The organism is Guyparkeria sp. WRN-7 (assembly GCF_001641825.1).
Taxonomy (GTDB): domain Bacteria; phylum Pseudomonadota; class Gammaproteobacteria; order Halothiobacillales; family Halothiobacillaceae; genus Guyparkeria.
This window is the reverse complement of the sequence record NZ_LRFH01000015.1, coordinates 57,672-168,468: the sequence shown is the minus strand read 5'-3', so window position 1 is coordinate 168,468 and position 110,797 is coordinate 57,672. Positions and strand designations below refer to the sequence as shown.

The following is a 110,797-nucleotide window of genomic DNA, read 5'->3' as shown; positions in this document are numbered from 1 at the left end:
CCTGACCGACCGACTCACCGAGCGCATCGAAGCCTCGTCCGGGGGCGAGATCGTCCGCGGTCGGCGGATCGAGTCAGTCAGCCCGTCTGCCGACGGCTGGAAGGCGACCGATGCCGAGGGGCAGCACTGGCAGGCACGCCATCTGGTGCTGGCCACCCCCGCGCACGTCAGTGCCGAACTGCTGCGCCCGCTCGACGCACTGCTGGCCGAGCCGCTCGACGAGATCGTCTACCCGCCGGTCGCCTCGGTCGCGCTGGGCTTCCCCACCGGCATGCTGGCCCATGCCCTGGACGGCTTCGGCGTACTCGTGCCGCGCAACCAGAACCGCCGCACGCTGGGCGCGCTGTTTTCCTCGACCCTGTTCCCGCATCGCGCGCCGGCGGGCCACAAGCTGATCACCGCCTTCATCGGCGGGCGACAGGACCCCGAGGCGACGGAAATGACGGATGGCGAACTGGTGCGGCAGGTATGCCGGGATCTGGGCGACCTGCTCGGCATCGAGGGCGAGCCGGTCTGGCAGCGTGTCAGCCGCTGGCCGAAGGCGATCCCGCAGTACGAACTGGGGCACGAGGCACGCATCCAGCGGCTGGATCAGGCACTGGCCCACCACCCGCAGCTGTCGCTGATCGGTAACTGGCGCGGCGGCATTGCGGTGGGGGATTGCCTGGAGAATGGCCGGACCCTCGCGAAAAGGATCCTGGCCGAGAGCTAGGAATCAGTCACGGTCGTCGTGGTCGAGGTGCCTCGAGGTGCGCGGATCACGGCGAGTGATGTCGTCGGGATCGGCGTCGTAGACATGACCGTCGCCACCGGGGCCATCCGGGCCGAACGGTCCGCGGCCCGGGCCACCCCCCGGGCCGAAACCACCGCGCTCGACCACCACCTGCTGCAGCCGGCCGGCCAGCCAGGCACCGAATGCCAGCCGCCGCAAAAACGGCGTCACCAGCACCAGGCCCAGCACGTCGGTCATGGGCCCCGGCAACAGCAGCATCAGCCCGCCGACGAAATTCGCCGCCACGCCCAGACTGTCGATCTCGCCCCGGCCGGTCTCGGCCATCTCGCGCTGCGCGCGCGCCATGGCATTGGGCCCGGCTGTTCGCATCAGCCATGCACCCCAGATGCCGGTGGCCACGATCCACAGCAGCGTGGCGAGAAAGCCCATGGCGGCGCCCATCGCGATCAGCAGCACCAGCTCGACCAGCGGCAGGAACAGGATGAATCCGGACAGTTTTCGCATGGCGACTCTTGTTGAGAATGGATTTGTTTGCCGACTAACGATCAGAGCGCTAGTCTCTCGGCGGAACTAAACAACGCGCGAGCAACACAAAAGGTGCTCGCGACTTCACCTCCCGCCCGACAGACAGTAATGACGATCGAGCAAAGCACAATAGCACTGGTGATCACCACGCTGGACGACCCGCGCGCCGCCGACGAGCTCAGCGCACGACTGCTGGCCGACGGGCTGATCGCCTGCGTCAACCAGGTCGGCCCGGTCCGCTCTTCCTATCACTGGCAGGGCGAGCTGTGTCACGACGAGGAATACCAGCTCCACATGAAGACCAGTCTCGAGCGCATCGATGATCTCAAGGACGCCATCGAGCGCTACCACCCCTATGACTGCCCCGAAGTGGTCATCCTTTCTGCCGAAAGCAGCCAGTCCTATTCAGAATGGGTCCAACAATGCGTTCAAGCCGCTCAATGATCGCCTCCCCGGCGCGCCTCGCCGCCCTCCTGTTCGCAGCCTTCACCCTGCTCTGGCAGGCCACGGCCATCGCCCAGCCGGAACTGCTGTCGGCCGACGAGGCCTTCGGCGTCGAGGCCAGCGCCGACGACGGTGACATCCGACTCGATTTCCGGGTCACCGAGGGGTATCACCTCTATCAGGACAAGCTCGCGATCCGCGGCGGCGACGGCATCACCCTGGGCGAGCCGGCCCTCCCCGAGGCGGTCATCGACGACGACCCCGTCTTCGGCAAGACACCGGTCTACAAGCAGGACTTTTCCGCCACCGTCCCGGTCACCCAGGGCGGCGAGGCAACCGTCACGGTGGAATACCAGGGCTGCTCGGACATCCACGGCGTCTGCTATCCGCCGGAAACCCGCGAGCTGACCGTCAAGCTGGCCAGCGCGGCTGCCTCCACGCCGGCAAGCGCCGCCGATCGGGACGGCGGAATCAGTCTCGGCGGCTTCGGCGGTCTGGGTGGCAGCAACGAGCCACTCGACCCGGAAAAGGCGTTCCGCCCGGAGGTCACCGCCGATGGGAGTGCGGTGTTCGTCCGTTTCGACATCGTGCCCGAGTACTACCTCTACCGCGGCCGGCTCAAGGCCGCGGTCAGTGACGGCGCCACCATCACGGGCGCCGAGCTGGCCGAGGGCGAGCGCAAGGACGACCCCAACTTCGGCACCGTCTGGGTATTCCACGACCAGCTCGACAGCCGCCTGAACGTCGAGGCCGACGCCCCCTACACGCTGGTGATCGGCTATCAGGGCTGCGCCGACATGGGCCTTTGCTACCCGCCGATGGAGAAGGCCTGGCGCATCGACCCGACCGCGGGCACCGCCGAGCGCCTCGACGCGGTCCCGGACGGCATTGGCGAACCGACCGCCGTCGAGGACCTGCCGCAACTGGCGACGACCGGCACCGCCGACGACACGGCAACCCCGACGGACAGCGGCGAGGCTGCGGTGCCCGCAAGCGGCGGCTCGGAAACCGACCTGATCACCCAGCGTCTGATCGAGGGCACGCCCTGGGCGATCGTGCTGGGCTTCCTGGTCTTCGGCCTGCTGCTGGCCTTCACGCCCTGCGTGTTCCCGATGATCCCGATCCTGTCGGGCATCATCGCCGGCCAGGGCGAGCACCTGACCACGCGCAAGGCCTTCGTCCTCTCGCTGGTCTACGTGCTGGCCATGGCGCTGACCTACACCGTCGCCGGTGTGCTCGCCGGCCTGTTCGGCGCCAACCTGCAGGCGGCCTTCCAGGACCCGTGGGTCCTGACCGCCTTCGCCGCGATCTTCGTCGCGCTGGCCCTGTCGATGTTCGGCTTCTACGAACTGCAGCTGCCCTCGTCGATCCAGTCTCGCATCATGCAGGCGCAGAACCGCCAGCAGGGCGGCACCCTCACCGGGGTGGCGGTAATGGGCTTCCTCTCGGCGCTGATCGTCGGCCCCTGCATGGCCCCGCCGCTGGCCGGCGCCCTGATCTACATCGGCCAGACCGGCGATGCCGTGATCGGCGGCCTGGCGCTGTTCGCGCTCTCGATCGGCATGGGCCTGCCGCTGATCCTCGTGGGCACCGTCGGCGGCAAATACCTGCCCAAGGCCGGCGGCTGGATGGATGCCGTCAAGGCCGTCTTCGGCGTCCTGCTGCTGGGCGTGGCCGTCTGGATGCTGGAGCGCTTCCTGCCGGCGGCGGTGACCCAGCTGATGTGGGCCGTGCTTCTGATCGCCTCGGCGGTCTACATGGGGGCGACCGAATCGCTCAGGGAAGGCGCCTCCGGCTGGCTGCGCCTGTGGAAGTCACTTGGGCTGGTCCTGCTCCTCTGGGGCGTACTGGTCCTGATCGGTGTCGCCGGTGGCGGCAAGGGCACCGTGCTTGCCCCGCTCGCCGGCCTGTCGATCGGCGGCGGCTCGAGCGCGCAGGCCGAGCTGACCTTCCGCCAGATCGACAACGAGGCCGAGCTCGACCAGGCACTGGCCCAGGCGAAGGCCGCCGGCCAGCCGGTAATGCTCGACTTCTACGCCGACTGGTGCATCTCCTGCAAGGAGATGGAGCACAACACCTTCAGCGACCCGCGCGTCATCGAGGCACTCGACGGCTTTCTGGTCCTGCAGGCGGATGTCACCGCCAACAATCAGGAGCACAAGGCCCTGCTGAAGCGCTTCGACCTCTACGGCCCGCCGGGCATCATTTTCTGGGATGACCAGGGCGAGCGGGTCCGCGAGCACTGGGTGGTGGGCTACCAGCCTCCGGAGGAATTCCTGACTCACGTCAGGGCCACCAGCCAGCGCTGACCCGATTGGACGCCCCGCCTACGCGGGGCGTTTTTCGTTGCCCCACCCGCCACGAGCACCCGACACTCGGCCCGAAAGACAAGTTCGTGAAAAATCGGCCAATGGGCAGCGATTGGCAAAAAAATGCGGGGGAAAACGTGACTTCGCGCGCCCCAGCCGGCACAATGCCGGAAAACCAACGCCCCAGCCGGGACAAGGCAGTCCCGACCGGCGACAAGCAGCGAGTTCCCATGAAACGGATCCTGGTACTCAACGGCCCCAATCTCAATCGCCTCGGCTCTCGCGAGCCCGAGCGCTACGGCCGGCTGACCCTTGCCGACATCGGCAGCCGACTCGATCAGGCCGCCCACGGGCGCGGCGTCGCGCTGGAACATTTCCAGAGCAATCACGAGGGCGAAGCCATCGACCGGCTGCATCGCGCCGCCGATGAAGGCATCGACGGAGTGCTGATCAACCCGGGTGCCTGGACCCACACCAGCGTCGCGCTGCGTGACGCGCTGCTAGCGATCGATCGACCCTTTGTCGAGATCCACCTTTCCAACATTCACGCCCGCGAGGCGTTCCGGCAGCACTCCTATTTCTCGGATATCGCCGTCGGCAGCATCGTCGGGCTGGGCGCACTGGGCTACGAACTGGCCCTGACCGCCCTGATCGAACACCTGGACGCCGCGTCCGTCTGACAGACACGAAAAACGCAAGAGACACGCTCATGGATATCCGCAAGGTAAAGAAGCTGATTGAACTGCTCGAGGAATCGGGCGTCGCCGAGATCGAGATCAAGGAAGGCGAAGAGTCGGTGCGCATCTCGCGCAACTCCCAGCAGCCGGCCCAGCAACCGCCGATGATGCCGGCCGCCGCACCGGCGGCCCCGCAGGCCCCAGCCGCACCGGCCGCGGACGCGGGTGGCGAGGCACCTGCCGAGCCGGCCGGCGAGACCATCAACTCGCCGATGGTCGGCACCTTCTACCGTGCATCCTCTCCGGAGGCCAGCCCGTTCGTCGACGTCGGCACCACGGTGAAGAAGGGCGATACGCTCTGCATCATCGAGGCGATGAAGATGTTCAACCAGATCGAGGCCGAGGTCGACGGCACCATCAAGTCCGTCCTGGTGGAAAACGGCCAGCCGGTGGAATACGACCAGCCGCTGTTCGTGATCGAGTAAGGCGCTGCCTGCTCGCGACACGCCCAGCCGCTTTCGTCTTCCCAGGAGTTTTCCCAAGATGCTGAACAAGGTTCTGATCGCCAACCGCGGCGAAATCGCGCTGCGGATCCTGCGCGCCTGCCGTGAACTCGACATCGGCACGGTGGCGGTCCATTCCACCGCCGACCGCGATCTCAAGCATGTCCGCCTCGCCGACGAGTCCGTCTGCATTGGCGGCGCGCGCTCCAACGAGTCCTACCTCAACGTGCCGGCGCTGATCGCCGCCGCGGAGCTGACCGACTCGTCGGCCATCCATCCCGGCTACGGCTTTCTCTCCGAGAACCCCGACTTCGCCGAGCGCGTCGAGGAGTCCGGCTTCATCTTCATCGGCCCCACCGCCGAGTCGATCCGCCTGATGGGCGACAAGGTCACCGCCAAGGAGACCATGCGGGCCGCCGGCGTACCCTGCGTGCCCGGCTCCGAGGGCGCGCTGACTGATGACCCGGACGAGAACCACCGCCTGGCGCGCGAGGTCGGCTACCCGGTGATCATCAAGGCCGCCGGCGGCGGTGGCGGGCGCGGCATGCGCGTGGTGCACACCGAGGCCCATCTCCACCACGCCATCGAGATGACCAAGAGCGAGGCGGGCGCGGCCTTCGGCAACCCCGAGGTCTACATGGAGAAGTTCCTCGAGCACCCGCGCCACATCGAGGTGCAGATTCTCTCCGACGGCCAGGGCAACGCCATCCACCTGGGCGAGCGCGACTGCTCGATGCAGCGCCGCCACCAGAAGGTGATCGAGGAGGCCCCGGCCCCGGGCATCACACCCGAACAGCGCGCCCAGATCGGCGCGGTCTGCGTCGAGGCCTGCAAGCGGATGAACTACCGCGGCGCGGGCACCTTCGAGTTCCTGTACGAGAAGGGCGAGTTCTACTTCATCGAGATGAACACCCGCCTGCAGGTCGAACACCCGGTCACCGAGATGATCACCGGCATCGATCTGGTCAAGGAACAGCTGGCGATCGCCGCCGGCATCCCGCTCACGCTCACCCAGGAAGACGTCGAATTCCGTGGCCATGCCGTCGAGTGCCGCATCAATGCCGAGGACCCGGCCACCTTCGCCCCCAGCCCCGGCAAGATCAGCAACCTGCATATCCCTGGCGGCCTGGGCGTACGCGTCGATACGCATGTCTACAACGGCTACTCCGTCCCGCCGTTCTACGACTCGATGATCGGCAAGCTGATCACGCACGCCGGCGATCGTGACGCGGCCATCCGCCGCATGCGCGGCGCGCTCGAGGAAATGCTGGTCGACGGCATCAAGACCAATATCCCGTTGCATCGTGACCTGATGGCCGACTCCGGCTTCGTCCAGGGCGGCATGGACATCCACTTCCTGCACAAACGCCTCGGGATCTCCTGATGGCGGCAGAATGGCAGCACCTCTGGCTGGAGGTGCCGCGCGACGACGTCGAGGCGGTCGAGGATGCCCTGCTCGGCGCCGGCGCCCTGTCGGTCACGCTGGAGGAACTGGGCGACGAACCGGTGCTGGAACCGCAGCCGGGCGAGTCGCCGCTGTGGGCCGAGACCCGCGTGGTCGGCCTGTTCGAAGGCAGCGTGTCGCCGGCGACGATCGTCGGCACCCTGCACAGCCTGCTGCGCCCCGCCCTGCTCGACCGGCTGGGCCATTCGGTGTTCGACGAGGACGACTGGGTGCGCCGCACGCAGGCGGACTTCCAGGCCATGCCGATCGGCGAGCGCCTGGTGATCGAGCCGGCCTGGGATGACAACGAGACGCCTGCCGGGCGACTGCCCATCCGGCTCGATCCGGGCCTTGCCTTCGGCACCGGCAAGCACGAGACCACCCGGCTGTGCCTGGAGTGGCTGGAATCACAGGAGATTACCGGTCAGCACTGGCTGGACGCCGGCTGCGGCTCGGGCATTCTGGCCATCGCCGCCCTGCGACTCGGCGCCGGCCAGGTCGACGGCACGGACATCGATCCACAGGCGCTGACGGCCAGCCGCGGCAATGCCGATCTCAACGACATCGACCCCGCACGCCTGTCGTTGTATCTGGCCGATGACTACCCCGCCGGCCGACAGGTCGACGGCCTGCTGGCGAACATCCTCGCGCCAACACTGATCGAGCTGGCTCCCGTCCTAAGCCGCCACCTCAAGCCGGGCGCACGCTTCGCCCTCTCCGGCATCCTGACCCACCAGGCGGACGCCGTGGCGGCCGCGTGGCAGGCAGCCGGCTGTCGGGTCGACGCCTTCCGCGAACTGGGGGACTGGGCCCTGGTCGCCGGACACCGCCCGACCTGAACCGCACCCCGGTTATCGGCCGGGCGGCTCCCGCTCACCGGCGGGCTCGTCCCGTCGCCGGTCCTCCTCACCCCGACGCGCATCCTGCTCGCGCTCCAGCAACGCCTCGATCCGGTCCAGCCGGTGCAGGATCTGGGTATCGAGACGTTCCTCGTCCTCGCTGCTGGCCTCCATCTTGAGGCCGACCAGGAAGGCGGCAATCGATGCACTGATCAGGCTCAGCCAGACCACCGCGATCATCACGTAGGCCAGCCCCATGGCCCGCCCCGCCTCGGTCTGCGGCACCATGTCGCCGTAACCGACCGTCGACAGGGTCACCAGCGCCCACCACACCCCGTCGTCGAAGTCCGCGTACGTGTCCGGATCGAGCAGCGGCATCAGCGAACCGCCGAGCACCAGCAGGAAGGCGGTCATCAGGCCGATGGCGAAGAACACGTGTCGACCGAGTTCGCGGAAGTAGCGTCGCCCCAGCCGCAGCGCGGTGATCAGCACCAGCAGCCCGCGCAGCAGCCGCAGTCCGAGCAGGAATTCCACTGCTTGAACGAGGATCAACGGCAGGCCGATGGCGACCACGCTCACCAGCAACCAGTTGGTCTTGAGGTAGAAGGCCTTGTCCTTGACCAGCGCGAGCAGAATCAACTGCTCGACCAGGAAGAACCCCCAGATCAGCTGGTCGATCCAGAACCCCTGACCGAATTCGATCTGACCGGTATGCGCCAGGTACCACTGGAAGGGGATCCAGAGCGTGATCAGCAGCAGCGGCAGTTCCAGCCGGGTGGCCCAGCGCTGCGCGGCCCGTTCCTCGTAATCGGCCACCCCGGCAATGCCGAGTACGCGGGTGAGCTTCACCCCCCAGTAGATCAGCAGGCGGGCGGTGTGCTTCTCGGGCGGATCGGTGAAAGGCTTATCCGCCAAATCGCTGCCCTCCGGCCATCCGTGTCATCCAGCGCCGCAACGGCGGCACGCCGGCAACCAGCTGCGTCGCGGCGGTGCGGGCGGCGACCGTCAGCGGGTCGCGACGGCGATACCCCCAGTCAAAGCCGTCCATCAGCGATTGCACCAGCTGGTTGTCCGCCCGCCGACGGCGCTCGTAGGCACGGGCCAGACGGGTTGAGCCGGGGTCGCCGACAGCATTTTCCGCCACCAGGGCATCCAGCGCGTCGACGTCGGCAAAGCCGAGGTTTGCGCCCTGCCCGGCCAGCGGGTGGATCGCATGGGCGGCATCGCCCACCAGCAGGACGCGCTCGGCCCAGTAGCGGTGGGCATGCAGGCGGCGGATCGGGAACCAGGCCTGCCCGGCCACCCGCTCGATCTCGCCCAGTTCCGCGGGGAAGTGCGCGCAGGCCTCGTCGCGCAGGGCGGTCGGTGACAGGGCGTGACGGGCCCGCACCCGCTCCGGGGCGTCGTACCAGACCAGCGAGCCACGCGGGCCGGCCAGCGGCAGGAACGCCTGCGGACCGTCGGGCGTGAAGCGCTGCCAGGTGATGTCCTGCTGCGGATAGGCGGTCTCCACCGACAGGATCTGCGCGGCGACCGCGTAGTCGCGACTGCTCGCGCCGATACCCGCCGCCTCGCGCACCCAGGAGCGCTGGCCGTCGGCGCCGATGACCAGCTCGGCCGTCACGACCCGATCGTCGGCCAGCGTCACCCGCGCGTTGCGCTCGCCGATCTCAAGCCGCTGCGGCACGCTGCCGGTGAGAACCTCGACGTTGTCGCAGCCGGCCAGCTGCTCCCACAGCGCCAGCTGCACGCGTCGGTTCTCGACGATGTAACCGAGATACGGCCGGCCGATCTCGGCGGCATCGAAGGTCAGGTCGCCCGGGGCGACGGCATCGAAGACCCGCATGCGCCGGTAAAGGGCAGCGCGCTCGGCACGGATGGCGTCCCAGGCGCCGAGCCTGTCGAGCAGTGCGATGCTCGCCGGCGCCAGCGCCGAGACCCGCAGATCGAAGGGATCCTCGCCGCCCAGCGGGGTGGGCGGCTCCCGCTCGACCAGCATCACCTCGAGATCGCGCCGCGCCAGAGCCAGCGCCGCGGCAGCACCCACCATGCCGCCACCGACCACGATCACGTCCGCATGGCGCGCCGTACTCATCAGGCGATCCCCCGCGTGGCACGCACCAGACGATTCTTCAGCGGCAGCAGACCGTCGAACAGCGACAGCGTGCCGCCGCGCAGATGCCCCAGCCCGGGCAGATCGAGCGAAAAGCCGCGGACCAGACCGTCGGTCAGGCCGATGGTGCGCCGATAGTCCGCCATACGCAGCGAGCGGTAGCGGGCCAGGCGCTCCGGGTCGCCGGGGTCGACGGCCGCACCGCGATCGGCACGCAGCACCCGTGCAAGATCGCGGATATCGCGCAGACAGAGATTGAAGCCCTGCCCGGCCACCGGGTGCAGCGCGTGGGCCGCGTTGCCCAGCACCACCAGGCGGTCGTCGACCGGTTCGTCGGCCGTCACCAGGCTCAGGGGGTACTGCGCCCGCGGGCTGACCGCCGAGAAGCCGCCCAGACGATGACCGAAGGCCTCGTCGACCGCGCCGGCGAAGGCCGCATCGTCGAGCTCGCCCAGGCGTTCGGCCTCGCCGCGGCGCGCGACCCACACCAGGGAGACACGGCCGTCGGCGGCGGGCAGCACGGCCAGCGGCCCGCCGGTGGTGAAACACTCGAAGGCGACGCCATCATGGGCACGGCCCGGCATGGCGGTGGCGACGGTCGCGACCTGCTCGTATTCGCGACGCCGCACGGTCATGTCGGCCTGCTCGCGCACGGCGGACTCGGCCCCGTCGGCGGCGACCACCAGCCGTGCCCGCCGCGTGACGCGCTCTTCGTCCGGCCCCTCGAGCAGGGTGACGGTCACCCCGTCGGCATCGGTGTCGTGATGCGTGTATCGCGCCGGGCGACGGTAGGTCACCTGGCCAGGCTCTTCCGGGGGCTGTTGCTGCAACGCCTCGAGGCGATCGCCCAGTGCCCGGTTGGGCATGACGTAGCCGAGCGCCTCGACGCCGGCTGAACGGGCGGTGATGCGCGTCAAGCCAAAATGGCCACGGTCGAAGACACGCACTTCGCGGATGCGCTCGGCGGCAGCCGCCATTGATGCATCCACCAGTCCGAGCGTATCGAGGTACTGCCAGCCGGCATCGGCCACGGCGGTAAGCCGGCGATCGAAGCTGGCCGACTGACCGGCTGGCCGTGGCTCGACCACCTCCACGCACCAGCCATCGACCGCCAGTGCGCGAGCGAGCACGCCACCGACCATGCCGCCGCCGACGATCATCACGTCGGTATCGAATCCTGCCTGGCTGACCTCGCATGCTCGGCTCATGGACGGCATCACTCCAGTGGCTGGCTGACCGGATCGCGCCGGCCGGCGAACAGCGCCTCGATCTCGTCGACGCGTTTGGGCACCTCGCGGGTGAGCACCTCGAAGCCCTCCTCGGTGACCAGCACGTCGTCCTCGATCCGGATACCGATGCCGCGATAGGCCTCGGGGGCATTCGACTGCGGGTCGACGTAGATACCCGGCTCGACGGTCATCACCATGCCGGGTTCGAGCTCGCGCCACTCGCCGTCGACGCGGTAGCGGCCGACATCATGCACGTCGGAGCCCAGCCAGTGACCGGTGCGATGCATGAAGAACGTCCGGTAGCGCCCTTCCTCGATCGCTTCCTCGACCGGACCCTCGATCAGTCCCAGCGAGACCAGGCCTTCGGTGATGGTGCGCACGGCCGCCTGGTGGGGCGCATCGAACGACACGCCGGGGCCGATCGTCTCGATCGCCACCACCTGGGCATCGAGCACCAGCTGGTAGAGCTCGCGCTGCGGCTCGGAAAAATGACCGCTGACCGGCCAGGTGCGGGTGATGTCGCCGGCGTAATAGTCGACCTCGGCGCCGGCGTCGATCAGCACCAGGTCGCCGTCCTTGAGTTCGGCGGCGTTGGCCCGGTAATGCAGCACGCAGGCGTTCGATCCGCCGGCCACGATCGGCGCGAAAGACGGCTCGCCATGGGCGCTGGCGAACACCTTTTGCAGGATCGCGGCGATCTCGTATTCGAACAGCCCGGCATGCACGCCACGGGCCGCGGCCAGGTGCGCCTCGCCCGAGACCACGGCGGCACGACGCAGCCGGTCGATCTCGTGGGACGACTTGATCAGGCGAAGCTCGTGCAGCGGTACGGTGACGTCCTTGAGCGTCTGCGGCGGCTGGACACCGGCCCTTGCTCCGCGACGCAACTCGTCGAACCAGCCCAGCGCCTGCATCACCAGGTCGTGCTCGGCGAACGGCAGGTAGCACTTGGCATAACCGCGCAGAAGCTCGGGCAGTCGTTCGTCGATTTCGTCGATGGGGAATGCCTGGTCCACGCCCAGCACCGACGGGGCCTGCTCCACGCCCAGCTGCGGACCTTCCCAGCGCTCGCGCTCCGGATCACGCGGGCTGACGAAGGCGATCACCTCGCCGGCCTCGCGCTTGGGACAGAGCACCAGCAGCGCGTCCGGCTCGGCCAGCCCGGTGAGGTAATAGAAGTCGCTCGACTGGCGGAACGGCCAGGGGTTGTCGTGGTTGCGCTGCTGCTCGCACGCGGCGGGCACAATCGCCGCGCCACGTTTGCCGATCCGCTTGATCAGGCGCTTGCGACGACGCTCGTACTCGCGCCGCTCGGTAGCTGAGGGACCGATCGTCTGCATATCGTCTCTCGTGTCGAAATCGTTGGTCGCGGGTTCAGTCGGTCTACTGCAGCCGCTGCGAGCCGGCGCTCTCCGGCAGCGGCGGATGCAGCTGCAGGTACATCACCAGCAGTGCCGAGCTGAGGTACTCCTCGATCTGGTGGATGTCGAAGGCATCGTCATCGCTCTCACCCACCGAGTCGGGATCGAGCTGGGCAATGTCACCGAGATCGTCGAACACTTCGCGCGCCTCGTCGCTCAAGGCGCGGCGCGCCGGGCCGTTCTCGATCGCGTAGCCGTAGAGGACGCCCTGAGCGAAATCGATCAGCGCCTCCACCTGCGTCGTCATGGGCGCATCGTCGCCGGGCAGGACCAGGTTCAGGCCGAGGTTGTCGGCGGTGGTCACCTGCTCGGCGAAATCGCGGTACAGGCCGGAAAGCTCCGCCGGAACCGCCTGCGGCGACTCGTCGTCCTCGACCAGTTCGGCCAGCCAGCGCGACTGCTCGGCCGGCCCGCCGCCGATCCACATGCCGATCAGCACGCCGTGTGCTTCGGCGGGATTGGCCAGCGCCCCGATCGAGTCGAGCGCCTGCTGGAGTCGTTGGTAGTCGGTCATTGGCTCCCCGTTGGCATTCTGCATGGATCGTTGCAACCCACATTGTCACCGCTATCCCGGGCAAATGATAGACTCCAGCGGGTCGGGCGCCGCCCCGCCCGTGACCACCAGGGGCCCACACGCGGAGATTCGCAACCATGGCCGAACGGCTTGCCGACAAGATCGAACGACTGATCGCCGCCGCCGAGCGGGCTCACCAGGAACGCAATAACCTGCGTAAAACGGTGGATGCCCTGGCCGAGGAGAATCGCGAGCTGCGCCGGCTGATTGATCACAGCCACACCCGCGTCGAGGAACTGGCCGGCCAGTTGCGGCGTCTGGAAGACGAGGCCGTCCAATCCCAACCCGAGGACTGATCCATGAGCCAGCCGACGCATCCCGTCACCGTGCGGGTGATGGAAAAGGACTACCGCATCGTCTGCCCGCCCGAGGAGCAGGGCATGCTGCTGCGCACGGCGGAGTACCTGAACGACGAGATGGCGGAGATCCGGCAGACCAGCAAGGTGCTGAGCACCGAGCGCATCGCCGTGCTCGCCGCACTCAACATCACCCGCCAGCTCCTCGAGGGGCGAGAGCTCGAACTGCCGGACGATCTCGAGAACGGCGAGCTGGCCGATCGGATCGACCGACTGCTCACGGCCATGGAGCAGCAATAAGCCGGCGAACAGATCGCCAGGCGACGCAAGACGGCTTGAAAGCACCGGCAAGCGGACCTAGCATGAAGACAGTCTTCTGGGACGTGCGCCAGGCGGCGCTCAATCCCTTGAGCCTTAATTTGCGACACAGGGGGCGACAAAACGGTTCTGTGTGCATGTCCGCGACTCGGCGGAAAGCCTGATGAGCCGGGCGTGGCCCCCGACTTGAACCCTATCGGTTCAAGGTCGTAGCGCCGCCAGCGGCGTCCTGGAAGACACCTCATTCCCGACGGCCTGCAGGGCGATATCGCCTTGCAGGCCGTTATCGTGGGCGCCGCCCAAGAGGCGTCGTCCGCTCCCTGCCGCCCTCCCCCGATCGAACTCATGCTCAAGCCCGACAAAGCCACCCTGAGAAAGGCGCTGCGCGCACGCCGCAAGGCACTCGGCGGCTTTAAACGCTTCCAGGCCATCCGACGGCTGGAGGCCCGCCTCGAACGGCTCAGCCGTGGGCTCTCGTTGCAGACCGTGGCCGCCTACTGCGCCTTCGATGGCGAACCCGAACTCGACGGATGGCTCAAGCGCCACCGCGGCCAGATCTGGTTGCCGCGGGTGCTGCCGGACTACCGACTGGCCTTTCATCACGCCGACCCGACCACCGCCTGCTCGAACCGGCGCATGCCACGAGGGCGCACCAACCGCTTCGGCATCATCGAGTCCAGCGATCCGCGCCAGCGGGGCATCAACAGCCTCGATGCGCTCCTTATCCCGCTGGTGGGCTTCGATGCGCAGGGCAACCGCCTGGGCATGGGCGCCGGCTTCTACGACCGGGCACTGACCAAGCGCCATGGCCGACGGCCGCTGGCCATCGGCGTGGCCTTCGGCTGCCAACAGGTCGACGCGCTGCCGGTCGACCCCTGGGACCAGCCGCTCGACTACATCGTCACCGACAGCGGTATCATCGACGCCCGCCGCTCGGCCGGCCACCTAGGCCGTCATTCCGGCCATCCGGACTGATTCCCACTTCACGACGCACAGGAGACTGTCATGGCCTACTGGCTGATGAAATCCGAGCCCGACGCCTTCTCGATCGACGACCTCGAACGGGTCGGCACCGAGCCATGGGACGGCATCCGCAACTACCAGGTACGCAACATGATCCGGGACGAGATGAAGCCGGGCGACCGCGCCTTCTTCTACCACTCCAACACCAAGGTGCCGGGCATCGTCGGCATCATGGACATCGTCAGCGAGGCGCGGCCGGACCCCACCGCCTTCGACCCGGACGAGAAGTACTACGACCCGAAATCCGATCCGGACAAGCCGCGCTGGCTGCTGGTAGACGTCAAGTACGTCCGCCACACCAAGCGCGTGATCCCGCTGCCCGAGCTCAAGGCCGACCCGGCCCTCGAGGAGATGCCGCTGGTGCGCCGCGGCAACCGCCTGTCGATCATGCCGGTGAGCGAGGACCAGTGGGAGCACATCCTCTCGCTCGAGGATCAGGGCTGAGACCGCCCGTCCCACGATATAAAAAAACCGCGCCGAGGCGCGGTTTTTTAAAGCGGCAAGCCCAAATTGTCTTACGCCAGGAAGAGCGGGTAGACCGGGTTATCGCTCTCGGCCCAGTAGGGGTAGCGCAAGTGTTCGAGGTAATCGGTCAGCTCGGAGACCTCGCCCTCCGGCACCTGGATGCCGACCAGCACCCGGCCGTAGTCGGCGCCGTGGTTGCGGTAGTGGAACAGGCTGATGTTCCAGCGCGCGCCCAGGTGGGAGAGGAACTTCAGCAAGGCGCCGGGACGCTCGGGGAATTCGAAGCGGAACAGGCGCTCGTCACGGATGTCGCCGGCGTGCCCGCCGACCATGTGGCGGCCGTGCAGCTTGGCCATCTCGTTGTCGGTCAAATCGATCACGGGATAGTCGGCCGCCTCGAGCTGTTCGAGCACCCGCTTGCGGTCGGCCTGCTCGGCGAGCTTGATGCCGACGAAGATATGGGCCCGCTCGGCATCCGCGTAACGGTAGTTGAACTCGGTGATCTGGCGGCGGCCCAGCAGTTCGCAGAAGGCGAGAAACGCGCCCGGGCGTTCCGGGATGGTCACGGCGTAGAGCGCCTCGCGGTGCTCGCCGATCTCGGCGCGCTCGGCGACGAAACGCAGCCGGTCAAAGTTCATGTTCGCCCCGGAGGCGATCGCCACCAGGGTCTCGTCGGTCAGGCCCCGCTCGCGGGCATAGCGCTTGAGGCCGGCGGTCGCCAACGCCCCGGCGGCCTCGTTGATGCTGCGGGTGTCGTCGAAGATGTCCTTGATCGCCGCCGCCATCTCGTCGGTATCGACGGTAACCACCTCGTCGACGGCCTCGCGGGCAACCTTGAACGAATGCTCGCCGATCTGGCGCACGGCCACGCCATCGGCGAACAGCCCGACCTGCTCGAGCATCACCCGCTCGTCGGCCGCCATGGCCGCGGCCAGACAGGCGGCATCCTCGGGTTCGACGCCGATCACGCGGATCTCCGGGCGCAGGGCCTTGACGTAGGCGGCCACGCCGGCGATCAGCCCACCGCCACCGACCGGAACGAAGATGGCATGGATGGGGTCGGGGTGGTGACGCAGGATCTCGGCACCCACCGTGCCCTGCCCGGCGATGATGTCGGGATCGTCGTAGGGCGGGATGTAGGTAAGCCCCTCGGACTCGATCAGGGTGGTGGCGTGGGCGAAGGCGTCGTCGAAGGCATCCCCCACCAGCACCGCCTCGGCACCGCGGCGGCGTACGGCATCGACCTTGATCGCCGGCGTGGTCTCGGGCATGACGATCACCGCGCGCAGGCCGAGGGTCTGGGCGGCCAGCGCCACGCCCTGGGCGTGGTTTCCCGCCGAGGCGGCGATCACGCCGCCGCCGATGCGTCCCTCGCGCCAGAGCTTGTGGATCTTGTGGTAGGCGCCGCGCAGCTTGAAGGAGAACACCGGCTGCATGTCCTCGCGCTTCAAGAGCACCCGGTTGCCGATGCGTTCGGAAAGCTGGACGGCCGGCTCGAGCGGCGACTCGATGGCCACGTCGTAGACCCGGGCCTTGAGGATTTCCTCGAGATAGTCGCGCAGCAGGGGCGTCAAGTCCGCACCTCGTAATGAGTGATTTACGGGCGATGTTGCCCGCCAAACCGTGGTAGTGATATAGGATAGAAGGTTACCAGAAACCCGGGAAAACCCGTGGCCCCGCGGCATCGAGCAGCCTCGGCGGGGCCTTTCGAAGTAAAGAGCGAGACAAGAATGAGCAACACGGAACAAGGCAAGAAGCTGGCCGCCCAGGCCGCCATCGAATACGTACCGGCCGGCAGCGTCGTCGGCGTGGGCACGGGCTCGACGGTCAACTACTTCATCGACGAGCTGGCCAAGATCAAGAACCGCATCGAGGGCGCGGTCTCGAGCTCCGAGGCCAGCACCCAGCGCCTCAAGGACCACGGTATCGAGGTCTTCGACCTCAACAGCGTCGACTCGGTCCCCGTCTACATTGACGGCGCGGACGAATCCAACGAGAACCTGCAGCTGATCAAGGGCGGCGGCGGTGCGCTGACCCGCGAGAAGATCATCGCCCAGATGGCCGACAAGTTCGTCTGCATCGCCGACGAAACCAAGCTCGTGGACGTACTCGGCGCCTTCCCGCTGCCGGTCGAGGTGATCCCGATGGCGCGCAGCATGATCGCCCGCGAACTGGTCAAGCACGGCGGCCAGCCGGTCTACCGCGACGGCTTTGTCACCGACAACGGCAACCAGATCCTCGACGTGCATAATCTGCGCATCATGGAACCGGCTAAACTCGAAGCGGAACTCAACGACCTTCCCGGCGTCGTAACCGTCGGTATTTTCGCCCTGCGTCCGGCGGACGTGCTGATACTGGGCACCGCGGACGGCGACATTCGCAAAATCGACGGGTAATCCTTCCTGTATGCACCACAGCAATCGTTTCACTCGCGTTGGTCACTTCCTTTCGGCTGCGCTGATGACCTTGGCCCTCGTCGCGCCGGCACAGGCCGACGACAAGGAGATCTTCGGCTACGTCGAGGACGTCAAGGTCATGGAGCTCGACTGGGTGATGGAGGCCAAGCTCGATACGGGCGCGACCACCTCCTCGATCGACGCGCGCGAAATCGAGCCCTTCGAGAAGGACGAGGAAGACTGGGTGCGCTTCAAGGTGGTCGACCGGGATACCGGGACCGAGGCCTGGCTGGAACGTCCGGTCGAGCGCGACGTCAAGATCAAGCGCCACGAGGGGAAATCGGATCACCGCTACGTCGTCAGTCTGACCTTCTGCGTCGACAACATGGAGATCAAGGAAGAGGTCACCCTCAACAACCGCGACGGGTTCAACTACCCGGTACTGGTTGGTCGCAACCACATGGCAGGACGGATCATCGTCGACCCGGAAGAACGGTTTACCGACGACCCGGACTGCAAGTAAGACGCAACCACGCGGCCGGCTCCACGCCGGCCGTTTCCTTCTCGGGCATCTTCTGAACGCCCGGCCTGTCGCCGCCCACCGGAGACCAGCACGCCATCATGAGACGTTTCCACCTGCTGTTCGTCGTTCTGCTGCTGACCCTGGTGGGCCTGTCGGTGGCGTACTACAAGCACAGTTCCCTGGGCTTCCCGCTCACGCCGGACCGGGAAACCGAGACCTGGACCGTCGAGGCGCAGATCGCCATGGATACCGGCGCGGGGCCGGTGTCGGTGCGTTTTGCCCTGCCGACCGCCCCACCGCATTACTCGGTGCTCGACGAGAGCTTCGTCTCGCGTGGCTGGGGACTGACCACCCAGTCCACCGACCGCCAGCAGGAAGCGGTCTGGACCAAGCGCAACCCGGAAGGCGACCAGACGCTCTACTACCAGGCGACGGTGTATCGGGACCAGGAGGAGATCGAGTCCTCGCCCTACCCCGGTCCGGCCGACCCGCCCAAGCTCGAGGAGCCGCTCAAGTCGGCGGCCGAAGCCTTCATCGAGGAAATCCGTGCCGAATCGGCGGACATCCAGACCTTCGCCACGCTGCTGGTCAAGGAGGTCAATGCCGCCCGCCCGCACGAGAACATTGCCGCGTTCCTCAAGCCCGATGCCACCGAGGCCGAGCGCACGCGCCTGGCGATCCGGCTGCTGGCGATCGCGCGCATCCCCGCCCGCATGAGCCATGGCGTCACTCTCAAGGACGAGGGGCGCAATCTGCGTTCGACCACCTGGCTGGAGGTGCACAACTCGCGCCGCTGGGTGCCGATCGATCCCCGCACGGGCAAGGTCGGCTATCCGCGCAATTTCCTCGTCTGGTGGTACGGCGACCGTCCGCCGATCGAGGCATCCGGGCTGGATGAGTCGGAGCTGACCTTCGCCACCACCCGGACGCTGCGCGATGCCGTCGAGACCGCCCAGCTGCTGTCGACGATCGCCCAGTCGCGGCTGATCGACTTCTCGCTCCTCGAATTGCCGATCGACGTGCAGAACACCTACCGGGTGCTGCTGCTCGTCCCGCTGGGCGCCCTGATCATCGTGCTGTTGCGCAACATCATCGGCATTCGCACCTTCGGCACCTTCATGCCGGTGCTGATCGCCCTGTCCTTCCGCGAGACCGAACTGGTCGGCGGCGTGGTGATGTTCACCCTGATCGTGGCGCTCGGCCTGGCGATCCGCTTCTACCTCGAGCACCTCAAACTGCTGCTCGTGCCGAGACTGGCCGCGGTGGTGATCGTGGTGATCCTGCTCATGGCGCTGATCAGCATCGTCTCGCACCAGCTCGGCCTGCAGGTCGGCCTGTCGGTGGGACTGTTCCCGATGGTAATCCTGGCGATGACCATCGAACGGGTCTCGATCGTCTGGGAAGAGCATGGCCCGGCCGACGCCCTCACCCAGGGCGCGGGCTCGCTGGCGGTGGCCGCACTCGCCTACCTGGTGATGGTCAATACCTACGTCACGCACCTGTTCTTCGTCTTCCCGGAGCTGCTGCTCGTCGTGCTGGCGCTGACCCTGCTGCTGGGCCGCTACACCGGCTACCGTCTGACCGAGCTGTTCCGCTTCCGGGCCTTCAAGACGCTGGCGCATGCCAAGCGTCCGCCGGCGCCCGAGGATTCGCGCTGATGGCAATCAACTGGCCCATCTCGCCGCGCCGGCTGCGCGAGCTCGGGGTGCTGGGCATGAACCAGCGCAACGGCGAGTTCATCGCCGAGATGAACTCGCGGCGCTACTACCCGCTGGTGGACGACAAGCTCCTGAGCAAGGAGCTGGCCGAGGAAGCCGGCCTGACCGTGCCGCAACTCTACGGCGTGATCCGCACCACACACGAGATCAAGGGGCTATCGACCCTGGTCGGTCAGCACGAGGAGTTCGTGATCAAGCCGGCCAACGGCGCCGGCGGTGACGGCATCCTCGTGATCGAGGGCAAGCAGTCGGACAAGCCGCTGGTCTATCGGCGCAGCTCCGGGCGCCCGATCGACATCGACAGCATTGGCCTGCACATCTCCAACATCCTCGCCGGGGCCTACAGTCTCGGCGGCCGTCCCGACGTGGCGTTGATCGAATACCGCGTCAAATTCTCGCCGCTGTTCGCCAAGATCAGCTTCCAGGGCGTCCCGGATATCCGCACCGTCGTCTACCGTGGCCACCCGGTAATGGCCATGGTGCGCCTGCCGACCAGTCAGTCCGACGGCAAGGCGAACCTGCACCAGGGGGCGATCGGGGCGGGAGTCGACATGGCCAGCGGCCGGACGCTCGGCGGTGTCGCCCATAATGCCCACGTCACCCATCACCCGGACACGCACGAACCCATCAGCAACATCGCGATTCCGGAATGGCAGTCACTGCTGGAGATGGCGGCGAAATGCAGCGACATCACCGGGCTGGGTTACATCGGCGTGGACGTGGTCCTCGACCGTGACCTGGGCCCGCTCATCCTCGAACTCAATGCCCGCCCGGGGCTCTCCATCCAGGTTGCAAACGGTGAGGGTTTGCGTCACCGTATCGACCGCGTCGACCGGCATCTGGCGCACCTCGACGGCCACGAAACCGCCGCGGAACGCGCCGCCTGGTCGCGCGAGAATCTCGCCCCCATGAACCTGTGACCCACGCCATGCCCCAGCGCTACGCCGTCATCGGCAATCCGATCGAGCACTCCCGGTCCCCCCTGATTCATCAGGCCTTCGCCCGTCAACTGGGCATCGACCTGAGCTACGAGAAGCTGTGGGCGCCGATCGACGGCTTCGAGGAGGCGGTCAACGCGTTCCGCGAGGCGGGCGGTCGCGGCATGAATGTCACGGTCCCGTTCAAGCTGGAGGCATACGATCTCGCCGCCCGACGCAGCGAGCGCGCCGAGCGGGCACTCGCCGCCAACACGCTGGTATTCCCCGAATCGACGGACGAGCCGATCTTCGCCGACAACACCGATGGTGTCGGACTGGTCAACGACCTGGCCTTTCACGGTCTCAAGCTCGAGGGCAAACGGGTCCTGATACTGGGCGCCGGCGGCGCAACGCGAGGCGTGCTGGCCCCGCTGCTCGGCCAGAATCCCCAAGAAATCCTGGTCGCCAATCGCAACCCCGAGCGGGCCTACGGCCTGGTCGAGGAATTCAGTGACGCGGCCGGTGAATGCCGGTTGTCCGGCTGCCCGCTGGAAGGTATCGAGGACAGCCTGTTCGACCTGATCATCAACGCGACGCCCGCGAGCCTGACGGCCCAGCTGCCACCGCTTCCGGACACCCTCGTCGGGGCGCGCACCGTCGCCTACGACATGGCCTACGGCGCCGAGGCGACCATCTTCATGCAATGGGCCGAGGAGCGTGGCGCCCGCCAGACGCTCGACGGACTGGGCATGCTGGTCGAGCAAGCCGCCGAGAGCTTCTCCCTCTGGCATGGCCAGCGCCCGGACACCGCACCGGTGCGCGACCTGCTGCGCGACGACATCCAGCAAGCCGCCGCCGAGACAGACTGATCACCGCCGCCCGAACGAGAAGAGGCCCGCGCCATCGGACGCGGGCCTCTTTCGTTTCCAGCCGAGCTCTCGGGATTACAGGGTCGGCCGGGGATCCTCGTCCGGGCGATTGACCCGCATCAGCAGTCGGGCCTCGCTCTCGGAAAGGCCGAAATCCTCGATCAGCTCGTCCACGCTCACCCGCCCCTGAGAGGCCAGACGCAGCGCATGACCGAATCCAGGCTGGTCGTCGTCCGCAGCCACCGCGTCGATGCGGGCATTGACCTGGGTCAGCCGGTCGAGTGTCTCCCGGCCCTGCTCGTCGAGCTGGTCGATGTGCCGGCCGAAACCGGCCAGAGCCGATTCGAGACCGCGATGCTCGCGCTCCAGGCGCTCCATCTGGGTCTGAAACCAGCGCTCGCGGGTCAACTGGGCCTGCTTGAGGCCACGATGGAGCGACAGGCTGACCAGCAAGGCGACCAGGGCCAGGATCAGGGCAGCAGCGGCAAGCCAGAGCGGCGGTATCGTCATGGGGTCGCGAGGTCGGAAAGGCTTTTCATGTCGACAAGGATAATCAGTTTCTCGTCCTGAGGCACGATCCCGAGGATGTGGCGCGCTCGGTCGTCCGACACCGACATCATGGCCTGGTCGACCACCGACTCCGGCAAGGCGATCACCTCGGCGACGCTGTCGACCACCAGGCCCACGATCTCGCCCGAGGCGACCTCGATCACCATGATGCGGCTGTTCTCGTCCCAGGCCTTGCGCTCCAGGCCGAAAAAGGTACGCGCATCGACCACGGTGACGACATTGCCGCGCAGGTTGATGATGCCGAGAATCGCATCCGGCGCCCCGGGGATCGGCGTGATCTCGGCGTCGCGCAGCACTTCCTGGACGTCGAGCACGTTCAGGGCATAGGTCTCGTCATCGACGGTAAAGTTGACCCAGCGCGACAGGGGGCCCTTGTCCTGCCCCTCCAGCTCTTCGTCGTACTGTTCGGGCGCGTGCGTCATATCCATCGCTTGGTTCGTCATCTCTCACCTCGTCTCCGGCCCATCGGGCACGGACCTTATCGGGATCCTTTCAGGGCCGCCCGCAGGCCGGGCACGTCGAGCACCGCCACGCCAGCCGCGGGATGGGTGCCCGCCAGCCAGCCGCGCCGCTCGGCCTTCTGCGACTCGCTGCGCCACTGGACGGCGTCGGCATCGAACGCCGCGGGCGGATCGGCCGGCTCGCCGAGCACGCCCCACAGGCCACCCGGCCCGAGCAGCAATACCTCCGCGTCATCCCCTCGCGGTCGCGCCCCGGTCACGTTCGCCAGCGACAGGATCAGCCGTGGCCGACCGTCGACTGTCAGCGCACCGGCCACCTGTGCCGGCGCGCCCGGCAACGGGTCGAGCGCGGCATCGACATGGCGCGAGACCACCGCCTCGGCCGGGACCGCCAGAGTCATGCCGCCGACACGCAACCACGCCCACGGCGACGGCTCGGCCTCCTCGACCGGGGCCTCGGGTTCGGCCGACATGGCCGCCATCATCTCGTCGGCGGCCTCCGGGGCCGCGTCAGACGGTTCGTCCACGACGTCATCCCGCACCGGCTCGGGCTCGACCATCGACTCGTCGATCGCCGTCGCAGCCGTCTCGTCCGGTGCCGAAACCATTTCCTCGACGAGTGCCGCCGACGCCGCGACGTCCTGCGCTTCCGGATTGTCCGACTCGGCCGTCGGCTCGTCGGCCGTATCAAACACCTCCGGCGAGGGCATCTCGTCGCTCTCGTCCCGCGGCACCGCCGCTTCGGCCTCGGCGTCTCCTGCATCGACCGGCACCGGAACCTCGTCTTTCGCTGCCTCGTCCGCCTCGGTCTCGACGGCGGCCGATTCGCTCGTTTCGGCGGCAATCACCTTGAGCCCCGGGGTCTTGCGCGAGCGCGACGAGGGGGTCGGCTCGTCCTGCTCGGGATCACGGAGCAGACCATCGAGGTAGGCGGTGATCGCCGCGTCCTGATCGACGATCGACTGATTGCCGGACTGACTGCGCTGTTTCTCGGCTGCCATCAGCGTGACTCCTTGACGCGGGCCCCACTGGAGGCCACATCGGGGGCCGGTGCCATCGACTGGCCACCCACATGGGTCTCGAGCCATTGCAGGAACTGGCGGTAGGCCTCGCTGCCACGCGCATCGGCATGGATCATCGGCAGCGGCTTGCCCTGGCGGCTGGCCTCGCGGAACTGGGTGTCGATCGGGATCACGTCCGTCCAGACGTCGTCGTCATAGCGGTCGTGCAGGATGCGCAGGGTGTCGTGCGAGGCCCGTGTCCGGCGATCGAACATCGTCGGCAGAATGACGTATTCGAGCCGCTCGTGGCGCGAGCGTTGCACCATTGCCAGGGTACGCAGCATCCGTTCGAGGCCCTTGAGGGCCAGGAATTCGGTCTGCACCGGCACGATCAGGAACTCGGCCAGCGCCAGGGCATTGACCATGGTGACGCCGAGGATCGGCGGGCAGTCGATCAGTACGTAGTCGTAATCTTCGCGAATGCGCTCGACCGCGCGCTTGAGCACCAACCCCATGCCGTCGCGCATGCCCAGCTGGCGATCGAGCGTCGCGAGCGCGGTGGAGGCCGGCATCAGGCTGATGCCGTCGAAGGCGGTCGGATGAACTACCCGCGCCGGGTCGAGCGGCTGGCCCTCGGCGGCCGACTTGAACAGCGAGTAGACGCTGGCGCCGGGTGCCTCGGGCTCCATGCCGAAGTAGACCGTCATCGACCCGTGCGGATCGAGATCGACCAGCAGCACGCGCTTGCCGTCGCGCGCCAGGTGACCGGCAAGGCTGACACTGGTGGTGGTCTTGCCCACCCCGCCCTTCTGATTGGCAACGGCCCAGATCTTCATCGCAACGCTCCTCCGATCGCCGCACCGATCTGCCCCAGCGGCAGGATCGATTCGGCCAGGTTGGCCTTGGCCACCGCGGCCGGCATGCCGTAGATCACGCTACTGGCCTGGTCCTGCGCCCAGACGTGACCGCGCCCCGAAACGATTTGTTTGGCACCTTCGGCACCGTCATCGCCCATACCGGTCAGGACCACCGCCAAAAGGTCGTCGCCGGCCACGCGGGCCGCCGAGGAAAAGGCCAGGCTGACGCTGGGCCGGTAGTGCTCGTCGGTCACGGGGGCACGCAGGTTCAGCTTGTACGCTCCCGGCCGGCCCGCGATCTCGCCGTGCTTGCCGCCGGGAATCACGTAGGCCGTACCCGGACGCAGGAGCTCGCCGTCACCGGCCTCGACCACCCGGATGGGCATGGAATCGTTCAGGCGCTGGGCGAACGGCCCGGTGAACGCGCCCGGCATGTGCTGGGCAATGACGATCGGCACGGAAAATTCGGACGGCAACTTGCCGAGCACGGCCGGGACTGCGGCAGGGCCACCGGTCGACGCCCCGATCACCACCAGACCCTGCCGGGACAGAAACCCCGCCGCAACGCCGTGGCTGGCGCGAGCACCACCCGACGGTCTCGCTGCCGGCTCGGCACGCGTGGTCGCCAGCGTGCTGCCGTTCTCACGCTGGGCGCGCAGCGCCAGCATGCGCACGCGCGAGCACAGTCGCCGACCGGATCGCGCCAGCGTGTCCTCGGGGTCGTCACCGTTTTTGGGAAAGAAATCGACCGCGCCGGCATCCAGCGCGTCCAGGGTCGCCTCGGCGCCGGCCTTGGTCAGGGCCGAGAGCATCAGGATCGGCGTCGGGCAGCGCTCGGCGATGCGCCGTACCGCCGAGATGCCGTCCATGATCGGCATCTCGACATCCATCGTGATGATGTCCGGCTTGAGCTCGCAGGCCTTGAGTACAGCCTGCCGGCCGTTGGAGGCCTCACCGATCACCTCCAGACGCTCATCGCTCGCGAACACCTCACGCAGTGCGCGGCGGAAGAACAGCGAATCGTCGACGATCAGAACGCGAATGGGCATCGATCAGGCCACCGAACGCAGACGGTTGCGACCCCGGCCGCCGGCGTTGCGGCGCACCATACCCGGCAGGTCGAGGATCAGGGCAATGTGACCGTCGCCGGTGATGGTCGCGCCGGCAAAGCCCTCGACCACGCGCAGCAGCTCGCCCAGCGGCTTGATCACCACTTCCTCCTGGCCGATCACCGAATCCACCACCAGCGCCATCAGCTGGGCGCCGTGCTGGACCATGACGACCTGGTCGGTTTCGCTTCGCTCGCCCGGCCCCTCGCCACGCAGCGCCAGCCAGTCGGTCATGCGGAACAGCGGGACTGCCCGGTCGCGGACGGTGATCGTCGCCTGACCGTCGACGACGTTCACCTCCTTGTCGGCCATCTCGAAGATCTCGTTGACCACCGACAGCGGAATGGCGTACTTGCGGCCGCTGACGATCACCATCAGCGTCGGCAGGATCGCCAGCGTCAGCGGCACCTTGATGTTGATCTGGGTGCCCTCACCCGGCTCGGAGTCGATGCTGATCGTCCCGGACAGCCGGGTGATCGCGGTCTTGACCACGTCCATGCCCACGCCACGGCCGGAGATGTCCGAGATCTCCTCCTTGGTGGAGAAGCCGGGCTGGAGGATCAGCTCGAAGCACTCCTGGTCGGTCAGGCGCTCGGCGCTCTCCGGGTCGACGACACCCTTTTCCACGCCCTTGCGGCGCAGCACCTCGGCATCCATGCCCGAACCGTCGTCCTGGATCGCCAGACGGATGTGATCCCCTTCCTGGGCCGCCGACAGCAGCACGGTGCCGGCCCGCGGCTTGCCCTTGGCCTCGCGGTCGTCGGGCATCTCGATACCGTGGTCGACGGAGTTGCGCACCAGGTGGATCAGCGGATCGGCGAGCGCCTCGACCAGGTTCTTGTCCAGATCGGTGTCCTCGCCCTCGAGCTCCAGATTGACCTCCTTGCCGAGGGTGCGGGCGGTGTCCCGCACCACGCGCGGGAAGCGGCCGAAGACCTTCTTCACCGGCTGCATGCGGGTCTTCATCACCGCGCCCTGCAGATCGGAGGTGACCATGTCGAGCGTGGCGATCACCGACGCGATCTCCTCGTTCTCGAAAGTGGCCTTGAGCGTGTTCATGCGGTTGCGCACCAGTACCAGCTCCCCGACCAGGTTCATGATGCTGTCGAGGCGTTCGGTATCCACCCGCACGGTCGTCTCGGCCGGCGCCTTGGGCGGGTCGGCCGGCTTGGGCTTGGCAGAGCCGGAGGCACTCTTGCCGGCGGCTGCCGGCGAGGGTTGCTGCGGCTTGGTTTCGGACTTGGGCGCGGGCGACGGTTCGGCGGATGCCTCGGCAGCCGGCTGGGCGGCCGCGGTGGGGCCCTTGCCCTTGCCGTAGAGTTCGTCGAGAACGGCCTCGAATTCCTCGTCGGTGATCTCGTCGGAGTCGGCCGCCGAAGCCGCCTTGGACTCGGCTTCGGGGGCGGCGGCAGGCGCCGGTGCCTGGAACTGGCCCTTGCCGTGCAGTTCGTCGAGCAGGTTCTCGAACTCGTCGTCGGTGATCAGATCATCGTCGGCAGTCTCCGCCGCGGCGGCCGGAGCCTGTTCCGACTCGGCGGCATCCAGATCGGCCAGCATGCGGTCGAAGGCATCGTCCTCCTCCGCGACGGCCGGCTCAGGCTCCTCGGCGGGAGCGGGTGCTTCGGCCGGCGCGTCGGCAGCGGCCGGCTCGCCGGCCTGGTGGGCCAGCCCTTCGATCTCCTCGAGGAAGGCGGGGGACACGGCGTCGGGATACTGTCCGGCCCGCAGATCGTCGAACATGCCGTTGAGCACGTCGATCACCTGCAGCATCACGTCCATGATGCGGCTGTTCATGGCGATCTCGTGATTGCGCAGCAGGTTGAAGATATCTTCGGCGCGGTGGCAGACCTCCACCAGCGGGTGCACCTCGAGGAAGCCTGCACCGCCCTTGACCGTGTGGAAGGCGCGGAACACCGAATTGAGCCTGTCCGCGTCGTCGGGCGACTGCTCGAGTTCGATCAGTTGCTGATCCAGCCCGTTGAGCAGCTCGCCGGCCTCAATCAGGAAATCCTGCAACAGCTCATTGTCGGGTTCGAATGCCATGCTTGCCTCTCATTCGCTCTGTGACGCCACCGCCGGCCGCGTCACCTGTCATGCCCGACCGCGCTCGGCGGGCCATACCCCCACCCGCCGGACTCAGAATCCCAGGCTGGCAAGAAGGTCGTCGACGTCGTCCTGGTTCTTGACCACGTTTTCACCGGCATTGGGCAACTGCGGCCCGACACCGTCCTCGGCACTCTCGACCTTGGCGCTGTCTGCCTTGCTGCCACGCACCGGGGCCGTGATCTGCAACAGTCCCACCAGCTTCTCTTCCAGCTGCTCGAGCAGGTCGATCACCCGCATCAGCAGCTGACCGGAGAGATCCTGGAATTCCTGGGCCATCATGATCTCGGTCAACTGTCCCTTGAGACGCTCACCGCTGCCGGTGGTCGCCTCCAGGTATCGCGTCATCGACTCGACCACGCTTCCCAGTCGGGAGTTATCGGCCTCGCTCGCGGCGACTTTAGCCAGCTCGTCCTTCAGCCGCGTTGACCGGTCGACGATCTTCTCGGCCATCGGGGTGGCCTCTTCCGTGATCGAGAGCGTGCGGGTGGCGGCCTGTTCGGTCAGCGTGATCACGTAATGCAATCGGTCGCGCGCGTCGGGCATCTCGTCCTGCGTCAATGATCCGAGGCGCTCGTCCTCGGCGAAACTCCGCAGGGTGTCATGCACCTCGCGGGTCATGCGCCCGACCTCGTCGAAGATGGTTCCGGAGTAGGCGGCAGTCAGTTCACCGATCAGACGCGCCTCGCCGGCATCGTCCTCGTTCTCGATCGCTGCCACCAGGGCCCGGGCGTCAGCCAGCCGCTTGTCGCGGTCGACCAGCGGCTGGAAGTCCTGCTCGTCAGATTCACTCATGCCGCGCCCCTATGACTCGACGCGCTCGAAGATCTTGTCGATCTTCTCCTTGAGAGTGGCCCCGTTGAATGGCTTGACGATATAGCCGTTGACGCCCTCCTGGGCGGCCAGGACGATCTGCTCGCGCTTTGCCTCGGCGGTCACCATCAACACCGGCAGGCTTGCCAGCCCCGGGTCGGCGCGCACGTTGCGCAGCAGGTCGATGCCGGTCATGCCCGGCATGTTCCAGTCGGTGACCAGAAAGTCGAAGTTGCCCTGCTTGAGCAGCGGCAGCGCCGTCTGGCCGTCGTCGGCCTCCTCGATGTTGGTGAAGCCGAGCTCCTTGAGGAGGTTCTTGATGATCCGGCGCATCGTGGAGAAGTCGTCCACCACGAGGATCTTCATGTTTCGGTCCATTTTCGCCCCTGGGATCGTTGGTCAGTACCAGGCAAGTTGCCTTGTTAAAACGTGAGTATGTGGATCTATCGGCGCCGGACGGGAAAGATTGAGCCCTTTATCGCCCCCGTTTGCCGCCGGCTGATTCATTGCCAGGCGTTCATGGCGGTCTTCAGCCGCATGATCGCCTTGTTGTGGATCTGGCAGACGCGCGACTCGCTGACGCCGAGCACGGCCCCGATCTCCTTCTGGTTCAGTTCGTCGACATAGTACAGCGACATCACGAGTCTTTCCCGTTCGGGCAGCTCGTCGATGCAATCGGCCAGATCACGCTGGAAGTGATTCTCGGCCAGCGCCTCGTCGGGCTGCTGGCTGTTGGGGTCGGCCACGTCGAAGGTTTCGTTCTCGCCCTCGCCGGCATGGTCCAGCGAGGTGACATGCACGGAGGAGGCATCGCTGATCGCGGCATGATACTCGTCGAGCGTGATGCCCATGCGCTCGCAGACCTCGGCATCCCGTGCCTCGCGACCGGTCTCCGACTCGATTTCCGCCACCGTCTGGGCGATCTCGCGCTGCCGGCGGTAGACCGAACGCGGCGCCCAGTCGTTGCGACGCACCTCGTCGAGCATCGCCCCGCGGATGCGCAGGCCGGCGTAGGTCTCGAAGGAGGCGCCCTTCTCGCCATCGAACAGGCGCGCCGCGTCGAGCAGGCCCACCATCCCCGCCTGGATCAGGTCCTCGGCCTGGACGTGGGAAGGCAGCCGACCGAGCAGATGAAAGGCGACCCGCTTGACCAGACCGGCATGCTTGGCGACCAGCGCCTCGGTCGATCCGGCCTGCACATTCTGATACATGGCACGAGCGTTCATAGCAGATTCTCGGGATCCAGCTCCACGTTGTTCACCAGGCGTTCGACGAAGAACTGCAGCTGACCTTGCGGGCCGCGCGGTGCCGGCCACTGATTGACCTTGTCCGCCATCGCCGTGAAGGCACGGGTCGACTTCGCGCCGCCGTAGAGCTGCACGACGGTCTTCTGACGCTGCACGGCTCGGCGCAGATAGTCGTCGAACGGCACCGACCCCATGTGCGTCAGGGTGACGTCGAGGAATCGCTTGGCCGCCACCGAGAGCTTCTCGAACAGCCGCCGTCCCTCCGCGGCATCACGCACCATGTTTGCCACCACGTGGAAACGGGTCACGTCATGCTCGCGCGACAGCACCTTGATCACGGCGTAGGCATCGGTGATCGAGGCCGGCTCGTCGCAGACCACGACCACCACCTCGTTGGCTGCCTCGGCGAAACGCACCACCGAGTCGGCGATGCCGGCGGCCGAGTCCACCACCAGGGTGTCCACCGGCCAGCGCATCTCGGAGAAGGCCGAGATCAGGCCGGCATTCTCGGCCGGTGTCAGTGCGGCCATGTGGGCCACGCCGCTGGATGCCGGCAGGATGCCGATCCCTTCCGGCCCCTCGAGCATGATCTCGTCCAGGGTTGCCGAGCCTTCCAGCACATGGGACAGATTGCCTCGGGACTGTAGACCAAGCAGGACATCGACATTGCCCAGCCCCAGGTCGGCATCCATCAGCACCACCCGGTCGCCGCTGCGCGCGAGGGCCACCGACAGGTTGAGCGAGACGTTGGTCTTGCCCACGCCCCCCTTGCCGCTGGTCACGGCAATCACGCGCACCGGGCGGTTGGACGTCGCGTGGCGGGCGCCGTCGGCCTGGTCGTGCCCGCCTCGGGGCTCGGTTGTCATCCGGCTTGCTTGAGCATCCACAGCGGATCATCCCTGTCGGTATGTTCGAGTTGCGACTGCCCCATCTCGAGGGCCTGCTTGATCAGGTCGGCGGCCTTGGGGAACCAGAGATCCTCGGGCACCCGCTGCCCCACCCCGGCGCAGACCAGCGGCAGGCGGCGCGGCTCGCCGTCGGCACCCGCCAGCGGGCGAACCAGCGCGGCCAGCCCGCCGCCAAGCAGCACGGTCTCGTCGAGCTTGGTCAACACCGTGCCATGCAGCGGCAGGCCGGCGAAACGTTTCTTGACGTCCTCGAGCGCCGGATACTGGGCGTTCGCGGACAACACCAGCAGCAGCTTGACCGCTTCGCCCGCCCCCATCAGGGCCTCGAGCTTCTGCATCATGCGGAAGTCGCGCTGCGACATCCCCGAGGTATCGATCAGCACCAGGTGGCGGTCGGCAACCGCCTCCAGCAACTGCGCCAGATGCGTCTCGTCGCGAGCAATATGCAGCGGCACATTAAGGATACGCGCGTAGTTGCGCAACTGCTCCTGAGCGCCGATACGGAAGCGGTCGGTGCTGATCAGCGCCACCGAGTCACGGCCGCGGTGCAGGACCGCCCGGGCCGCCAGCTTGGCAAGCGTGGTGGTCTTGCCGACACCGGTCGGGCCGACGAAGGCGTAGGTGCCGCCGGCCTCGACCGGATCCTCGGCGCGCTGCTCGAGCTGATCGCCAAGCATCTTGAGTGCCTCGACGAAGGCCCGTTCCGGCTGCTTGGCGGCCGCGGCCCGACCCAGCTCCCGGGCCAGGCCGGTCGGCAGGCCCATGTCCTGCAGACGCTGGACCGTCGACACCTCGGCCGGGTGAGCCTGGCTGAAACGGTGCCACTCCATCACGGAAAGCTGGCGCTCGAACAGGTCACGCAGCTGCGCGACCTCTTCGGTCAGGGTCGACAGGCGCCCCTCGGCGGCACCCTGGTCCTCGACCAGCCAGTCCCAGTGCGAGGGCGTGCGGTCGGACGAACGGGCGATCGGCTCGTCGGCCACCGGCGCGACCGATTCGGTCGCCCCGTCGGCCAGCTGTTCGCTCCAGGCGGCCAGTGCCTCGGAAAACGCGGCCCGGTCCTCTTCCGTCTCTTCCGCAGTCGCCGTGGGCTCGGTCGTCTCCTCGGACTCGGCCCGACGACTGCGCTCGGCCAGCATCTCGGCGGTGGTCTTCGGCGCTTCGTCATCCTTCTTCGCGCCCGCCTGCTCCTTCGGCTCGGGCTCGGCCATCGCCGGACGGGGCGATTCAGGCTGTGCCGCTTGCGCAGGGCGCTCGCTCGGTGCCGCCGGTCGCTCCGAGGCGCCAGCAATACGGGAGGCCGACTGCTGGGCCGCCGCCAGTTGGATGGCCTTCTCGTCGAAGTCCATCGCGGCAATCACCTCGACCCCGCCGGAGACCGGCTTGTTGGAGAGGATGACCGCGTCGTCTCCGAACACGCGCCGTACCTGGCGCATGGCCTCGCGCATGTCACTGGCGATGATTCGTTTGATTTTCATGTGTCACCAGACCCTTGAGCGGTTGGGTTGTCCGGTCGAGTCGTCAGCCCTCGTTCTGGTTGCCGACGCTCGCCACCACGCGTATTTCCTTGTTGTCCGGTATCTCGTGATAACTCAGCACGCTGAGCGTCGGGATCGAGTGCCGGACCATGCGCGAGAGCCAGCTGCGAATCTGCGGAGCCACCAGGAGGATGGCCGGCTTGCCACTCTGCTCCTGACGCTCGGCCGCATCCCGAAGCGACTTGTGCAGTCGCTCGGCCAGGCCGGGCTCGATTCCGGGGGCCTGATTCCCGCGCTGGGTACTGTTTAGCAAGAGCTGTTCCAACTGCGGATCGAGCGTGATGACGGGCACGGTCGGCGCCAAGCCGTTGATGTGCTGGACAATCATCCGCCCCAGCGCCATGCGCACGCTCTCCGTCAATTCCCCGACGTCCTGGGTGCGCTGCCCCTGGATCGTCAAGGTTTCGGCAATCGTGCGGATGTCGCGGATCGGAATCCGCTCGGCCAGCAGCTGGCTCAGGACCTCGACGATGGTGGTCATCGGCAGGGTCTTCGGCACCAGATCCTCGACCAGCTTCGGACTGTTCTGCTTGAGGGTGTCGAGCAGCTGCTGCGCCTGCTCGTAGCCGAACAGGTCGGCGGCGTTGTCGCCGAGGATCTGCGACAGGTGTGTGGCGACCACGGTGGCCGGGTCGACCACGGTGTAGCCCAACGCCTGCGCTTCCTCCTTCTGGCCGCGGTCGATCCAGTAGGCCTTCAGCCCGAAGGCCGGGTCGGTGGTCTGGATGCCCTTGATGTCGCCGGAAACCTGACCCGGATTGATGGCCATGTCGCGGTCGGGGAAGATCTCGGCGTTGCCGATCGGCACGCCGTTGAGGCTGATGCGGTACTCGTTAGGCTTCAAGTCGAGGTTGTCGCGGATGTGCACCGTCGAGATCAGGAAACCGAGATCCTGCGAGAGCTTCTTGCGCACGCCCTTGATCCGCGGCATCAGCTGGCCGCCCTGATTGCGGTCGACCAGCGGGATCAGGCCGTAGCCGACCTCCAGCCCGATCAGGTCGACCGGCGGCACGTCGTCCCAGGTCAGCTCCTTGACCTCAGGCTTGGCCTCGGCCGGGGCGGCTTCGGCGGCCGCCTTTTCCTCGGCCTCGACGGCATTGCGACGGGAAATCAGCCAGGCACCACTGCCGGCCAGCGCCGCCAGCCCCAGAAACGCCACGTTGGGCATCCCGGGCACCAGACCCAGGCCGGCCATCAGCCCCGCCGCGACCCCCAGCACACGCGGGTCGGAGAACATCTGCCGGTGGACCTGCTTGCCCATGTCCTCCTTCGAGGCGGTGACGCGGGTGACGATGATCGCGGTGGCCGTGGAGATCAAAAGCGACGGGATGGTCGCGACCAGGCCGTCGCCGATGGTCAGCAGCACGTAGGTCTCGGCGGCCGTGCCGAAGGGCATGCCGTGCTGGGCAACACCGATCAAGAGCCCGCCGATGACGTTGATGAACACGATCAGGATGCCGGCGATCGCATCGCCGCGGACGAACTTCGAGGCACCGTCCATCGAGCCGTAGAAGTCGGCCTCCGAGGCGATCTCCTCGCGACGATCGCGTGCCTGCTCCTGGTTGAGGATGCCGGCATTGAGGTCGGCGTCGATCGCCATCTGCTTGCCGGGCAGCGAGTCGAGGGTGAAGCGGGCCGAAACCTCGGAGACACGCCCGGCGCCCTTCGTGATCACCACGAAGTTGATCACCATCAGGATGATGAACACCACCAGACCGACGGCGTAGTTGCCGCCGATGACGAAGTTGCCGAAGGCCTCGATCACGTTGCCGGCCGCGCCGGTGCCCTCGTGGCCGTTGAGCAGCACCACCCGGGTCGAGGCGACGTTGAGCGCCAGACGCAGCAACGTGGCGACCAGGATCACCGTCGGGAAGATGGCGAAATCCAGCGGCTTGCCCACGTAGAGCACCACCATCAGGATCACCAGCGACAGGGTGATGTTGAAGGTGAACAGCGCATCGAGCCCCAGGGGCGGCAACGGCACGATCACCATCGCCAGCAGCAGGACGATCATGATCGGCGGGCCGAGCCCCTGCCCGCGATATTGACGCAGGCTGTCGCCGAGGCGCGACAGGCTGAGATTGTTGAGGCTGGATTTCATCGCTATCCGTTCTTCTCGTTATCGGTTGCGCTCGAGGCGTCAGGTGTTTGGCGGCACGGCAAAGTCGTCCGGCACCTCGGGTTCCGGACGGCCCGGGGACGGCCCGGCGCCGCGGGCGGCCTCCTTGAGCTGGTAGACGTAGGCAAGCACCTGGGCCACCGCGGTATAGAGGGCGGCCGGGATCACCTCGTCGATCTCGACATGGGTATACAAGGCCCGTGCCAACGGCGGCGCCTCGAACAGTTCGACGCCATTGGCCTGGGCGATCTTGCGCAGGTTCAGCGCCATCTCGTCGACACCCTTGGCGACCACCATCGGCGCGCCGATACCCTCGGCGTCGTACTTCAGGGCCACCGCGTAGTGGGTCGGGTTGGTGACCACCACATCGGCCTCGGGCACGGCCTCCATCATGCGCCTCTGCGACATCTGCATCTGCGTCTGGCGGATACGCTGCTTGATCTCGGGCCGGCCCTCGGTGTCCTTGTGCTCGTCCTTGACCTCCTGGAGGGTCATGCGCTGCTGCTTGTGGTGTTGCCAGATCTGGAACGGCACGTCGATCAGCGCGACCAGCAGCAGGCCGAGCGAGACGGCGAGAAAGCCCCAGGCGATCAGCGAGCCGGCGTGGGCGAGCGCTGAGTCGAACGGCTGCAGGCCGAGGCTGAGGAATTCCGCATCGAAGGCGAAGAACACGGCGATACCGATAGCGGTGATCAAGGTGAACTTGGCGAAGGTCTTGCCGAGCTCCATCAGCGCCTGGACGCCGAAGATGCGCTTGAGCCCGGAGAGCGGGTTCATCTTGGAGAGTTTCGGCGCCATCGCCTGGGTGGAGAAGTTCCACCCGCCGACCATCAGGGTGGCGACCACCGCCAGCACGATGGTGGCGAAGAACAACGGCACGAAGGCGAGAAAGCCGTTGGCGAACGCATTGGCCAGACGGCTGAACATGGCGGCCTGATCGAAGATGTCGGCCCGCGAGATGATGAACGAGTCACGCACCACCTCCGCGAGCCCCAGCATCATCTGGCCACCGAAGACCAGGAACACCACCGCCGACCCCGTGGTCAGCAGGAAGGAGTTGAGTTCCCGCGACCGCGCGACCTGGCCCTTCTCGCGGGCATCGCGCAGGCGCTTCTCGGTCGGTTCTTCGGTTTTTTCCTGACCGTTCTCGTTCTCGGCCACCAGCTCACCTCAGGATTTCCGTGATCAGGACGAATGCCTGTTGCACGAACTGTTCCACGTTCGGGAACCAGAGGGGAGCGGCGAGAAAGAGCAGGAAGAAGCCGATCATCAGCGTGGCCGGAAAGCCGACCGAGAAGATGTTCATCTGCGGCGCGGCGCGCGTGATGACGCCCATGGCGAGGTTCACCATCAACAGCGTGGTGACGATCGGCAAGGCGACGAGCACCGCGTTGATGTACATCTGCTGGCCGAACCAGGCGATGGCGCGGAAGTCCTCGGCGGTCAGTCCGATCGGCGAGATCGGCAGAATGGTGAACGAGTCCGCCAGCATCTTGACGATCATGCCGGGGACGTTGAGCGTGACCATCAAGAGGGTCACCACGATGGTCAGGAACTGGGACACCAGCGGGACGCTGACGCCGTTCTGCGGGTCGACCGTCTGGGCAAAGCCCAGGCCCATGCTCATGGCGATCGATTCGCCGGCGATGACGAAGGCCGACAGCACCAGGTTGAGCACGAAGCCCATCGCCACGCCGATCAGGATCTGCTGGACGATCATGACGAACCCCGCAACCGACAGCGGATCGACGCTGGGAATGTCGGGCACCATCGGCGTGATCACCACCGAGACCACCAGGGCGATCAGCAGCCGAACGCGCGTCGGCAGCGTCTGCGAGCCGAAGATCGGCGCGACCATCAGCATCGCCCCGACCCGAATCAGCACCCACAGGTAGCTGATGGCCCAGGTGAGGATCTGGTCGATCGCCAGCTCCATTCAGGCCCGGCCTAGGAGATCAGCGAGGGGATGTTATGGAACAGCCGCTCGGTGAAATCGACGATCACCTGCAGCATCCAGGGCGCGGCCAGCAGGATGGCGAACACCACCGCGATCATCTTGGGGATGAAGCTCAGCGTCATCTCGTTGATCTGCGTGGCCGCCTGGAACATGCCGATCAGCAGGCCGACGGCCAGCGCGGTGAGCAGGATCGGCATCGAGAGATACAGGATCACCGTCAGGGCCTGGCGGGTCAGCTCGATTACGGTATCCGGACTCATGGCCTAGCCCCCCATGTAGAAGCTGGAAGCAAGCGTGCCCATCAGCAACGCCCAGCCGTCCACCAGCACGAACAGCATGATCTTGAACGGCAGCGAGACGATCATCGGCGAGAGCATCATCATGCCCATCGACATCAGCACCGAGGCGACCACCAGGTCGATGATCAGGAACGGGATGAAGATCATGAAACCGATCTGGAAGGCCGTCTTGAGCTCCGAGGTAACGAACGCCGCCATCAGCACGGTCAGCGGCACGTCCGCGGGTGTCTCGAAGTCCGGATAGTCGCCGATCTCCTGGTACAGGGCGATGTCGGCCTCGCGCGTCTGGTTGAGCATGAAGGTCCGAATCGGCTGCGAGGCGCGGTCGATCGCCTCGGTCACGCCGATCTCCTCGGCCATGTAGGGCCCGATGCCCTCGTCGTAGGCCTTCTGGAACACCGGCGCCATGATGAACAGCGTCAGGAACAGTGCCAGGCCGAGCAGGATCTGGTTCGAGGGTGTCTGCACGGTGCCGAGCGCCTGGCGCAGCAGGGCCAGCACGATGATGATTCGCGTGAACGAGGTCATCATCAGCAGCATCGACGGCAGCAGCGTCAGCACCGTCATCAGGGCGAGGATCTGCAGCGTCAGGCTGTACTGCGTCTCGCCGTTCTCGCCCTCGGTCAGGGTCACCGCCGGCAGGCCCGGCTCGGCCAGGACGGGCAGGCTTACCGAGAACAGGCCGAGGACCAGCAGCAGGGCGGAAAGCAGGCGTCTAGCCGTCATCCGAGCCTCCCTTGCCACGGCGGCCGAAGCGGGCGGCGAGCTGCTCCTGGAAGGCCTCGCCGAAGCTCGGATGACCGCCCTCGCGCTTGACCGGATCGAGCGGCGGGTCGACCCAACCGAGCGACTCGATCGCCCCCTGGCTGACCCCGACCAGCATCTGCCGGTCACCGACGGCCACCAGCAGGATACGCTCGCGCGGGCCGATCGACATCTGCGTGAGCACCTGCATGGGGTAGTTGCCGGCGCGGGCATCCAGACGGCCGAAACGCTTGATCGCCCAGACCAGGGCGAACATCAGGATCAGCACCAGCAGCAGGCTGATGACCAGCTTGACCAGGTAGCTCGGCGCCAGCGGGTCGATCGCCTCGGCGGCGGCGACCGGGTTCGCCAGCGGCAGGAGAAAGAGAAAGCCCAGTGCCCGCATGATCATCAGCGCAACTTGCGCAGGCGCTCGGCCGGGCTGATCACGTCGGTCAGACGGATGCCGAACTTCTCGTTGACCACCACGACCTCGCCGCGGGCGATCAGCGTGCCGTTGACCAGCACGTCCAGCGGCTCGCCGGCCAGGCGGTCGAGCTCGACGATCGAGCCCTGGTTGAGCTGCAGCAGGTTGCGGATGTTGATCGAGGTGCGACCGATCTCCATCGAGATGGTGACCGGCACGTCCATGATGACGTCGAAGTTGACCGGGCTCTCGTCATCGTCCGGCTGTGCTCCGTCCTGGAACTGCTCCATCTGCACCTGTGCGCCACCGTCGTCGGCGTCACCGCCAGCCTCGGTGTCGGCCTGTTCGGCCATGGCCGCCGCCCAATCGTCCTCGACCGACTTGTCGGATTCATCAGCCATCGTCGTCTTCTCCTGATTGCTTCAACCCGGGGATCTGCGCCCGCAGGATCTCGTTGGGGTGGGCGGCCCGCTCCAGTCGCTCCGGAACGGCCTCCTCGACCCGAATGGCCTTGTTGCCCTTGTAGTTGCCCATCTTGCCGCGGAACAGCGGCAGATCGTCGCTCGCCAGCGTCGTGTACTCCGGCATCTCGAAGGGGATCACCTGGCCCACCTCGAGGTTGGCGACGTCCTTGAGCGACATGCGCACATCGGCCAGATGCGCGGTCAGATCGATCTCGGCAAACCCGAGTTCGCGCTTGAGGGCCTTGGTCCAGCGCTCGTCGACCTCGAGACGGTCGCCCTGCATGCCGCCGTCGAGCAGGTCGCGGATCGGCTCGATCATCGAGTACGGCACGACGAAGTCGAACTTCCCGGAGCCGCCCTCGACCTCGATGCGGAAGCTCGAGACCACCACCACCTCGGTCGCCGAGACGATGTTGGCCAGCTGCGGGTTCATCTCGTGGCTGACGGTCTCGAACATGATCGGGTAGATCGGCGACCAGGAGTTCTGCATCTCCTCGACCGCCTGCTCGAGCACCCGCTTGATCACGCGCAGCTCGGTAGGCGTGAAGTCGCGCCCCTCGATCTTGGCGTGCATCCCGAAGCCGCCGAAGAAGTTGTCGACCAGCGAGAACACCAGCCGCGACTCCATCATGAACATCCCCAGCCCCTTGAGCGGACGCACGTGCATCAGCGTCATCGAGGTGGGCACGAACAGGGTGTGGATGTAGTCCGAGAACTTGCTCATCTCCACGCCCTCGATCGAGATCTCGACCGAGCGGCGCAGCATCGACACCAGACGGATGCGCAGGCTGCGAGCGAAACGCTCGTTGAGCATCTCCAGGGTCGGCAGGCGCCCCCGGACGATGCGCTCCTGCGTCGTGAGGTCGTAGGAGACGGCCTTGTCGGGTTCGCCGACACCCTGCTCGGTCTCGACGTCGCCCTCGTCCACGCCATTGAGCAGCGCGTCGATTTCGTCCTGGGAGAGGATGTCTGCGTCAGTCATAGCTCGCTCGAGCCCCCGTTTGCACCGAACCCGGTTTCCGTCGGCGTCACTGCATCAAGAGCCGGGTGAAATAGACGTTCTCGACCGGCTGCTCCAGCTCGGTCCCGTCTCCGAGGATGCGATTGATGTCCTCGGTCAGCGTCTGCTGCAGCGCCTCCTTGCCCTCGCGGGTACGCAGCTCGGCGGCGTTGACCTCGCTCAGCGAGAGCATGACGTCGTTGATGATCCGCGAGCGCTGCGTCTTGACCAGCTTCTCGACCTCCGGCTCACGGGTCACCATGTCCAGCTGCACCTGCAGCACGTTGGCATCGTTGGGCTTGCTGAGGTTGACCGTGATCGGCTCGCCGAGCGGGATGGTGATCGGCGGACCCTTGGGGGCCTCGGCCTCCTCCTCGGTCTGCTCGGTCGCACCTTCCTCGCCGGCCGGCTTGTCGTCACCTCCGGTCAGCAGGAGCGTGGCCACGACCGCCCCGACGGCGAGAATGACCACGATCAGCACCACGAGCAGGATCACGACCAGCTTGTTGCCGCCTTTCTTCTTCTCTTCAGTCGCCTCTTCCGCTTCGGCCATTACCGACTCCTCGTCAATTCGTCCAGATTGCCTGCCCCGGCGGACCGGGAACGCAAATGTCCGCGATTCTCACGTGTTTGCGCCCGTTTTACCACTCCCGAGCGGCATTCTCGCGTCTCAGGCCAGCCGGCCCAGTCGCTGACGACCCGGCCGTTCCTCGTTGTTTCCATACAGTGCCTGGTCGGCGCGACGGAACCATTCGTCGCTCGCTTCGCCGTGGCGCCACTGCGCCATGCCGATGTTCGCGTGCAGCTGGATCAGCTCGCCACCCGCCTCGCGCATCGGGTGCTCATGAAGCCACTCGAGCAGCCGCGTACCCAGCCGGCGGGCGCCGTGGTAGGGGGTTTCCGGCAGGATCACCACGAACTCGTCCCCACCGAGACGGTAAGCACTGTCGGTCTGCCGCAGGCAGCGGTCCAGCCCCTCGGCAACCCAGGTGAGTGCCCGGTCGCCGACATCGTGACCGTAGGTGTCGTTGATCGCCTTGAATCGGGACATGTCCAGGATCAGCAGACTGGCCTGGCCGTCATAGCGGGCCAGACGCGCGTGCAGGTCGTGCAGCGCCAGATCGAAGGCGCGGCGATTCTTCAGACCGGTGAGCGCATCGTGCTCGGCGGCGACCAGGGCGTGTTCGAGCATGCGCAGGTTGCGCAGTGGGTAGGCCACGATCGCCAGCATCTGGCGCAGTTCGGCCAGCTCGACCTCGTCGATCGGAAGACGGGTATGGACCAGCAGCCGCCCGAACGGATAGTCGTCAAGCGACAGGGCGACCGGGATGGCATGGTCCGACGGACTGGCAGCATTGCAGTTGTAGCGTTCGTCGCCCACCTGCCAGCAAATTGACGTTACTGTCAGAAAATCATCCAGTTGGTCGCGGATCACGTCGAGCGCCGCCCTGACGTTCACGCAGCGAAGCAGGGCCTGCAGCAATGCCGATTCGCGGGCCGCCCATTCCTCGGCCGGCGTGATCGCTGCACGCGACCCGAGGCTTGTCGGGGCCTGGCCGCAAAGAGATTCGTCAGTGGTGAGGTAGTAAGCCATGCTGCAACCCTCTTGGGTAGTGGTCGACGCGACAGGAACCCGTTATTTGTCGCGACGATGCCCGGGGTAATGCAGCATGCGTGCCAATCAGGATTTTTCGCCACCCTCCCGGCGCGCCAGCACCTCGGCGTAAACGGCATTGCGCGAGCGCGACGTGGTTCGCGACACGACGCGGGCGATGGTCTTGGGCGCCACACCCTCGGCGACCAGCAGGCCGATCAGGGTGTCCGCGTCAACGGCATCCTCGGCCGGGCCGGCCTCCCCGGGGCCCACCAGCACGACGAATTCGCCGCGTGCCGGGATCTCGCCGGCGGCCAGCTGGTCGGCCAGTGTCGCCAACGAGCCATGCGCGATCTGTTCGAACCGCTTGGTCAACTCGCGCGCCAGGACCGCCGGGCGCTCGCCGCCCAGCGAGTCGGCGCATGCCGCCACGCTTTTGACGATGCGGTGTGGCGCCTCGTAGAAGGCCAGCGTCGCCTCGACCTCCGCCAACTCGGCAAGCCGGTCGCGGCGTGCCTTGTCCTGCGGCGGCAGGAAGCCCTCGAACCAGAACGGCCGCCCCGGCAGACCCGATGCCGACAGGGCCGCGATCACCGCCGAAGCCCCGGGGACGGGAACGACGGGCAAGCCCGCCTCGGCCAGCACCCGCACCAGCACCTCGCCCGGATCGCTGATGGCCGGCGTGCCGGCGTCGCTGATCAGCGCGACCGACTCGCCCGCCTCCAGCCGGCGACGGGTCGACTCGCTCGCCCCGCGTTCGTTGTGCTCGTGCAGCGCCACCAGCTCCTTCTGCACCCCGAGGTGATTCAACAGGGTCCGCGCGTGACGCGTGTCCTCGCAGGCGATCACGTCCACGCCGCGCAACACCGCAGTGGCCCGCTCGCTGATGTCTGCCAGGTTCCCGATCGGGGTGGCCACCACATAGCAGTGGCCCGCCTCGACCCAGCGGCTGGCGCTCACCCGTTCCGACCCCGCATTCGAACTGGACATTTGGTTATACTCACTCACGGTTTTTTCATTCTTCGGCTGCCTGGCGACGAAACCATCCGCCACCCGGCGGGTCCATGTCGGCCCGGCTGAAGAACCTCAGCTCCCGCGACCGGGACTGCCATTTTGCCCACGTTACCGGAGACGGACCGCATGCCGACCAGCCAACGCCCGCTCACCCGCCGGCGCCAGCAGGCCTTTTACCGCACCGCCTCTCGCCTTGGCCTGGGGGCAATTGCCGCCGCCCTGCTGACACTCGGCGGCTGCGCCCAGATGCCAAGCTCGGAACAGAAAGCCCCGAGCACAGCGGCACAGAAGGAATTGTCGCAGGCGGTTCAGGCCTCGGACCCGGCCGGCATCGCCCGGGCTCGGCTGGCAATGTCCCAGGACCTCACCGGCAGCCGTCGGGCCGAACAGCAACTGCTGGCACTGGAAACGGCCATCGATGCCCACGATTTCCAGCTGGCACGCGAACTCTACCAGCAGGTCGACACCCAGCCGCTGTGGAATCGCATCGACCCGCGCCGTGCGGCCATCGCGCGCGGCCTGGGCCAGTGGGCCGAGGGCGACCGCGATCGCGCCATGCGCACCATCCACCGCATCCCGCTGCCGCTGGCGCCCGAGATCGAAGGCCGACGCCTGTTCCTGCTCGGCGCGATGGAGGCCGAAGCCGGCAACCCGCTGCGCGCGGCCCGCTACTATCACGCCGTCGATGACCGCCTGCCCGCCGAGCAGCGGGAGGCCAATCATGCGCGCCTGTGGAATCTGCTGATCGAGGTCCCGAACGAACAACTCCGGGACGCGGCGGCCGAGAACGCCGGCACGCGCTTTGCCGACTGGCTGGACCTAGCATTGACCTACCGCCAGCGCCCCGGCGACATGGAAAGCTGGACTGCCAGCCACCCGAACCACCCGGCGGTAAAGAGCGGCTTCGTGAAGATGCTCGGCACGAGCGGCGCACTGGAATCGCTGCGCGCTCCGAGCCGGCAGGGACCGGTCGCCGTGCTCCTGCCTCAATCCGAGCAGTACGCCGGCATCAGCCAGGAAATCCGCGCGGGGATCGAGTACGCGGCAAACAACGGCGCACTGGCCGGCCGCACGCTGCAATTCATCGACTCGGGCAGCGGCCGTCTCGGTGTGCGCGCCGCGCTCGAGGAGGCGCAACGTGTCGACGCGGCCATCATCATCGGCCCACTCCTCAAGAGCCAGCTGCCCGCGCTCGGCGCGATCGGTCCCAACGGCCCGCTTCCCATCGCGCTCAACTCGCCGGCGGAAGGCGAATCGCTGCCCATGGGCGCGGTGAGCTTTTCGCTTTCGCCGGAACAGGATGCGCAGGCAGTCGCCCGTCGCATGTGGGATACAGGTCATCGGCGCGTGGCGATTTTCTCCGCGGGGCAGAAGCTGGGCGAGCGCACTCGACGCGCCTTCGCCGAGGAGTTCACCCTGATGGGTGGCGAGGTGGTCGACCAGGCCAGCTTCGCCCCCGACCAGACCGACTTCTCCAACGAGCTGCGCACCCTGTTGCGCGTGGAGGATGAAGGCGAAGCCGAGGAAGAAGGCGAGGAAGACGGCCCCTTCCAGCCGGTGATCCGCGAGGACATCGATGCGATCTTCCTGGCCGCCAGTAGCAGCAAGCTGGCCCTGATCGTGCCGCAACTCGACTACTTCGGTGCCGAGGAGCTGCCGCGCTTTGGTCTGGGACTGGCCTACTCCGGCAACGTCGACAAGCAGGCCGATGCCGACAAGGACAAGGTGATCATTCCGGTCGCGCCGATGCTGCTGGCCGGCCCGGCCGGGCCTGAGCACCCGATGCGCCCGGCCTGGGAGCAGGCACAACTCGCCGGCTCGCTGCCGCGGCTGTTCGCCTTCGGCGCCGACGCCGCCCGCATCGCCGGGCGCATCGACATCCTGCTCGAAGGCAGTTCGGTCGACGGCCTGACCGGCACGCTGTCTCTGACCCCCACGGGGGTCGTCCAGCGGCAACCGAGCTGGGGCCAGTTCCAAGACGGGGTGCTCGAACCGCTACCGGAGCTCGTCGACACCAGGCAACCCGGGACGGGTTCGGATTCGACGGAAGGCATGTCGACCGACACCACACCGGCGACCGGTCTCTAGGCGGCCACGGGGAGACGCACGGCATGGACGCCCTGCGACGCTGGTGGCCCGTCCGACGCCGGCCGGACCCTGAACCGACCGACCGCCGCGAACGAGGCCAGCAGGCCGAGGCGCTGGCGCTGGCCCATCTGGAACGGGCGGGACTGACGCGGCTGGAGACAAACGCACGGGCCGGGCGCGGCGAGATCGACCTGATCCTTCGTGACGGCGACACGCTTGTGTTCGTCGAGGTGCGCGCCCGAAAGGGGGGCGCCCTGGTATCGGCGGCCGAAAGCCTGTCCACGCGCAAGTGCGCCAAGGTGCGCGAAACCGCCGAACGACTGATTGCCCGACGGCCGGAGTGGCAGGCCCTTTACTGTCGCTTCGACGTGGTCGCGGTCACGCTCGCGGCAAACCGGACACCCGAGATACAGTGGCTGCCCGACGCCTTCTAAGGCGCCCGGCAACGAACCCGAGAGACACGAATGAGCGACATTCTGGATGGACTGAGACAACGGCTCGATCGGGATCTGGCCGAGATGGGCCAGCTGTTCGAGGCCACCGCCCCGCAGGCGCTGGAAGCCGCCGGGGTGATCCTCACGGCGGTGCTCAACGGCCAGCGCGTCCTGAGCTGCGGCGCCCGCGAGCGCAGCGATCTCGCCCATTATTTCGCCCGCCTGATGACCGGCCAGCTCGAGCACCCGCGCCCCGGCCTGCCGGTGATGGCGCTGTCCGAATACCCTGGCGGCAAGGAGCCGTTCGCCCGATCGATCCGGGCGCTCGGCGCACAACACGACGTGCTGTTCGCCGTGAGTTGCAATGCCGTCGACGGGGTCCTGCCCGCCATCCGGGCCGCTCACGAGCGCGACATGCAGGTGGTACTGCTGTCCGCCGGTTCCGAAGACGTCGTCGCCCCGCACCTGGAAAGCCAGGACCGTCTGATCTGCATCACCACCGAGCGGCCCGGGCTTGCCTACGAGGCACAGGTACGCTGTCTGCATATCCTGGTCGACCTGGTCGACCGCCAGCTCCTCGGCCTGACCGACTGAGCGCGATGACCGCCCTGGCGACTTTCATCCAGCAACTGAGCGCTGCACTGCCGGACGACCGGATCATGACCGACGCCGGCTCGACCTGGGCCTACGGCATGGACAACAGCCGCGTGCACCATGCCGCCGACGTGGTGGTCTTCCCGGAAAGCCACGACGAGGTGGTCGAGATCATGCGGCTGGCCGCCGAGCACCGTCTGCCCGTGACCACCCGCGGCCGGGGGACGGGAACAGCCGGCGGCTCGGTGCCGGTCGAGGGTGGCGTGGTGCTGGTCACCGACCGCATGACCCGGGTGCTCGATTTCCGACCCGAGGACCGCCTGATCGTGGTCGAGGCCGGTCTGATCAATGCCGAGCTGCAGGGTCTCGTCGCCGAGAAGGGGTTCTTCTGGCCACCGGACCCGACCAGCAATGCCCTGTGTACCGTCGGCGGCAACCTGGGCTGCAATGCCGCCGGCCCGCATGCGGTCAAATACGGCACGACGCGCGAGAACGTCCTCGGCCTGCGCGCCGTCGACGGCCGGGGCCAGACCATCAAGGCCGGCTCGCAGACCACCAAGGGGGTGGTCGGCCACGACCTCACCCGGTTGATGATCGGCTCGGAGGGCACGCTCGGCGTGATCACCGAGGCGACGCTCAAGCTCACCCCCCTTCCCGAAACCCGGCGCCTGCTGCGGGCCTTCTATCCGGACATGCATGCCGCATCCGAAGCGGTCTCGCGCGTGATGGCCCAGCCGGCGACACCGGCGGCGATCGAATTCATCGACGGCAACGCGCTGAACCTGCTGCGCCGCAATTCGCAGGCAACCATCCCCGATGCGGCCGGGGCCATGCTGATGATCGAGATCGACGGCGACGAGACCGGTATCGGCGGGCTGGTCGAGCGGGTGCTGGCCGCCGCCCAAGGCGAAGGCGCCGACATTGCCGTGGCCGAGACGACCGAGGAGCAGAAGGCGCTCTGGGCCGCGCGCAAGGCCCTGTCGCCCACCCTGCGCCAGGTCGCGCCGAAGAAGATCAACGAGGACGTGGTGGTCCCGGTCTCGCGCATCCCGCGCCTGATCGAGACGCTCGATGCCATTGCCGAGCGCCACGCGATCACCATCGTCAGCTTCGGTCATGCCGGCAACGGCAACATCCACGTCAACCTGCTGGTCGACCCCGACGACCCGGCACAGATGACCGGCGCCGAGCAGGCCCTCGACGAGGTGTTCTCGGCGGTGCTGGCACTGGACGGGACGCTGTCGGGCGAGCACGGCATCGGCTACGTCAAACGCGGCTTCATCGACCGCGAGATCCCGCCCGAGTCGCTCGCGCTGATGCGCGGCATCAAGTCGGTGTTCGACCCGCTCGGCATCCTCAACCCGCACAAGAAACTGCCGGACCCGCCGGCGGCCAATCCGCCGCACTGAGTCTGTGGCAGACTGTGCCATCGAGTCGACACGTCCGGTCGACATACCGTGAATCAGCGAGACCCATTCCAGGAGGAGCGTCCCAGGTGGACCACAGCGTGACCTTTCTCGCCAGCGCGACCATCACCGGCTTTGTTCTGGCCACCATCCTGTTGCTGGTTGATCAGTGGCAACGCCTGGAGCGGGTCTCGTTCCGTCTGCCCGGCTTGCTGATCGCGGTTGCCGCCCTCATCGGCCAGGGCGCCCTGCTCTACCAGCTGGGCGTGCGCACCGATCCGCCGGCGCTGAACCTGTCCGTGCTCAACGCACTGGCCACGGTCTTCTGGCTGGCCAGCGCGATCACGGTGGTCAGCACCTTCCGCGAACGACTCGAGGGCATCGCGGTAGTGCTGCTGCCGATCACGGCCCTGACTGTCTTCCTCACCGTGTTCGTGCCGGAATCGAACGTGCCGATCCGCACCGGCGAACTGGCGCTGGACGGGCATATCCTGATCTCGCTGTCCGCCTACGCCTTGCTGACGCTCGCCGCGCTGCAGGGCGTGATGCTGCTGATCCAGCACCAGGCCCTGCACGGCCACCATCCGGCCGGCTGGATCCGCCGGCTGCCACCGATGGAATCGGTCGAGCAGCTGATGTTCCGCTTCATCGTGATCGGTTTTCTGCTGCTCACCCTGGCACTGGTCACCGGCTTTCTGTTCCTGGAGAACATCTTCGCCCAGCACCTGGTACACAAGACCGTGCTGTCGGTGATCGCCTGGCTGGTCTTCGCCGTGCTGCTGATCGGCCGCCACGTGGCCGGCTGGCGCGGTCGGACCGCGGTGCAGTGGACACTCGCCGGCTTCATCATCATGGGCCTGGCCTACTTCGGCACGAAGATCGTTCTCGAGTGGGTGCTCGACCTCGGCTAGCAGCCTGCTGCCGAGCCGAGGCCACCCGACTCGAAATAACCGGGGCTTGGCCGTACACTTCCCGCTGGTTCAATCGCAAGCACCTTACTCTTGAACGAAATCCCTCTCGGCTTTCTGTTCACGGCCCTGGCCGTGCTCATCGTCCTGTCCGCGTTCTTCTCCAGCTCGGAGACCGCCCTGATGGCGCTCAACCGCTATCGGTTGCGTCACCTGGCCAAACAGGGGCACCGCGGGGCGCTCCGTGCGACCCGGCTACTGGACACGCCCGATCGCCTGATCGGCCTGATCCTGCTGGGCAACAACTTCATCAACATCCTGGCCTCGTCGATCGCCACGGTGATCGGCCTGCGCCTGTTCGGCGATTCGGGGATCGCGATCGCCACCGGCGCGATGACCTTCCTGCTGCTGATCTTCGGCGAGGTCGCCCCCAAGACGGCCGCGGCGGTCTACCCGGAGCGCTTCGCCTTTCCGGCCTCGTTCGTCTACACGCTGCTGATCCGCCCGCTGCGGCCGGTGGTGTGGCTGATCAACTGGATGGCCAACGGCCTCTTGTCACTGTTCGGCCTGCACCCGAAGGACCGTGGCTCGAATGCGCTGACCCGCGCCGAGCTGCATACGGTGGTGCGCGAATCGGGCCAGCGCCTGCCCGACCTCGACCAGACCATGCTGCTGTCAGTGCTCGAACTCGGCCAGGCCAATGTCGAGGACATCATGATCCCGCGGGCGGAGATCGTCGGCATCGACATCACCCAGGACTGGGACGACATCCTCGACCAGCTGATCCACGCGCAGTACTCCCGCCTGCCGGTCTTCGAGGGCTCGGTGGAACACACCGTCGGCATCATCAACGTCCGCCGCCTGATCGGACCGCTGATCGACCAGAGCCTGACGCTGAGCCGGCTCAAGCGGCGCCTGGCCGAGCCGTACTACACCCCGGAAGGCACACCGCTGACCACCCAGCTGTTGAACTTCCAACGCCAGCAACGTCGCTCCGCGCTGGTGGTCGACGAGTACGGCGACATCCAAGGGCTGGTCACGCTCGAGGACATCCTCGAGGAGATCGTGGGCGAATTCACCACTTCGCCGGAGTCCGACCACGAGGGCATCACGCTGCAGGACGACGGGCGCTACATCGTCCGCGGCAATCTGCCCATCCGCGAGATCAACCGCGAGCTCAAGATCGACCTGCCCACTCACGAGGTCAGCACGCTCAACGGCCTGGTGATCGAACAGCTCGAATCCCTGCCCACGGTCGGCGCGACCGTGGAGCTTCCCGAGGCGCACATCGAGGTACGCACGGTGAGAAAACGGGCGGTCGATACCGCCCTGATCACCACCTTCCCGGCCGAGGAAGCCGAAGTCTAGGCCATGGCGAAGAAGAGCCAGACCGCCTTCGTCTGCCGCGAGTGCGGCGCCGATCACCCCAAGTGGGCCGGACGCTGCAACGAGTGCGGCGCCTGGAACAGCCTGGCCGAGATGCGCCTGCCCGGCGGCAAGTCACCCGCCCGTGACGTGGCGGGTTACGCCGGCGAGGCGCCGCAGATCACCGCGATCGGCGAGGTCGAGGTTTCCGACACCCCGCGCGAGTCGAGCGGCTTGGGCGAGCTCGACCGCGTGCTCGGCGGCGGCCTGGTGCCGGGCTCTGTCGTGCTCCTGGGCGGCGACCCGGGCATCGGCAAGTCCACCCTGCTGCTGCAGACCGTGCTCGGCCTGCAGGATCGTCTCGAGTGCCTGTATGTCACCGGCGAGGAATCCCTGCAGCAGGTGGCCCTGCGCGGCCGGCGACTGGGCACGGATCTGGACGGCCGGGCCGGCGAACTGACGCTGCTCTCCGAGACGCGCATCGAGTCGATCCTGGCCGCCTGCTCGAAGTCGCTGCCGGGGCTGATGGTGGTCGACTCGATCCAGACGCTCTACACCGAGGAACTCTCGGCCGCGCCCGGGTCCGTGTCGCAACTGCGCGAGGCGACCGCCCAGCTGGTGCGCTTCGCCAAGCGCCATGACGTGATCGTGCTGATCGTCGGCCACGTCACCAAGGAGGGCGCGCTGGCCGGGCCGCGTGTACTCGAACACATGGTCGACACGGTGCTCTACTTCGAGGGCGACCCCGGCGCACGCTTCCGCGTGATCCGGGCGGTCAAGAACCGCTTCGGCGCGGCCAACGAGGTGGGCGTGTTCGGCATGACCGACCATGGCCTCAAGCCCGTCTCCAACCCCTCGGCCATCTTCCTGTCCCGCCACGAAAAGCCGGTGCCGGGCAGCGTGGTGATGGTCACCCGCGAGGGCACCCGGCCGATGCTGGTCGAGGTCCAGGCACTGGTGGCCGACCACCCCGGCGGCGGCTCGCGCCGCCTGACCGTGGGGCTCGACCAGAACCGCCTGGCGATGCTGCTGGCCGTACTGCACCGACACGGCCAGGTCGCCCTGTTCGACCAGGACGTGTTCCTCAACGTGGTCGGCGGCGTGCGCGTCGCCGAGACGGCCGCCGATCTCGCCAGCCTGATCGCGATGCTCTCGAGCTTCCGCGACCGTCCCTTGCCGCAGGGGCTGGTGATCTTCGGCGAGGTGGGTCTCGCCGGCGAGATCCGGCCGGTACCCGGTGGCCCCGAACGGCTGGCCGAGGCGGCCAAGCACGGCTTTACCCGTGCAATCGTGCCGCGGGGCAACAAGCCGCCCAGGCCAGTCGAAGGCCTGGAGGTGATCGGTGTCGGCCATCTCGACGAGGCGATCGAGGCCGTCGACACCTTCTGATCGACGCCAGATGCCCCGGATCCGAGACGACAGCTTTGGCTGCCTTCGCCTCGCGACGATATAATCGGTGCCACTTATCCAAGAGGCCTCCCATGGATTCTTCGACCCCGTCCCAGCCCATTCCGGCCCAGACCGTCGACGCCGGCGATCCCTCCGCGATCGCCCGTTACGAAAAGGCACTGGCCGAACTCGAGCAGATCGTCGCCCGGCTGGAAAGCGGCGAGCAGAGCCTCGAGCAGTCGCTCAAGGACTACGAACGCGGGGTGGAGCTCGAACGCCAGTGCCAGCGCGCCCTCGACGAGGCCGAACGCCGTGTCGCCGCCATCAACGAGCCGCCCAGCGAGGCGGGCGACAACGGCGACGCCCCCGCCTGAGCTCGTGACCATCAGCGCGCCCAAGACCCCGCTCGCCACCCCGCCCGGATTCGACGACTGGCTGCAGTCCTTCCGCCGGCAGGTGGAATCCCGGCTGGCCACCGTGCTCGATCGCCAGCTGGCCGACGCCCCTCCGCAGCTGGCCGACGCCCTGCGCTACGCCACTCTCGATGGCGGCAAGCGCCTGCGCCCGGCACTGGTCTTTATCGGCAGCCTGGTCGGCCACCCCTGGCCGGACAGCGAGAACGAACGCTTCGACAGCCTCTGGTCCGCCGCGATCGCCGTCGAACTGATCCATGTCTATTCGCTGGTCCACGACGATCTGCCAAGCATGGACGACGACGAGCTGCGCCGCGGCCGCCCGACCGTTCACCGGGCCTTCGACGAGGCAACCGCCATTCTCGCGGGCGATGCCCTGCAGTCGCTCGCCTTCGGTGAGATGGCCGGCTCGTCCGCCGAACCGGCCGTCCGCCTCGACTGGAGTCGGCGACTGGCCGAGGCCGCCGGTCCGACGGGCATGGTGGGCGGCCAGGCGATCGATCTGTCGCTCGCCGGGCAGACGGACGAGGCCGGCCAGCGTCCCGATCTGGCCACGCTGGCCGACCTGCACGACCGCAAGACCGGGGCCCTGATCCGCGCCTCGCTCGCCCTCGGGGCGCGCTGGGCGGGCCTGCCCGCCCGACAGACCCGGCTGGTCGAGGAATTCGGTCGACTGCTTGGCCGCGCCTTCCAGATCCAGGACGACATCCTCGATGTCACCGGCTCGGCCGAGTCTCTGGGCAAGACCCCGGGCAAGGACGCCGCCGCCGACAAGTGTTCCTACGTCACGGTCGCCGGGCTCGACGGCGCCCGTCGCGAACTGGACGACACGGTGCGCCACGCGCATGCCGCGCTGTGGGAGCTGGCCACGCTCGGCGCCGACCCGCAGGCCCTGAGCGCCTGCCTCGAATTCGTCACCCAGCGTCAGCACTGATGTCGCTGAGTCCACAGCAGACCCATCTGCTCGACCTGATCGAGCAGCCGGCCGATCTTCGGGCCCTGTCGCGCGGCTCGCTGCCGGCGCTGGTGGAGGAGATGCGCCACGCACTTCTGGCGCAGGTGGAAGAGACCGGCGGTCATCTCTCCGCCAATCTCGGCGTGGTGGAACTCACCCTGGCCCTGCACCGCGTGTTCGATACGCCCTACGACCGCCTGGTCTGGGACGTCGGCCACCAGGCCTACCTGCACAAGATGCTGACCGGCCGACGCAGCTGGATGGCCAAGCTGCGCCAGCGGGGCGGGCCGGCCGGCTTCACCCGTCGCGAGGAGAGCGAACACGACCCGTTCGGCGCCGGCCATTCCAGCACCTCGGTCAGCGCCGCGCTCGGCATGGCACTGGCCGCCGAGCAGCGAGGCGAGGATCGCCAGGCGGTGGCAATCATCGGCGACGGCGCCATGACCGCCGGCCAGGCGTTCGAGGCGCTCAACCACGCCGGCGACCGCCAGGCCAACCTGCTTGTGATCCTCAACGACAACGAGATGAGCATCTCGCCCAACGTCGGCGCGCTCAATCAGCACTTCACCCGCCTGCGCAGCAATCCCCTGGTCGAGCGTTTCCGCCACTCCGGCGAAGAGCTCCTGGCGCAGGCCGGGCCGCTGGGGGAACTGCTGGAATCGACCCGTGCCGGCCTGCGCGACGGCGTGCGCCACCTGTTGGGCACCTCGAGCCTGTTCGAGGAGCTGGGGTTTCGCTACTACGGTCCGATCGACGGCCACGATCTCGATACCCTGCTGGACACGCTCACCAACCTGCGCGAGCAGAGCGGACCGCGCCTGCTGCATGTCGTGACGCAGAAAGGCCGCGGCCTGGCGCCGGCCGAGCGCGACCCGGTCGGCTTTCACGGTGTGGCCCGCAATGGCGTCAGCCAGGCCGTCGACACTGCCAGGCCACCGGCCAAGGCGCCCAAGCCGCCCAGCTGGACCGAGGCGGCTGCCGACTACCTCTGCAAGAAGGCCGCAGCGGACGACCGCGTGGTCGCGATCACGCCGGCGATGGTCGAGGGGTCCGGGCTCAAGGGCTTCCAGTCACGCTTTCCGAAACGACTCTTCGACGTCGGCATCGCCGAGCAGCATGCGGTGACGCTGGCCGGGGGACTGGCCGCCGAGGGCCTGCGGCCGGTGGTCGCGATCTACTCGACCTTCCTGCAGCGCGCCTGGGATCAGGTCATCCACGACATCGCCCTGCAGCACCTGCCGGTCACCTTCCTGGTCGACCGGGCCGGGCTGGTCGGCCCGGACGGTCCCACCCATGCCGGCAGCTTTGACCTGGCACTGGGCATGAGCGTGCCCAACCTGGCCGTCGCCGTTCCCGCCGATCGTCGCGATCTCGAGACGGCAATGGACTGGGCGCTCGCCCACGACGGGCCGGTGCTGATCCGCTATCCGCGCGACCGCTGTCCGCAGGATCTCGGCGGCGAGACGCTGGGTGACGAACCGACGTCACCCCGGCTGCTGAGGCGTGGGCGCACGGTACTGGTGGTCGGGATCGGCGCGATGGTCGAGCGGCTGGTGGCCGTATGCGAGGAACTCGATGCCACTCTGCTCGACCTGCGCTGGGCAAAGCCGTCGTCGATCGACTCGCTCGCCGAGCTCGCCCGCGAGCACGACGCGGTGGTCACCGTCGAGGAAGGCAGCCGCATCGGCGGGGTCGGCAGCGAGCTGCTGCACGCCCTGTCGGAACAGGGCCTCGGCCGCCCCGGACTGAGGCTTGGACTGGACGACCGCTTCATCGAACACGGCACGCGCGAGGAATGCCTCGCCGACAGCGGGCTTGATTCTCGATCGATCAGGGATAATATCGCCGCATTTCTGGACAAGGTGAGCGCCACATGAGCACCCCGTCTTCCCTGCCTTCAGGGGGCAGCTACACCCTGACCACCGAGGTGGAATTCGCCGCGGCGCACCAGCTCCACGGCTACGAGGGCAATTGCGCCCGCCTGCACGGCCACAACTGGCGTGTGGTGATCGAGGTCACCGGTCAGAAACTGGACGACGTCGGCATGGTGGTCGACTTCAAGGTCATCCGTGCCCGGGCCCGCGAGATTGCCAAGCGGCTCGATCACGCCTACCTCAACGAGGTGCCGCCGTTCGACACGGTCAACCCGACCGCCGAACACATCGCGGCCCATTTCCACCATGCCCTGGCCACCACCTTCGACACCGAGACCTATCACGTCTCCGCGGTCACGGTGTGGGAGAACGCCCGCTCGGCGGTCACCTTCCGCCCCTGATGCCACCGGCGTGACCGGCGGCAACATGCTAGAGTCGGGCCCCGAGCCCGAACGGCCCCTCACCCAACACTGCGTTTGAATTGCCCATGAACAGCCACGAAATGCCCGATGTCCAGTCCAGCCACGATGCGCGTGATATCGCCATCGACCAGGTGGGCATCAAGGCGATTCGTCACCCAGTGACCCTTCGCGACGACGGCCTGGAGCAGGCGAGTGTCGCCGAGTGCCAGCTGACCGTCGGCCTGCCGGCGGACAAGAAGGGCACCCACATGTCGCGCTTCGTCGCGCTGCTCAACGAGGGGCCGCTGACCCTGTCGGTCGACACGCTGGCCGAGTGGACCCAGACGATGATCGACCGGCTCGAGGCACAGTCCGGTGAGGCGCATTTCACCTTCCCCTACTTCGTCGCCAAGGATGCCCCGGTCAGCGGCCAGGGGGCGATGATGGACTACGACGTCACCCTCAGCGGGCGCGTCGAGCACGGTCGGGCACATATCGGCATCAAGCTGGTGATCCCGGTCACCAGCCTCTGCCCCTGTTCGAAGGAGATCTCGGCCTACGGTGCCCACAACCAGCGCTCGCACATCACCGTCGAGGGCGAGATCAGCGATCCGTCCCTGTCATTGCGGGCGCTGATCGGTGCAGTCGAGGCTCAGGGGTCCTGCCCGCTGTGGGGACTCCTGAAGCGCCCGGACGAGAAGTACATCACCGAATATGCCTTCGACAATCCGAAATTCGTCGAGGACATGGTGCGCGATGTCGCCAACGCCCTGGAGGACTATCCGGGCCTGAACGGCTTCTCGATCAGCGTCGAGAACTTCGAATCGATCCACAACCACTCGGCCTGGGCCGTGATCCACCGCCCCGGGCGTTGAGGCCCAACGAGCCAGGCTTGACCAGAAAAAAGGCCCCGTCATCCCGACGGGGCCTTTTTCATGTGCGCCTGCCCGTGACGAAACACGGGCGGCGAGGCAGGATCACTCCAGCTCGGCGTTGATCCGCGAGAGGATCACGGCGCGGTCCTTCGGCAACGTGCCGCCGGCCACGTTGATCTTTTCGATGCGCACGTCGGTGCCGCCGTCACGGCGCGGCATAACCTCCAGCGACAGATGCAGCGTCATCTCGGCGTCGCGATCGACGGTCACGCCACGCATCACGATGCCCTCGTAGAGCGCCTGCGGGTAGCTGTGCTTGACCTCGATCTCGCCGTCCTCGCGATCACGCGAGACCGGGTCGAAGCCGAGGCGATCGAGCGCCAGCCCCAGACGGTTCCAGGCGCGCGGATAGGACTGGGCAACCTCGATATAGCGATCTTCCGGCTCGTCACCGCTGATCACCTTGGAGCGGGCCTGGAACTTCGCGCCCACCATGGCCCGCGACTCCTCGGCCGAACCACCGGAGAGGTAGGCCGCCAGCCGCGACATGGTCTCGGCGGTCAGTGCCGACGAATCCGCCGACTTGCTGTACTCGAAGGTGGTGCTCTCGTCGCCGGGTACCAGCGGCTCGTCGCCAGTCAGCTCGCGCTTCTGGCCGGTAACGAACACCAGGGTCTCGTTCTCGCCCTCGCCCTGCTCGATGCGCAGGCGCACCTTCTCGATCGAGTCGGGCTTGAACAGCGTGTCCTGCGCGATCTTGAGGATGCGCATGATCGAGAAACCCGGGCCCTCGTTGCTCGCCACGCCGGTCCAGTCGGTCTCGATCAGGCCGACGTTCGGCTCCAGGCGGCGGATGCTGTAACCCTCGTCGCGCAGGAAGCCCTGCAGCTTCGGCCACACGGTGTCGGGGTCGGTGCCCACCACCAGGTAGCGGCTGCCCGGCTCCCCGGCCACCTCGATGTCGGTGCCGGTCGCCAGCACGCCGGACTCTTCCTCGCGCGCCATCGCCTCGGCCCGTGCCGAGGCGATTTCGGGCAGCGCCACCGAGCCACCAGCGGCCGGACCGGAGAAGGCCGGAGGCACTTCAAGCTGAGCGGCGCGGTTCACCTCGCGATCGTCGTCACCGACGAAGGGCAGGCTGGAGCAACCGCTGATCAGGCCCGCGGCCGCCACCGCGGCGAAGGTCAACATCCGTGAGGGGGTGGGGTTTCGCATGCCGGTTTGGTTCCAGTGTCTTGAATGAATGGGGATGCCGTCAGGCCGACTTGAGACAGCCGGCCGCGTCGAGCGCCTCCTCGAGACCGGCGTGACAGTAGCTGTCCAGCTCGGTCAGAGGCAGGCGCAGGGTTGGCCCGATCAGGCCCATGCGCTGCAGGGCCCACTTGACCGGGATCGGATTGGTCTGACAGAAGAGTTCGCGATGCAGCGGTGCGAGCTGGCCGTCGAGCGTCTCGGTGGCCGCCTCATCGCCCGCCAGCGCCGCCTCGGCCATACGCGCCATCAGGTTGGGCGCGACATTGGCGGTCACGGAAATGCTTCCCTGACCACCGGCCAGCATGCAGGCCGCGCCCAGGTTGTCCTCGCCGCTGTAGACGGCGAAGCCCTCCGGACCACGCGTGATCAGGTCGCGCATCCGCTCGATCGAGCCGGCCGCCTCCTTGACGCCGACGATGCGCGGGTGCTCGGCGAGGCTCAAAGTGGTGTCCGGGGCCATGTCCACGGCGGTACGCCCGGGCACGTTGTAGAGGATCATCGGCAGGTCGACGGCATCGGCAATCGCCCGGAAATGCTGCTTCAAGCCTTCCTGGGTGGGCTTGTTGTAGTAGGGCGTGACCGAAAGGTGGGCATCCGCGCCGGCCGAACGGGCGCCGCGCGCCAGCGCCAGCGCCTCGCGGGTGGAATTCGCGCCGGTGCCCGCGATAACCGGCAGCCGACCGGCAACCAGATCCACCGTCGCCCGGATCACGGCAATGTGCTCCTCGTAGTCGAGGGTGGCGGATTCACCGGTCGTGCCGACGGCAACGATCGCGTGTGACCCGGAGGCAACGTGCCACTCGATCAGGCGTTTGAGACCGACATAATCCACTGCGCCGTCGTCGTGCAATGGGGTGACCAGGGCCACCATGCTGCCGGTAATCGTGTTCGCCGCCATGTCGCCTCGCGTGTAACTGTCGCCAAAGGGTGATCGTGACCGTCCCGTGCCTGCGCGGTCGAAGCGGGACCAAACTCGCATAGTACCGGCAGTTATCCGCCAGTGACAAGCCGCGCCATGCCCGGTTCCACAAAGCACCGACGCGTGGTCGCACGGCCTTCGCCGGCTGCTATATTGAGTCGAGGATCGCGTGGACTGACACGGATTTCATCAGGGTTAAACACACGAGGAGTCACATAGTCAGCAATGAGCAAGCAGAGTACCGCGAAGCCGGCCGTCGAACCGACCGAGAACCAGGCCGCCCCCGCATTCAGCGGCACCACTACCGACGGCCAGCACCTCTCGATGGCCGATCTCAAGGGCACGCCCCTGGTGCTCTACTTCTACCCCCGCGACAACACCCCCGGCTGCACCACCGAGGCACGTGACTTCCAGGCGCACCTGACCGACTTCGAGTCGGCCGGGGCGCGCGTGATCGGCGTATCGAACGACGATGCGGCCAGCCATCGCAAGTTCTGCGACAAGCAGGGGCTCACCTTCCCGCTGATCGCGGATACGGATCGATCGGTCAGCGAGGCGTTCAACGTCCTGCGCATGAAGAACATGTTCGGCAAGCGTTTCGAGGGCATCGAGCGCAGCACCTTCCTGATCGACGCCGATGGCGTGATCCGGCGCGCCTGGCGCAAGGTCAAGGTCCCCGGTCACGTCGACGAGGTACTCGAGGCCGTCAAGGCGCTCTGACCATCCGTTGCCCGGCAACGGCCACCCCAACTGACTGGGAATCCTGCATCGATGATCGACACGACCCGCAAGACCCGCTGCCTGTTCGTTCTGGACACCAACGTGCTGATGCACGATCCCACCGCCCTCTACCGCTTCATGGAGCACGACATCTACCTGCCGATGATCGTGCTCGAGGAGCTCGATGGCGGCAAGAAGGGACAGTCGGAAACGGCCCGCAACGTCCGCCAGGTGAGCCGTTTTCTCGACGAGATGCTGGCCGACGTGGACATCAGCACCCTCGACGAAGGACTGCCGATCCACACCACCCTCCACGGCAAGGCCGAACACGCCGCCACGCCAACGGGCAAACTATTCCTGCAGACCCACGAGGAAACGAGCGACCTGCCGGTCAACCTGCCGGGCAACCGGGCGGACAACCAGATACTGGGCATCACCCTGGCTCTCAAGGAACAGATCACCGATCGCGAGGTGATCCTGGTTTCCAAGGACATCAACCTGCGCATCAAGGCCACGGCAGTCGGCCTGAAGGCGGAGGACTATCACAACGACCAGGTGCTCGACGACGTCTCGTTGCTGCATACCGGCTACGAGATCCTGGGGCCCGACTTCTGGGAGGCACATGGCCAGTCGCTGGAGTCCTGGCAGGACGAGGGACGCATCTTCTACCGCGTCCAAGGCGCCGATACCGAGGAGTGGTACCCGAACCTCTATCTACGACTCGAGGCCCCGGCACCGTTCACGGCCGTGGTCCGCGAAGTCCATGGCGACGGCACCGCCGTGCTCGAAAACATCACCAGCTACGAGCAGGAACGTCATTCGGTGTGGGGCATCACCGCCCGCAACCCCGAACAGAGCTTCGCCCTGAACGCGCTGATGGACCCGGACATCGACTTCGTCAGCCTGCTCGGCCAGGCCGGCACCGGCAAGACGCTGCTGACACTGGCCGCCGCCCTGACGCAGGTGCTGGAACAGAAGCAGTTCACCGAGATCGTGATGACGCGCGTCACCATTCCGGTGGGCGAGGACATCGGCTACCTGCCGGGCACCGAGGAGGAGAAGATGACGCCCTGGATGGGGGCGCTGATGGACAACCTCGAGGTACTGGCCAAGACCGACGGCGGGGGCGGCTCCTGGGAGCGGGCGGCGACCAACGACCTGCTGCAGTCGCGCATCAAGATCCGCTCGCTCAACTTCATGCGCGGGCGGACCTTCCAGAACAAGTTCGTCATCATCGACGAGGCGCAGAACCTCACCGCCAAGCAGATGCGCACCCTGATCACCCGCGCCGGCCCCGGAACCAAGATGGTCTGCCTGGGCAACGTGGCGCAGATCGACACCCCCTACCTGACCGAGACCAGCTCGGGTCTGACCTTCGTGGTCGACCGCTTCCGCGGCTGGGCACATGGGGCACACGTGACCCTCGCACGGGGCGAGCGTTCCCGACTGGCCGAGTTCGCCGCCGAGGTGCTCTGACCTCGCGGCCGATTCACGCAACGGCGTCACGCCGCGATGCGCACCGTCAGCATGAACTGTTAGCCAAGGAAGGCATCGATAACCAGATTAAGCACCTTTATTCGAGGTAAATTAATCCAGTTTGTAAGCATGTACTAATGCGCCGATAATCGATTTCGCAAGGATCCTTAGAGTTCCACTGCGAAATATTCCACAGGGAGAGTCACCCATGCGTAATTTCCTCAAGACAACCATTCTTGGTGTCGCCATTCTGTCGCTTTCCGGCTGCGGCTTCTTGTCCGTGAAGGACGAGCTCGACCCGCAGGCCATGGACATCTACATGGAGATGTATGACAAGTTCGTCGAAAGCGGCGGCGACCTTGGTGCCGCTACCGTGTGGCGGATGAAGGTCGACGAAGGTCTGACCCCGGAAGACATCAAGATGAGCATCGAGTCGGCCGCTGTCGGCAGCGGTCTCGCCAACGTCGGCGAGATGCCGCTGTCCAAGCAGCTCGAGCTGGAAACCGGCGAAGAGCAGCGCTACCTGATGATCTATCAGTACTGCAGCCCGCAGATCGCCCGTCAGGCCGTGGACTTCAGCCCGTACTTCTCCGCCTACCTGCCGTGCCGCATCTCGGTGGTCGAGGACGAGGAAGGCAACTACTGGCTGTACGGCCTGAACATGGACATGTTCGTCCACGGTGGCCGCGAAATGCCGCCGGAGTTCAAGAAGAACGCCCAGCACGTTCGTGACACCATCTACAGCATGATGAAGGCAGGCGCGTCCGGCGGCTTCTAAGCCAGGCGCCCGCAGCCCGAGCCGCTCCGGCGGCTCAGACGAAACCCGGCCGGGTCATCCGCGCCGGGTTTTCTTTTTGCCCAGAACCTTCTGGTCAGGACCTTCTGGCCAGGCGTCTATCCAAGCCCATTGCCCAACATCCATTGCACCTCTCTTCCCACCGGGGACGTTGTTCCGGCCCGAGACGAGGCACCCCAGACGCAAGACGCCCGCCGGATAGGCGGGCGTCTGATCTGCCGGACAGGATCGGCGGGGCGAGCCGTCAGGCCTCCTCGCCGTTGGCCGTGTGCTGGATCACCTCCAGATCGTGCATGGGGGTGCTGTCGCGGCAGTAGCCACGCGAGAACTCCAGCAGCTGCTCCATCGCCGGCAGGCGGAACTTGTGGCGCTGACGGACAAAGGAAAAGTCGCGGTACAGCCGCGGCGCGAGCGGCACGGCCTTCAGCAGACCCAGCTTGAGTTCTTTGCTGATCCCGGCCGACGACATGATCGACAGCCCCATGCCGGCCTCGACCGCGCCCTTGATCGCCTCGGGACTGCCGAGCTCCATGCAGGCGTCCGCGCTTTCGCCGAAGCCCTGCTCGTTCATGTAGGCGATCACCACCTCGCGGGTACCCGAACCCTCCTCGCGGCAGATGAACGGGTAGTTGACCAGCTTCTCTGCCGGAACACCTTCCTCGGCATAGGCGGCCAATTCATGCTCGGGGGGCATGATCACCACCAGCTCGTCCCGTCGGCAGGTTTCCACCAGCAGGTTCTTGTTGGTAACGCTGCCCTCGACCAGGGCCAGGTCGACCACGTTGTGCTCGACCATGGAGACCACCGCTTCGGTATTGCCCACCTTCAGGCGCACGGACAGGTCCGGGTGCTCCTGGCGGAAGTTGCCGAGCAAGGCCGGCAGCATGTTCTCGGCCACCGTCATGCTCGCGCCGATGTTGAGCGCCCCACCGATCTCGCCGGTCATTTCCTTCACGCGCCGGTCCATCTCGTCGTAGAGCTCGAAGATGCGCTCGGAGATCTCGTAGACGGTGTGGCCCACGTCGGTCAGCGTGACGCGGTTGTGCGTCCGATCGAACAGGCGGGTGTCGAAATGTTCCTCGAGCTGCCGCACCTGGAACGTGACCGCCGGCTGCGTCATGTGCAGTGCCTCGGCTGCCTTGGTGAAGCTCAGCAGACGGGCAACGGTATTGAAAACCTTGAGGCGACGATCGGCCATAGGTCCGCTCTCTGTTCGGGTGGGCAATAAATATGACCGCAGAGTGTATCAAGGCAGCTTGTGGTTTGCGACCAGCGCCCGCAGCCCAAGCCCGCCACCATCGGGCCAGCAGGGCTTTTCACGCCATGCCAAGCGGTTTATGCTCAGCCAATCACGTGAGAAAACCATCAGCCCGGGAAGTGGAAATCATGCAAGGAATCGCAACACGTCTGATTTCGTCGCTGCGTCTGATCGCCGCGGCGAGCCTCGTCACCGTCCTGTTCGCCGGGTCGCCGGCCGGTGCGGCGACCATCTACAAGTCGATCGACGAACACGGCAACGTGACGTTCTCGCAGACGCCGCCGAAGGATCGGCCCTCCGAGACCATCGAAGCAACCGGCACCCCCGCAGCGACCACGACCGACGCATCGGCCGGCGAGGAAGAGGCCGCGACCGCCGATACCGACCGGGCCACCGACCCGTCAACCGAGGTCAAGGTGGTCGACCGCGAAAAGGCGCGCGAGACCTGCCGCCAGGCACGTGAGCAACGCGAGGCGGTCGCCAACAGTGGCAACCAGCTGATGATCGAGGACGAGTCCGGCAAGTACCAGCCGATGACCGAAGAGCAGCGCCAGGAGCGCCTCAAGCGCCTCGACGCCGTCATCGAGCAGGCCTGCGGCGCGGCCGGCGAATAGCCTTTCACGCCGGGGAACACCAGCGGCCGCCTTCGGGCGGCCGTCTTGTTTGCGCGCCCTCGACGCCTCAATACGGCTGCCGGTACAATTCGGCCTCCCCGACTGTGCCGCCCGCGGCGCAGCGCCTCCGACAACCCGCACCCCGAAACCCAAGCGAGATCCTCATGCGAGCCAGCCAATTTGCCATCAACACCATGAAGGAAACCCCGGCCGAGGCGGAGATCGTCAGCCACCAGCTGATGCTGCGCGCCGGCATGCTCAAGAAGCTGGCCTCGGGGCTCTACACCTGGTCGCCGCTGGGCCTGAAGGTGTTGCGCCGGGTCGAGGCGATCGTGCGCGAGGAAATGGACGCCGCCGGCGCGCTCGAGCTGCTGATGCCCGCCGTGCAGCCCGCCGAGCTGTGGGAGGAGTCGGGCCGCTGGCAGCAGTACGGCCCAGAGCTGCTGCGACTGACCGACCGCCACGGCCGCGACTTCTGCTTCGGCCCCACCCATGAGGAAGTGATCACCGACTACGCGCGGCGCGAGCTCAAGAGCTACCGCCAGCTGCCGGTCAACTTCTACCAGATCCAGACCAAGTTCCGCGACGAGATCCGGCCGCGCTTCGGCGTGATGCGCGCCCGCGAGTTCGTGATGAAGGACGCCTACTCCTTCCACGCCGACGCCGAGTCGCTCGAGCAGACCTACCAGCTGATGTACGCGGCCTACAGCCGCATCCTCGAGCGCATGGGTCTGGCCTGGCGTGCGGTGGTCGCCGACACCGGCTCGATCGGCGGCAACGCCTCGCACGAGTTCCACGTCCTGGCCGACTCGGGCGAGGACGCGATCGCCTACGCCGTCGACGGCGACTACGCCGCCAACGTCGAGATGGCGCCCACCTTCCCGGTCGACGCACCGCGCCCCGAGCCGGCCGAGACCATGACCGAGGTGGCCACGCCGAAGGCACGCACCATCGAGGAAGTCGCCACGACCCTCGACCTGCCGGCCTCGCGCACCGTCAAGACCCTCCTGGTCAAGGGCACCGAGGCACCGGCAGTCGCGCTGGTGCTGCGCGGCGATCACGCGCTCAACGAGATCAAGGCGACCAAGCACCCGGCCATCGCCGAGCCGCTGACCTTCGTCGACGAGGCGGAGGCGCCGAAGCTTACCGGCGCCTCGGTCGGCTCGATCGGCCCCGTCGGCCTCGACATTCCGGTCATCGCCGACTTTGCGGCCATGGCCGTGAGCGACTTCGCCTGCGGGGCAAACAAGGACGGTTACCACCTGACCGGCGTGAACTGGGCACGCGACCTGCCCGAGCCGGAAACGGCCGATCTGCGCGACGCGGTCGCCGGCGACCCGGCACCGGACGGCCAGGGCAAGCTCGACATCTGCCGCGGCATCGAGGTCGGCCACGTCTTCCAGCTGGGCGACAAGTACAGCCGGGCGATGAACTGCGAGGTGCTCGGCGAGGACGGCAAGCCGATTACCCCGCTGATGGGCTGCTACGGTATCGGCGTCTCGCGCATCGTCGCCGCGGCGATCGAGCAGAACTTCGATGATCGGGGCATCCGCTGGCCGCAGCCGATCGCGCCGTTCACGGTCGCCATCGTGCCGATCGGCGCCAACAAGGACGAGACGGTGATGGAACGTGCCGAGGCCATCTACGCCGACCTGCGGGCACGCGGCATCGATGTGATCCTCGACGACCGCGGCATGCGCCCCGGCGCGGCGTTTGCCGACTGGGAGCTGATCGGCGTCCCGCTGCGCGTGGTGGTCAGCCCGCGCGGCCTGGCCGCCGGCCAGCTCGAGGTCCGCCGTCGTGATGCCGCGGAGAGCGAGGACATCCCCGCCGACGGCCTGTTCGACTGGCTCGACGCCCAGATGGCCTGACGAGCTCAGCGGACGCCAGACGAAAACGGGGCGGGATACGATATCCCGCCCCGTTTTTCGTATCCGGCTGGCTGTATTGATCAGTCGACGGGCAGCGCCAGCGTGACCGTCTGACCGGCCCGCCAGCCGAGATCGCCGCGTTCGAGGCGCACCGCCACACGGTGGCCGAGTTCACCATGGGCATCGGTCTCGGCCCGAATGGCATCGACCCTGCCCGTGCGGCGTTCCCCGCCGCGGGTGACCTCGATCTCGTCACCCAGGGCAAGCTCGCCGATCTGATCGGCGCTGACCGATGCAGTGGCCAGCAACTGGTCGGCGCGGGCAATCTCGACCAAGGTTGGCGGGGTCAGACGCGGCGAGACCACCTCGCCGACCGCCGTGTTGACCGCCAGCACCCTGGCCGCGAACGGCGCGGTCAGCCGGGATCGATCGCGCTGCCAGGCCCGAAGCCGGGCCTCCGCCCGCGCTCGGTCACGCTCGCCGGCCGCCCGCTCGCGCTCGATGATGGCCAGCGCCCGCTCGGAGTCCGAACCGACGGTGCGCTCGTAGAGCGCCTGAACGCGCTCGGCATCCAGGGCCGCCTCGTCGGCGGCCAGCGCCAGGGCCTCGATCTCGGCGGCGGCCATGCGGTGACGCTGCTCGAATGGCGTCCGGTCGAGCGCCAGCAGGAGCGCACCCTCGTCGACCCGCTCGCCGGCCCGTACGGGGAGTTCGGCGACCACGCCGGCCACCGGGGTCGACAGCGCCACCCGGTCGGCGAATGCCAGCTCGCCCTCGACCTCGACCGCCAGCACCGCCGGCGCGAGACCGAAGGCGAGCAGGCCCGCGAGCACCGAACGCACGCCACTATTCCGGCCTGGGTTGAATGGATTCATGATGCGTCCTCCGTGGCGCCGCTCGCGCCGGCTGATTTCCCGGTCGCTCCCAGCAGCACCCTCTCCAGGGGTTGATTGGTCAGCAGCGCAAGCTCCGCCCAGCGCATCGCCAGCGCGTAGGTGGTGCGCATGCGCTCGAGCCGGGCGACCGACATCTCGACCATGGCATCACCCAGGTCGGCTGCCTTTTCCATCTGGTAGAGCGTCTGCTTGCGCATGAAATTGAGCTCGGCGTAGTTCTCCAGCGCGGCCACCCGCTGCCGGCCGGTCGATCGATGCAGCCGGATCATCTCGACCAGTTCGGTGGCATAGCGGCGAATCATTGCCTCGCGCTCGGCCAGTTCGGCCACTGCCGCCATCCGTTCGGCCTGCGCGGCGGCAATCTCCGCGTTGCGTGCCCCGCCGCGGAACAGGGGAAACTCGAGGTAGAGACCGGCGCGGAACGGGTCGCGGGTCGCCCCCTCGCGGGTGTAGTGGTCGGCGTTGATCTCGCCGTGAATGCTGGGCAGGTTGGCGCCTCGCGCCGCCGCCAGGGCCGATTCGCTGCCGTCGCGCTGGCGGCGCAGCGCAGTCAGTGTCAGGTCTTCGCTCAGGGCCGTTTCCGTCAGCTCGTCCACCGCCGGGGCCTCGCGCTCGAACAGCGCCTGCAGGTCCGGCGCCTCGAGGCTACGTGGCAAGGTCTCGGGGCGGCCGGCGATCTCCGCGAGCCGGCGTCGGGTCAACCGGCGCTCGGCGTCCGCCCGCGCCCGTTCGAGCATCACCTCCTGGTAGTCACGCTCGAACAGGGCGATGTCGTATTCGGAGGTCTGCCCCAGCTCGCGGCGGTCGCGGGCACGGTCGTAGCGGATGAACAGGATCGCCATGCGCTCGTTGAGCATCTGGTAGCGCTGGTCGGCGAGCAGCACGTCGAAATACGCCTGCATCAACGCCAGTCGTTGGCGCTTTGCCTCGTCGAGCAGGACGAGACGCGCGCTGTCTGCCCGTGCTGCGGCGGCCGCCTCCCGATCGCCCTGTCGACCGAAGTCGAACAGTTCCTGGCGCAGCGACAGGCCGGCACGGTGATCGTCATGCTGGTCGTTCTCGGTGGCCAGTGCGCCGGGCTCGACATAGCGCAGCCGTCCCTCGAGGGTCGCCTGCGGCCGGCTGGCCGAACGGGTCAGCTGCTCTTCGGCCAGCCGCCGCTCGTAGCGGGAGCGGGCGGCGACCACGCCATACTGGGCATCGAGCGGCAGGGAAAGCAGTTGTTCGAAGGACAGGCTGTCGGGTAGTGGCTCAGCACCGGCGAGCCGCCCCTGCTCGATCACCGGCGGAGGCGGCAGGGTCCCGCCGGCGCTCGCCGGCATCGCGACCGCAACCAACAACATCCCGACGGCGAAGCCGCCGAACCGTCCCGGCACGCGACCTCTCCTTCGCCGCTCGACATCTCGTGGCCTGTCCATCGCCCTGCTCTCCCTGCCGTGTCGCGGCCCGGTCAGTGGTATCCGGCCGTCAGGACTGCTGCTTCTTGAACTTGAAGAAGTTCATGCCCGGCTCCTGGTAGGCCCCGGAGGCGACGAACTTCATCAGCAGCAGGAATTCCTCGGCCGATTGCGTCGGGCCGGTATAACGCAGGGCGGGCTTGCCCTCGGTATCGAAGAAGATCATCACCGGCGTGGCGCGCACACGGTATTTCTTGAAGGCAAAGTCCTTTTCCTTGATCTGCTCGCCTTCGGGGTCGGTCATCATCACGTCGCCCTCGATGTCGATGCTGACCGTGACGAAGTGCTCGTCGATGTAGGCCTGCACCTCGGGGTCGGTGAACACCTGGGTCTTCATGCGGTGGCAGAAGGGGCACTCGTCCATCTCGAAGAAGGCGAACACGCCCGCCTTGCCGGAGTCACGTGCCTCCTCGACGTCCGCCTTCAGGTCCTTGAACGGGTCATCCCAGAACCCCTCGAGCGCATGCGCCGGCGCCGCAACCGTCAGCGCCAGCAACACGGCGCTGAGTAGCTGGAGACACCACGACCGGAATGCAATCAGACGAACCATGAAACGCCCCTCGTATCGTTCGGCACCGAGCTGCCGGGAATCGACATGCACTTAATCAGATAGCCAGCTAACAGTCTAGCAATGCGCACTCGTTTCGACGCGCATGACCGATACCCACCTTCGAGGCGAGGTTATTGCTAAACTGGCCCTGCGACAAGCGGCTCACCACCACTGGCCGGGCCGGTGTCGCGAAATCCGAACCCGGACCCCCGAGTGGACATTCTGATCCTCTACTACAGCCGAAGCGGCAACACCGAGGCCCTGGCCCGGCAGGCCGCCCGCGGCGTCGAGCAGGTCGAGGGCATGACCGCCCGCCTGCGCCGCATCCCCTGCCCCGACGGCCAGCAGCCCGCCGATGGCGACCCGGAGGTGAGCGTCGACGATCTGCGCGAGTGCAGCGGGCTGTTGCTCGGCAGCCCCACCTACTTCGGCGGCATGGCCTCGGCGGTCAAGCGTTTTCTCGAAGACACCAGCGGCTTGTGGTTTCGCGGCGAACTGAGCGGGCGCCCCGCCGCGGTCTTCACGTCGACCGGCTCGATGCACGGCGGCCAGGAAACCACGCTGCTGTCGATGATCGTGCCGCTGATCCATCACGGCATGCTGATCACCGGCATCCCCTACCAGCAGCCGGCGCTGGCACACACACAGACTGGCGGCACCCCCTACGGCGCCAGCCATACCGCCAACGACCACCCGCAACTGAGTCGCGACGAGCGGGAGCTGACCCGCGCGCTCGGCGCCCGGGTGGCCACCATCGCGAGGCAACTGGCCTGATGCGCGGCGCGACCACCAGCGAAGGACTGCCGCTGTGGCCGCTGCGTCTGATGGCCGCCAGCCTGGTGGTCGTCATCGGCGGCTATGCGTTCATCGCCATCGGCGGGCAAGCCGAGATCCGCCCCGGCCTGCTCACCACCGCGCTGCTGGTGCTGCCGGCGGTTGCGGTGCTGCCGGGACTGTGGAAGGGCCACTACAAGACCATGGTCTGGGCAGCCCTGTTCGCGCTGTTCTACCTTCTGGTTGCCAGCACCGACGCCTGGGCGGCCCGTGACGACCGCGGCTGGCACCTGCTGATCGCCGTGGCGGCCACCGTCGGCTTTCTCGCCGCGTGGTGGCACAGCATCCAGCGCCGCCGTACGCTGAAGGGACGTGCTCGGCGGCGGCTTGCGGAAAACCGGTCGCCACCCAACACCCAGCCATCATCAAACGCAGAGGATTCGCGATGATCGAGAAGTGTCTGTTCCCAGCCGCCGGCTACGGCACCCGCTTCCTGCCCGCCACCAAGGTCATGCCCAAGGAGATGCTGCCAATCCTCGATCGCCCGTTGATCCAGTACGGCGTCGAGGAGGCCTTCGAGGCCGGCATGACGCAGATGGCCATGGTCACCGGCCGCGGCAAGCGAGCGCTTGAGGACCACTTCGACGTCAACTACGAGCTCGAACACCAGATCCGCGGCACCAAGAAGGAATCCATGCTGGCCTCGATCGACCGGCTGATCGAGAACTGCACCTTCTCCTACACCCGGCAGCTGGAAATGCTCGGCCTGGGCCACGCCATCCTCACCGGCGAACGCCTCATCGGCCACGACCCCTTCGGCGTGGTGCTGGCCGACGACCTTTGCGTGGGCTCCCCGGTCGGCATCATGGCCCAGATGGCCACCATCTACGAGCGTCATCAGTGCTCGGTGATCGCCGTCGAAGAGGTCCCGGAACAGGACATCCACAAGTACGGCGTGATCGGCGGCACCCCGATCGACGACGACGTCATCCAGGTCAGCGAGATGGTGGAAAAGCCCAGCGCCGCCGAGGCACCGGGCAACCTCGCCATCATCGGCCGCTACATCCTGACGCCGGACATCTTCGACATCCTGCGCCGCACCCCACCGGGAACCGGGGGCGAGATCCAGATCACCGATGCCTTGCGCGAGCAGGCCGAACAAGGCAAGGTGATTGCTTACCGGTTCAAGGGACGGCGCTTCGACTGCGGCAGCCCGTCGGGCTTCGTCGCCGCCACTAACCATTTCTATCACCTCAGCACGCGCTAGGCGCATGCCGCGCGTGCGGGAACCTCGTTTCGGATCTTCTGTCGCAGGCGGGTCCGAGGAGGTTGTCCCGAAATTCACAGCCGTCCACGTGAGGCAAATCAATGCAAGTTCAGAACGACCACGTCGTTTCCATCGACTACACCCTGAAAAACGATGCCGGTGAAGTGATGGACACCTCCGAGCAGAATGGCCCGCTCGCCTATCTGCACGGCCATCAGAACATCATCCCGGGCCTGGAAAAGGCGCTGGACGACAAGTCCGTCGGTGACAGCTTCACCGTCAGCATCGAGCCTGCCGATGCCTATGGCGAGCGCGACGAGCGCATGATCCAGACCGTACCGCGCTCCATGTTCCAGGGTGTCGACGAGATCGAGCCGGGCATGCGCTTCCAGGCGCAGACCGAAGGCGGCGTGACCGTAGTCACCATCAAGGAAGTCAACGGCGACGAGATCACGCTCGACGGCAACCACGAGCTGGCCGGCGAGACGCTGCACTTCGACGTCGAGGTCAAGGACGTTCGTCCGGCCTCCGAGGAAGAGATCGAGCACGGCCACGTGCACGGCCCGGGCGGCCACGAGCACTGAGCCCTCTCCCACCGTCGCCCCGGTCGCGACGGACAGAAAAAAGGCAGCGACCCGCTCGGGCGCTGCCTTTTTTGATGCCCGAGCAGCCGGACCTCAGGCCACCGGGTCGGCCGGCTCCGCCGGCTCGCTCTCGGTGGTCGGGAAGATCGAGACATAGGCGGCGTACATGGCCGCCCAGCCCCACGGCACCAGCAGGATTGCGCTCAAGCCGGCCGTGAGGGGAATGGTCATGAACAAGGCGAACCAGATCAGGCCGAAGATCAGCATCGGCAGCCAGTTGACCCAGACGGCGCGAAAGCTCGCCGACAAGGCGGCGAGCAGCGAGGATCCGGCCAGCACGACACGGGGGATCGCGAACAGCATCGCCGCCAGGTAAAGCACGTAGACACCGATGACCACCAGCCAAAGCCACATGGCGGCACCGGAAGTCAGCACCGGCAACAGTTGCGCCAGTCGCTCGCTGTCGTTCATCTCGGGGCTTTCCAGTGCCGCCATCCCGCCTTCCGGCATTGCGGCGGTCAGGTAGGCGGCAAGCAGCAACAGGATGCCGAGGTTGACCAGAATGGTCACCCCGCCCAGGCCGATCAGGGTGCGCCACGGCGCCTGCCCCGAGAACTGCGAGAACAGCAGATCGAAGCCGATCGGCTGCTCGCGCGCCAGCGGCTCCTCCTCGGCCCGCTCGAGGATTTCGGCAATGCGCGCGAAGATCATGATCACGCCACCGCCCAGCAGCGGCGCGATCAGGTAACCCGCGCCCATGCCAATCAGCGGCACGAAACTGGTGAGAAAGATGAGCAGGTACATCAGCAGGACGCTGCCGATCACCAGGCCGGGGCGCGTCTTCAGAAGCTGCCAGCCACCCGCGATCCAGCGGGCACCGGAACTGGCCGGTCGTTTGCGCATTGCGTAGACTCTCGTTCGTTTTGATTCATGACGATCCGTCCCCGCTCCGGGGACGGACCCAATGGTAACCAAAGTTGGAACCGCGCATGCTGAAAGCCATCCTTTTCGACGTCGACGGCACCATGGCCGATACCGAACGCGACGGCCATCGCGTCGCCTTCAATCTTGCCTTCCGCGAGGCGGGGCTCGACTGGCACTGGGATGTGCCCACCTACGGCGAATTGCTCGCCGTGACCGGCGGCAAGGAGCGCATCCGCTTCTTCATTGACAAGTACGCGCCGCAGGTGCCCGAGGTGGCGGACCTGACGGACTGGATTGCCGGCCTGCACAAGGCCAAGACCGCCCACTATCTCGATCTGCTGCGCCAGGGTGAGATCCCGCTGCGCCCCGGCGTGGAGCGACTGATCGCTCAAGCCCGCCGGGCCGGCATGCGTCTGGCGATCACCACGACCACGACCCCCGAGAACGTCACCGGCCTGCTGAAGGCGACGCTCGGCGATGACAGCCCCGAGTGGTTCGAACTGATTGCCGCCGGCGACATCGTCCCGGCCAAGAAGCCGGCACCGGACATCTACCATTACACCCTCGAACAGATGAACCTCTCGGCGGATGAGACGATCGCCCTGGAGGATTCGGCCAATGGCGTGCGCTCGGCCCTGGCGGCCGATGTGCCGGTCGTGGTCACGATCAACGACTACACCGCCGGAGACGACTTCGGTGGGGCACTCGCCGTCCACACCCATCTGGGCGAGGCGGACAACCCCGCCGAGACCCTGGCAGGGCCGGCACCCGATAACGGCGTGGTCGATCTCGACTACCTCGCCGACCTGCTCGCGCGCTGAGCTCGTCCGGAGGCCGGCTCTCTTGTCGCGCCCCCTGTCGGCAGGCAGGCAAATCACCTAGACTGGGGGCACGATCCATCCCGAGTAATATCGCCCCATGAGCGTTTCTAGCCCCGACGGGTCCGAACAATTCGACTACCAGGCTTTCATCGACGGCTTCGAGGAAGTCACCTACTGGCACTTCGACTGGTACTCGCGGATCATGGCCGTGCTGCTTTACGGCACGCCCCGCCCGCCATTGAGCGAGCACGAGTGCCGCTTCGGCCGCTTTCTGGAAACGCATGGCTCACCGCCGGGACGGGAGGGCGAATTCGAAAAGGTCCACCAGCTGCACCTGAAGATGCACCAGTCCGCAGACACGCTGCTGACGAGCGCCGAGGGTGGCCAGCAGGCCGAACGCGAGTCGTTCGACGAATTCGTGGAGTTGCAGAGCCTGTTTCTTGCGACCTGCTTCAACCTGATGCGCGATGCCTTCGGCGACAGCTGCGCGCTCGCCCACCTCGAGACCGACTAGAGCCAGAGTTCCAGCGGCGCGTAGTTGATCAGCGCACGCAGGATGTCGCTACGTGTCACCACCCCAATGACACGCGGCGGATCCGCACCCTGATCGACGATGGGCATGCCGCGTATGTCCTGCTCGATCAGCACCCGCGCCAGTTCACGGATATTGGTCTGCGGCCCGGCGGTCAGCACGTCGAACCGGGCTATCGCCCCGACCGGCATCTTGGCCAGGTCGGAATAGCGGATTCGTTGCCGAGTGATGTCGCCGCGCGTGATGATCGCCTCGATACGGCCGTCATCCCCGAGCACCGGCAAGAGGCCGATACGCCGGTCCGACATCAGGTCGCGGGCGCGCCCCACCGTGTCGTTGATGCCGATGGTCAGCGGCGGTTTCGACATGATCTGCTCGGCCAGCGATACCGGGGCCGGCTCGCGATTCACCGCCCCCGATGCCTCGTAATAGGCCTGCAACGAGCCTGCGGCCGGGGCGCGACTCTGGTTGCGCCGCTGGGGGTACACCCCGCCACGATCTTCCGATACGCCGCGGATCGGCTCGACCATCATGGGCGGTCGCAACAGACCCGGCGACGTCGCCTCATCGATGGTCACGGGGTCGCTCACCCCACGCCCGAAGACCACAAAACTCATGGCAGTTCCCTCATGTATGCATTGAGGTTATCGGCCTGCCATCAGGATAACTTGAGCCCAAGTGACTGACCACACGGCATTTACTGGCTTACTGCCCTCCCGACGCGGGCATTTCCAGTTCGCGCTCCTGCTTCGCCAGCCAACGACGATACGGGCCGAGGAGCGCTCGTTGTTCGACCGACCAATTGTCATCGTGTTCCAGCCGATCGACTTCGGCACGCAGCCCGGGGAAGTCCCGCCCGGTCGGCGAGTCGGTGTCCGCCGTTTCCCCGGGACGCAGCTGCTCGACCAGTCGCGCGCGCCAACGGCCACGGGCCTCGGCGTCCAGCGCCTCAGGCAGGTTGCGGGCGACGAACCCCTCCACCAGTTCGGGCAAACGGTCGTCCTCGAAGCGCTCGGACAGAAGGCAGCGGGCATGCTCGACCGCGTCGCGGCGCGAGCCGAGCGAGCGGGCCCGGTCCCACCAAGCCTCCAGGGCACGCCGATCGCTAGGCGGGACAAAACCGGCGTAGAGCGCCTGCTCGACCGGCTGCGGCGGAAAATCGCCCTCGGTGCGCTCCAGCGCCCCGACCAAGCGCTCGCGCAATGCCGCGAAGTGCTCACGGAAACGTTCGGCATGCAGGGCGATTCGCTCCCGGTCGACGACCATGCGCTGGGCGACGCCGTCGCGGTCGAGCGCATCGGCCGGCAGCACCACCGGCACGCGATTGAGATGGATGGACTTGATCGGCAGGCGCAACTCGTCCCAGTCGCGCTCGGCCGTTTCGGGCGGTGTCTTGAGAAACCGCCGCTCGGCCCAGGCCTGGGCATCCAGTTCCAGCCACGGCAAGGGATCGAAGCGCAGGTCCCAGCACTCGCGTCGGTTGCGGTTGCCGTCGACCTGGCCGAAGGAACAGAACATCGAGGCGGAGGCCACGCGGGCCGGCAGGCGCGGTGACACATGCAGAAACGGCGCATGATCGGATGAGTCGATCATGCGGGCCACCTGACGCTTGTCGCGGGCGGCCAGCAGGTGCTCCCAGAGCCCCGGATCGGCCGCACGCAGGCGCCGCGCCAGATCGATGGTGGCCTCGACATCGGAGAGCGCATCGTGCGCCTGCTCGTGCATCAGTCCGTTGGCGGCAGAGAGCTCGGAGAGGCGCAAGGTCGGGCGCCCGTCACTACCGACCGGCCAGTTGAGTGCATCGGGGGCCAGCAGGCGGTAGGCGCGTGCCGCGTCGAGCACGTCGAAGCGGCTGTTGCCGTCGGCCCACTCGTGGCGGTAGGGATCGAGGAGGTTGCGCCAGAAGAGAAAGCGCAGCATCGGCGCGTCGAAGCGCAGGTTGTTGAAACCCACCACGCAGGTATTCGGCCGGCTGACCAGCCGGTGAATGCGATTGGCCAGATTGGCCTCGCTGTCGGCACCGGCCAGTTCCGGGGCATCCGGCAGAATGCCCGTGGTCATCACCGCCGCCGGATGCGGCAGGCAGTCCTCGGGCACCCGGGCATACCAGACCACCGGCTCACCGATCGGCTCGAGGGCCATGTCGGTACGGATGGCGGCGAACTGCAGCGGTCGGTCGAAGGCCGGGTCCGCGCCGGTGGTCTCGAGGTCGAAAAAGAGAAAGCTGGGTGGGGTGCTGGTGACAGGCAAAGCCGACTCCCTGGCTGGCGTTGGATCAGTCCGCTGACGGTATCACCGGCAGCAACGTACCGAGGCGCTGCGGACTGCCGGTCAGACGCCAGTGATAGATCACCATCCCGGCCAGCACCGCCTGGGCATAGGCCCGCGTCTCGTCGAACAGGATGGTGTCCACCCAGACATCACCGGGCAGCGGCACGTCGGGCAACCAGTCGCGAGCGCGCCCCGGACCGGCATTGTAGGCGGCGATGGCCAGCGGATAGCGATTGTCGAAGCGCTCGGCCATATGCGCGAGATACGCCGCCCCGAGGGCGATGTTCGTGCCGGGGTCGGTTAGGCGGAGCGGCGCCAGCCCGAGACCGGCCTGACGGTTGATCCAGCGCCCGGTCGCCGGCATCAGCTGCATCAGCCCGCTCGCCCCCACACCGGAGCCGATGTCGCGCATGAACAGGCTTTCACGGCGCATCACCGAATACACCCATGCCGGCGGAATCGACTGGCGCTCCGCCTGCGCCTCCACCAGGGAACGATACGGCGTCGCGTACCGCGTTGCCAGCCATTCCGGCTCGTGAAAGGCCTGCATGCGTGCCAGGACCACGGAGGCACGATCGGCCCAGCCGGCCTGGTCGGCCAGCCAGGCGAGCGCGGGGAGCCGATCCTCGGCCACGTCATCAAGCGCATGGCCGAACAGACGCCGGGCGTCCTCCGGACGATCCAGCCGATGGAGGGCGAATGCCAGCGCCAGCCACGGCCGGGCCTCGAATGCGGCGATGGTTTCGGCGTTCGGCTCGGGCGGGGCAACCGGCTCGTCGGGGAGCGGGTAACGCACCCCGAGACGGTCGGCGGCGAGAAAGCCATGATAGTCGGGCGTCTCGGCAAGTTTGCGCCAGGCGGTTCGCGCCGCCGACGTCCGACCGAGTCGCTGCTCCGCCTCGGCACGCCAGAAACGCCATTCGCGCTCCGAGCCAATCTCCTCGGGCATCGCATCGATGGCCTGCTTGACCCGAGCCCAGTCGAGATGACGCAGCGCCGAGCGCACCGTCCAGGTCCAGACCTCATGGTCACGAGCCGTGACCGGCACCTCGCGCAACCAGTCGAAGGCCTGCGGCTGATACAGATAGGCCGCCTTCAACGCCGCCAGCCGCGAGACACGCCCCGCCTGCGTCTCGTCCAGCAATTCCAGCCGGGTGGCCCGCTTGAGCAGTTCGCGCGCCCGGGCCGGGTCCTTCTTTGCCAGCCACAGCAGCCCCTGCGTGATCGCCTCGCTGTCGCCCTCGGCCTCGATGCGCTCGGCCACGGCGGTCACCGGCCGGTCACGCAGCGCCTGCCAGCGATCACGATAGACGCCGAGCCCGGTCGGTCCGCGACGCACGAGGTAGCGGGCCAACCCGTCCTGGCCCGCGGTTACCGCGGCGCGGATACGGGCGCGGTAGGCGGATGCGTCGAGATATTCGTTGGTGTCGAGCCAGGCGAAGATGGGGTCACAGGCGTCCGGCTGACTGCGCCCTCGCTGCCAGACGGTCAACGCCGCCTCGGCCTGTTCGCCGGTGAGCGTTCCGTCGAGCGCCAGCTCGGCCTGCCAGTAGGCACACTGACGGCGCGTGCCGGGCGTGATCTCGGGGGGGCGATCGAAGACCAGTCGAAACTGCCCCCAGGCCTCCTGTTCGGCGAGGTGGTCGAGATAGCGGCGCTTGAGGCGCGGCGTCAGGGGCGCCTCGGGATGCTCGCGCAGCCGGGCAGCCACCGCCGCCGGCTCCTCGTCCACTCGCTCGATCAGCCAGCGCGTCTCAAGATAGAGCCGGATCGCCTCGCCGTGCTCCGCCGCATCGACGTGATCCAGTGCACGCCGAAAGCCGGCACGGTCGTGGCGCTCGATCGCCGCCAGGCCTTCCGCCAGCACGGCAGGCGGCTCCCCCTGGATGTACCCGGCACGGGCCGAACCGCCAATCACCAGGCCCACCAGGGCGACCACAGCGATCGCCGGCAGTGGCAACCGAATCAGACGCGAGATCGAAGGCGACAGGACAGCGGTCATGGAGATCACTTTAGGCTATCGGGTGACGGTGGCTTCAAGGACCCGTGTAGGATGCCCAAACCGGACTTGAGTTCGTCGACGGGCGACATTATCCATTCGTCAACGCCACTGACCTACCCGATCGAACCGAGATGACCATCGCCCCTTCCTCCCAGCACCGTTACCACGGCCGCTTTGCCCCCACACCTTCGGGACCGCTGCATGCCGGCTCGCTGGTCGCGGCACTGGGCAGCTATCTCGATGCCCGCGCCCATGGCGGGTCGTGGTCGGTTCGCATCGACGACACCGATCAGGCACGCAGCCGGACGGAAGCGGTCGAGACGATCCTGGCCCAGCTCGAGGCCCACGGCCTGCACCCGGACGGCGAGGTGATCTTTCAGAGTCGGCGACGCGATCGCCACGAGGCGGCGCTGGAGCAGCTTGCTGCCGCGGGACGGGTCTATCGCTGCCGCTGCACGCGCTCCCGCCTGCGGGCCTGGGCTGCGGAACACGGGCAGACGATGGGGGCCATCGGGCCGATCTATCCGGGCTTCTGCCGCGACGATCCGGCCGACGAGGACGAGCGCCACGCCCTGCGGTTCCGGGTCGGCGAGGACGAGCGGTGCGTGGCCGACCGCCGCCTGGGCACGATCCGCCAGACGCTCACCGTCGACGTGGGAGACCCGGTGTTACGCCGCGCCGACGGCCCGATCGCCTACCATCTGGCCAACGTGGTCGACGATGCCGAGATGGGCATCACGCAGGTGGTCCGCGGCGAGGATCTCGCCGCCATGGCGCCGCTGCACGTCGAACTGGCCGAGGCCCTCGGACTGACGGCACCTGCCTACTTCCACCTGCCGCTGGTCAACGGGCCGGATGGCCGCAAGTTGAGCAAGACCAATCACGCCCGGCCACTGGACAACCGGCAGGCAGCGGACAACCTCGCGGCCGCGGCAGCCGTCCTCGGCCTTCGGGATGCGGGCGGCAAATCGCTCGGCGATCAGCTCGAGCGCTGGGCCCGCGAGTGGAGCGCGCTGCACCCACTCGGCGTCTCGTCGTGATACGGGCTCACTTGAGGCCCATGCTCTCGTAAAGGGCGCGCGCGCCGCCCTTGAGGAACCAGTAGTCCTCGGCCCCTTGCGACTCGAGGTAGTACTGCAGCCAGCGAACCTGCTTGCCGGTGGCATCGAGGAAGAACAGCGGCCGGTCTTCGCGCATGGCGGTCTGCACCAGACCGTTCAGTTCACGGTTGCCGTTGGTGAGGGGCACATGCCGGTCGCGCATCTGGAACAGCGACACGCCCTGACGTTGCTCCTTGCTGCGGATATCGACGATCAGCGGGTTGCGGCTCGCCTCGATGCGGGCGTAGAACGCCTCTTCCGCCAACAGGTGCGCCTCGAACTGCTCGCTGGCGATCAGGCGGTCGGCGCTCTTCAGCGGCTCGCCCAGCAGCACGGTGTGCTCGGGGTGGGCCTGCGCCCAGGCGAACACCCCCGCATCATAGACACGCACCGCCGTGAGCCCGGCCTCCTTGGCCTTGAGGGCCGCCTTGTAGGAGACCGAACAGGTGACGCCGTTGCAGTAGAAGACCAGCGGCTGCCCCGAGGCCTCGGCAAGCGACTGGACGGTGGCGTTGAAATCGGGCGACGCGAGCGGGACGGACCGGGCGTTCTCGATGTGCAGCGTCTCGTATTCGTAGGTCGAACGCGCGTCGATCACCGTCATGGAATCGAGACTCTCCGCCAGCTCAGCAGTCTCGATCGGCTCCAGACCGACCGACGCGTACTGCTCCCGCAGCGGGAAGTCCTCGGCCGCCGCGAGCGACGGGGGCAGCCATGCGAGCGCCAGCGCCAACATCGCCGCACCGACCGACCGTCCCATTGTTCCGCCCGGCCGCCGTTCCGCGGTCACATCCATCCCTGTGTTCGGCATTCGACTCTTCCCTCATGTGACAATCCGAATACCGGCAACATAACGCCATTTTCTCGACCGGCGCAAGACAATGTCCGCCCTGACTTGCCCCGGTCGCGCGGGGCTGATTAAATCCCGGCTCGGGTCGTTGCCCGCCACCCCATTCCACCCGGAAACCGCCATGTTCCGCCAGCTGCCTTTCCCCTCGCCGATCGCCACCAGAACCCTGCTTGGTGCGCTTCTGACCGTCGCCCTGCTGACCGGCTGCGACCGCTCGCCGCCGGATCACGCCTTCCTTCCCTGGGACATCACGGTGAACGAGGCAGGAAAGGTCTCGGTCTTCGGTGTCACGCTGGGGGAATCGACCCTGCTGGACTTCAAGCGTCTCTACGACCAGAAGGCGGACCTGGCGATTTTCACCAAGGCGGGCGAACCGATGACACTGGAGGCCTACTTCGGGCAGATGTCGGTGGGGCCGCTGGCGGCCAAGGTGGTACTGATCGCCGAGGTGGATACGGCCACGCTGGAGCGCTGGGCCGAGGCCTCGCGCATCGCCGACCCGACCCCGTCCGGGGCACGCAAGCTGTCGATGTCGGACGAGGCGCTGATTGAGGCGCAGGACAAGCCGATCCGCTCGATCAGCTACGCACCCAGTGCAGACTACGACGAGGAGCTGATCCGGCGGCGTTTCGGCGATCCGGCCGAGATTCGCACCCTCGCCGACGGGCGCGACGAGGACGAGGAACCGGCCGAGCTGTGGCTCTATCCCGACAAGGGCCTGCTGATCACGGTCGAACCCGGCGACAAGGAGCTGTTCCAGTACATCAATCCGGGCCAGTTCGACCGCCTGCTCGCCGGCACGGTAACCAAGCCCACGAAGCGATAAACGCCCCGAGCGGGCGAGTCGACAGGCTCAGTCCGTGCTGTAGTCGCCGTGCTCGCGGGTGGCGAGGAAGCGCACCTCGGGCCAGCGCTCCTGGGCCATCTGCAGGTTGACTCGCGTCGGCGCGATGTAGACCAGGTCGCCGGCATGGTCGAGGGCCAGGTTCGCCTGGTTCTTGTTCTTGAACTCCTCGAAACGCTTGGCATCGTCGCACTCCACCCAGCGGGCGGTGTTGACGTTGACCGCCTCGAAGCGGCAATCGACCTTGTACTCGTCCTTGAGGCGCTGGGCGACCACGTCGAACTGCAGCACGCCCACCGCACCGAGGATCAGGTCGTTGTTGGTCATCGGCCGATAGAGCTGGGTCGCGCCCTCCTCACACAGCTGCGAGAGCCCCTTGAGCAACTGCTTGGACTTGAGCGGGTCCTTGAGCTGCGCGCGGCGGAACAGTTCCGGGGCGAAGTTGGGGATGCCGGTGAAGGCCAGCTTCTCGCCCTCGGTGAAGGTGTCACCAATCCGCACCGTGCCGTGGTTGTGGATGCCGATGATGTCGCCGGCCTGTGCCGTCTCCAGCCGCACCCGGTCGGAGGACATGAAGGTCAGGGCGTCCGGGATCTTCACGTCGCGGCCCAGACGCACGTGGTGCGACTTCATGCCGCGGCGGAACTCGCCCGAACAGATGCGCAGGAACGCGATCCGGTCGCGGTGCTGCGGGTCCATGTTCGCCTGGATCTTGAAGACGAACCCGGTGAACTTGTCCTCCGACGGCTCGACCGTGCGGCCGGTCGCTTCGCGCGGCTGCGGCGCCGGCGCGTACTCGACGAAGTCATCCAGCAGCGACTGCACGCCGAAGTTGTTCATCGCCGAACCGAAGTACACCGGCGTCTGCTCGCCCCTGAGGTACGCCTCGAGGTCGAACTCGTCGGCGGCCCCCTGCACCAGCTCGATCTCGTCACGCAACTCGTCCGCCTGGCCGCCGATGCGCTCGTCGAGCTCGGGGTTGTCGAGCCCCTTGATCGCCTCGACCTCCTGGTCGCGCGTGCCGTCGGCGGTGCCGTACAGGTAGGTGGTGTCCTGCGCCAGGTGGTAGATGCCGCGGAAACGCTTGCCGCTGCCGATCGGCCAGGTCACCGGGGCGCAACGGATGTCGAGCACCGTCTCGACCTCGTCGAGGAGCTCGAGCGGGTCCCGCCCTTCGCGGTCGAGCTTGTTGACGAAGGTCATGATCGGCGTGGTGCGCAGACGGCAGACCTCCATCAGCTTGATGGTGCGTGCCTCGACGCCCTTGGCCGCGTCGATCACCATCAGCGCCGAGTCGACCGCGGTCAGAACGCGATAGGTATCCTCGGAGAAGTCCTCGTGACCCGGGGTGTCGAGCAGGTTGACGATCCGCTCGCGGTAGGGGAACTGCATCACCGACGAGGTCACCGAAATGCCCCGCTCCTTCTCCATCGCCATCCAGTCGGAGGTGGCGTGGCGCCCGGACTTCTTGCCCTTGACCGTGCCGGCGAGCTGGATCGCGCCGCCGAACAGCAGCAGCTTCTCGGTCATGGTGGTCTTGCCCGCGTCCGGGTGCGAGATGATCGCAAACGTCCGCCGGCTGGAGTAATCGTTTTCGGGTGTGGTGCTCATGAATTCTCGGCTAGGGCATTGCTCGGTCCGCCGCGGAGCTAACGCCGACGGGCCGGTAAAAACGTGATCAGGACAGCAGGCGGCGCATCACGCGCGCGTCCTCGCGTCCGCTTGGGGCCGGATAATACGCCTTTCGGTGACCGATATCCGCGAAGCCGGCGTTCTCGTAGAGCCTGATGGCCGCCCGGTTGCCGGCACGCACCTCGAGCAGCAGGCAAGCCGCCTGCATCGCTCGGGCACTGTCGAGCAGCCGCTCGAGCAGGAACCGGCCGACGCCTCGGCGCTGGAACGCCGGATCGACGCAGAGATTCAGCAGGTGCCACTCGTCGAGCACGGTCATCACGACCGAATAGCCGATCAGCGTCCCTTCGACAAAGGCGCCGTCGAGGCGGTAGCCGGCACGCAGGCAATCCTCGAACACCGCCTCGCTCCACGGATACGGATGGGCGGCCTCCTCGATGGCCAGGATCTCCGGCAGGTCCTCCCCGGCCAGGGCCGACCAGTCCCACGCCGGCTCCAGCACCCGACTCATCCCCGCGGCCGCCGGGCGCGCTCGGTCAGCACCCGCCACAGCCGTCGCTTGGCCTGCCCGTCGCCAGCCAGCGTCGACAACCCCCAGCGCTCGCCGCCGAGCACCAGCAGGTCGTCCTCACCCGTTTCGCAGGCGAGCCCGGCCACCCGCGCGATGGCCTCGGCCAGGGCGCGATGCGGCGATTCGGCCGTGACGCTCAGCCGATCAGCCGGTGCGGCCTCCGTCGGCTGCGGTGCGGCAACAGGGGTAACCGGCTCCGCCGGCACGTCGACGGGAGCCGCCGGCTCCGAGATCTCGGGGCTCAACTGCCGGGACGGGGTCCCGAACCGCTCGGCCATCTCGACGCCCTGCCTGTCATCGACGGGCGAGGCATCGGTGTCGGACTCGGCACCGTCGGCCACAGGCTCGCCGACGGGTAGCGGCACACGGCCGCTGGGCCGGAAGCCTTCGATGCCCAGCCAGCCGAGCGCCGCCTGCCGATCCACGCGCAGCCCCATGTCAGAGAGGACCGGTCACACGTCGCCCATCTGCGGATGGGCGCGCTTGGGCGGATGCTCGAGCCGCTCGATGGCGTTGAGGTAGGCCTTGGCCGAGGCGGTCACGATGTCGGTATCCGCGCCCTGACCGGTCACGATGCGCCCGGCACGCTCGAGGCGCACGTTGACCTCGCCCTGCGCATCCGTGCCGCTGGTGATGTTGTTGACCGAGTAGAGCTGCAGGTTCGCGCCCGAGGCGACGATCTTCTCGATCGCGGCCAGCGCGGCATCGACCGGGCCGGCCCCCGTGGCCGTGGCGGTCATCTCCTCACCGCGGATCGAGGCGGTGACAGTCGCCTCCGGGGTTTCGCCGGTCTCCGAGCAGACGTGCAGCGAGACCAGGCGGAAGGCCTCCTCCTGCTCGTCGTAGACCTCCGAGACCAGCGCCTGGATGTCCTCGTCGAAGATCTCGCGCTTCTTGTCCGCCAGCTCCTTGAAGCGACGGAAGGCATCGTTGAGCGCCTCCTCGCTCTCGAGCTCGACACCGAGGTCGTTCAGACGGCTCTTGAACGCGTTGCGCCCGGAGAGCTTGCCGAGCGACAGTCGGTTGGTCGACCAGCCGACGTCCTCGGCGCGCATGATCTCGTAGGTCTCGCGATGCTTGAGCACGCCGTCCTGGTGGATGCCCGACTCGTGCGCGAAGGCGTTGGCACCGACGATCGCCTTGTTCGGCTGCACCGGGTAACCGGTGATGGTGGAGACGAGCTTCGAGGTCGGCACAATCTGGGTGGCGTCGATGCGCGTCGAAACCCCGTAGACGTCCTGGCGCGTGCGGGTGGCCATGACCACTTCCTCGAGCGCGGCATTGCCGGCCCGCTCGCCGAGACCGTTGATGGTGCACTCGACCTGGCGGAAGCCCGAACGCACGGCCGCCAGCGAGTTGGCGACGGCGAGACCGAGATCGTTGTGGCAGTGCGTCGACCAGACGACCTTGTCCGAGCCCTTGACCCGGTCGATCAGGGTCGCCATCTGCTCGGCCCACTGGTCCGGGGTCGCGTAACCGACGGTGTCGGGTACGTTCAGGGTGGTCGCACCGGCCTCGATCACCGCCTCGAAGACGCGCACCAGGAAGTCCATGTCCGAGCGCACCGCGTCCTCGGCCGAGAACTCGACGTCGTCGGTGTATTCCCGGGCGATCTTGACCGCGTTCACCGCATGGCCGACCACCTCGTCCGGCGTCATGCGGAGCTTCTTCTCCATGTGGATCGGGCTGGTGGCGATGAAGGTGTGGATACGGCGCTTGGGTGCCGGCGAGACCGCCTCGCCGGCACGACGCACGTCCTTCTCGCCGGCGCGCGCCAGCGAGCAGACGGTGGAGTGCTGCACGTGCTCGGCGATCGTGCGGATGGCATTGAAGTCGCCTTCGCTCGCCGCGGCAAAACCGGCCTCGATCACGTCCACGCCCAGGCGTTCCAGCTGACGGGCGATGCGCAGCTTCTCGTCACGCGTCATGGACGCGCCCGGGCTCTGCTCGCCGTCGCGAAGCGTGGTGTCGAAGATGATCAAGGAGTCACTGCTGCTCATGGCAAAAACCTCAGGTATTACCGCCGGGTCGTCCCGTCGGCATGTCGTTGTCTAGTCGGTGGTCGCGTGGGTCGCCTCGCCAGGCCTCATCTCAATTGCCCCAGCGGGGCAGTCGCAGCAGCAGCGACAGGCAGACGCAACGCAGCCCGATCACCGAAGCGGTGACCGGGAGGGAAAAACGGGCTGCGCGGGAACGACTGCTCATGAGGCAACGGTAACGACGGCCGGGCCGCGATTCAAGACGAGCGCGAGGCCAGCCGGCGGCGCAAGCCGCGGCTCAACGCCCACAGTGGTGCCGAGAGCGCATAGCCACTCGCCACTACCCAGACCGTCAAGGCGAAATCCCTCAACGCGAGCACGAACACCAGGATCGCGATCGGCACGCTCAGGAACGACAGGCGCAGTCGCGGCGAAAGCCGCTTGCCGCTGAAGTACGGGAAGCTCGACACCATCAGCAGGCCGGTGGTGATCGTGATCACCCAGACCCAGCCCTGCTGCTCGTGAAACGCCAGCCCGTGTGCCTCGAAGAACCACACCATGCCCATCAGCACCGCGGCGGCCGCCGGCGAAGCCAGACCGACGAAGTAGCCCTTGTCGACCGTCTCCACCTGCACGTTAAAGCGCGCCAGGCGAATGGCGGCAGCCGCGGCGAAGACGAACGCGCCGAGCATGCCCCAGCGGTCGCCCATGCCCTGCAGGCTCCACAGGTAGACGATCAGGGCCGGGGCGATGCCGAAGGACACCACGTCGGAGAGCGAGTCGAACTGGACGCCGAACTCCGATTCGGTGCCGGTCATGCGCGCGACGCGCCCGTCCATTCCGTCGAGGATCATCGCGACGAACACGGACAGCGCCGCCGTGACGAATTCGCCCTGAACCGCCATCACTATCGCGAAAAAACCGGCGAACAGGGCGCCGGTCGTGAACAGGTTGGGCAGGAGATAGATCGCCTTGCGCCGCCGGCGCGCCGCCTGAGCTTCGCTCGGTTGCTGCTCGGTCTGCGTGTCGTGATCCATGCTCTGCCCTCCCGGGATTGCCTCGTGCGACGGGCCCCGCGATCAGTTGCGGGACTTGTCGACGATCTTGTTCGCGCTGATCCACGGCATCATGCCGCGCAGGCGCTCGCCGACCTGCTCGATCGGGTGGGCGGCGTCCTGACGACGGCGTGCCGTCATGGAAGGGTAGTTCAGTGCCCCCTCGTTGATAAAGCGCTTGGCGTACTCGCCGCTCTGGATGTTGGCCAGTGCCTCGCGCATCGCCTGACGGGACTCCTCGTTGATCACCTTCGGGCCGGTGACGTACTCGCCGTACTCGGCGTTGTTGGAGATCGAGTAGTTCATGTTGGCGATGCCGCCCTCGTACATGAGGTCGACGATCAGCTTGAGCTCGTGCAGGCACTCGAAGTAGGCCATCTCGGCCGGGTAGCCCGCCTCGGTCAGGGTCTCGAAACCGGCACGGACCAGCTCGACGGTACCGCCGCAGAGCACGGCCTGCTCACCGAACAGGTCGGTTTCGGTCTCGTCCTGGAAGGTGGTCTCGATGATGCCGGTACGGCCGCCGCCGATGCCGGAGGCGTAGGACAGCGCGATGTCCTTGGCCTTGCCGGAGGCATCCTGGTGGATCGCGATCAGGTCCGGGATGCCGCCGCCACGGGCGAACTCGGAGCGTACGGTGTGGCCCGGGGCCTTCGGCGCGATCATGATCACGTCGAGGTCCTTGCGCGGAGTGACCTGGTTGTACAGGACGGAGAAGCCGTGAGCGAACGCCAGGGTGGCGCCTTCACGCAGGTTCGGCTCGATCTGGTTGGCGTAGATCTCGGCGTGGTTCTCGTCCGGTGCCAGCACCATGACCACGTCGGCCCAGGCAGAAGCCTCCTCGATGGTCTTGACGGTCAGGCCTTCGCCCTCGGCCTTCTGCTGCGAGCCGGAACCGGCACGCAGGCCGATCGCGACCTCGACACCCGACTCCTTGAGGTTCAGCGCGTGGGCGTGGCCCTGCGAACCGTAGCCGATGATGGCGACTTTCTTGCCCTGGATCAGGGAGAGGTCGCAGTCCTTGTCGTAGTAAACCTGCATGGTGATGTCACTCCAGTCTTGTTGATTCGGATCTGTTGATTCGGAAATGGGGATTGGGGCGAGGCTCAGACCTCGGGGACCAGCATGCCGCGCGGGCCGCGGGAGATGCCCAGCGCGCCCGAGCGCACGATCTCGACCACCGGGATCGAACCGAGCGCGTCGATGAAGGCATCCAGCTTGTTGCCCGGGCCGACCAGCTGCACGGTATAGCTGGACTCGGTCACGTCGATGATCTGGCCACGGAAGATGTCGGCCAGCCGGTAGACCTCCTCGCGCACGGCGTCGAAGGCCTGCAGCTTGACCAACATCAGCTCGCGCTCGATGTGGGCGGTGTCGGCCATGTCCTGCACCTTGACCACGTCGATCAGCTTGTTGAGCTGCTTGACGATCTGCTCGATCACCTGCTCGTCGCCGCTGGTCACCAGCGTCAGGCGCGAGAGGGACTCGTCATGGGTGGGTGCCACGCACAGCGACTCGATGTTGTAGCCACGTGCCGAGAACAGCCCGGCCACCCGGGAGAGCGCGCCGGCCTCGTTTTCCATCAGGATCGAGATGATGTGTCGCATATCAGGCCGCCCTCACACCAGGATCATTTCGTTGAGGCCCGCGCCGGCGGGGACCATCGGGTAGACGTTCTCTTCCGGATCGGTCTGGAAGTCCATGAAGACCAGCCGGTCCTTCATGGCGAACGCCTCCTTGAGCGCGCCCTCGACGTCGGACGGCTTCTCGATGCGCATGCCGACGTGGCCGTAGGACTCGGCCAGCTTGACGAAGTCCGGCAGGGACTCCATGTAGCTCATCGCATAGCGGCCGGAGTAGAAGAACTCCTGCCACTGGCGGACCATGCCGAGATAGCCGTTGTTGAGGCTGACGATCTTGACCGGCAGGTTGTACTGCAGCGCCGTCGACAGCTCCTGGGAGCACATCTGGATACTGCCCTCGCCAGTGATGCAGGCGACCTCCTCGTCGGGGTGCGCCCACTTGGCGCCCAGCGCGGCCGGCAGGCCGAAGCCCATCGTGCCGAGGCCGCCGGAGTTGATCCAGCGATGCGGCTTGTTGAAGCCGTAGTATTGCGCGGCCCACATCTGGTGCTGGCCGACGTCGGAGGTGACGAACGCGTCGCCCTTGGTGACCTCCCACAGCTTCTGCACGACGTACTGCGGCTTGATGATCTCGTCGGACCACTTGTAGTCCAGGCACTTCATGCCGCGCCACTGCTCGATCTGGTCCCACCAGGCCTCGAGCGCCTTGGTCTTCTTGGCGCCACCGGCCTGGTTGACCAGCTCGATCATCTCGGTGAGCACCGACTTGACCGCGCCGACGATCGGCACGTCGACGACCACGTTCTTCGAGATCGAGGACGGGTCGATGTCGACGTGGACGATCTTCGCGTGCGGGCAGAACTTGGACAGGTCGCCGGTGACGCGGTCGTCGAAGCGCGCACCGATGGCGATCAGGACATCGCAGTGGTGCATGCCCATGTTCGCCTCGTAGGTGCCGTGCATGCCGAGCATGCCGAGGTGCTGCTTGTCGCTCGACGGATAGGCGCCCAGGCCCATCAGCGTCTGCGTGATCGGGTAGCCGAGTTTCTGCGTGAAGTGGGTCAGCTCGTCGCCCGCGCGGCCGAGCACCACGCCGCCACCGGTGTAGATCATCGGCCGCTCGGCGTTGACGATCAGGTCGACCGCCTTGCGGATCTGCCCGGAGTGGCCCTTCTCGGTCGGCTGATACGAGCGCATCGCGACCTTCTCGGGGTACTCGAACGGGATCTTGACCTTCGGGTCAGTGACATCCTTGGGGATGTCGACCACGACCGGACCCGGGCGACCGGTGGTCGCGACGTAGAACGCCTTCTTGATGGTCTCGGCCATCTCGCTGACGTCCTTGACCATGAAGTTGTGCTTGACGCAGGGACGCGTGATGCCGACGTTGTCGACTTCCTGGAAGGCGTCGTTGCCGATCAGCGCACTGTGGACCTGGCCGGTGAAGACCACCAGCGGGATGGAGTCCATGTGCGCCGTGGCGATACCGGTGACGGCGTTGGTCGCCCCCGGGCCGGAGGTGACCAGCACGACACCCGGCTTGCCCGTCGCGCGGGCAAAGCCGTCGGCCATGTGCACTGCGCCCTGCTCGTGACGCACGAGCACGTGCTGGACCTCTTCCTGCTGGAACAGGGCATCGTAGATATGAAGGACCGCCCCACCGGGGTAGCCGAAGACCGTATCGACCCCTTCCGACTTGAGGCACTCGACCAGGATTTCACCGCCGGACAATTCCACGAGAGTACTCACCTCGAAACTTGCGCGTTTCACTGACTAAATGGCTTGACGACCGGCCTGGGCGCGGGCATGCCCCGCATGCCGATCATCCGATTTCGGGGCAACCTTCCCCGCATCCGGGATACGGCCCCGGATGGTCGTCCACTTCTCATTGAGTTTGCTCGAAAGCAAAGAGTGCAACGCGATCAACGCAGCCCATGACGACGGCAGCCCGCCCAGGCGGTGAGATCGTCACCGGCCGGACAGGCTGCCATCAACCGCGGATGCGCCCGTTAGGGCCCGGCGGTCTCAATCGTAGACTGGGCAATATAACGCGTTATTGGACAGATTTCACCACTTTGGACGCATTTCGTCCGACCGTGGAGAGCGGCCGAACAAAGCATGGCGGCGAACGTCAGAGGGGATCAGAAGGTTCCGAACCCGCCTCCCGAACGCTCTTTCCTCTGGATCTCGCCATCGACCACCGCGATCAGCAGCTTGTTGATGGCATCCGGGGCAGAACGTAGCTTAAAGAACGACGCCTCGCCGCCCATCATCGGCAGGTCGGGGAAGAACAGCGCCATGCGGAAACGCAGGTTGAGCGTCTCGGCGGCATTGCCGTCCAGCAGGACCGGGTACGGCAGGAAGGCGTAACCGCGCGGGGCGTCATGATCGACCGCCTGCACCAGCGCCGCACCGTGGGCGTTGGGATCATCGGTCTGCATTGCCACGCCGTAGACGATCTGGCGCTTGCCGGGGATCTCCACGCGGTAGACCAGCTCGGTTCCCAGCTCGCCGTTCTTCACCCGCTCGGTGATCTGGCGATCGGCCGAGGAAAAACCGGGGAAGCTGCCCAGGTCGACCGGGTCGACGAAGGTTTCCAGGCCGAAGGCGTACTGGTAGGTGCGCAGGTTGGCCTTCGAGATCGGCTCGCCGCCGAAGTAGCCCGTGGCTCCCAGCGCCCCGGCCAGCGCCTGGAAGGCCGACTCGTTGTCACCTTCGAGGCGGTAGCCGTGGGCAATGTACTGCGGGTTCTGGTAGCTGATGCGCGTCTCGCCCCCGGTTTGCTCGAAGGCGATGCTGACAACGGCACCGTACCCGCCTCGCTTGCTCTTCGAGGCCGTCTCTCGCAACGCATCGCTGCTCACGGCCAGGACGCGGACGCCCTCGGTCGGGGCATAGCCGCCGACCACATCCAGCCCCTCGGCTGCGAGTTTCGCTCTGGCGGCCGCCACGGCCGCCTCGACGTCGCCGGCGAACGGCGTACCCTCGACGAACGGCTGAAATTCGGCCCGAGCCAGGCCGGTAAACGAAAGAAGAACCAAAAAGCTGCTCATCAGCAGCACGCGAACGGAACGGGCTTGCCCCATGACTCATCACTCCCTTGTCAATACGCTTTGTCGTTATAGTCTTTGACAAAACCGACAATACGCCAGAACCGCGTGGAACACCTAGCCCGGACATCAGGGGCGATACCCGGCGGGCGACCTCGCCAGCCAAGCGGCGTTCCGGTGCTCCCTCCTCCATTGAGGGCTTGTCGCAGCGAATCAGCGCGCCACGTCCTCCCGGAACGACCTGCTATTCGCTGCGCGCCAGCTCGACTCGCAACACGTCGTCCTGCCAGGCCAGCGAAACCAGACGGTGCCCAGCCCGCTCGCAATAGGCCTTGAAGTCGCTCTCCGCGCCCTGATCGGTCGCCAGCACCACGACCGACTGGCCCGGTGCGGCCGTGGCAATCGCCTTGCGCGCCTTGAGCAGCGGCATCGGACAGGACAGCCCGCGCGCGTCGACCTCGATCACGTCATCCGCCATCACCACCCCCTCTCACTCGACTCACTTGTCCGGCGCGAGCAGCGGCAAGCCGGAGCCGGCCCACAGCATGACGCCACCTTCGAGATTGAACAGCCGCTCGACACCCTGACCGGCGAGATACTGGCACGCCTGCGCCGAACGCGCGCCGCTGTGACAATAGACGACCACGTCCTGGTCGACGCGGAACCGGTCGATGCTCATCGGCACCATGTGCAGGGGAATCAGCGTCGCGCCCTCGATAACGCCGCGGTCCGTTTCCGCCGGACCGCGCACATCGAACAACGCCACCTCGTCGAGGCGGTCCTTGAGTTCATCGGCCGTGATGTTGCCGTAAGCTGCCATAATCGTCTCCAAACCGGTCACGTGATGAATGCGGGAAAGTCTAGCGGGCCGTGGCGCCCGGCGTCCATCGCGCCCTCGGACGCCCCGGCCGGCGAACCTGTGCCACGCTCTCCGGTCCAACGCGACTCATCCCATTCTCGGCATGCTGATGACACGACCGATGCGCGCATTGTTACTGGGCCTTACCCTCCTCCTCGGCCAGCCGGCGATGGCCGATTATCGCCTGCCCGAGCTCGGCACGCCGGCCGACACCGTGCTGTCGCCGGAGGAAGAACGCCAGATCGGCGCCGAGGTCTTCGAGAAGCTGCGCGCCCGGGGCGGCGTGATCGAGGATGCCCTGCTCGACAGTTATCTCAACGATCTGGGCGTACGGCTGATGTCGTCGGCCTCGGGCACGCGCTTCGCCCCCAACCTGGTGATCGTCGACAACCCGACGATCAATGCCTTTACCGTGCCGGGCGGTCACATCGCGGTGTTTTCCGGCTTGATCCTCACCGCCGAGAACGAGAGCGAACTCTCCGGCGTGATCGCCCACGAGATTGCTCACGCCACCCAACGTCACATCGCCCACATGGTGGCCGCACAGACGGGGCACAACCTGACGGCCATCGCCGGGTTCATCGCCGGCGCGCTGCTGGGCGCCGTGGACCCGCAACTGGGCGCCGCCGTTGCCACCGCGGGGATGGCCGGCGCAGCGCAGAACGCCATCAACTACACGCGCATGCACGAGCGCGAGGCCGATCGACTGGCGCTCGACACGCTGCAACGGGCCGACATCGACCCGCGCGGCATGATCAGCTTCTTCGAAAAACTCCAGCGCCGCGCCGGCGGCTCGCCCAGCCGCCAGTTCGAGTTCCTCAGAACCCACCCGATGACGGCCGAACGCATCAGTTCGATCAAGAACCGTATCGCGCTGATACCCGCCACCCGCTTCGGCCAGACGGACAGCCAGGCATTCCGTCTCGCCCGGGCGCGCCTGGCCGGGCTCGAAGGACACTCAGGACTGGAGCTGGACGACCAGGCAGAGCGCTATCGCCGGGCAGTCGCCGCGCAACGCAACGGGCGCCACGACCAGGCCGTCGAACTGCTCGAACCACTGCATGAACGCCAGCCGGGTAATCGCTGGTTCGCACTGCCGCTCGCCCGCGCCCTGAACGATCAGGGCAACCGCAGCAAGGCCGACCGCATTCTGGACGACCTGATCGCCCTCTACCCCGGCGACACCACGCTGTTGCGGCTGGAGGTCGACTGGATGCTCGACCGGGGAGACACGGAGACGGCCTATCGCCGGGCGCGCGAAGCCGTGGAGGCCCGCCCCGACGACCCGGAGGCCGTGCTGGCGCTCTCCAAGGCGGCCAGCGCCGCCGGTCGGCCCATGGACCATCACGAACAACTGGGCCGCTACTTCCTGCTCCGGGGCAATCTGGTCGCCGCCCACCAGGAACTGGAGACGGCCTACACGTTCACGGCGGACAACCCGCGCGCCCAGGCCCGGATCGACTCGCTGCTCAACGAGATCGAGCGGCGAGCCGGGCAAACGGACGAGTAGGCCACGCGCGACCCGATTTCTGGCGTGAACCCGAAAACGGAACCCCGACGCAATGCGCCCCTGCCACCCTCGACCGGCGAGCACCCCGCCCGATCCTCTTGATTGGCGACAAACACCGGCATCCAATGAATTTTTCGCACTGAAAAACCGCCGTGACGCGGCTCGAGAGAACTGCGAATTTCAACAAACGCTAATAAATAAATTCATTGTGTCGCCATAAATTATTTTTTATTGTCTCGACTGTTCAGGCCACTAAAGTGGTACACGTCGAATCGATGAATGAGACAACTCACCAAGGCATCTCGGCGCTTTCTAGCGACCGCAGAGGAGGATAACAATGAAGAAGTTCACATCCGTGATCACCACGGCAGGCGCCGCCGCACTGCTCGCGGCCGGCATGGGTTTCTCCGGTGCCGTCGCGGCACAGGAAGAAGGCCTGTCCGACTCGGCCAAGAAAGGGAAAGAACTCGCTTTTGGCCGTAGCAAAGGCAACTGCCTCGCGTGCCACCAGATCCAGGGCGGCAACCTCGCGGGCAACATCGGCCCGGCCCTGATCGCCATGAAGGCGCGCTATCCGGACCGTGAAGAGCTCAAGAAGGTCATCTACGATCCGCGCGACAAGTTTGGCGACCAGACCATCATGCCGCCGTTCGGGGCCCACAAACTCCTGAGCGACGAGGAAATCGAGGCCATCACCGATTACATCCTCACGCTGTAAGACGCTCCAGGAATCAAACACAAAGACCCGAATTCAGTAGGAGACTCATAAATGAAACGCTTGATCTCTAGCATGCTCGCAGCCAGCGTACTGGCCACCGGCGGCGCCATCGCAGCCGATGCGGCGAACCCGTCCGACCCGGAGGAGTTTCGTCAGCTGATGGTTGAGTTCTACGAGGACCGTTATCCGGACGTTCCGTTCGAGGACTACAACATGGGCGTCTACGCCATCGATGATGACGCACGCTCGCAGTGGGAAGGCATGATGATCTTCCCGCAGACCGACGAGTACGTCGCCAAGGGCGAAGCCCTCTGGAACGAGTACACCCTGCCGAACGGCAAGAAGCTGTCCTCCTGCCTGGGCGAGGCCAAGGGCCTGCGCGCCAAGTACCCGTACTTCAACGAGAAGGACGGCAAGGTACACAGCCTCGGTCTGGACATCATCAACTGCCAGAAGAACGCCGGCGAAGCAGCCGACAAGGTCTGGGACCCGAAGAACAACTACAAGAAACTGGCTAACGTTCTTGCCTACCTCGCCAGCGAGTCCAACGGCATGACCAACCAGGTCCAGATCAACAGCGAAGGCGCCAAGGCTGCCTACAACCGCGGCAAGGAAGCATGGTTCCGCCGCACCGGCCGTCTGGACAACTCCTGTGCCGATTGCCACCAGTACCATGGCGGCAAGTACGCTCGCGCCGAGCACCTGCACATGAACCTGGGCAACACCACGCACATGCCGGTATTCCGCTACAGCAAGGGCAGCATGTTCACCCTGCACAAGCGCATGTACGGCTGCGTCCGTGACACCGGCACCATCCCGCCGAAGCAGTACTCGGACTACCTGCGTGACCTCGAGTTCTTCATGTCCTACAACGACAACGAGCTCGAGCTCAACGGCCCGAACATCCGCAAGTAAGCTCACGCTCTTGCGAGATCGAAAAAGCAGGCTTCGGCCTGCTTTTTTTATGCCCGGAACCCGGCTCGAACCGACCATGGGGCGAACCATGCCGGCCCTGCACCCATGCCAGGCATAAGTATTTTTTCTATCGTCGCGGGGGTCAGTATGGTTAAATGGCCCGGTTCAGTTTCCTGGCACTGCCCCCGAAGTGCCCACCGGGCTTGGGCCGGGTCAGGGAACCGGTAAAGATCCCTCGGATCCCTGCCCCCTGCTGCCAGCCGGGCCGGGAACTGACCCAAACTGAAAACGTAAAGGGGAGTTTTCAATGAGTCTTTCTCGTCGCGAATTTCTGCAGATGCTCGCCGTGGCCTCGGCCGCCGGCATCAACCTCGAGACCGCTCAGGCCGGCACCGGCACGCAGCGCGTCGCCAGCTCGGTCAAGGCGAACAACGCCTCGAGCAACATGTACGAAGTGCCGCGCTACGGCAACGTGTCGATCCTGCACATGACCGACATGCACGCCCAGCTCAAGCCGGTCTACTTCCGTGAGCCGAACATCAACCTGGGCGTGGGTTCCATGAAAGGCAACCCGCCGCACCTGGTTGGCGAGCACTTCCTCAAGTACTTCGGCCTCGAGCCGAACACCCCGGCCGCTCACGCCTTCACCTGCCTCGACTTCGCCGAAGCGGCCAAGAAGTACGGCAAGGTCGGCGGCTTTGCCCACCTGCTCACCCTGATCAAGCACATGCGCGAGCAGCGTCCGGGCGCCTTCCTGCTGGACGGCGGCGATAACTGGCAAGGCAACGCCCTGGCCCTGTGGACCGACGCCCAGAGCCAGATCGACGCGATGAAGATTGCCAAGCCGGACTTCTTCACCTCGCACTGGGAAGCGACCTACACCAAGGACCGCATGGTCGAGGGCATCAACGAGCTCGAGTCCGAGACGAACATGGCGTTCGTCGCCCAGAACATCCTGGACAGCGACTTCTACGAGCGCGTCTTCAAGCCGTACGTCATCCGCGAGCAGAACGGCGTTCAGGTTGCCGTCATCGGTCAGGCGTTCCCGTACACCCCGATCGCCAACCCGAGCTGGATGACCGAGGGCTGGACCTTCGGTATCCGCGACGACAAGATGCAGGAGACCGTCGACGCTGCCCGCGCCGAAGGCGCCGAAGTCGTCGTCGTCCTGTCGCACAACGGCATGGACGTGGACCTCAAGATGGCCAGCCGCGTTACCGGCATCGACGCCATCATGGGCGGCCACACCCACGACGCGGTTCCGACCCCGACCATCGTCAAGAACGCCGGCGGCCAGACCATCGTTTCCAACGCCGGCTCCAACGCCAAGTACCTGGGCGTGCTGGACCTCGACGTGCGCAAGGGCAAGGTGCAGGACTTCAAGTACCACCTGCTGCCGGTCTTCTCCGACTTCATCGAGCCGGACAAGGAGATGCAGGCGTTCATCGACAACGCCTACAACCAGGAAATCACTTTCCAGGGCAAGACGTTCAACGCCGGCGAGCGCACCAGCGACGTTCTGGCGACCAACGATGCCCTGCTCTACCGCCGCGGCAACTTCACCGGCACCTGGGACCAGCTAATCTGCGACGCGCTGATCGACGTCAACGACGCTCAGATCTCGTTCTCCCCGGGCGTTCGCTGGGGCACCTCGCTGATCCCGGGCGAGCCGATCACCTACGACGACCTGATGACCGAGGTGGGCCTGACCTATCCGAACGTCACCGTCAACGAGTTCACCGGCGAGCAGATCAAGGGCATCCTCGAGGACGTCTGCGACAACATCTTCAACACCGACCCCTACTACCAGCAGGGCGGCGACATGGTTCGCGTCGGTGGCCTGAAGTACGCCTGTGCGCCGAACGCCGAGAAGGGCAAGCGCATCCTGGACATGGAACTGGACGGCGAGCCGCTCGACCCGAAGAAGAGCTACAAGGTCGCTGGCTGGGCATCGGTCGCCAAGCCGGGCAACATCCCGGGCGACACCGGCGAGATGATCTGGGACCAGGTCGAGTCCTGGCTGCGTGACCAGAAGCACATCAAGCCGTTCGACCTCAACGAGCCGGTCCTCAAGGGCGTGGAAGGCAACCCGGGCATCACCAACAAGTGCTGATAACCCGGCCGCCCTCACTCGAGGGTGCCTGAAACGCAAAGCCCCGCCATTTGGCGGGGCTTTTTTATGTCCCTTGCAAATCCGATCAGTCCGGACGAAAGAGCCCGGCCGCGCGATCCTTCACCAGCCGGCCCAGCGGGCGCACCAGGCCACTCATGGCCACATACACGCCGGCCGCAGGACGAGACTGGACGAAACCCACGGCCAGCCCCAGATTGAGCGCAGATTCGACCCGATCAATCTCGTATGGCCGCATCGCGCCGGTCAGCACAACACAAGTCTCCGGGAACGCCCTGGCGAGCACCTCACCGGTCAGGTGGAGGGTATCCGTGCCGTGAATGACGACAACCGGGGCGTCCGGCGCTCGCCCGACCGCAGCCGACAACTCGGCAACAATCACCTCCCGATCGGCGTCGGTCATCTCGAGACTGTCCTTGCACACCGGCTGCAGCCAGTCGACGTCCAGGTTGTCGCGGGCCGATTCGAGGATCTCGCGGGCCGCCGGACTACCCGCCTCGACCACCAGTTGACCATCGACAGGTCGGTAGCACTTGTTGAACGTGCCTCCGGTGTCGACCACGATCACCTCGAAGCCCTCGCTGGAAACATGACGCGCCGTCATGGCAATTTCTCCCGTTCGGTTTCGCTGGCCGGATGCGTTTACCGGCCAAGTGAAGTAAAATGGCCGATTGATTCTAATCGACCCATCCACATTCGGTGCACGCCGAGCAAGCCACGACTTCATGGACAACCAGCCGAAACGCTACATCGTCGAGTCAGTGACCAAGGCCGGCGCCCGATTCCGCCCCAGCGACTGGATCGATCGCATCTCGAGCTGGGATGCGACGTTCGCCCAGCATCGCCTGGTGTACTCGCAGCGGCTGCATCCCGTGCTGCTCGACGGCCAGAAGATGCTGGTGATCGAACCCGAACTGAAGACGGCCAACCGACAGATGTTCGACTCGGTGATGCAGTTCATCGATCGCAACAACCTCAAGGTGTACGTCCAGTACCCGGATGGCCAGCTCGAGGAATTCAACGGCGACAACGCCCCCGTCCCCGCCGACGCAGCCCGCTCATGACCCACAATCCGCCGCGCATCGGCTTCATCAGCCTCGGATGCCCCAAGGCGCTGGTCGACTCCGAACGGATACTGACCCAGCTGCGGGCCGAGGGCTACGCGCTCTCCGACAGTTTCGAGGGCGCGGAGCTGGTAATCGTCAACACCTGCGGCTTCATCGACTCGGCCGTGCAGGAATCGCTCGACACCATCGGCGAGGCGCTGGACGAGAACGGCCGGGTGATCGTCACCGGCTGCCTAGGCGGGCGCGACGAGGGCGAGCTCGTACGTGAGGCCCATCCGAACGTGCTGGCCGTCACCGGCCCGCAGGCCTACCGCGAGGTGATGGACGCCGTCCACCAGCACCTGCCGCCCCGCTTCGATCCGTTTGTCGACGTCATGCCCGAGCCGGGCAGTGGCGAGAAGCCGTCGGTCGAACAGGTCACGCCGGCCATGGACGAGACCCTGCCCGCCCTCGACGACGAGGTGGGCGTCAAGCTGACCCCGCGCCACTACGCCTATCTCAAGATCTCCGAGGGCTGCAATCACCGCTGCAGCTTCTGCATCATCCCCAGCCTGCGCGGCGATCTGGTCAGCCGCCCGATCGGCGAGGTGATGACCGAGGCGGAGAATCTGGTCAACGCTGGCGTGCGCGAGCTGCTGGTCGTCTCGCAGGACACTAGCGCCTACGGCATCGACAGCCGCTACAAGCTCGACTTCTGGGGCGGGCGACCGCTCAAGACCCGCTTCCGCGAACTGGCCGCCGCGCTGGGCTCGCTGGACGCCTGGATCCGGCTGCACTACGTCTACCCCTACCCGCATGTCGACGACGTCGTCGAGCTGATGGCCGAGGGGTTGGTACTGCCGTACCTGGACATCCCGTTCCAGCATGCCAGCCATCGCATCCTCAAGTTGATGAAGCGCCCGGCCTCGAGCGAGAACGTGCTCAAGCGGATCGCCAAGTGGCGCGAGATCTGCCCGGAAATCACGATCCGCTCGACCTTCATCGTCGGCTTCCCGGGCGAGACCGAGGAAGACTTCCAGGAACTGCTCGACTTCCTCGACGAGGCGCAGCTCGATCGCGTCGGCGCCTTCGCCTACTCGCCGGTCGAGGGCGCGACGGCCAACGACTTGCCCGACCCGGTGCCGGAAGCGGTCAAGCAGGAACGTCTGGCGCGCTTCATGGAAAAGCAGGCGGCCATCAGCGCGGCCAAGCTCGCCCGGAAGGTCGGCGAGCGCATGCCGGTGCTCGTCGATGCGGTGGACGAATCGGGCGCGGTGGCGCGCAGCATGGCCGACGCCCCGGAGATCGACGGCGTGGTCTACCTGCCGGAGGTCACCGATGTGGCACCGGGCGATTTCGTCGAAGTCGAGATCGTCGAGGCGGACGAACACGACCTGTGGGGCGTCCCCGTTCCCTGATGGGCCGGGCCGAAGCACCGTTGCGAGCCATCCGCTCGTTTCACCGGGACGCCGAGGGGCACTGGTTCGCCCGGCTCGAGTGCGGCCACAATCAGCACACCCGTCACGACCCGCCCTGGATCAACCGCCCCTGGGTGGAGCACAGCCTGGGTCGCGTTGCCATGCTCGGCACTCTGCTGCCCTGCCGCAAATGCGCCGAGGGCTCCCCGACCGACCCGCTGCCCTACCCGGCCCCATGACAGGACATCGACGATGAGCGAAGAACGCCCCTTCAAGCCGCTGAACATCGCCGTGCTGACCGTCTCGGACAGCCGCAGCCTGGCCGAGGATCGCTCCGGTGACCGACTGGTCGAGCGCCTCGAGGGCGCCGGCCACACGCTGTTCGAACGCGAACTGCTGCCCGACGACATCTACCAGATTCGGGCCACGGTCTCGCGCTGGATCGCCGAGCCCGAATGCGACGTGGTGATCACCACGGGCGGCACCGGGCTGACCGGACGGGACGGCACCCCCGAGGCCGTCTCGGTGCTGTTCGACAAGACCATCGACGGCTTCGGGGAGATGTTCCGCTCGCTGTCCTTCCAGACCATCGGCAGCTCGACCCTGCAGTCGCGCGCCACGGCCGGCGTGGCCAACCGGACCTACCTGTTCGTCCTGCCCGGCTCGACCGGGGCCTGCACCGATGCCTGGGACAACCTGATCGAAAGCCAGCTCGACTACCGCAAGCGCCCCTGCAACCTGGTCGAGCTGATGCCGCGCCTCAACGAGCGCTGACGCCTCAGCCGCCGATGACCAGCAAGGTCCCCCAGGTGGCCGGCAGGGCGTAAGCGCCAGCGAGCAGATCGTCGACCATGATGCCGACACCGCCGCCGACCCGCCGGTCGAGCCAGTTGATCGGCCAAGGCTTGATCACGTCGAAGAGGCGGAACCAGGCGAAGATCAGCGCCAGTTCCCACCACGCCTCCGGCAGCACGATGAACACCGGCAACACCCCGACGATCTCGTCGAAGACGATCCCGCCATGGTCATGCACGCCCAGGCGTCGGCTGGCCTCCCCACACAGGTAGAACCCGACAAGGGACAGCCCCGCGGTCACCGCCAGGAGCAACCCGATGGTGGCCGCATCACCCCACGGCGCGGCGACGGTCACCAGCAGCCAGCCCAGCAGGATACCGGGCAGGGTGCCGACGGTGCCCGGCGCCTTCGGCGACAGGCCCGTGCCGAAACCGAAGGCAAGCCACATCACCGGGCTGCGGCCGAGATCCGTGATCCCGACGCGCCTGACGTCCTGTCGATCACTCATGCATCCGATCCCTGAAAATGGTTGTAGCCGCGCTGACCGGGCAAGGGCCGGCCGGAGCGCTCGCGGATCTCGCCGACAGCCCACTCGTCACGGAGCCGGCCGATAACGGTCAGCCCCCAGGCCGGGTCGAGCTCGAGCGACGGCGGCAGGGCCACGACCAGCTCGTAGTCGTCACCGCCACTGATCAACCGATCGAGGTCCTCCGGGCGGTCGTCCAGCCAGCGCCGCGCGGCGCCCGACAGGGGAATGGCATCCAGATCGATCTCGGCGGCCAGCCCGCTCGCCGCCAGCAGGTGACCGAGGTCCTGCAGCAGCCCGTCGGAGATATCCAGCCCGGCGGTCGCCCGGTCGCGCAACGCCTGCCCGGTCGCCAGCCGCGGCTCGGGGTGATCCAGCCTGGCGCGCAGGTAATCGCCGTCACCCGGGACAAGTGTCGCGGGCGCTTCGGCCTGCCCCAACGCCAGCAACAGCCCCAGGGCCGCGTCGCCGATCGTTCCGGTAACCGCGATCCGGTCTCCGGCACTCGCACCGGACCGCCGAATGGCCTTGCCCGACGGTACGGCTCCGAAGGCGGTGATCGAGAGGGTCAGCCGCGGCGCGCCGACGGTATCCCCGCCGATCAGGTCACAGCCCCAGCAGTCGGCTGCGTGGCGCAGCCCGCTGGAAAAGCGCTCCAGCCAGGCCGCATCCACGTCGGGCAGGCCCAGTGACAAGGTAAAGGCGAGCGGTAAGGCACCCATCGCGGCCAGATCGGACAGGTTGACCGCCAGCGCCTTGTGGGCGACAGCCTCGGGAGGGGTGGCGTCGGGAAAGTGGCGGGCGGCGATCAGCATGTCGGTGCCGATCGCGAGCTGGTGGCCAGCGGGCGGGTCGATCAGCGCGGCATCGTCACCAACGCCGAGGGCCACCTCGGAACGGGCGGAGGCCCAGTCGAAGTGGCGGCGGATCAGATCGAACTCGTCGGCCCCCGCTGCCATGCGACGTCCGGCCGGCTCAGTGCCCGCGACGCGGCTCGGCGGTGCGGACGCGGTCGGCCAGCCGGTCGAGCACACCGTTGACGTAGCGATGGCCGTCGGTTGCGCCGAAACGCTTGGCCAGCTCGACGGCTTCGTTGATCACGATCGCGCGCGGGGTTTCGATCATGTGCATCAGCTCGAACGCGCCCAGACGCAGGATGGCGTGCTCGATCGGGTCGAGTTCGCGTACCGGCCGATCCAGGTGCGGCTCGATGGCCGCATCCAGGTCGTCGGCATGCTGCTCGACGCCACGCAGGATGCGGCGGAACAGCTCGAGGTCGATGCGCAACATGAAGGCATCCTCCATGAACTGCGCCTCGAGCTGATCCACCGGCACCGGATTCATCAACTGCTGGTAGAGCCCCTGGGCGGCCCGCTCGCGAGCCCAACGACGCTGCTTGCGCGCCGGAGCGTTCTTGCCGCGCGGCGCGACCTTGCCTGCCTCGTCGGCATCATCCGGGCCGTCTTGCCGGGGCGGTTCGTCCTGGGGAAACTGCTTGATCATGAGCGTTTAGGCAATCTGGTCGATCTGATCGAGAAGGTTGACCATCTCGATGGCGGTGGCGGCCGCTTCCGCGCCCTTGTTGCCCGCCTTGCTGCCGGCGCGCTCCATCGCCTGATCGACGGTGTCGGTGGTCAGCACGCCGAAGATGACCGGCATGTCGAAGTCGGTGGCCACGCTGGCGATCCCCTTGGCCGCTTCGCCGGCGACATAGTCGAAGTGCGGCGTCGCGCCGCGGATGACCGCGCCAAGGCAGATGATGGCGTCGAACTTCTCGCTCGCGGCGACCCGCTGGGCGACCAGCGGCAGCTCGAACGAACCCGGCGCCATCACGACCGTGATCTGCGACGGGTCCACGCCATGTCGGCGCAGGGTGTCAATCGCGCCATCACGCAGTCGATCGACCACCTGAGCGTTCCAGCGCGTGGCCACGATCGCGTAACGTCCTGCGCGGGCCATCAGCCCGCCCTCGATCACCTGAAGCTCGTTCATGCCTGTCTGTCTCGTCTGCGGCGGTCAGTCCGCCTCGTCGTGAATGTAGTCGACCACTTCCAGGCCGAAGCCGGCCAGGGCATGGAATCGCTTGGGCGCGCTCATCACGCGCATCTGGCGAACACCCAGATCCTTGAGGATCTGCGCACCCACCCCATAGTTTCGCAGTTCTTCGACCTCGCCGCCGGCCGTCTCGGCCGATGGCTTCTCCCAACCCTGCAGCTGGCGCAACAGCTCGTCCTCGTTGGGCGTCGAACGCAGCACCACCGCGACGCCGGTCTCCATGTCGGCCAGACGCGAGAGCACGTCGGAGAACGGCCAGCCGCAGTCGCGGCCCTGCGGTTCGAACAGGTCGCAGACCGCGTGATGAACGTGCACCCGCACCGGCGTGGGCGTCTCGGCATCCGGGGTTCCGCGCACGGCGGCGAACTGCAGCTGGCCGCTGGTGAAATCCTTGTAGGCGTGCAACGTGAAGCGGCCGTGGCGCGTGTCGATGTCGGTCGCGAACTGATGCTCGACCGAGCGCTCGTGACGCATGCGATAGCGGATCAGGTCCTCGATCGAACCGATCTTGATGTCGTGCTCGGCGGCGAAGCGCTCCAGATCCGGGCGCCGGGCCATCGAGCCATCCTCGTTGAGGATCTCGACGATCACCGCCGCCGGCTCACGCGCCTCGGCCAGCCGGGCGAGATCCACGCCCGCCTCGGTATGACCGGCGCGTGCCAGCACGCCGCCGGGACGCGCCATCAACGGGAAGACGTGTCCCGGCTGGACGAGGTCGGTCGGCTTGGCTTCGGGCGCGACGGCGGTGCGGATCGTGGTGGCCCGGTCGGCGGCCGAGATGCCGGTGGTCACGCCGCGCGCGGCCTCGATCGACACGGTGAACGCCGTCTGGAATGCCTCGCGGGTGCGACTGACCATCAGCGGCAACTCGAGCTGTTCGCAGCGCTGCTGGCTCAGCGTCAGGCAGATGAGCCCCCGACCGTAACGCGCCATGAAGTTGATGTCCTCGGCGCGCGCCTGCTCGGCAAGCATCACCAGGTCGCCCTCGTTCTCGCGGTCCTCGTCATCGACGATGATGACCATGCGTCCGGCCCGAAGGTCGTCGAGGATCTCGTCAATGGGACTAAAGCTCATAGGGTCTCTCAGCGCGGTCGTTGAACGCCCGAAGGGCAGCCGGTGATTGTATCATTGCGCGACCGACTGTAGGCCACCAACCCGACAGGCGCCCCTCAGGAGAGGTCTTGATAGGGGCTCTGCCCGCCCTTGCCGCCCTGCGCCTCGCCGGCCTGCAACAGCCGCTCGAGATAGCGCGCCATTAGATCGACCTCCAGGTTGACCTGTCGCCCCGGGCGATACTCGCCCATGATGGTCGCCTCGAGCGTGTGCGGGATGATGGTCAGCCGGCAACGCACCCCGCTGACCTCGTTGACCGTCAGGCTCACCCCATCGATGGCAAGCGAGCCCTTCTTGGCCACGTAGCGCGCCAGTTCCGGCGGCACACGCAGCCAGAACTCGGTTGCCCGCGCCTCGCTGCGCCGCGCATCGACGATCGCCAGCCCGTCGACATGGCCGCTGACCAGGTGCCCGCCCAGCGGCGTGGCCAGGGTCAGCGCCGGCTCGAGATTGACGCGCGAACCCGGCGCCAGCTGCCCGACCGTGGTCAGGCGCAGCGTCTCGGCCGAGCAGTCGACCGAGAAACGGTCGCCATCCAGATCGGTGACCGTCAGGCAGACGCCGTTGACGGCAATGCTGTCACCGATGGCCGTGTTGGCGAGGTCCAGCCCCGGTGCCTCGATGGTCAGGCGCGCATCGCCACCCGTGGGGGTCTGCTCGACCAGGGTGCCGACGGTCTGGATGATGCCGGTGAACATGCTTGTCTCTCCGCGAAATAAGGGGCCGACCGCCTAGCGCGCCGGCCGCAGGGTCAGGCGCAGGTCGTCGCCCAGTCGGGTCTCGTCGACGAGCGTCCAGCGCGCCGCATCGGCCAGCGCCCCCGGCTCGGGCAGCGCCAGTGCCGGCCGGGCCTGATGGCCGAGCAGCACCGGGGCCTGGTAGACCACCAGTTCGTCACATAGCCCGGCGGCGACGAACGCCCCGGCCAGCTTGGCACCCGCCTCCACCAGCACCTCGTTGACCTCGCGCGCGGCGAGATCGGCGAGGATGAACTCGAGCTCCAGGCCCAGCCCGGGCGCGGCGGGCGCCTCGATCAGGGTCGTCTCGCGCTTGACCAGCGCCTCGTGGTGCACGCCGTCGGTCGCATCGCGGGTGTAGATCCACACCGGCCCGGGCGCGTCGAAGATCGCCGCGAACGGTGGCAGACGCAGCCCGGAGTCCAGCACGACACGCGCGGGCTGGCGCACTTCGCCCTCGATGCCAAGCTCGTCGGCCGACAGCCGCACGTTCAGCCGGGCACTGTCCGTCAGCACCGTGTCGATGCCGCTCAAGACCGCACACTGTCGGGCGCGCAGGAACTGCACGTCGCGGCGCGCCGCCGTGCCGGTAATCCATTGACTCTCGCCGCTGGCCAGCGCACTGCGCCCGTCCAGCGACTGGGCCACCTTGACCGTCACCCACGGCCGCCCGCGCTCCATGCGCGAGACGAAACCGGGGTTGAGCGCCCGGGCGGCCGCCGGGGCAATCGCCTCGGTGACCTCGACGCCGGCCTCGCGCAGGAGTTTGTGCCCACGACCGGCCACCAGCGGGTTGGGATCGTTCATGGCCGTGACCACGCGGGCCACCCCGGCCTCGACCAGTTGCGGCGCGCAGGCCGGGGTGCGGCCGACATGGCTGCAGGGCTCAAGCGTGACGTAGGCGGTCGCGCCGTGCGCCCGCTCGCCGGCCTGCTCAAGCGCGCGCACCTCGGCATGCGGGCCACCGGCCCGGGCATGGAACCCCTCGCCGACGATCTCGCCATCGCGCACCAGCACGCAGCCCACCCGCGGATTGGGCGAGGTGGTGTAGCGACCGCGCTCGGCCAGGGCCAGCGCATGCGCCATCCAGTGTCGATGCCCGCGGGAAGCGGAGTGGTCGGCAGCGGCCGTCTCAGTTGGCATCGCCGATCAGCGGCAGCTGGTGGTCCGGGTCGCTGATGACGTCGTTCGCCAGCGACTCGATCGCCTCGCGGAAGGCCTCGACGCTGTCGAAGCTCAGGTAGACGGAGGCGAAGCGGATGTAGGCGACGTGGTCGAGTCGGCGCAACTGGGCCATGACCATCTCGCCGATCTCGCGGGCGGCGATCTCGCGCTCGCCACGGCTGCGGAGCTGGCGCTCGATCTGCTCGATCGCCTCCTCGACACGGCGCGTCGGCACCGGGCGCTTCTCCAGCGCCCGCATCAGGCCGTCGCGCAGCTTCCGCTCGTCGAAGTTCTGCCGCGCGCCGTTGGACTTCACCACCCGCGGCATCTGCCGGTCGGCCCGCTCGTAGGTGGTGAAACGCTGCCCGCAGGCGGCGCATTCACGCCGGCGGCGGATACCCTCGCCCGCGTCGATCGACCGCGAGTCGATCACGCGGGTGTCGTCGTTACCGCAGATGGCGCAGCGCATGCCGTCCCCGCGATCAGGCCTGGTTGGCCTCGTAGACCGGCAGGCGACGGCAGAGCGCGGTGACCTTCTCGCGTACCGCCTCGATCACCGACTCGTTCTCGAGATCGTCGATGATGTCGCACATCCAGCCGGCGAGATCACGGGACTCCTCGACACCGAAACCGCGGGTGGTGATCGCCGCGGTGCCCACCCGGATGCCCGAGGTGACGAACGGCGATTGCGGGTCGTTGGGCACGGCGTTCTTGTTGACGGTGATGTGGGCGTTGCCCAGCGCCTCGTCGACCGCCTTGCCGGTCAGGCCGCGCTTGACGAAGCTGACCAGGAACAGGTGGTTGTCGGTGCCGCCGGAGACCACTTCCAGGCCACGCTCGACGAACACCTCGGCCATCGCGCGGGCGTTGTCGATCACCTGCTGCTGGTAGGTCTTGAAGTCCGGCTCCAGTGCCTCCTTGAAGGCCACCGCCTTGCCGGCGATCGCGTGCATCAGCGGCCCACCCTGCGAGCCGGGGAAGATGCGCGACTGGAATTTCTTTTCCAGATCCGGATCGGCCTTCGCCACGATGATGCCGCCGCGCGGACCGCGCAGGGTCTTGTGGGTGGTCGAGGTGACGACGTGCGCATGCGGCACCGGATTCGGGTACAGGCCAGCGGCGACCAGTCCGGAGACGTGCGCCATGTCGACCATCAGGTAGGCACCCACGGCATCGGCAATCTCGCGGAAACGTGCCCAGTCGAGCACGCGCGAATAGGCGGAGAAGCCGGCGATGATCATCTTCGGCTTGTGCTCCTTGGCCAGACGCTCGACTTCGTCGTAGTCGACGTAGCCCTGATCGTCGATGCCGTACTGCACCGCGTTGTAGATGCGACCCGAGAAATTGGGCTTGGCACCGTGGGTCAGGTGGCCACCGGCGTCGAGGCTCATGCCGAGCACGGTGTCACCCGGCTCGACCAGTGCCTGGAAGACCGCGGCGTTGGCCTGGGAACCCGAGTGCGGCTGGACGTTGGCGTAGTCGGCGCCGAAAAGCTTCTTGGCCCGCTCGATCGCCAGCTGCTCGGCCACGTCGACGTACTCGCAGCCGCCGTAGTAGCGCTTGCCCGGGTAGCCTTCGGCGTACTTGTTGGTCAGCACGGAGCCCTGGGCCTCCATGACGCGCGGGCTGGCGTAGTTCTCGGAGGCGATCAGCTCGACATGATCCTCCTGGCGGCGCACCTCGGCGTTGATCGCATCGGCAAGTTCCGGGTCGTAGCCCGCGATGGTCATGGACTTGGCAAACATGAGTTGGCTCCTGAAGAAGGTGAAATCAAATCCGGCTCGACCCCGCGCGAACGAGGCCGCGAAATACAAGCGGCCGCCCCGACAGGAACCGAGGGCGACCGAACAATGCCGGGAATTCTAGCATGTTGCGGCCGTTCGCCTCGCCCGTCGCGCCGACCATCATGGCTGCGCCTCATTTTCCGCCGCGATACCCGCTCGGCCAAGCGAAACATCCGCAATCCGAGCATGAATCGGGCTCATGCCGCCTCACCGCGCGCAAGAGGATCGACAAAACGTGAACGGCTCGCGACAATGAAACGACACCTACCCGCAAACCGGCATGGGAGCATTCAAGCGATGATGACCGAAAACGACCGCCACGCCCTGGTCGACTTTCTCGCCCGCCACGTCGACACGCAGATCCTGACTCAGGCAGAGGTCGGCGCCTTCCTCGACTTCTGCGATTTCGAGATCATCGAGCGCGGCAAGATCATCGCCGACATCGGCGAGGTGGGCGAATCGCTGTACTTCCTGCTCGAGGGTACTGCCGAGCTGATCGTCGGCCCGACCACCAACGAGGTGCCGGTCGGCCAGATCCACGCCGGGGAGATGCTCGGCGAGATGAGCTTCTTCGACCGTCAGCCACGCAACGTGCGCATGCGGGCACGCTCCAAGGTCCGTCTGCTGCGCCTGCCGCGCGCCAAGTACAACCGGCTGCGCCTGGAACACCCGGTCTTCTCGGTCCTGCTGCTCGAATACGCGATCGTCAGTCTCGACCACCTCTACCGGCGCACCAGTACCGACGTGGCCCAGCTCAACCAGTACATCCACAGCATGGGCGGCTGATCCCTACCCCCGCCTCAATCGCAGGGCATTGCCGATCACGGCGATCGAACTGACCGACATGCCGATCGCCGCCAGCCACGGCTGCACCAGCCCCACCGCGGCAATGGGGATCGCGATCGCGTTGTACCAGACCGACCAGGCGAGGTTCTGACGGATCACCGCCATGGTGCGGCGCGCGTAATCGACGGCAAAGGCCGTCTCCGCGACCCGATCATTCAGCAACACCATGTCGGCACTGTGCTTGGCCACGGCCGTGCCGCCTCCCATGGCCATGGACACGTCCGCCCGCGCCAGCACCGGCGCGTCGTTGACCCCGTCGCCGACCATCAGCACCCGGCCGCCACCGGCCTGCAGGTCGGCCACCCGCGCCATCTTGTCTTCCGGCAAGAGGTCGCCCTCGACGTGATCGACCCCCAGGTGGTCGCCGATCAACTGCGCCCGATCGGCCTGATCGCCGGACAGCAACCAGACCTGAATGCCGTGCCCGCGCAGCCGATCGACGGCCTCGCGGGCATCCTCGCGCAGCTCGTCGCCCAGCACGGCGCGGGCGATCAGCTGCTCTCCCCGCGCGATCCAGACCACCAGCTCGTCGACGGCCGCATTCACCTCGGGCAGCCGGATGCCGAGCTCGCCCATCAGGCGGGCATTGCCCACCGCAAACCGTTCACCGTCGATCTGCCCGGTCACCCCACGACCGCTGGCACTCTCGACCCCGCGCACCTCGCGGGCGGAACGCGTGCCGTCCTCGCCCCAGACACGCAGCGCCCGCCCGACGGGATGGTCGGCATACTGCTCCAGGGCCGCGACCACGGAGCGCAGCTCGGTGTCGTCCGCGTCATCCAGCCGTTCGACCTCGCGCACGACCAGCTGGCCCGTGGTCAGGGTGCCGGTCTTGTCGAACACCACGTGACTGATGCCGGCGAGCCCCTCGATCGCTCGTCCGCGCGACACCAGCAGCCCCTGACGTGTCAGCCGCCCGACCGCCACCGCGATCGCCGCCGGTGTCGCCAGCGACAGCGAGCATGGGCAGGTGATGGCGAGAATGGCGACCGCAATCCAGAACGCGCGTGCCGGATCGATCATCAGCCAGGCAACCGACACGGCCGCGGTGGTGACCAGCAGACCGATGACGAACTTCCGCGCGAAGCGGTCGGCCACTTCGGCGACTCGCGGCTTCTGCGACTGGGCGCGGTCGATCAGGCGCACGATCGAGGAGACCATCGTGTCCTGACCCACCTTCTCCACCTCGACGGTCAACGGGCTCTCGGTATTGACGGTGCCGGCGGCCACCGTGTCACCGGCACGCTTGAGCTCGGGGACGCTCTCGCCGGTGAGCATCGAGGCGTTCACGCCGCTCTCGCCCTCGATCACGCGCCCGTCGGCCGGCACCGGCCCACCGGGGCGCACCAGAATCCGGTCGCCGGGCACCAGATCGAACGCCGGCACCACGCTCATCGAGCCGTCGGCCTCGATGCGGTTGGCCACCTGCGGCACCAGCTTGTTGAGCGACTCGGCCAGCTCGCCCGCCTTGTGGCGTGCCCCCTGTTCGAGGAAACGCCCGGCGAGCAGCAGGAAGACGAACATGGTGACCGAGTCGAAATAGATCTCGCCGCTGTGACTCAACACGGCGTAGACACTGCCCCCGTAGGCAAGCAGGATGCTGAGCGAAACCGGCAGGTCCATGCTCACCCGTCGCTGCTTGAGGTCGCGCCAGGCCGGGCGGAAGAACGCCTGGCCGGAATAGAGCACGATCGGCGTCGACAGGATGAAACTGACCCACCAGAAGAAGTACCGCATGTCCTCGGAGAGATCGAGGAAGTCGCCGAAGTACAGCGACAGCGAGATCATCATCACCTGCAGGTAGACCAGCCCGGCGACGGCCAGGCGGCGCATCATGTCGTGACGCTCGCGGCGGTAGACCCGGTCCTGGCGGTCCGGGTCGTAGGGGTAGGCGCGGTAGCCGATGGCCGCGATGGCCCGCAGGATCTCGGACAACTGCACCTGGCTGTTGTCCCAGACCACCTGCGCCCGATGAGTGGAGAAGTTCACCGAGAAGGACTCCACGCCGGGCAGTTGCCGGACGTGGCGCTCGGAGAGCCAGATGCAGGCGGCACAGACGATCCCTTCGAGGATCAGCGAGGCCTCGCGACGGTCGCCCTCCCGGTTGGCGACGAACGACTTCTGCATCTCGGGGCGGTCGTATATCGCCACCTCCTCGAGCACGCGTTCGAGATCGTCATCCGGCTTGGGCGAGGCCTTGCTGCGGTGGCGGTAGTAATCCTCCATGTCCGCCTCGACGATCGCCTGCGCGACCGCCTGACAGCCCGGACAGCACACCGCGCGCTGTTCGCCGAGCACGCGGGCATGGTAGTCCGCCCCGTCCGGCACCGGCAGGCCGCAGTGAAAACAGCTGCCTTCCGCCGCCTGCTCCGGCGTGATGTCCCGCGTCTCGCTCATCGCACGCCCGGCACCCGCACAGCCTCGTCCAAAGCAGCAGCCCGGCCGTTCACGGCTTGGCGATGTCGGTCATGCCGCGCAGCTGGTGGGTCTCGCCGTCGCGACGGACATTGACGATCACTTCCCACCGCCCGGGCCGGGTGGGCGTGATCTCGGCCTGGTAGACACCGGGCTCGATCTCCTCGAGCTCGCGCGTGAAGTCCAGGCTTTCGCTGGAGAAGCGCAGGAACTGCGCGGTGGCATCGGCACCCTGGATCGGACCGCCGTCACCGTCGGTGACCTCGATGCGGAACGGGGTGGACTCACCGACTACCGGCTCGCCCATCCAACCGCGACGCACCTGCCAGCCCCGTCGCTGCTGCTCCTCGCGCATGGCGTCGTAGGCCTCGAACTGCGCCACCTTTTCCTGGTAGTCATGGGCCACCGTGCCCGGGAAGTACGAGGTCGCGACCGGGCCGCCCTGGGGCTCCGGCAGCAACTGCCGTGCCGCGTTCTCGCTCAGCCCCCGCGAGGCAATGGTGAGAAAGATCGAGTCGAGCAGGATGATCACCGCGAAGAAGGCAATGATGGTCGCCGGACCGGCATGAAAGCCCATCTTGTGCGATTCGGCATTACGTGGCGGCGAAATCAGCCCGAGGATGAAGGCGGTCATCACCAGGATGGCCACCACCATCGCGACCACGTCGAGTCCCGGCCACGCGCTGATCGCGTAAGGCGCATAGGCGGCCAGCGACAGCACGCCCAGAATGAAGGCGATCTGCCGACCGGCGGTCGGGAAGCGCCACCGCAGCAGAAAGAAAAGGATCGGGATCAGGGTCATGCCGATCCCGGCGGGCAGCAATACGGCCATTTGCGGAAACCTGGTTGCAGCAGGCCACCGCCCGGCCATTAAGCCGAACGGTGGCCTGTCGAAGGGTTGATCAACGGAAGACGAAACTCGCGTCGTGCTCGAGCGGCTCGATGCGTCCGTTCTCCTCGGTGAGGATGAATTCTATCTCGCGACGGTCCACTTCTGCATCTCGAGGTGCACGTACGTGCACCAGATACTTCCGTGATCCGTCCGCCGGCACGGACAGCCCGTCGAAATCACCGACGATGCTCACCTTGGCATCCGGCAGTCCCTCGAGGGCGAGCGAGAAGTCGAGCGGCTCCTGCAGCTTGTTGTTGATCTTCACGTTGTAGTTGTTCTGGATGTCGCCACTGGCAAGCACGGTGAACAACGGCTGGCGCACCTGCTGCACCGACAGGTCCGCCGGTGCGCGCGCGAAGATGCCGTAAAGCAGCAGCACGGTCGCCGCGAGCGTCGCGACGCCATAACCGATGGTGCGGAACTTGAGCAGGTTGGGCTTCTCGCCGGTCTCGAGCTCCTGCTCGGAGGCGTAGCGGATCAGACCGGTTGGCCAGCCGCGCTTGGTCATGATCTGGTCGCAGGCATCGATGCACAGACCGCAGGAGATGCACTCCAGCTGCAGCCCGTCGCGGATGTCGATACCCGTGGGACAGACCTGCACGCACAGCTTGCAGTCGATGCAGTCACCCACGCCCTGGTCGTGGCGCTCCTCGAGCGTCATCAGGCCCTGTTTCAGCGGCTTGCGCCCCGCTTCGCCCTCACCGCGCTTGGCGTCGTAGGACACCAGCAGCGTCTCCTTGTCGAACATCACGCTCTGGAACCGCGCATAGGGGCACATGTAGATGCACACCTGCTCGCGGGCGAACCCGGCGGCGATCAGCGTCGTCGCCGTGAGAATCCCGGTGGTGATGTAGGCGGCCTTGGCCGCATCGAGGGTGAAGAAGTCGACGAACAGTTGCGGGGCGTCGGCCCAGTACGCGGTGAAGGTAAACCCGGTCCAGAACGCGATCGCCGTCCAGATGGCGATCGTGACCCCCTTCTTGGCGATCTTCTCGGCATTCCAGGGCTGCTTCTCCAGACGCATGCGCTTGTTGCGGTCCCCCTGAACCAGCGCCTCGACCTTCATGAAGGTATCGGTCCACAGCGTCTGGAAGCAGAAGTAGCCGCAGAACGCACGCCCCACCAGGCCGGTAACGAAGAACAGCAGCCAGGCCGCCAGGATCAGGAAACCGGCCAGCAGGAACATGTCCTGCGGGTGGATGACGAGGTCGAACAGGTAGTACCGCCGTGACGGGATATCGAACATGACCGCCTGGTCCGGCCCGGTCCCACGTTCCCAGCGCACCCAGGGCAGCAGGAAGAAGACGCTGTATGCCACCAGGAGCACGATGTCCTTGAAACGGCGGAAGCGGCCGCGAATGCCCTTCGGGTGGATGGGCTCCCGCGCCTGGTACAGGGGATCGGCGGCGTAGCTCGGATCGTCGTGTTGGGCCATGGATCAAACTCCGAAGGATGCTCTCGGGATAACCTTATACCCCATAGGGAAATTGTCTGACAACCACTCGAAAATAATTTTCCGAGGCCGCAAACAAGAACACCGGCCAATGGCCGGTGTTTTTGCAATCGCTAGCGATCGTGACGCCGATCAGTTGCCGCCAAGCTGACGTACGTAGATGGCGAGCATGCGAATCTGCGTGTCGGTCAGGCGGTCGCCGAAGCCCGGCATCTGACGCTGGATGCCGTTGTTGACGACGTGCTTGATCTCTTCCATCTGGCAAGCGGTGTCGCCTTTGCAGCCCGGCACGTCGGCAACGTCCCAGATGGCATCGGTCAGGTTCGGCGCGCCCATGGCCTCGTTGCCCTTGCCGTTCTGGCCGTGGCAGCCCGCACAGCTCGCGAACGCCTGCTTGCCGCGGCTCGCCGCCTCACCACTGATCTCGGCATTGCCGGACAGGCTCAGCACGTACTTGGCCAGATCGTCGATCTTGTCCTCGGCAACATTCTGCGCCGGCATCATGCC

Annotated in this window: 115 protein-coding genes and 1 other RNA gene (2 of these 116 only partly in view); 51 read left to right on the top strand and 65 right to left on the bottom strand. The window is 66.8% G+C overall.

Annotated features, from left to right (window positions below; genetic code table 11):
- On the top strand, positions 1–712 hold the 3' portion of the coding sequence (gene hemG, locus AWR35_RS07980) for a protoporphyrinogen oxidase (protein ID WP_066185119.1). 707 nt of this gene lie to the left of the window's left edge; only the last 712 of its 1,419 coding nucleotides appear in the window; its start codon lies off the left edge, out of view; it ends in the stop codon at positions 710–712.
- A 3-nt stretch (positions 713–715) separates the two neighbouring features.
- Here hemG and AWR35_RS07975 read toward each other — a convergent pair whose 3' ends face one another.
- The gene (locus AWR35_RS07975) at positions 716–1,237 is read right to left on the bottom strand and encodes an FxsA family protein (RefSeq protein WP_058575422.1); all 522 of its coding nucleotides are present in this window, start codon (positions 1,235–1,237) and stop codon (positions 716–718) included.
- Positions 1,238–1,366: 129 nt separating this feature from the next.
- On the opposite strand from AWR35_RS07975, the gene cutA reads away from it, so the two are divergent.
- From cutA to prmA, 6 genes are all read left to right on the top strand, one after another.
- Complete coding sequence (gene cutA / locus AWR35_RS07970) at positions 1,367–1,702, top strand: divalent-cation tolerance protein CutA (RefSeq protein WP_058575421.1); 336 nt, start codon at positions 1,367–1,369, stop codon at positions 1,700–1,702.
- Positions 1,699–4,011 (top strand): protein-disulfide reductase DsbD, encoded by a 2,313-nt coding sequence (gene dsbD / locus AWR35_RS07965; protein WP_058575420.1) that lies wholly within the window; start codon positions 1,699–1,701, stop codon positions 4,009–4,011. The genes cutA and dsbD overlap by 4 nt, the downstream gene beginning before the upstream one ends.
- A gap of 230 nt (positions 4,012–4,241) precedes the next feature.
- Positions 4,242–4,691 carry a type II 3-dehydroquinate dehydratase gene (aroQ, locus tag AWR35_RS07960; RefSeq protein ID WP_058575419.1) on the top strand — a complete coding sequence of 150 codons (450 nt, stop codon included), beginning with the start codon at positions 4,242–4,244 and terminating at the stop codon, positions 4,689–4,691.
- Positions 4,692–4,720: 29 nt separating this feature from the next.
- Positions 4,721–5,173 (top strand): acetyl-CoA carboxylase biotin carboxyl carrier protein, encoded by a 453-nt coding sequence (accB, locus tag AWR35_RS07955; protein WP_058575418.1) that lies wholly within the window; start codon positions 4,721–4,723, stop codon positions 5,171–5,173.
- A gap of 58 nt (positions 5,174–5,231) precedes the next feature.
- A complete protein-coding gene (gene accC / locus AWR35_RS07950; RefSeq protein ID WP_058575417.1) occupies positions 5,232–6,575 on the top strand; it encodes an acetyl-CoA carboxylase biotin carboxylase subunit in 1,344 nt (447 codons plus the stop codon).
- Positions 6,575–7,474: a 50S ribosomal protein L11 methyltransferase gene (gene prmA, locus AWR35_RS07945; RefSeq protein ID WP_058575416.1), complete on the top strand. Its 900-nt coding sequence runs from the start codon at positions 6,575–6,577 to the stop codon at positions 7,472–7,474. Before accC ends, prmA begins: the two co-directional genes overlap by 1 nt.
- Before the next feature lie 12 nt (positions 7,475–7,486).
- On the opposite strand, the gene AWR35_RS07940 is transcribed toward prmA, so the two are convergent.
- The 5 genes from AWR35_RS07940 to AWR35_RS07920 are packed head-to-tail and all read right to left on the bottom strand — an operon-like array spanning position 7,487 to position 12,751.
- Positions 7,487–8,389: a potassium channel family protein gene (locus AWR35_RS07940; RefSeq protein ID WP_058575415.1), complete on the bottom strand. Its 903-nt coding sequence runs from the start codon at positions 8,387–8,389 to the stop codon at positions 7,487–7,489.
- Positions 8,379–9,569 carry an FAD-dependent oxidoreductase gene (locus AWR35_RS07935; RefSeq protein WP_058575414.1) on the bottom strand — a complete coding sequence of 397 codons (1,191 nt, stop codon included), beginning with the start codon at positions 9,567–9,569 and terminating at the stop codon, positions 8,379–8,381. The genes AWR35_RS07940 and AWR35_RS07935 overlap by 11 nt, the downstream gene beginning before the upstream one ends.
- Positions 9,569–10,795 carry an FAD-dependent monooxygenase gene (locus tag AWR35_RS07930; RefSeq protein ID WP_058575492.1) on the bottom strand — a complete coding sequence of 409 codons (1,227 nt, stop codon included), beginning with the start codon at positions 10,793–10,795 and terminating at the stop codon, positions 9,569–9,571. Before AWR35_RS07930 ends, AWR35_RS07935 begins: the two co-directional genes overlap by 1 nt.
- Positions 10,796–10,803: 8 nt before the next feature.
- Positions 10,804–12,156, bottom strand: coding sequence for an aminopeptidase P N-terminal domain-containing protein (locus tag AWR35_RS07925; RefSeq protein WP_058575413.1), 1,353 nt, complete (start codon positions 12,154–12,156; stop codon positions 10,804–10,806).
- A gap of 43 nt (positions 12,157–12,199) precedes the next feature.
- Positions 12,200–12,751, bottom strand: coding sequence for a UPF0149 family protein (locus AWR35_RS07920; protein ID WP_058575412.1), 552 nt, complete (start codon positions 12,749–12,751; stop codon positions 12,200–12,202).
- A gap of 137 nt (positions 12,752–12,888) precedes the next feature.
- Between AWR35_RS07920 and AWR35_RS07915 the strand changes: the two genes are divergently transcribed.
- The 5 genes from AWR35_RS07915 (at position 12,889) to AWR35_RS07895 (ending at position 14,892) form a co-directional block, all read left to right on the top strand.
- A complete protein-coding gene (locus AWR35_RS07915; RefSeq protein WP_058575411.1) occupies positions 12,889–13,107 on the top strand; it encodes a hypothetical protein in 219 nt (72 codons plus the stop codon).
- A gap of 3 nt (positions 13,108–13,110) precedes the next feature.
- Complete coding sequence (locus tag AWR35_RS07910; RefSeq protein WP_058575410.1) at positions 13,111–13,407, top strand: cell division protein ZapA; 297 nt, start codon at positions 13,111–13,113, stop codon at positions 13,405–13,407.
- 70 nt (positions 13,408–13,477) lie between these two features.
- Positions 13,478–13,665: non-coding RNA, 6S RNA (gene ssrS, locus AWR35_RS07905), on the top strand.
- 105 nt (positions 13,666–13,770) lie between these two features.
- Positions 13,771–14,400 carry a 5-formyltetrahydrofolate cyclo-ligase gene (locus AWR35_RS07900; RefSeq protein WP_058575409.1) on the top strand — a complete coding sequence of 210 codons (630 nt, stop codon included), beginning with the start codon at positions 13,771–13,773 and terminating at the stop codon, positions 14,398–14,400.
- 30 nt (positions 14,401–14,430) lie between these two features.
- On the top strand, positions 14,431–14,892 hold the full coding sequence (locus AWR35_RS07895) for an EVE domain-containing protein (protein WP_058575408.1): 462 nt from the start codon (positions 14,431–14,433) through the stop codon (positions 14,890–14,892).
- Between the two features lie 71 nt (positions 14,893–14,963).
- Here AWR35_RS07895 and ilvA read toward each other — a convergent pair whose 3' ends face one another.
- Positions 14,964–16,478, bottom strand: a complete 1,515-nt coding sequence (ilvA, locus tag AWR35_RS07890; protein WP_058575491.1) for a threonine ammonia-lyase, biosynthetic — start codon at positions 16,476–16,478, stop codon at positions 14,964–14,966.
- A gap of 165 nt (positions 16,479–16,643) precedes the next feature.
- Here ilvA and rpiA point away from each other — a divergent pair, with 165 nt between their 5' ends.
- The 5 genes from rpiA (at position 16,644) to aroE (ending at position 21,336) form a co-directional block, all read left to right on the top strand.
- Entirely contained in the window at positions 16,644–17,309 is a 666-nt protein-coding gene (gene rpiA / locus AWR35_RS07885; RefSeq protein ID WP_058575407.1) for a ribose-5-phosphate isomerase RpiA, read from the top strand.
- A 64-nt stretch (positions 17,310–17,373) separates the two neighbouring features.
- On the top strand, positions 17,374–17,832 hold the full coding sequence (locus tag AWR35_RS07880; protein ID WP_066185124.1) for a RimK/LysX family protein: 459 nt from the start codon (positions 17,374–17,376) through the stop codon (positions 17,830–17,832).
- 98 nt (positions 17,833–17,930) lie between these two features.
- On the top strand, positions 17,931–19,490 hold the full coding sequence (locus AWR35_RS07875; protein WP_058575405.1) for an inactive transglutaminase family protein: 1,560 nt from the start codon (positions 17,931–17,933) through the stop codon (positions 19,488–19,490).
- A complete protein-coding gene (locus tag AWR35_RS07870; RefSeq protein ID WP_197408173.1) occupies positions 19,490–20,470 on the top strand; it encodes an alpha-L-glutamate ligase-like protein in 981 nt (326 codons plus the stop codon). The genes AWR35_RS07875 and AWR35_RS07870 overlap by 1 nt, the downstream gene beginning before the upstream one ends.
- 8 nt (positions 20,471–20,478) lie before the next feature.
- Positions 20,479–21,336, top strand: coding sequence for a shikimate dehydrogenase (gene aroE / locus AWR35_RS07865; RefSeq protein ID WP_058575404.1), 858 nt, complete (start codon positions 20,479–20,481; stop codon positions 21,334–21,336).
- Positions 21,337–21,411: 75 nt separating this feature from the next.
- Here aroE and AWR35_RS07860 read toward each other — a convergent pair whose 3' ends face one another.
- The 22 genes from AWR35_RS07860 to rsmI form a co-directional block, all read right to left on the bottom strand.
- Positions 21,412–21,846, bottom strand: a complete 435-nt coding sequence (locus AWR35_RS07860) for a DUF2802 domain-containing protein (protein WP_058575403.1) — start codon at positions 21,844–21,846, stop codon at positions 21,412–21,414.
- The gene (locus AWR35_RS07855; protein WP_066185118.1) at positions 21,843–22,334 is read right to left on the bottom strand and encodes a chemotaxis protein CheW; all 492 of its coding nucleotides are present in this window, start codon (positions 22,332–22,334) and stop codon (positions 21,843–21,845) included. The genes AWR35_RS07860 and AWR35_RS07855 overlap by 4 nt, the downstream gene beginning before the upstream one ends.
- Before the next feature lie 50 nt (positions 22,335–22,384).
- On the bottom strand, positions 22,385–23,368 hold the full coding sequence (locus tag AWR35_RS07850) for a hypothetical protein (RefSeq protein ID WP_058575402.1): 984 nt from the start codon (positions 23,366–23,368) through the stop codon (positions 22,385–22,387).
- On the bottom strand, positions 23,368–24,204 hold the full coding sequence (locus AWR35_RS07845; protein WP_058575401.1) for a ParA family protein: 837 nt from the start codon (positions 24,202–24,204) through the stop codon (positions 23,368–23,370). Before AWR35_RS07845 ends, AWR35_RS07850 begins: the two co-directional genes overlap by 1 nt.
- Positions 24,201–25,274 carry a chemotaxis response regulator protein-glutamate methylesterase gene (locus AWR35_RS07840; RefSeq protein ID WP_058575400.1) on the bottom strand — a complete coding sequence of 358 codons (1,074 nt, stop codon included), beginning with the start codon at positions 25,272–25,274 and terminating at the stop codon, positions 24,201–24,203. The genes AWR35_RS07845 and AWR35_RS07840 overlap by 4 nt, the downstream gene beginning before the upstream one ends.
- 3 nt (positions 25,275–25,277) lie before the next feature.
- On the bottom strand, positions 25,278–27,377 hold the full coding sequence (locus tag AWR35_RS07835) for a chemotaxis protein CheA (RefSeq protein WP_058575399.1): 2,100 nt from the start codon (positions 27,375–27,377) through the stop codon (positions 25,278–25,280).
- A gap of 93 nt (positions 27,378–27,470) precedes the next feature.
- Positions 27,471–28,232 (bottom strand): protein phosphatase CheZ, encoded by a 762-nt coding sequence (locus AWR35_RS07830; RefSeq protein WP_058575398.1) that lies wholly within the window; start codon positions 28,230–28,232, stop codon positions 27,471–27,473.
- 9 nt (positions 28,233–28,241) lie between these two features.
- Positions 28,242–28,628 (bottom strand): chemotaxis response regulator CheY, encoded by a 387-nt coding sequence (cheY, locus tag AWR35_RS07825; RefSeq protein ID WP_058575397.1) that lies wholly within the window; start codon positions 28,626–28,628, stop codon positions 28,242–28,244.
- Positions 28,629–28,753: 125 nt separating this feature from the next.
- On the bottom strand, positions 28,754–29,476 hold the full coding sequence (locus tag AWR35_RS07820; protein WP_058575396.1) for an RNA polymerase sigma factor FliA: 723 nt from the start codon (positions 29,474–29,476) through the stop codon (positions 28,754–28,756).
- The gene (locus tag AWR35_RS07815) at positions 29,473–30,363 is read right to left on the bottom strand and encodes a MinD/ParA family protein (RefSeq protein WP_058575395.1); all 891 of its coding nucleotides are present in this window, start codon (positions 30,361–30,363) and stop codon (positions 29,473–29,475) included. Before AWR35_RS07815 ends, AWR35_RS07820 begins: the two co-directional genes overlap by 4 nt.
- The gene (gene flhF, locus AWR35_RS07810; protein ID WP_082664009.1) at positions 30,360–31,883 is read right to left on the bottom strand and encodes a flagellar biosynthesis protein FlhF; all 1,524 of its coding nucleotides are present in this window, start codon (positions 31,881–31,883) and stop codon (positions 30,360–30,362) included. The genes AWR35_RS07815 and flhF overlap by 4 nt, the downstream gene beginning before the upstream one ends.
- A gap of 43 nt (positions 31,884–31,926) precedes the next feature.
- Positions 31,927–33,957 (bottom strand): flagellar biosynthesis protein FlhA, encoded by a 2,031-nt coding sequence (gene flhA, locus AWR35_RS07805; protein ID WP_231723580.1) that lies wholly within the window; start codon positions 33,955–33,957, stop codon positions 31,927–31,929.
- A 126-nt stretch (positions 33,958–34,083) separates the two neighbouring features.
- Complete coding sequence (gene flhB / locus AWR35_RS07800) at positions 34,084–35,223, bottom strand: flagellar biosynthesis protein FlhB (protein ID WP_058575393.1); 1,140 nt, start codon at positions 35,221–35,223, stop codon at positions 34,084–34,086.
- A gap of 4 nt (positions 35,224–35,227) precedes the next feature.
- Entirely contained in the window at positions 35,228–35,998 is a 771-nt protein-coding gene (gene fliR, locus AWR35_RS07795; RefSeq protein ID WP_058575392.1) for a flagellar biosynthetic protein FliR, read from the bottom strand.
- Between the two features lie 11 nt (positions 35,999–36,009).
- Entirely contained in the window at positions 36,010–36,279 is a 270-nt protein-coding gene (gene fliQ / locus AWR35_RS07790) for a flagellar biosynthesis protein FliQ (protein ID WP_058575391.1), read from the bottom strand.
- Positions 36,280–36,282: 3 nt separating this feature from the next.
- Positions 36,283–37,044, bottom strand: coding sequence for a flagellar type III secretion system pore protein FliP (gene fliP, locus AWR35_RS07785; RefSeq protein ID WP_058575390.1), 762 nt, complete (start codon positions 37,042–37,044; stop codon positions 36,283–36,285).
- Entirely contained in the window at positions 37,034–37,474 is a 441-nt protein-coding gene (gene fliO / locus AWR35_RS07780; protein ID WP_058575389.1) for a flagellar biosynthetic protein FliO, read from the bottom strand. The genes fliP and fliO overlap by 11 nt, the downstream gene beginning before the upstream one ends.
- Entirely contained in the window at positions 37,474–37,890 is a 417-nt protein-coding gene (gene fliN, locus AWR35_RS07775) for a flagellar motor switch protein FliN (RefSeq protein ID WP_058575388.1), read from the bottom strand. Before fliN ends, fliO begins: the two co-directional genes overlap by 1 nt.
- Complete coding sequence (gene fliM / locus AWR35_RS07770; protein WP_058575387.1) at positions 37,883–38,935, bottom strand: flagellar motor switch protein FliM; 1,053 nt, start codon at positions 38,933–38,935, stop codon at positions 37,883–37,885. Before fliM ends, fliN begins: the two co-directional genes overlap by 8 nt.
- A gap of 46 nt (positions 38,936–38,981) precedes the next feature.
- A complete protein-coding gene (locus AWR35_RS07765) occupies positions 38,982–39,506 on the bottom strand; it encodes a flagellar basal body-associated FliL family protein (protein WP_058575386.1) in 525 nt (174 codons plus the stop codon).
- 117 nt (positions 39,507–39,623) lie between these two features.
- Positions 39,624–40,547: a GGDEF domain-containing protein gene (locus tag AWR35_RS07760; protein WP_058575385.1), complete on the bottom strand. Its 924-nt coding sequence runs from the start codon at positions 40,545–40,547 to the stop codon at positions 39,624–39,626.
- Between the two features lie 87 nt (positions 40,548–40,634).
- Positions 40,635–41,537: a 16S rRNA (cytidine(1402)-2'-O)-methyltransferase gene (gene rsmI, locus AWR35_RS07755; protein ID WP_082664008.1), complete on the bottom strand. Its 903-nt coding sequence runs from the start codon at positions 41,535–41,537 to the stop codon at positions 40,635–40,637.
- A gap of 150 nt (positions 41,538–41,687) precedes the next feature.
- Between rsmI and AWR35_RS07750 the strand changes: the two genes are divergently transcribed.
- The 12 genes from AWR35_RS07750 to folE2 all read left to right on the top strand — a co-directional run bounded on the left by AWR35_RS07750 (position 41,688) and on the right by folE2 (position 54,263).
- Entirely contained in the window at positions 41,688–43,649 is a 1,962-nt protein-coding gene (locus AWR35_RS07750) for a penicillin-binding protein activator (RefSeq protein ID WP_058575384.1), read from the top strand.
- A gap of 23 nt (positions 43,650–43,672) precedes the next feature.
- Positions 43,673–44,083, top strand: coding sequence for a YraN family protein (locus AWR35_RS07745; protein ID WP_066185117.1), 411 nt, complete (start codon positions 43,673–43,675; stop codon positions 44,081–44,083).
- A 30-nt stretch (positions 44,084–44,113) separates the two neighbouring features.
- The gene (locus AWR35_RS07740) at positions 44,114–44,677 is read left to right on the top strand and encodes an SIS domain-containing protein (protein WP_058575383.1); all 564 of its coding nucleotides are present in this window, start codon (positions 44,114–44,116) and stop codon (positions 44,675–44,677) included.
- Between the two features lie 5 nt (positions 44,678–44,682).
- The gene (locus tag AWR35_RS07735; RefSeq protein ID WP_058575382.1) at positions 44,683–46,086 is read left to right on the top strand and encodes an FAD-linked oxidase C-terminal domain-containing protein; all 1,404 of its coding nucleotides are present in this window, start codon (positions 44,683–44,685) and stop codon (positions 46,084–46,086) included.
- 86 nt (positions 46,087–46,172) lie between these two features.
- Positions 46,173–46,994 carry a cytochrome c biogenesis protein CcsA gene (gene ccsA / locus AWR35_RS07730; protein WP_058575381.1) on the top strand — a complete coding sequence of 274 codons (822 nt, stop codon included), beginning with the start codon at positions 46,173–46,175 and terminating at the stop codon, positions 46,992–46,994.
- 90 nt (positions 46,995–47,084) lie between these two features.
- Positions 47,085–48,359 (top strand): HlyC/CorC family transporter, encoded by a 1,275-nt coding sequence (locus AWR35_RS07725; protein ID WP_058575380.1) that lies wholly within the window; start codon positions 47,085–47,087, stop codon positions 48,357–48,359.
- Between the two features lie 3 nt (positions 48,360–48,362).
- Positions 48,363–49,745 carry a DNA repair protein RadA gene (gene radA / locus AWR35_RS07720; protein WP_058575379.1) on the top strand — a complete coding sequence of 461 codons (1,383 nt, stop codon included), beginning with the start codon at positions 48,363–48,365 and terminating at the stop codon, positions 49,743–49,745.
- 92 nt (positions 49,746–49,837) lie between these two features.
- The gene (locus tag AWR35_RS07715) at positions 49,838–50,119 is read left to right on the top strand and encodes an exodeoxyribonuclease VII small subunit (RefSeq protein ID WP_082664007.1); all 282 of its coding nucleotides are present in this window, start codon (positions 49,838–49,840) and stop codon (positions 50,117–50,119) included.
- A gap of 4 nt (positions 50,120–50,123) precedes the next feature.
- Positions 50,124–51,092, top strand: a complete 969-nt coding sequence (locus tag AWR35_RS07710) for a polyprenyl synthetase family protein (protein WP_058575378.1) — start codon at positions 50,124–50,126, stop codon at positions 51,090–51,092.
- On the top strand, positions 51,092–52,990 hold the full coding sequence (gene dxs / locus AWR35_RS07705) for a 1-deoxy-D-xylulose-5-phosphate synthase (RefSeq protein WP_058575377.1): 1,899 nt from the start codon (positions 51,092–51,094) through the stop codon (positions 52,988–52,990). The genes AWR35_RS07710 and dxs overlap by 1 nt, the downstream gene beginning before the upstream one ends.
- Positions 52,987–53,388 (top strand): 6-carboxytetrahydropterin synthase QueD, encoded by a 402-nt coding sequence (queD, locus tag AWR35_RS07700; protein ID WP_058575376.1) that lies wholly within the window; start codon positions 52,987–52,989, stop codon positions 53,386–53,388. Before dxs ends, queD begins: the two co-directional genes overlap by 4 nt.
- Positions 53,389–53,474: 86 nt before the next feature.
- Positions 53,475–54,263 (top strand): GTP cyclohydrolase FolE2, encoded by a 789-nt coding sequence (gene folE2, locus AWR35_RS07695; RefSeq protein WP_058575375.1) that lies wholly within the window; start codon positions 53,475–53,477, stop codon positions 54,261–54,263.
- A gap of 102 nt (positions 54,264–54,365) precedes the next feature.
- Here folE2 and bamC read toward each other — a convergent pair whose 3' ends face one another.
- Complete coding sequence (gene bamC / locus AWR35_RS07690; protein ID WP_082664005.1) at positions 54,366–55,478, bottom strand: outer membrane protein assembly factor BamC; 1,113 nt, start codon at positions 55,476–55,478, stop codon at positions 54,366–54,368.
- 40 nt (positions 55,479–55,518) lie between these two features.
- Positions 55,519–56,415: a 4-hydroxy-tetrahydrodipicolinate synthase gene (gene dapA / locus AWR35_RS07685; protein ID WP_058575373.1), complete on the bottom strand. Its 897-nt coding sequence runs from the start codon at positions 56,413–56,415 to the stop codon at positions 55,519–55,521.
- Positions 56,416–56,661: 246 nt separating this feature from the next.
- Here dapA and AWR35_RS07680 point away from each other — a divergent pair, with 246 nt between their 5' ends.
- The 3 genes from AWR35_RS07680 to AWR35_RS07670 all read left to right on the top strand — a co-directional run bounded on the left by AWR35_RS07680 (position 56,662) and on the right by AWR35_RS07670 (position 59,410).
- Positions 56,662–57,156, top strand: coding sequence for a peroxiredoxin (locus AWR35_RS07680; RefSeq protein ID WP_058575372.1), 495 nt, complete (start codon positions 56,662–56,664; stop codon positions 57,154–57,156).
- 51 nt (positions 57,157–57,207) lie between these two features.
- Positions 57,208–58,632: a PhoH family protein gene (locus AWR35_RS07675; RefSeq protein WP_058575371.1), complete on the top strand. Its 1,425-nt coding sequence runs from the start codon at positions 57,208–57,210 to the stop codon at positions 58,630–58,632.
- 208 nt (positions 58,633–58,840) lie between these two features.
- A complete protein-coding gene (locus AWR35_RS07670) occupies positions 58,841–59,410 on the top strand; it encodes a DUF302 domain-containing protein (RefSeq protein WP_058575370.1) in 570 nt (189 codons plus the stop codon).
- Positions 59,411–59,672: 262 nt separating this feature from the next.
- On the opposite strand, the gene AWR35_RS07665 is transcribed toward AWR35_RS07670, so the two are convergent.
- Positions 59,673–60,626, bottom strand: coding sequence for a LysR family transcriptional regulator (locus tag AWR35_RS07665; RefSeq protein ID WP_058575369.1), 954 nt, complete (start codon positions 60,624–60,626; stop codon positions 59,673–59,675).
- A gap of 188 nt (positions 60,627–60,814) precedes the next feature.
- Between AWR35_RS07665 and AWR35_RS07660 the strand changes: the two genes are divergently transcribed.
- Positions 60,815–61,300 carry a DUF4124 domain-containing protein gene (locus AWR35_RS07660; protein WP_058575368.1) on the top strand — a complete coding sequence of 162 codons (486 nt, stop codon included), beginning with the start codon at positions 60,815–60,817 and terminating at the stop codon, positions 61,298–61,300.
- A 164-nt stretch (positions 61,301–61,464) separates the two neighbouring features.
- Positions 61,465–63,171 carry a proline--tRNA ligase gene (locus AWR35_RS07655; protein WP_058575367.1) on the top strand — a complete coding sequence of 569 codons (1,707 nt, stop codon included), beginning with the start codon at positions 61,465–61,467 and terminating at the stop codon, positions 63,169–63,171.
- A gap of 80 nt (positions 63,172–63,251) precedes the next feature.
- On the opposite strand, the gene AWR35_RS07650 is transcribed toward AWR35_RS07655, so the two are convergent.
- Genes AWR35_RS07650 through AWR35_RS07640 form a run of 3 tightly spaced genes read right to left on the bottom strand, consistent with a single transcriptional unit; the run spans position 63,252 to position 66,074 of the window.
- Positions 63,252–64,046 carry an HlyD family efflux transporter periplasmic adaptor subunit gene (locus AWR35_RS07650; RefSeq protein WP_082664003.1) on the bottom strand — a complete coding sequence of 265 codons (795 nt, stop codon included), beginning with the start codon at positions 64,044–64,046 and terminating at the stop codon, positions 63,252–63,254.
- Positions 64,043–65,485 (bottom strand): TolC family protein, encoded by a 1,443-nt coding sequence (locus AWR35_RS07645; protein WP_082664002.1) that lies wholly within the window; start codon positions 65,483–65,485, stop codon positions 64,043–64,045. Before AWR35_RS07645 ends, AWR35_RS07650 begins: the two co-directional genes overlap by 4 nt.
- A gap of 49 nt (positions 65,486–65,534) precedes the next feature.
- Complete coding sequence (locus AWR35_RS07640) at positions 65,535–66,074, bottom strand: thioredoxin family protein (protein WP_058575364.1); 540 nt, start codon at positions 66,072–66,074, stop codon at positions 65,535–65,537.
- Between the two features lie 213 nt (positions 66,075–66,287).
- On the opposite strand from AWR35_RS07640, the gene wrbA reads away from it, so the two are divergent.
- The 4 genes from wrbA (at position 66,288) to AWR35_RS07620 (ending at position 68,699) form a co-directional block, all read left to right on the top strand.
- Positions 66,288–66,848, top strand: coding sequence for an NAD(P)H:quinone oxidoreductase (gene wrbA / locus AWR35_RS07635; RefSeq protein ID WP_058575363.1), 561 nt, complete (start codon positions 66,288–66,290; stop codon positions 66,846–66,848).
- Entirely contained in the window at positions 66,848–67,297 is a 450-nt protein-coding gene (locus AWR35_RS07630) for a DUF2069 domain-containing protein (protein WP_058575362.1), read from the top strand. Before wrbA ends, AWR35_RS07630 begins: the two co-directional genes overlap by 1 nt.
- Positions 67,294–68,115, top strand: coding sequence for a UTP--glucose-1-phosphate uridylyltransferase GalU (galU, locus tag AWR35_RS07625; protein ID WP_058575361.1), 822 nt, complete (start codon positions 67,294–67,296; stop codon positions 68,113–68,115). Before AWR35_RS07630 ends, galU begins: the two co-directional genes overlap by 4 nt.
- Before the next feature lie 101 nt (positions 68,116–68,216).
- Positions 68,217–68,699, top strand: a complete 483-nt coding sequence (locus AWR35_RS07620; protein ID WP_058575360.1) for a peptidylprolyl isomerase — start codon at positions 68,217–68,219, stop codon at positions 68,697–68,699.
- Positions 68,700–68,792: 93 nt separating this feature from the next.
- Here AWR35_RS07620 and AWR35_RS07615 read toward each other — a convergent pair whose 3' ends face one another.
- Positions 68,793–69,602 carry a BPSS1780 family membrane protein gene (locus AWR35_RS07615; protein ID WP_058575359.1) on the bottom strand — a complete coding sequence of 270 codons (810 nt, stop codon included), beginning with the start codon at positions 69,600–69,602 and terminating at the stop codon, positions 68,793–68,795.
- Positions 69,603–69,688: 86 nt separating this feature from the next.
- Here AWR35_RS07615 and AWR35_RS07610 point away from each other — a divergent pair, with 86 nt between their 5' ends.
- Both AWR35_RS07610 and AWR35_RS07605 read left to right on the top strand, forming a co-directional pair.
- Entirely contained in the window at positions 69,689–70,444 is a 756-nt protein-coding gene (locus tag AWR35_RS07610) for an HAD-IA family hydrolase (protein ID WP_058575358.1), read from the top strand.
- Between the two features lie 97 nt (positions 70,445–70,541).
- On the top strand, positions 70,542–70,958 hold the full coding sequence (locus AWR35_RS07605) for a CZB domain-containing protein (RefSeq protein WP_058575357.1): 417 nt from the start codon (positions 70,542–70,544) through the stop codon (positions 70,956–70,958).
- Here AWR35_RS07605 and AWR35_RS07600 read toward each other — a convergent pair.
- The 3 genes from AWR35_RS07600 to AWR35_RS07590 form a co-directional block, all read right to left on the bottom strand.
- A complete protein-coding gene (locus AWR35_RS07600; RefSeq protein ID WP_058575356.1) occupies positions 70,955–71,593 on the bottom strand; it encodes a CBS domain-containing protein in 639 nt (212 codons plus the stop codon). The two genes, AWR35_RS07605 and AWR35_RS07600, sit on opposite strands and share 4 nt — an antisense overlap.
- Positions 71,594–71,681: 88 nt before the next feature.
- Entirely contained in the window at positions 71,682–73,226 is a 1,545-nt protein-coding gene (sbcB, locus tag AWR35_RS07595; protein WP_058575355.1) for an exodeoxyribonuclease I, read from the bottom strand.
- A gap of 25 nt (positions 73,227–73,251) precedes the next feature.
- The gene (locus tag AWR35_RS07590; protein ID WP_156413962.1) at positions 73,252–75,249 is read right to left on the bottom strand and encodes a lytic transglycosylase domain-containing protein; all 1,998 of its coding nucleotides are present in this window, start codon (positions 75,247–75,249) and stop codon (positions 73,252–73,254) included.
- Between the two features lie 131 nt (positions 75,250–75,380).
- Here AWR35_RS07590 and gluQRS point away from each other — a divergent pair, with 131 nt between their 5' ends.
- Positions 75,381–76,289 carry a tRNA glutamyl-Q(34) synthetase GluQRS gene (gene gluQRS, locus AWR35_RS07585; RefSeq protein ID WP_066185116.1) on the top strand — a complete coding sequence of 303 codons (909 nt, stop codon included), beginning with the start codon at positions 75,381–75,383 and terminating at the stop codon, positions 76,287–76,289.
- A gap of 7 nt (positions 76,290–76,296) precedes the next feature.
- Here the strand turns inward: gluQRS and AWR35_RS07580 are convergent, their stop codons facing one another.
- Complete coding sequence (locus tag AWR35_RS07580) at positions 76,297–77,109, bottom strand: rhodanese-like domain-containing protein (protein ID WP_058575353.1); 813 nt, start codon at positions 77,107–77,109, stop codon at positions 76,297–76,299.
- Positions 77,110–77,320: 211 nt separating this feature from the next.
- Here AWR35_RS07580 and AWR35_RS07575 point away from each other — a divergent pair, with 211 nt between their 5' ends.
- Positions 77,321–78,025 carry a hypothetical protein gene (locus AWR35_RS07575; RefSeq protein ID WP_058575352.1) on the top strand — a complete coding sequence of 235 codons (705 nt, stop codon included), beginning with the start codon at positions 77,321–77,323 and terminating at the stop codon, positions 78,023–78,025.
- Positions 78,026–78,052: 27 nt separating this feature from the next.
- Here the strand turns inward: AWR35_RS07575 and AWR35_RS07570 are convergent, their stop codons facing one another.
- The 11 genes from AWR35_RS07570 to AWR35_RS07520 all read right to left on the bottom strand — a co-directional run bounded on the left by AWR35_RS07570 (position 78,053) and on the right by AWR35_RS07520 (position 88,733).
- Entirely contained in the window at positions 78,053–79,654 is a 1,602-nt protein-coding gene (locus tag AWR35_RS07570) for a peptide chain release factor 3 (protein ID WP_058575351.1), read from the bottom strand.
- 67 nt (positions 79,655–79,721) lie between these two features.
- A complete protein-coding gene (rimI, locus tag AWR35_RS07565; RefSeq protein ID WP_058575350.1) occupies positions 79,722–80,186 on the bottom strand; it encodes a ribosomal protein S18-alanine N-acetyltransferase in 465 nt (154 codons plus the stop codon).
- The gene (locus AWR35_RS07560) at positions 80,183–80,683 is read right to left on the bottom strand and encodes a hypothetical protein (RefSeq protein ID WP_058575349.1); all 501 of its coding nucleotides are present in this window, start codon (positions 80,681–80,683) and stop codon (positions 80,183–80,185) included. Before AWR35_RS07560 ends, rimI begins: the two co-directional genes overlap by 4 nt.
- Before the next feature lie 15 nt (positions 80,684–80,698).
- Positions 80,699–82,246 (bottom strand): 2-isopropylmalate synthase, encoded by a 1,548-nt coding sequence (locus AWR35_RS07555; RefSeq protein ID WP_058575348.1) that lies wholly within the window; start codon positions 82,244–82,246, stop codon positions 80,699–80,701.
- Positions 82,247–82,482: 236 nt separating this feature from the next.
- Complete coding sequence (gene pssA, locus AWR35_RS07550) at positions 82,483–83,262, bottom strand: CDP-diacylglycerol--serine O-phosphatidyltransferase (protein WP_058575347.1); 780 nt, start codon at positions 83,260–83,262, stop codon at positions 82,483–82,485.
- Positions 83,263–83,304: 42 nt separating this feature from the next.
- The gene (gene ilvC / locus AWR35_RS07545; protein WP_058575346.1) at positions 83,305–84,321 is read right to left on the bottom strand and encodes a ketol-acid reductoisomerase; all 1,017 of its coding nucleotides are present in this window, start codon (positions 84,319–84,321) and stop codon (positions 83,305–83,307) included.
- 65 nt (positions 84,322–84,386) lie between these two features.
- On the bottom strand, positions 84,387–84,887 hold the full coding sequence (gene ilvN / locus AWR35_RS07540) for an acetolactate synthase small subunit (RefSeq protein WP_058575345.1): 501 nt from the start codon (positions 84,885–84,887) through the stop codon (positions 84,387–84,389).
- Positions 84,888–84,899: 12 nt separating this feature from the next.
- The gene (locus AWR35_RS07535) at positions 84,900–86,600 is read right to left on the bottom strand and encodes an acetolactate synthase 3 large subunit (protein ID WP_058575344.1); all 1,701 of its coding nucleotides are present in this window, start codon (positions 86,598–86,600) and stop codon (positions 84,900–84,902) included.
- Between the two features lie 404 nt (positions 86,601–87,004).
- On the bottom strand, positions 87,005–87,949 hold the full coding sequence (locus AWR35_RS07530; protein ID WP_058575343.1) for a hypothetical protein: 945 nt from the start codon (positions 87,947–87,949) through the stop codon (positions 87,005–87,007).
- A gap of 208 nt (positions 87,950–88,157) precedes the next feature.
- Complete coding sequence (locus AWR35_RS07525) at positions 88,158–88,391, bottom strand: sulfurtransferase TusA family protein (protein WP_058575484.1); 234 nt, start codon at positions 88,389–88,391, stop codon at positions 88,158–88,160.
- A 21-nt stretch (positions 88,392–88,412) separates the two neighbouring features.
- Positions 88,413–88,733: a rhodanese-like domain-containing protein gene (locus tag AWR35_RS07520; protein WP_058575342.1), complete on the bottom strand. Its 321-nt coding sequence runs from the start codon at positions 88,731–88,733 to the stop codon at positions 88,413–88,415.
- Positions 88,734–88,893: 160 nt separating this feature from the next.
- Here AWR35_RS07520 and AWR35_RS07515 point away from each other — a divergent pair, with 160 nt between their 5' ends.
- From AWR35_RS07515 to soxB, 4 genes are all read left to right on the top strand, one after another.
- Positions 88,894–90,282: a M48 family metalloprotease gene (locus AWR35_RS07515; protein WP_197408172.1), complete on the top strand. Its 1,389-nt coding sequence runs from the start codon at positions 88,894–88,896 to the stop codon at positions 90,280–90,282.
- 355 nt (positions 90,283–90,637) lie between these two features.
- Positions 90,638–91,000, top strand: a complete 363-nt coding sequence (soxX, locus tag AWR35_RS07510; protein WP_197408171.1) for a sulfur oxidation c-type cytochrome SoxX — start codon at positions 90,638–90,640, stop codon at positions 90,998–91,000.
- A 51-nt stretch (positions 91,001–91,051) separates the two neighbouring features.
- Positions 91,052–91,915 carry a sulfur oxidation c-type cytochrome SoxA gene (gene soxA / locus AWR35_RS07505; RefSeq protein WP_082664000.1) on the top strand — a complete coding sequence of 288 codons (864 nt, stop codon included), beginning with the start codon at positions 91,052–91,054 and terminating at the stop codon, positions 91,913–91,915.
- Between the two features lie 307 nt (positions 91,916–92,222).
- Positions 92,223–94,028: a thiosulfohydrolase SoxB gene (soxB, locus tag AWR35_RS07500; RefSeq protein ID WP_058575339.1), complete on the top strand. Its 1,806-nt coding sequence runs from the start codon at positions 92,223–92,225 to the stop codon at positions 94,026–94,028.
- Between the two features lie 85 nt (positions 94,029–94,113).
- Here soxB and AWR35_RS07495 read toward each other — a convergent pair whose 3' ends face one another.
- A complete protein-coding gene (locus tag AWR35_RS07495) occupies positions 94,114–94,650 on the bottom strand; it encodes an asparaginase domain-containing protein (protein WP_058575338.1) in 537 nt (178 codons plus the stop codon).
- Positions 94,651–94,771: 121 nt separating this feature from the next.
- Between AWR35_RS07495 and AWR35_RS07490 the strand changes: the two genes are divergently transcribed.
- From AWR35_RS07490 to moaB, 4 genes are read left to right on the top strand one after another with little or no spacing between them, the layout of a single operon-like run.
- The gene (locus AWR35_RS07490; RefSeq protein ID WP_058575337.1) at positions 94,772–95,110 is read left to right on the top strand and encodes a DUF3579 domain-containing protein; all 339 of its coding nucleotides are present in this window, start codon (positions 94,772–94,774) and stop codon (positions 95,108–95,110) included.
- Positions 95,107–96,510, top strand: coding sequence for a 30S ribosomal protein S12 methylthiotransferase RimO (gene rimO / locus AWR35_RS07485; protein ID WP_058575336.1), 1,404 nt, complete (start codon positions 95,107–95,109; stop codon positions 96,508–96,510). The genes AWR35_RS07490 and rimO overlap by 4 nt, the downstream gene beginning before the upstream one ends.
- Positions 96,510–96,749, top strand: coding sequence for a DUF3565 domain-containing protein (locus tag AWR35_RS07480; protein ID WP_058575335.1), 240 nt, complete (start codon positions 96,510–96,512; stop codon positions 96,747–96,749). The genes rimO and AWR35_RS07480 overlap by 1 nt, the downstream gene beginning before the upstream one ends.
- Before the next feature lie 13 nt (positions 96,750–96,762).
- Positions 96,763–97,284, top strand: coding sequence for a molybdenum cofactor biosynthesis protein B (gene moaB / locus AWR35_RS07475; RefSeq protein WP_058575334.1), 522 nt, complete (start codon positions 96,763–96,765; stop codon positions 97,282–97,284).
- A 4-nt stretch (positions 97,285–97,288) separates the two neighbouring features.
- Here the strand turns inward: moaB and AWR35_RS07470 are convergent, their stop codons facing one another.
- The 9 genes from AWR35_RS07470 to glyA all read right to left on the bottom strand — a co-directional run bounded on the left by AWR35_RS07470 (position 97,289) and on the right by glyA (position 104,645).
- Positions 97,289–97,813 (bottom strand): phosphatidylglycerophosphatase A, encoded by a 525-nt coding sequence (locus AWR35_RS07470; RefSeq protein ID WP_058575333.1) that lies wholly within the window; start codon positions 97,811–97,813, stop codon positions 97,289–97,291.
- Positions 97,810–98,790, bottom strand: a complete 981-nt coding sequence (gene thiL, locus AWR35_RS07465; protein WP_058575332.1) for a thiamine-phosphate kinase — start codon at positions 98,788–98,790, stop codon at positions 97,810–97,812. Before thiL ends, AWR35_RS07470 begins: the two co-directional genes overlap by 4 nt.
- 16 nt (positions 98,791–98,806) lie before the next feature.
- Positions 98,807–99,334 (bottom strand): transcription antitermination factor NusB, encoded by a 528-nt coding sequence (gene nusB / locus AWR35_RS07460; RefSeq protein ID WP_058575331.1) that lies wholly within the window; start codon positions 99,332–99,334, stop codon positions 98,807–98,809.
- A 6-nt stretch (positions 99,335–99,340) separates the two neighbouring features.
- Positions 99,341–99,823 carry a 6,7-dimethyl-8-ribityllumazine synthase gene (gene ribE, locus AWR35_RS07455; RefSeq protein WP_058575330.1) on the bottom strand — a complete coding sequence of 161 codons (483 nt, stop codon included), beginning with the start codon at positions 99,821–99,823 and terminating at the stop codon, positions 99,341–99,343.
- A gap of 24 nt (positions 99,824–99,847) precedes the next feature.
- Complete coding sequence (gene ribB, locus AWR35_RS07450) at positions 99,848–100,960, bottom strand: 3,4-dihydroxy-2-butanone-4-phosphate synthase (RefSeq protein ID WP_058575329.1); 1,113 nt, start codon at positions 100,958–100,960, stop codon at positions 99,848–99,850.
- Between the two features lie 95 nt (positions 100,961–101,055).
- Positions 101,056–101,697: a riboflavin synthase gene (locus AWR35_RS07445; RefSeq protein WP_058575328.1), complete on the bottom strand. Its 642-nt coding sequence runs from the start codon at positions 101,695–101,697 to the stop codon at positions 101,056–101,058.
- Positions 101,698–101,730: 33 nt separating this feature from the next.
- Positions 101,731–102,879, bottom strand: coding sequence for a bifunctional diaminohydroxyphosphoribosylaminopyrimidine deaminase/5-amino-6-(5-phosphoribosylamino)uracil reductase RibD (ribD, locus tag AWR35_RS07440; protein WP_058575327.1), 1,149 nt, complete (start codon positions 102,877–102,879; stop codon positions 101,731–101,733).
- A complete protein-coding gene (nrdR, locus tag AWR35_RS07435; protein ID WP_058575326.1) occupies positions 102,869–103,369 on the bottom strand; it encodes a transcriptional regulator NrdR in 501 nt (166 codons plus the stop codon). Before nrdR ends, ribD begins: the two co-directional genes overlap by 11 nt.
- Positions 103,370–103,382: 13 nt before the next feature.
- Positions 103,383–104,645 carry a serine hydroxymethyltransferase gene (gene glyA, locus AWR35_RS07430; protein ID WP_058575325.1) on the bottom strand — a complete coding sequence of 421 codons (1,263 nt, stop codon included), beginning with the start codon at positions 104,643–104,645 and terminating at the stop codon, positions 103,383–103,385.
- A gap of 336 nt (positions 104,646–104,981) precedes the next feature.
- Here glyA and AWR35_RS07425 point away from each other — a divergent pair, with 336 nt between their 5' ends.
- A complete protein-coding gene (locus AWR35_RS07425) occupies positions 104,982–105,470 on the top strand; it encodes a cyclic nucleotide-binding domain-containing protein (RefSeq protein ID WP_082663997.1) in 489 nt (162 codons plus the stop codon).
- 3 nt (positions 105,471–105,473) lie between these two features.
- Here AWR35_RS07425 and AWR35_RS07420 read toward each other — a convergent pair whose 3' ends face one another.
- From AWR35_RS07420 to ccoP, 4 genes are all read right to left on the bottom strand, one after another.
- Positions 105,474–107,927 (bottom strand): heavy metal translocating P-type ATPase, encoded by a 2,454-nt coding sequence (locus AWR35_RS07420; protein ID WP_058575324.1) that lies wholly within the window; start codon positions 107,925–107,927, stop codon positions 105,474–105,476.
- A 49-nt stretch (positions 107,928–107,976) separates the two neighbouring features.
- The gene (locus AWR35_RS07415) at positions 107,977–108,777 is read right to left on the bottom strand and encodes a FixH family protein (protein WP_058575323.1); all 801 of its coding nucleotides are present in this window, start codon (positions 108,775–108,777) and stop codon (positions 107,977–107,979) included.
- Between the two features lie 70 nt (positions 108,778–108,847).
- The gene (gene ccoG / locus AWR35_RS07410; RefSeq protein WP_058575322.1) at positions 108,848–110,272 is read right to left on the bottom strand and encodes a cytochrome c oxidase accessory protein CcoG; all 1,425 of its coding nucleotides are present in this window, start codon (positions 110,270–110,272) and stop codon (positions 108,848–108,850) included.
- 150 nt (positions 110,273–110,422) lie between these two features.
- Positions 110,423–110,797, bottom strand: partial view of a cytochrome-c oxidase, cbb3-type subunit III gene (gene ccoP / locus AWR35_RS07405; RefSeq protein ID WP_058575321.1) — the final stretch only. It continues 546 nt past the right edge of the window; 375 of the gene's 921 nt are visible here — the last part of the coding sequence; its start codon lies beyond the right edge, outside the window; the stop codon is at positions 110,423–110,425.

Excerpts from the sequence above, each read along its gene's own strand:
- AWR35_RS07975 (WP_058575422.1), bottom strand. The coding sequence starts at position 1,237 with ATGCGAAAACTGTCCGGATTCATCCTGTTCCTGCCGCTGGTCGAGCTG.
- cutA (WP_058575421.1), top strand. The coding sequence starts at position 1,367 with ATGACGATCGAGCAAAGCACAATAGCACTGGTGATCACCACGCTGGAC.
- dsbD (WP_058575420.1), top strand. The coding sequence starts at position 1,699 with ATGATCGCCTCCCCGGCGCGCCTCGCCGCCCTCCTGTTCGCAGCCTTC.
- aroQ (WP_058575419.1), top strand. The coding sequence starts at position 4,242 with ATGAAACGGATCCTGGTACTCAACGGCCCCAATCTCAATCGCCTCGGC.
- accB (WP_058575418.1), top strand. The coding sequence starts at position 4,721 with ATGGATATCCGCAAGGTAAAGAAGCTGATTGAACTGCTCGAGGAATCG.
- accC (WP_058575417.1), top strand. The coding sequence starts at position 5,232 with ATGCTGAACAAGGTTCTGATCGCCAACCGCGGCGAAATCGCGCTGCGG.
- prmA (WP_058575416.1), top strand. The coding sequence starts at position 6,575 with ATGGCGGCAGAATGGCAGCACCTCTGGCTGGAGGTGCCGCGCGACGAC.
- AWR35_RS07935 (WP_058575414.1), bottom strand. The coding sequence starts at position 9,569 with ATGAGTACGGCGCGCCATGCGGACGTGATCGTGGTCGGTGGCGGCATG.
- AWR35_RS07930 (WP_058575492.1), bottom strand. The coding sequence starts at position 10,795 with ATGAGCCGAGCATGCGAGGTCAGCCAGGCAGGATTCGATACCGACGTG.
- AWR35_RS07925 (WP_058575413.1), bottom strand. The coding sequence starts at position 12,156 with ATGCAGACGATCGGTCCCTCAGCTACCGAGCGGCGCGAGTACGAGCGT.
- AWR35_RS07920 (WP_058575412.1), bottom strand. The coding sequence starts at position 12,751 with ATGACCGACTACCAACGACTCCAGCAGGCGCTCGACTCGATCGGGGCG.
- AWR35_RS07915 (WP_058575411.1), top strand. The coding sequence starts at position 12,889 with ATGGCCGAACGGCTTGCCGACAAGATCGAACGACTGATCGCCGCCGCC.
- AWR35_RS07910 (WP_058575410.1), top strand. The coding sequence starts at position 13,111 with ATGAGCCAGCCGACGCATCCCGTCACCGTGCGGGTGATGGAAAAGGAC.
- AWR35_RS07900 (WP_058575409.1), top strand. The coding sequence starts at position 13,771 with ATGCTCAAGCCCGACAAAGCCACCCTGAGAAAGGCGCTGCGCGCACGC.
- AWR35_RS07895 (WP_058575408.1), top strand. The coding sequence starts at position 14,431 with ATGGCCTACTGGCTGATGAAATCCGAGCCCGACGCCTTCTCGATCGAC.
- rpiA (WP_058575407.1), top strand. The coding sequence starts at position 16,644 with ATGAGCAACACGGAACAAGGCAAGAAGCTGGCCGCCCAGGCCGCCATC.
- AWR35_RS07880 (WP_066185124.1), top strand. The coding sequence starts at position 17,374 with ATGACCTTGGCCCTCGTCGCGCCGGCACAGGCCGACGACAAGGAGATC.
- AWR35_RS07875 (WP_058575405.1), top strand. The coding sequence starts at position 17,931 with ATGAGACGTTTCCACCTGCTGTTCGTCGTTCTGCTGCTGACCCTGGTG.
- AWR35_RS07870 (WP_197408173.1), top strand. The coding sequence starts at position 19,490 with ATGGCAATCAACTGGCCCATCTCGCCGCGCCGGCTGCGCGAGCTCGGG.
- aroE (WP_058575404.1), top strand. The coding sequence starts at position 20,479 with ATGCCCCAGCGCTACGCCGTCATCGGCAATCCGATCGAGCACTCCCGG.
- AWR35_RS07860 (WP_058575403.1), bottom strand. The coding sequence starts at position 21,846 with ATGACGATACCGCCGCTCTGGCTTGCCGCTGCTGCCCTGATCCTGGCC.
- AWR35_RS07855 (WP_066185118.1), bottom strand. The coding sequence starts at position 22,334 with ATGGATATGACGCACGCGCCCGAACAGTACGACGAAGAGCTGGAGGGG.
- AWR35_RS07850 (WP_058575402.1), bottom strand. The coding sequence starts at position 23,368 with ATGGCAGCCGAGAAACAGCGCAGTCAGTCCGGCAATCAGTCGATCGTC.
- AWR35_RS07845 (WP_058575401.1), bottom strand. The coding sequence starts at position 24,204 with ATGAAGATCTGGGCCGTTGCCAATCAGAAGGGCGGGGTGGGCAAGACC.
- AWR35_RS07840 (WP_058575400.1), bottom strand. The coding sequence starts at position 25,274 with ATGCCCATTCGCGTTCTGATCGTCGACGATTCGCTGTTCTTCCGCCGC.
- AWR35_RS07835 (WP_058575399.1), bottom strand. The coding sequence starts at position 27,377 with ATGGCATTCGAACCCGACAATGAGCTGTTGCAGGATTTCCTGATTGAG.
- AWR35_RS07830 (WP_058575398.1), bottom strand. The coding sequence starts at position 28,232 with ATGAGTGAATCTGACGAGCAGGACTTCCAGCCGCTGGTCGACCGCGAC.
- cheY (WP_058575397.1), bottom strand. The coding sequence starts at position 28,628 with ATGGACCGAAACATGAAGATCCTCGTGGTGGACGACTTCTCCACGATG.
- AWR35_RS07820 (WP_058575396.1), bottom strand. The coding sequence starts at position 29,476 with ATGAACGCTCGTGCCATGTATCAGAATGTGCAGGCCGGATCGACCGAG.
- AWR35_RS07815 (WP_058575395.1), bottom strand. The coding sequence starts at position 30,363 with ATGACAACCGAGCCCCGAGGCGGGCACGACCAGGCCGACGGCGCCCGC.
- flhF (WP_082664009.1), bottom strand. The coding sequence starts at position 31,883 with ATGAAAATCAAACGAATCATCGCCAGTGACATGCGCGAGGCCATGCGC.
- flhA (WP_231723580.1), bottom strand. The coding sequence starts at position 33,957 with ATGATCGTCCTGCTGCTGGCGATGGTGATCGTGCCGTTGCCGCCCCTG.
- fliR (WP_058575392.1), bottom strand. The coding sequence starts at position 35,998 with ATGGAGCTGGCGATCGACCAGATCCTCACCTGGGCCATCAGCTACCTG.
- fliQ (WP_058575391.1), bottom strand. The coding sequence starts at position 36,279 with ATGAGTCCGGATACCGTAATCGAGCTGACCCGCCAGGCCCTGACGGTG.
- fliP (WP_058575390.1), bottom strand. The coding sequence starts at position 37,044 with ATGACGGCTAGACGCCTGCTTTCCGCCCTGCTGCTGGTCCTCGGCCTG.
- fliO (WP_058575389.1), bottom strand. The coding sequence starts at position 37,474 with ATGATCATGCGGGCACTGGGCTTTCTCTTTCTCCTGCCGCTGGCGAAC.
- fliN (WP_058575388.1), bottom strand. The coding sequence starts at position 37,890 with ATGGCTGATGAATCCGACAAGTCGGTCGAGGACGATTGGGCGGCGGCC.
- fliM (WP_058575387.1), bottom strand. The coding sequence starts at position 38,935 with ATGACTGACGCAGACATCCTCTCCCAGGACGAAATCGACGCGCTGCTC.
- AWR35_RS07765 (WP_058575386.1), bottom strand. The coding sequence starts at position 39,506 with ATGGCCGAAGCGGAAGAGGCGACTGAAGAGAAGAAGAAAGGCGGCAAC.
- AWR35_RS07760 (WP_058575385.1), bottom strand. The coding sequence starts at position 40,547 with ATGGCTTACTACCTCACCACTGACGAATCTCTTTGCGGCCAGGCCCCG.
- rsmI (WP_082664008.1), bottom strand. The coding sequence starts at position 41,537 with ATGTCCAGTTCGAATGCGGGGTCGGAACGGGTGAGCGCCAGCCGCTGG.
- AWR35_RS07750 (WP_058575384.1), top strand. The coding sequence starts at position 41,688 with ATGCCGACCAGCCAACGCCCGCTCACCCGCCGGCGCCAGCAGGCCTTT.
- AWR35_RS07745 (WP_066185117.1), top strand. The coding sequence starts at position 43,673 with ATGGACGCCCTGCGACGCTGGTGGCCCGTCCGACGCCGGCCGGACCCT.
- AWR35_RS07740 (WP_058575383.1), top strand. The coding sequence starts at position 44,114 with ATGAGCGACATTCTGGATGGACTGAGACAACGGCTCGATCGGGATCTG.
- AWR35_RS07735 (WP_058575382.1), top strand. The coding sequence starts at position 44,683 with ATGACCGCCCTGGCGACTTTCATCCAGCAACTGAGCGCTGCACTGCCG.
- radA (WP_058575379.1), top strand. The coding sequence starts at position 48,363 with ATGGCGAAGAAGAGCCAGACCGCCTTCGTCTGCCGCGAGTGCGGCGCC.
- AWR35_RS07715 (WP_082664007.1), top strand. The coding sequence starts at position 49,838 with ATGGATTCTTCGACCCCGTCCCAGCCCATTCCGGCCCAGACCGTCGAC.
- dxs (WP_058575377.1), top strand. The coding sequence starts at position 51,092 with ATGTCGCTGAGTCCACAGCAGACCCATCTGCTCGACCTGATCGAGCAG.
- queD (WP_058575376.1), top strand. The coding sequence starts at position 52,987 with ATGAGCACCCCGTCTTCCCTGCCTTCAGGGGGCAGCTACACCCTGACC.
- folE2 (WP_058575375.1), top strand. The coding sequence starts at position 53,475 with ATGAACAGCCACGAAATGCCCGATGTCCAGTCCAGCCACGATGCGCGT.
- bamC (WP_082664005.1), bottom strand. The coding sequence starts at position 55,478 with ATGCGAAACCCCACCCCCTCACGGATGTTGACCTTCGCCGCGGTGGCG.
- dapA (WP_058575373.1), bottom strand. The coding sequence starts at position 56,415 with ATGGCGGCGAACACGATTACCGGCAGCATGGTGGCCCTGGTCACCCCA.
- AWR35_RS07680 (WP_058575372.1), top strand. The coding sequence starts at position 56,662 with ATGAGCAAGCAGAGTACCGCGAAGCCGGCCGTCGAACCGACCGAGAAC.
- AWR35_RS07675 (WP_058575371.1), top strand. The coding sequence starts at position 57,208 with ATGATCGACACGACCCGCAAGACCCGCTGCCTGTTCGTTCTGGACACC.
- AWR35_RS07670 (WP_058575370.1), top strand. The coding sequence starts at position 58,841 with ATGCGTAATTTCCTCAAGACAACCATTCTTGGTGTCGCCATTCTGTCG.
- AWR35_RS07665 (WP_058575369.1), bottom strand. The coding sequence starts at position 60,626 with ATGGCCGATCGTCGCCTCAAGGTTTTCAATACCGTTGCCCGTCTGCTG.
- AWR35_RS07660 (WP_058575368.1), top strand. The coding sequence starts at position 60,815 with ATGCAAGGAATCGCAACACGTCTGATTTCGTCGCTGCGTCTGATCGCC.
- AWR35_RS07655 (WP_058575367.1), top strand. The coding sequence starts at position 61,465 with ATGCGAGCCAGCCAATTTGCCATCAACACCATGAAGGAAACCCCGGCC.
- AWR35_RS07650 (WP_082664003.1), bottom strand. The coding sequence starts at position 64,046 with ATGAATCCATTCAACCCAGGCCGGAATAGTGGCGTGCGTTCGGTGCTC.
- AWR35_RS07645 (WP_082664002.1), bottom strand. The coding sequence starts at position 65,485 with ATGGACAGGCCACGAGATGTCGAGCGGCGAAGGAGAGGTCGCGTGCCG.
- AWR35_RS07640 (WP_058575364.1), bottom strand. The coding sequence starts at position 66,074 with ATGGTTCGTCTGATTGCATTCCGGTCGTGGTGTCTCCAGCTACTCAGC.
- AWR35_RS07630 (WP_058575362.1), top strand. The coding sequence starts at position 66,848 with ATGCGCGGCGCGACCACCAGCGAAGGACTGCCGCTGTGGCCGCTGCGT.
- galU (WP_058575361.1), top strand. The coding sequence starts at position 67,294 with ATGATCGAGAAGTGTCTGTTCCCAGCCGCCGGCTACGGCACCCGCTTC.
- AWR35_RS07620 (WP_058575360.1), top strand. The coding sequence starts at position 68,217 with ATGCAAGTTCAGAACGACCACGTCGTTTCCATCGACTACACCCTGAAA.
- AWR35_RS07615 (WP_058575359.1), bottom strand. The coding sequence starts at position 69,602 with ATGCGCAAACGACCGGCCAGTTCCGGTGCCCGCTGGATCGCGGGTGGC.
- AWR35_RS07610 (WP_058575358.1), top strand. The coding sequence starts at position 69,689 with ATGCTGAAAGCCATCCTTTTCGACGTCGACGGCACCATGGCCGATACC.
- AWR35_RS07605 (WP_058575357.1), top strand. The coding sequence starts at position 70,542 with ATGAGCGTTTCTAGCCCCGACGGGTCCGAACAATTCGACTACCAGGCT.
- AWR35_RS07600 (WP_058575356.1), bottom strand. The coding sequence starts at position 71,593 with ATGAGTTTTGTGGTCTTCGGGCGTGGGGTGAGCGACCCCGTGACCATC.
- AWR35_RS07590 (WP_156413962.1), bottom strand. The coding sequence starts at position 75,249 with ATGACCGCTGTCCTGTCGCCTTCGATCTCGCGTCTGATTCGGTTGCCA.
- gluQRS (WP_066185116.1), top strand. The coding sequence starts at position 75,381 with ATGACCATCGCCCCTTCCTCCCAGCACCGTTACCACGGCCGCTTTGCC.
- AWR35_RS07580 (WP_058575353.1), bottom strand. The coding sequence starts at position 77,109 with ATGGGACGGTCGGTCGGTGCGGCGATGTTGGCGCTGGCGCTCGCATGG.
- AWR35_RS07575 (WP_058575352.1), top strand. The coding sequence starts at position 77,321 with ATGTTCCGCCAGCTGCCTTTCCCCTCGCCGATCGCCACCAGAACCCTG.
- AWR35_RS07570 (WP_058575351.1), bottom strand. The coding sequence starts at position 79,654 with ATGAGCACCACACCCGAAAACGATTACTCCAGCCGGCGGACGTTTGCG.
- rimI (WP_058575350.1), bottom strand. The coding sequence starts at position 80,186 with ATGAGTCGGGTGCTGGAGCCGGCGTGGGACTGGTCGGCCCTGGCCGGG.
- AWR35_RS07560 (WP_058575349.1), bottom strand. The coding sequence starts at position 80,683 with ATGGGGCTGCGCGTGGATCGGCAGGCGGCGCTCGGCTGGCTGGGCATC.
- AWR35_RS07555 (WP_058575348.1), bottom strand. The coding sequence starts at position 82,246 with ATGAGCAGCAGTGACTCCTTGATCATCTTCGACACCACGCTTCGCGAC.
- pssA (WP_058575347.1), bottom strand. The coding sequence starts at position 83,262 with ATGGATCACGACACGCAGACCGAGCAGCAACCGAGCGAAGCTCAGGCG.
- ilvC (WP_058575346.1), bottom strand. The coding sequence starts at position 84,321 with ATGCAGGTTTACTACGACAAGGACTGCGACCTCTCCCTGATCCAGGGC.
- ilvN (WP_058575345.1), bottom strand. The coding sequence starts at position 84,887 with ATGCGACACATCATCTCGATCCTGATGGAAAACGAGGCCGGCGCGCTC.
- AWR35_RS07530 (WP_058575343.1), bottom strand. The coding sequence starts at position 87,949 with ATGGGGCAAGCCCGTTCCGTTCGCGTGCTGCTGATGAGCAGCTTTTTG.
- AWR35_RS07525 (WP_058575484.1), bottom strand. The coding sequence starts at position 88,391 with ATGGCGGATGACGTGATCGAGGTCGACGCGCGCGGGCTGTCCTGTCCG.
- AWR35_RS07520 (WP_058575342.1), bottom strand. The coding sequence starts at position 88,733 with ATGGCAGCTTACGGCAACATCACGGCCGATGAACTCAAGGACCGCCTC.
- AWR35_RS07515 (WP_197408172.1), top strand. The coding sequence starts at position 88,894 with ATGCGCGCATTGTTACTGGGCCTTACCCTCCTCCTCGGCCAGCCGGCG.
- soxA (WP_082664000.1), top strand. The coding sequence starts at position 91,052 with ATGAAACGCTTGATCTCTAGCATGCTCGCAGCCAGCGTACTGGCCACC.
- soxB (WP_058575339.1), top strand. The coding sequence starts at position 92,223 with ATGAGTCTTTCTCGTCGCGAATTTCTGCAGATGCTCGCCGTGGCCTCG.
- AWR35_RS07495 (WP_058575338.1), bottom strand. The coding sequence starts at position 94,650 with ATGACGGCGCGTCATGTTTCCAGCGAGGGCTTCGAGGTGATCGTGGTC.
- AWR35_RS07490 (WP_058575337.1), top strand. The coding sequence starts at position 94,772 with ATGGACAACCAGCCGAAACGCTACATCGTCGAGTCAGTGACCAAGGCC.
- rimO (WP_058575336.1), top strand. The coding sequence starts at position 95,107 with ATGACCCACAATCCGCCGCGCATCGGCTTCATCAGCCTCGGATGCCCC.
- AWR35_RS07480 (WP_058575335.1), top strand. The coding sequence starts at position 96,510 with ATGGGCCGGGCCGAAGCACCGTTGCGAGCCATCCGCTCGTTTCACCGG.
- moaB (WP_058575334.1), top strand. The coding sequence starts at position 96,763 with ATGAGCGAAGAACGCCCCTTCAAGCCGCTGAACATCGCCGTGCTGACC.
- AWR35_RS07470 (WP_058575333.1), bottom strand. The coding sequence starts at position 97,813 with ATGAGTGATCGACAGGACGTCAGGCGCGTCGGGATCACGGATCTCGGC.
- thiL (WP_058575332.1), bottom strand. The coding sequence starts at position 98,790 with ATGGCAGCGGGGGCCGACGAGTTCGATCTGATCCGCCGCCACTTCGAC.
- nusB (WP_058575331.1), bottom strand. The coding sequence starts at position 99,334 with ATGATCAAGCAGTTTCCCCAGGACGAACCGCCCCGGCAAGACGGCCCG.
- ribE (WP_058575330.1), bottom strand. The coding sequence starts at position 99,823 with ATGAACGAGCTTCAGGTGATCGAGGGCGGGCTGATGGCCCGCGCAGGA.
- ribB (WP_058575329.1), bottom strand. The coding sequence starts at position 100,960 with ATGAGCTTTAGTCCCATTGACGAGATCCTCGACGACCTTCGGGCCGGA.
- AWR35_RS07445 (WP_058575328.1), bottom strand. The coding sequence starts at position 101,697 with ATGTTCACCGGCATCATCCAGACCGTCGGCACCCTGGTCGAGCAGACC.
- ribD (WP_058575327.1), bottom strand. The coding sequence starts at position 102,879 with ATGCCAACTGAGACGGCCGCTGCCGACCACTCCGCTTCCCGCGGGCAT.
- nrdR (WP_058575326.1), bottom strand. The coding sequence starts at position 103,369 with ATGCGCTGCGCCATCTGCGGTAACGACGACACCCGCGTGATCGACTCG.
- glyA (WP_058575325.1), bottom strand. The coding sequence starts at position 104,645 with ATGTTTGCCAAGTCCATGACCATCGCGGGCTACGACCCGGAACTTGCC.
- AWR35_RS07425 (WP_082663997.1), top strand. The coding sequence starts at position 104,982 with ATGATGACCGAAAACGACCGCCACGCCCTGGTCGACTTTCTCGCCCGC.
- AWR35_RS07420 (WP_058575324.1), bottom strand. The coding sequence starts at position 107,927 with ATGAGCGAGACGCGGGACATCACGCCGGAGCAGGCGGCGGAAGGCAGC.
- AWR35_RS07415 (WP_058575323.1), bottom strand. The coding sequence starts at position 108,777 with ATGGCCGTATTGCTGCCCGCCGGGATCGGCATGACCCTGATCCCGATC.
- ccoG (WP_058575322.1), bottom strand. The coding sequence starts at position 110,272 with ATGGCCCAACACGACGATCCGAGCTACGCCGCCGATCCCCTGTACCAG.